We start from the raw sequence: 115,343 nt of genomic DNA, 5'->3' as shown, positions 1-115,343 counted from the left end.
GAAAGTCGCCGACCGCGGGTTTGGCCCAGAGGATCCGCACGTCGTCGGGCAGATGGGTATTGCCGCCCATCACCCAGGAGTAAGGTTCCCGTTCGGCGGCCGTGTCGAAATGCACGACCTGTTCGAGCGCGTGTACGCCGGCGTCGGTGCGCCCCGCGCAGATCGCAGTGACGGAATGATTTGCGACTTTCGCCAGCGCCCGTTCGAGCTCGGCCTGGATGCTGCGCCGTTCGGCCTGGAATTGCCAGCCGAAAAAGGCGCTGCCGTCGTATTCGATGCCGAGGGCGATGCGGCTCATATGGCGGACGTTAAAGTGTAGGGTACGCTGCGCGTACCTTTTCCCGCAAGAATCGATCCGGTCATATCGGATACGGTATGCGTAGCGTACCCTGCGCGGGCTGTCCGAAAGGTCGTGCTAGTCTTCATGAATGTAAACCCTGATGCCGGCTTCGATACGGTCGAACAGTTCCAGCACATCGGCGTTGAACATCCGGATGCAGCCGTGCGATTCGGGTTGGCCCCGCATCCCTTCGTCCGGCGTGCCGTGGATATAGATATAACGCCAAGCGCTGTCGATCTCGCGGTAACGGTTCTTTCCGGGCTCCAGTCCGCCGAGCCAGAGGATGCGGGTCAGAATCCAGTCGCGTTCCGGGTGCAGGCGACCGAGTTTCGGACTGTAGATTTCGCCGGTCGGGCGGCGGCCCTTGAAGACGCTAAAGAGCGGCTGCCCCGCGCCAATTTTTGCGCGCACCCGATGCCAGCCGCGCGGCGTGCATTCGCTGCCTTTCCGTTCGCCGGGGCCGTTTTTCGCGGTCGAGACCGGGTAGGTTTTGAGGGGCTGCCCGTTTTCGACCAGCGTTAGACGCTGATGGGCGATTGACACGTCGAGGTAAATGTCGGCCATTATTTGACCGTCTTTATTTGACGAACAGCGCCATCGATTCGACATGCCCGGTCTGCGGGAACATGTCCATCACCCCGGCTTTGACCAGCTTGTAGCCGAGTTCGTTGACCAGGATGCCCGCATCCCGCGCCAGGGTCGACGGGTTGCAGGAGACGTAGACGATCCGCTCCGGCTGCCATTTCTTGAAATATTTCAGCACTTCCGAGGCGCCGGCCCGCGACGGGTCGAGCATGATCTTGTTGTATTTGCGGTTGAACCAGGGATGGTCAGAGACGTCTTTGCTCAGGTCGGCCGCGTAGAATTCGACGTTTTCGATTTTGTTATGTTTTGCGTTCTCTTTTGCATGGTCCACCAGCGGCTGATCGCCTTCGACGCCGACCACGCGGCCGGCGTAGCGCGCCATCGGCAGCGTAAAGTTGCCGAGGCCGCAGAACAGGTCCAGCACCGTATCGTGCTCGTTCAGTTCCAGCGTTTCGAGCACCCGGTTGATCATCTGCCGGTTGATTTCGTAGTTGACCTGGGTGAACATCGCGGGCCGGAACTTGAATTCGATGTCCTGGTCGGGCAGGGCATAGGTCGGGATCACTTCCGGCTCGCCGTCGAGCGGCACAATCGAATCGGGTCCTTTCGGCTGCAGGCAGATCGACACGCCGTGTTCGCGCGCGAAAGCGCGCAGCTTGTCCTTGTCGGCCTCGGTCGGCGGTTCCATCACGCGCACGGCGAGTACGCATTGCTTGTCGCCGATCGCCACTTCGATCTGCGGGATTTTCTCGCGGATGCTGAGCCCTGAGATCAGCTCGGACAGGTCGATCAGCTTCTCGCCGACGGTCGGGTGCATGACCCGGCAACTGTCGATCTCGGCCAGATAAGGATGGCGCCGTTCGCGGAAACCGACCAGCGTGCGGTTTTTCTTCGCGACATATTTGACGCCCATCCGCGCTTTGCGCCGGTAGCCCCAGTGTGGGCCGATCAACGGCTGCCAGAGTTCGGGCACGGCGACCTTGCCGATCCGTTTGAACTGTTCCTTCAGCAAATCCTCTTTGATGTGAATTTGCTTGGCGGCTTCGACATGCTGAAAGCTGCAGCCGCCGCAGACCCCATAATGCGGGCAGGGCGCCTCGCTGCGTGCCTGATTGCGGGTAATCAGGTTCACGACCTTGCCTTCGGCGAAATCGCGGCGGATTTCGGTGTAAACGAATTCGACTTCCTCGCCGGGCAGCGCCTCGTCGATGAACACGGCCTTGCCGTCGACATGCGCTACGCCGCGCCCATCATGGGCGAGCGATTCGATCGTGGTCCGAACCGGCGTTTCCGGTAAGGTTTTCTTTCTTGCTCTGTTGCCTGCCATCTGTTATTTCTGTTTCCAGCTTCCGTTCGAAGATTGCACCCACCAGCCGGGTTGGGCGTTGCCGATCCAACGCGCGGCGAAGGTTGATTTAATTTGATCCTGCCATTCGGGATGGCCGTTCGCGTTGGCGATTGCCTGATACAGGCGCTGCCGGTCCTGGTTTTCGGCCGCGACCAGTTTACTGACCTGATTCCGGTCTTTCAGCGGAATGTTCGCGCCTTCGCGGACCGTCAGGAAACCGTCCGCCTTGATCCCGATGTAGCCGGCCGCATAGTTCGGCTGTAGCGAAGCGAAGCGTTTCTCCATCGACGCGCGCAGCTTACGGATATCGGGGCTGTCGATCGAAAGATCGGCCTCGGCCGCTTCCGCGGAGGAAATAAACAGCGCGACCGCTTGGTCGATCCTGCGGTAGAGCTCCGCATGGTCGTCGCTCCGGCCGGATTTCGATTGCGGTTTCGGCGGCGCGGCGTTCTGAATGTCCTGGATGATTTCGTCGGCCGCTTTTTCGGCCGCCGCGGCCGGAAAATAGATATTGATCGTGACGCAGGCGGAAAGCAGCAGCGCGCCCAGGAGGGAAAGTTTTTTCATGGGTTTTACCTGAAATTATTTGATAATGACTTCATCCGATGCGGTTACGCGTTGCAAGCGCTCGATCAGGACATTCCAGTCAATGCGTGAATTATACCCGATCACGTCGATTCTCGGCAGGCCGCCGCCCTTGATGATCCGGTAGCCGCCGTTTTCGGCGGCCTCGATCCCCATCATCTGGCAGACGCCGTCGTGCAGATAGCAGCCGAGGCCGATTTCGTCGTAGCCGAAAGTATCGAAGAAGCGCAGGAAACTCCGCGACAGCAGGTCGGCCGCGCCGCCTCCGCCGATGTTCGCGATATTTTGCACCGCTTTCTGGCTGATCCGGTGCCGCGAATCGTCGTCTTCCGGCGTGCCGAACCAGGCATAAAAGCCGACCGGGCGCCAGTTTTCGAGCTGCAGGTTTTTGACGAATCCCGACAATCTGCCGGTAATCCCACCGAACTCGAATTTGCGGGTGATTTGGTCGAGATCCAGGCGGTCCAGTTCGATTTCGGCGGAGAGTCTCGGAAAATCGCCGAACAGGCCCGAGGACGCCAAGTTCGCGATCCTGACGTTGCCGTCGAAGACTTTGACGTTCAGTTCCCCTTTCAGTTGCAGCGTGTCGTCCCGGTATTCGACGCCGGGAATCCGGCCGCTGACCGTGCCCGACAGCGGCGTCCAATGCAAGGCGCCGGTCAACTGTTCGAGCGAGACGTTATTCAGGCGCCCTTCGAAATAGACGTCCGGTTCCTGTTCGGGATGGCTTTGAAAAGTGAACCGGTTCAGCGCGAGGTTGCCGCCCAGGAATGGCAGGCGGGTTTTTTTCAGCAGTTCGATCCGGTTCGCATGTGCCGAAAAAGCCAGGCGGGCCGGGCCGAGCGGGAGCGAGTACAGTGACAGTTTTTGCCAGCCTAGCGCCGAAGGAACGGCTGGATCGGGATCGTTCGACCAGTAGATCGAGCCTTCTCCGCCTTCGACGCCGATCCGGCCGTTTTCGTCGTGTACCGCAAGGCCGGCGAAGTTTAGCGCCAGATGCGTCAAGGCTTGTCCGGTCAAGGTCAGTTCCGCTTTTGCGCGGCCTTCTAGCGAGAGGCCTTCGAAAGCGGTCTGTTCGGCGAAAGGTTTCAGATAGACCGATGAGAAGCGCGCCAAATCCTCCGACTGTACGGAGAAGTTGGCTCGGGTCAGCTTCACCTGTGCACCGGTTTTGATTGATACCCGGCCGCTCGCCGCGGCGGTTCCGGCATGTTCAAATGCGAACGTGTCGATATCGAGGCGTTGCCGGAGGGGACGCCAATTGCCTTGTCCGACCAATTCGATCGCCTCCTTGCCCGTTTCGAGATAGACGGGTTCCAGGTACAGCGCCCCGCTGGTGAGTTGCTCAGCGATTTGCCAGTGCCAGTGCTCTCCTTCGCGGATGGCGTGGATTTTCGCGTTGGCGGACAACGTTTCGGTGGCGGCCTTGCCGTCCGGCGTTTGCAGGGTAAGCCGATCGAGCCGGGCGGTCAGGTCGATCTCGTCGATGTCGTCTTTGGCGCCGGAAGCCAGGAGCTCGAAGTCCAACTCGCCGTTTTTGATTTCGACCGGTCTGAAGCCGAGCTGCTTCTGAAGCAGCATGCCGTCGAGTTTTTCGCCGGTCAGCCTGACCTGCCAGTGCATCGCCTGTTCGGTCATTTCGGCGTTAAGGATGCCGCCGAATAGCCGGAGGCCGGTTACGGTCGCGCTGCTCGATTTCTCGCCGAGCCGGAACGAAAACGCCGCCTTCGGCGATCGCCAGCGCTTCGAGTCGATCCTTGCCCGGCCCTGCTCGCAGACGGTTTGATGGTCGTTCCATTTGAACGCGGTGCAACGGATGTCGGCCAGTTGCAGGTCGTCGAGCGGTTTCGGCAGGGTTAGCTTGCCGATCGTCAAGGCCAACTGCTGGCGAGGGTTTGGGATGCCTTCGAGGACGAGGCGGATGTTTTCGAGTTTCCAGCCCTGGGCGTTCAATGCGCCGATATCGAGCGAGACGTCATCGATTGCGGCACTTGCGGTGCTGAATAGCAGTATAAGTGTGACCCAAAGTTTGATGGATGCGCTTCGCTTATCCACCCTACATACCGCTCTCAAAACTCCGTCGATATACGGGCGGCGATCAGTCCGGAAACACGCCGGTCGATAAATAGCGGTCTCCCCGGTCGCAGATGATCACTACGATCACCGCATTTTCGACTTCCTTTGCCAGTTGCAGTGCCGCATACACCGCGCCGCCGGAGGAGACGCCCGCGAAAATGCCTTCCCTCGCGGCCAATGCGCGGGTCGTCTCTTCGGCCGCGTGCTGGTCGACCAGGATGATCCGGTCGACGCGGCCCGGATCGTAGATTTTCGGCAGGTATTCCTGCGGCCAGCGGCGGATGCCGGGAATTTTGGATTCGCCTTCCGGCTGCACGCCGACGATCTGGATCGCCGGATTTTTTTCTTTCAGGAATTTCGAAGTGCCCATGATCGTGCCGGTGGTGCCCATCGAGCTGACGAAATGAGTGGCGGTTCCCTGGGTATCGCGCCAGATTTCGGGGCCGGTGCCTTCGTAATGCGCGCGCGGATTGTCCGGATTCGAGAACTGGTCGAGAATACGCCCTTCGCCGTTCGCTTCCATCCGGCGTGCCAGGTCGATCGCGGCTTCCATGCTGCCGGCGGCCGGTGTCAGGATGATCTCGGCGCCGTAGGCCTTCATCGAAGCGCGGCGCTCGGCGCTCATGTTGTCGGGCATGATTAGGGTGATCCTGTAGCCCTTGATCGCGGCCGCCATCGCGAGCGCGATGCCGGTATTACCGCTGGTCGCCTCGATCAGGCGGTCGCCGGGCTTGATTTCGCCGCGGGCTTCGGCATGCTGGATCATGCTCAAGGCCGGCCGGTCTTTCACTGAGCCGGCAGGATTGTTGCCTTCCAGTTTAGCCAGGATCGTATTGCTGTTCGGGCCGGGCAGGCGCTGCAGGCGGACCAGCGGCGTGTTTCCAACGAAGGATTCGATGGTGGGAAACTTCATGTGCGATCGGGATAATTTCACTCAATTGGCGGAATTATCCCACAAAATGGGAGAAACAGGCGGGTGGAATTTCAACGCGTGTTAACGGGGACGGAACGATGGGAATAAGGGCGAGGGACGTTTTATCTTTGGAAAAGCCTTGCCGGTTCGGGATGAAAAAAGACCTGCCGGGTTTTAAAACCCGGCAGGTCTGGAGTAAAGTAGGGAGGTAATGGCTGGAAAGCGCCTGAAATTTGGTGCCGAAACGGTACGGATTTTGTCCGTCCCGGCTTTGGTTTAGCGGTTGTTCTGCAATGCCGCAATCCGCTCTTCCAGCGGCGGATGGCTCATGAACAGGCGCATCAGCCGGCCGTCGCCGTTGATCCCGAAAGCGGCCAACTGGCCCGGTAGCGTCGCGGTTTCCTGAGTGCGCTGCAGGGCGCGCAAAGCGCCGATCATCTTCTGGCGCCCTGCCAGATGCGCGCCGCCCGCATCGGCCCGGAATTCGCGGTAGCGCGAGAACCACATCACCAGCATCGAGGCAAGGATGCCCAGTGCGATTTGCGCGACCATCTGCACGATGTAATAGGCCGGCCCGTAGCCGCGTTCAGTTTTGAACACCGCGCGGTCCACGACATAGCCGATCAGGGTTGCGAAGAAATAGACGAAGGTGTTTACCACGCCCTGCATTAGCGCCATTGTGACCATGTCGCCGTTCGAGACGTGGCTGATTTCGTGCCCGAGTACCGCCTCGACCTCGTCGGCGCTCATCGATTCCAACAAGCCGGTGCTGACCGCGACCAGAGCGCTGTTTTTGTTCCAGCCGGTCGCGAACGCATTCGCTTCAGGCTGTTGGAACATCCCGACTTCGGGCATGCCGATATTCGCCTGCCGGGCCAGGCGTGCGACCGTGTCGACCAGCCAGCGTTCGGTTTGATTTTGCGGCTGCTCGATCACATACACGCCCATCGCGTTTTTCGCGGACCACTTCGACATCATCAGCGAAATGAACGAGCCGGTCATCCCGATCACGGCAGACATCACCAGCAACGCATTCAGATTCAGGTTGACGCCGTGCGCATCGAGGGCGCCGCTCAAGCCCAGTACGTTGAAAATGATACTGATCACGACCAGTATCGCGACATTGGTCGCTAAAAACAGAAAAATTCGCATCATGGTGTTTGCCTTTTATGACGGGTTTTAGGATATCGACGAAATAGGGACTGAATAAGTAAATTCAATACGGGTCAGAGTGATAATATACAAAAAAGTTTAAAGGAGGGTGTTATGAAGCATTTGAAATCCACCTTGGTTGCGGCCCTGCTGGTCGGCTTGGGATTCTCCGCCTGTGCGCAGCAAGTGGCGCCCGAAGACGTGATTGCCAAATTGAACGTGCCCCGGGGATTTTCGATCTCGCTGTACGCGCGGAATTTGCCGAACGTGCGCAGTCTGGCGCTCGGTGACGACGGCGTCGTGTTCGCGGGCACCGGCCGAGAAGGGAAGGTGTATGCACTGCAGGACAAGGATCGGGACGGTACCGCCGAAACGCGTTACGTACTCGCGGAGGGTTTGACGATGCCGAACGGAGTCGCCTATAAAAACGGCGCGCTGTATGTAGCCGAAATCAGCCGCATCTTGCGCTACGACAATATCCTGCAAAATCTGATCAGCCCGCCGAAGCCGTCGGTGGTGTACGACAAGCTGCCGACCGACATGCACCACGGCTGGAAATACCTGCGCATCGGTCCTGACGGCAAGCTTTATACCGCGGTCGGCGCGCCCTGCAATATCTGCAATCCGGAAAGGCCGGTGTATGCGTCGCTGGTCCGCGTCGACGCGGACGGCGGCAATTTTGAGATTCTGGGACGCGGTATCCGCAATACGGTCGGGTTCGACTGGCAGCCCGGAACCGAGGCCCTGTTTTTCAGCGACAACGGACGCGATTATTTGGGTGACGACCTGCCGCCCGACGAGCTGAACCGCTGGTCCAGGACCGGCGAGCATTTCGGCTATCCCTTCTGCCACGGCGACGCGATCGCCGATCCGGAATACGGCAAAGGCAAGCAGTGCTCCGACTATACGCCGCCGGTCTGGAAATTCAAGGCGCATGTCGCCGCTTTGGGTATCCGTTTCTACCGCGGCGAGCAGTTTCCGGAGCATTACCGGAACCAGTTGTTCGTCGCCCAGCACGGCTCCTGGAACCGTTCGGTGCCGGACGGTTATCGGGTCGTGCTGGTCACTTTCAAAGACAATAAACCGGCCGGCGAAGAAGTCTTCATCGACGGCTGGCTGACCAAGGACGAACAGGTGCTCGGCCGGCCGGTCGACGTGCTGACCTTGCCCGACGGCAGTTTGCTGATCAGCGACGACCGTCTCGGCGTAATCTACAAAGTGCAATATCAACAAGGCAAATGAGCAAAACCTTTGAAATCATCAGCAAGGAAATCGGCTACTCGGGATTTTTCCGTTTGGAAAAATACCGGCTCCGGCACACTTTATTCGCCGGCGGCTGGAGCGGCGAAATCGAACGCGAATTGTTCGGGCGAGGCCAATGCGTCGCGGTTTTGCTGTACGATCCGGAACGGGATGCCGTCGTTTTGATCGAGCAGTTCCGGATCGGCGCGATCGGCAGTCCCGAACGGGCCTGGCTGGTCGAAATTGTCGCCGGTGCGGTCGAGGACGGGGAGACTCCTGAAGAAGTGGCCTACCGGGAAGCGGAAGAAGAGGCCGGCTGCGCGATCGAGGAACTGGTCAAGGTGATGCAGTTCTATACGTCTCCGGGCGGTTATTCGGAAATGATCACGCTGTTCTGCGGCAAGGTTGACAGTAGGGAGATCGGCGGCATTCACGGGCTGGATCATGAAGACGAAGACATTCTGGTGCGCGCCGCGCCTTTCAGCGAAGCCTACCGGATGCTCGAAAGCGGCGAGATCGAGTCCGCGATTCCGATTCTGGCGGTGCAGTGGCTGGCGCTGAATCGCGACCGGCTTCGGCAGCAATGGAGTTGTTAATTAAGGAGTAAAAATAAAGATACTTAAGATTTTATTTAACCAACATAAAAATATGTAGGAGTAAGAATAACGGTTAAAAATTGGCACATCATTTTTTCACGCATCCATAAAATATTTATGCAAATGTTTTGCAGGCCGGGGCATCTATTTGCCTCGAATACTCGCTGATTTTGTGACTAATAAAATTATCATTAAAATAAATGATGAAAAGATTATAGGCTCTCAGAAAAAGGGTGTAATTGCTGACCTCTTGTGATATATAGGCGTCTGCAAGGGAAGAGGTTATGCTAGGGAGCGATTCGGCCCCCCCCAACACTCCTATCTTTACTTCGTTCAGTGCGCGCATTAAGAGAGGATTTCCTCTCGTACTCGACAGGTAGGGGCTTCAAGAATTGGGGAATACCATTAAGTTAAGAAAAATCACTTCTTCCGGTCGCTGAAGGTGGAGAGGGCAGCGGCAGAATGCCGCCTCTAAAATGGGGACTCTAGAGTAGAGTTGTCAGTGCTCAGCAGACCATCGATCTTGTTATTTATTGGCGGGGCGTGGGGTGAGGATGGACGGAATATAATAAACAGTCACAGTTTTTCATGACCAAGACTTGCAAGCTTGGGAAAATGATAAGCATCAAAATGTATGAGTTATCTTTAATACAGCAGAGTTTTCAGCAGGTCGAAAAACACCAGCGTTACACACAATAAAAATAAATTATGCCTTGTTTACTACTATTTTGGCGATTCTGACAGCTTTTAGGGGAAAATAGTGAAATTTAAATTGAAATCTCGGTTACTTCTGCTGCAAAGCCTTGCATTTTTTATTGCTTCGGTTAGTGCCATTAATCCCATATTCGCTGCACCTGATAATCAAGGCAATAAATTCATATTGGGTTTCATGGAAAATTACCGGAACGACGGCAACCCAAGCAATATATATCTGTATTTAACTACTGCCGCTCCACAGGGTACTACGGTAACGGTGGAAGCGCCCGGCTACGGGCCACAGTCTTTCCCTGTGTCTCCCAATACAATTACCTCGGTTTCTAACCTACCTTTATCCTTGCGGGCCAGCGGAAGCGGGACCATTGAAAACAAAGGCTTATTGCTATCTGCACCTGATGAGTTCGTGGTCTATGGTTTAAATCAGCAGAAATTTACCACCGATGCTTACCTGGGTCTGCCGACCGACCTTGCCGGTACGGAATATATCGTGCCTTCGTTTCCCAGTGCCAAGAAAACGCTATCGAGCGAACTGCAGGTTGTGGCGCATGAAGATGGAACCGTAGTTACTTTTACGCCGACAAGAGCGACTGTCAAGGGGCGCGATGTCAAGTCGGTACAAGCCGGAAAGTCGGCACAATTTACTTTGAATCGGCTGCAGAGCATTCAGTTTAAGGCAAAGGGGGGGTATCCCGCCGATTTGACCGGTTCGATAATTACCGCATCCAAACCAATATCGGTTTTCGGCGGTCATCAATGTGGGGTCGTGCCGAGTAAATCTTTGGCCTGCGATCATATGGTGGAACAGATTCCTCCCACAAATACATGGGGCACTTCATTTTTTACAACTCCTTTGGCTACTAGGAAAAAAGGAGATGTGTTTCGTATTCTGGCGGCCAATGACGGGACCGAAGTTCAACTTGACGGGGATAATGTTGCGCTGCTGAAAAAAGGTAAGTTCAAGGATGTAGATCTGGCATCCGGCTCTTTTCACCAGATTCAGACCAGCAAACCGGCGCTCGTTGTACAGTATTCAAAAGGCCAATCGGTCGACGGTGTACCTTCTGATCCTTTTATGATGATTATACCTCCGGCTGAGCAATTCGGATCAGACTATGTTGTCAGTACGCCTGCCAGTGAACCGGTTAGTTTTGTAAATTATATCAATATCGTCGCACCGACGAGCCAATTGGCTGGGTTGCGTCTTGACGGCGAGCCTATTTCCGCTTCCGCTTTTCTTATACCCTTCACTCCAATCGGAGCGACGGGATATTCCGGAGCGCAGGTATCTGTCAATATCAATGCTCATACGATTAATCATTTGTTGCCGAATGTGCCTTTCGGCGTTTATTCCTATGGTTTTGCGAGTTCCGACTCCTACGGTTATCCGGGCGGTTCAAGATTGGCCAAAATTGCGGAAGCATGCACAGCTACTGGGACCGAGCAAGGTGACGGGATAGACAACGATTGTGATCGTAGAATTGACGAAGAACTGTCCAATGGACTGGATGACGATGGCGATGGGAAAATCGATGAAGATTTGGCGCAAATGCCGTTCGAGGCCAATGCTGGAGGACCTTATACGGTCAATGAGGGCGGTTCGGTTACCCTTAATGGCTCGGCAGACTCCGATACGAATGCAGATCAACTGACTTTTGAATGGGATCTTGACAACAACGGAAGCTTTGAAATATCGGGTGCAACGCCTTCGTTCCAAGGCAGCGATGGCCCGTCTGTTCATTCTGTAACATTGAAAGTGGTTGGTCTCGGCGGTTCGAGTCAAGCTGTAGCCACCGTTACGGTTAACAACGTGGCGCCGACGGTCAATGCCGGCGCCGACGCGACCCTCAACAGAGGTTCGGCGTTCAATCAGTCCGGTTCTTTTAGCGACCCCGGCACTGACACTTGGTCGGCAACCGTCGACTATGGCGACGGTTCAGGCGTCCAACCCTTACCGTTGAACGGCAAGAATTTCGGGCTCAATCATCTCTATGCCGGTAACGGCACCTATACGGTGACCGTGACGGTGACCGATGATGATGGCGGCACGGGCAGCGACACGGTCCAGGTCAATGTCCAAAACCAGCCGCCGACGGTCAATGCCGGCGCCGACGCGACCCTCAACGGAGGTTCGGCGTTCAATCAGTCCGGTTCTTTTAGCGACCCCGATTCCGCCTCATGGTCGGCAACCGTCGACTATGGCGACGGTTCAGGCGTCCAACCCTTACCGTTGAACGGCAAGAATTTCGGGCTCAATCATCTCTATGCCGGTAACGGCACCTATACGGTGACCGTGACGGTGACCGATGATGATGGCGGCACGGGCAGCGACACGGTCCAGGTCAATGTCCAAAACCAGCCGCCGACGGTCAATGCCGGCGCCGACGCGACCCTCAACGGAGGTTCGGCGTTCAATCAGTCCGGTTCTTTTAGCGACCCCGATTCCGCCTCATGGTCGGCAACCGTCGACTATGGCGACGGTTCAGGCGTCCAACCCTTACCGTTGAACGGCAAGAATTTCGGGCTCAATCATCTCTATGCCGGTAACGGCACCTATACGGTGACCGTGACGGTGACCGATGATGATGGCGGCACGGGCAGCGACACGGTCCAGGTCAATGTCCAAAACCAGCCGCCGACGGTCAATGCCGGCGCCGACGCGACCCTCAACGGAGGTTCGGCGTTCAATCAGTCCGGTTCTTTTAGCGACCCCGATTCCGCCTCATGGTCGGCAACCGTCGACTATGGCGACGGTTCAGGCGTCCAACCCTTACCGTTGAACGGCAAGAATTTCGGGCTCAATCATCTCTATGCCGGTAACGGCACCTATACGGTGACCGTGACGGTGACCGATGATGATGGCGGCACGGGCAGCGACACGGTCCAAGTCACTGTCAATAATGTGGCGCCATCGATTACCGAGGCTTCATGGAACAATGGTTGTGATGCAGAAGTGACTGTAGCTTACTCTGATCCGGCAAACAACTTTGATAATCCGTACAGCCTTACGATCAACTGGAGAATATCATTTGAATCCTGTTCTTCGGAGTTTTGTTCTCCAATAGATTATCAGCAAACCGTCAGCAATTATTCAAGTGGTACCGCTGTCTCTCTTGATTACAATCCGGAAGCAGGCAGCTTTATTGGTAGTTACACGCCTACTAGCGTTGTAGTATCTGATAAAGACGGCGGCAGCGATATAATCACCTCGATTCCTAATAGTTGTGGTTAAAATTAAGAGAAATTTAGAGGCTGTTTGGAGGCGCTGATTTTCGAATTCACTTTCTAGGATTTTTTCCTCGGGGTTGAGATGATTCTGTATCAAAAGACGGAAAAATCGCAACCCGAACAACCTAAGCAAGAGCGAATGGTGTTATTTGAAGCAGCATCTGTTACAGGTCAGGTGGCGCCAAAGAAACAGGGCGTCACCAACCCGTGATGGGAGGCCAGGCAACCAAAGCGTCAAGTGCGCTGAGGTTTTTAGTGTGTGCGATTTCGAGGCAGGGAAACTGATGGTTTCAACGCCATCTGCTGATGGATAGTCTGGCTCATGGCTGTCGTGGTGGACGAGAACCAGGATACAAGATCAAGACGGTGCTCGCCGCTGCTAACTCATGCTGGGGATGTGCGGCGGCTTAGTGGTCGATAGATAGACTGGTTTGCAGAGCGTTTCAAGTTCTGCCGGACGGCGGTGCTTTGCGTGCTAAGCAAACGCAAAAGTCTTTGCTGTGGGCTTGCTGGTAGGAGGAGTATGCCTTCAGTTGTCTGAATCGGTATCGCCGCCTCAGTAAAATCGGTGGATATCCCGAAATTTGGCTTTACATTGCCATCAGACATTAGAGTGAGTTGCCGGGCTTGAAATAGGAATTTCCAAACAGCTTCAGCTTCTTAGACATTGTCGTCCGAATAAATCAATCACTGTATCCTGAATTATTGGGCCGGTGTTTTTATAGATTCGCTGGGCGCTATATCAACGAAAATATCACTGAAGAGTGTTTCCGCTAGCTGACACGAATTCCAAACCAATCTCGAGAATTTGCTACATGGGTTACTCGAAGAAAATTAGTTCTGTATCTATATTAAATATACAAATATACAAAATACAAAATGCAAGGGCAATTTAAAACTCAGTGCGCACTCCCGCGTTAATCGAATGCTCGGAAATATTTTCCCGTCCTACCATAGCTTCATAGGACAGAAACGCCGATGTGCCGTGCGTAAACGTTGCCGAAAGCCCTGCGCTCAGGTTCGCGAAATTGCGGCTCGAACCGTCGCTCAGGTTTACAAAGGACGTTTGCTGATTAGGAATGCTGCTGAAACTCCAGTTTAAGGGCCTGCTACCATTATGGAATTCGTGCACCCACTCGGCTCTGGCTATGGGCATTAAAACTCCGAAGGAGGTGCTAAACGCATAAGAAAGCTGTCCTCCTAAAGCGGTTTGCAGCGAAACGGCATTCTGTTTGTCAATTGTTGTAAGACCGCCGAAACCCAGCGCGCTTGAGTTGCTTGAATTTTCCTGATAGCCGTCGATCTGGACGTTTTGATAACTGACCCGGCCATAGGGACCATAGGTCAATCCTTGCTGATGAAAATCGTAGCCGCCGGTGACATTGAAGGAATAATCGTTGCCCCGAGTATTGCCGAGGGTGGTTTGATTAAAGCCGGGCAATTGGATGTTCCGGCGGGTGTCATACTCGTTCCACCCCCCCGAAAATATGGTATCGAGATAAAAGTCGTCGTTGTAATAGGTGCTGTAGAGCGAAAAACTGTAACCGTCCAGGTTCAGGTTTCCTCTCGAAGCATCAAAATCGGATTTGATCGCGTTATAGCCGAAGGTGCCGCCGAGAACGAAATTATCGGTAAAGCGGTAATCGACCCCCGCCGTTACACCCTGGCTGTCATACTCGAAGCCTAATTCCCGGTCCGTGCCGTCCTTATCGCCGACGCCGAAGTTGCCGTTAACGAATATACCCAGTCTGTCGAACGGACTGTCTTTGTCCCCACTGGCGCCGCCCCCGTTTGACTGACGGGAAAATCCGGATAAGGAACTGGGTAAAAACGCGTCTGTCGGCTGCTGATTAAGGCCGCTTACGTCGATTCCGCTGCCGAGGCCGCGGCGCAACAGCATCAGCCGGTTTTTTACGTTTCGGAATTGTTGATTTGCAATTGAAATTGCCAGAGTCGTTTGTGCAAGCGCCTGGTAGGGGGTCAATTGGTCACTGGCATTCGCGTATTGACTACAGGTCGATACGAGATCCTCTTGGGCAGGGGTAAGCGACAATTCACTTTGAACGAGTTCGCTGAATACAATGGTACAGGGATCGGGAACAGCATAGGCTTTGGTGGTTACAATCGCTAACCCGGTCGTCAAAACTCCATAGCCGATCTGTTGAATTAGTTTTGGCATAGCCGCATCCCCGTATAAATCTGTTGAAAATTCACGATTCCGCTCAAAACTGTAGTTAAGATGCCCAGCTTCCGCTTGGGTAATTGTTAGATGGAATCTAGCTGCGATTAAATCGCTAAGTGTTTTTCTTGTCAAGAATAATATCTCTAGAAATCAAAGCAGTATTATAGATTGTTGTTAAAAGAGGTAAAGAATTGCTTGATCCGTTTTGCCGATCTCTAGCACCCCGCGAGGACTATAGTGGTATTATCCCGTGCTCCTCGGGCCAGGCAGAGTTCCAATAATTCAGGAAGGGCCTGTTCGAGCGCGACCGAGTTTAAAACGGTTTCGATTTCGTTATCGCCGACTTCCTTGTTCAATCCGTCGCTGCAGAGCAGATAGATGTCTCCGGGCCTGATTTCGTGAATCTGGGCTTCGAGGAATAACTCCGGATCGGCGCCGACCGCATGCGTCAGAACTTGCGCATAGGGATTGCTGTCGGCTTCTTCGCTGCTGTAGCCTTCCGTGAGCATTTGCGAGGCGTAATTATGGTCGCGCGTGAGTTGTCTCAATCGCCCTCGTCTATGCAGGTAAACCCGGCTGTCGCCGGACCATAAACAGACGCCGTGATGGCGGCTGGCCAACAGCATTGCGACCGTACTGCCGACGACCGAATCATGGCCGTTATCGACGGCCATCTCGACCAGCAGCCGATTGACGCCGAGCAGTTTGCGATAGATGTCGGCAACTGAGGCGCCGAGCCATTTTTCCTGTTTGAACGACTGCAAGGCGTTCACGATCGCCGCACTGGCGAGTTCGCCTGCTTCATGGCCGCCCATGCCGTCCGCGATCAGCCATAAATGTTGCCCGGGCAGGTCGAGATAGGCATCCTGATTGATCGCGCGTACCTTGCCGATATGCGTGGTGGCATAAGAGTCCCAGGAAAAATCACGCATCGGCATCAAGGCGAAGACAAAGTGCCCGAGGATTGACTTGAAGAATGGTTTTCTCCCCAGCCCCATTTTTGCCAATCCCCGTCGAACATCGCGGCGACGCTTTCCACCGGGGGCAGTCCTTCGCTGAATAAAAACGATGATGGAATCTGTTCCGAGCCTTCCGTCCACCACAGGCTATAGGCAAGGCACCGCTCCCGCAGCACCCGGTCCAGAAAGGGGGGGATCAAACCGTTCAATGCATCCAGGCTGTTCAGCGGTTGACGCCAAACGGCGAGGAACGGCGTCCGGTCGTGCCGTTCGGTCAACGGCAAACAATCGGCCGGGATCGGGCCGATTGTTTGCCCCAGGCGGTCGATGGCCTGATTGAATTCATCCAGATCATAACCGTCCTTCAGGCAGGAAAGCGCGATTTCCTCGATTTGCGAGAACCAGGCCGTTTTTTGCATCGCCACGAAAGGACTTATTTCCGCGTTGTTCATCAGGGCGATCGTCATCGGATAGTAGCGGCCAATCCTGTCCACGCTGGGCATCAAAACGCCCATCCAGCCGCTGTTTCCGCAAATCCCCGGCGACAGGGCGAAATGGTACAAAGGGCTGGTCAGATAATGGTTCAGCCAGTTTTCGCCCAGTTGCCGGCGGCTGGTCAGAATCGCCTCCTGCAGCCAGAGATCCCAGGGTTCGATAAAACTGCGCGGCAGGCCGCGCGTGACGAAATCGCCATGGGTCGGCACCTTGCCGTAATAGCCCAGGATATTTACAGATTCGGCAGACATCTGAAGGTTTGCAGTTCCGATAATTGGAAAGGATTGATCGCGCTGCTCGCGGTCAGTTCGAATTTTGCCTCGCGTCCCTGAATGTTAAAGGTGACGATAAAGGTGGTGGGATTGGAGGTTTTGGTAATTTCGGCTTCGTCGAAAACCCGGAACAATGCCCAAGGACCTTCCTTCGAGAGTCCCGAATCGCCCGGCAAGGGCGGCAGCAACTGGACCCTGACCTGCCCCGAATCGTTCGGTCCCGGCCATTTCATCGATACCGGGCGTACCGGGCCGTGGGCGTAAGTCAGCACTTGGCCGTCCACATCCAGAACGAATTGGGTGATGCTGGGGCTCATCGAGATCGGCTTCAACTTGAAGCTGACCGCAGGCGTCTGCTTTCCCATCCGGAAGAAAATGTTTTTGATCGTATCGGCCAGTTGAAATTGTTTCAGGGTTGCGGCGGATAAGCCGGAGCCGGATTCGCCGCGGGTATTCCAAACCCAGTCGCGTCCAGTTTTTTCAACCGACGGAGCCAGGTATTTAGTGAAAAAAGTGTCTACCAGCCCGTTCGGCCCGAAGAAGAAGGTGAAATCCTCGTAGGTAATTTCACGCGAGCCCCGCGCGATCGGATAGAGTCCCTGGATGGCCTTTTGGCAGAACGGCAGGACCTGGGATTTCCACGAGTCGTTCAGGTGTTTATGGATGCCGCCGCTGACCAGGTCGTTGCTGCCTTCGGCGATATTCGCCATCATTTTGCTGACCGGAAAAGGATTGCGCTTGCCTTCCAGGGTGACTTTGTTGATCACCTGGACCACCTGTTTGCGCTGTTCCAAAGCCAGTTCGTCGCCGGTGGCGTTCAATAGCGAGTTCAGGTAGACATACAGTTCGTTCAGCGTGGACAGCGAACGGTCCAGGGGCGGCGGGGAGCCGTCGAGGGTTGCCACGAATTCATGCAGTTCCTTGAAATGTTCGGTGACCAGATTGGTGGTGACCGTGGGCGGCGCCGGGTTCAGCGCTTCCGGCGTCTTGCTGATGATCGTGTCGAGGGTCGAGCGCGCCGAACTCAGCGTGCTGCTGGCTTTGTCCAGCAGGGATTTGTCTTTTTCGGCCAGGCAGGCAAAGCTGGTTTCCTTGTCTACCGCCTGCAGCAGCTGGCGGAGCGGCGAATGTTCGCCCGATACGATGTTCAGGATTTCGACCATTTGCGTCTGGCTCGAAAACGGTTTGATCTGCATGTCGGACAATAAGCCGTCCCATTGCCGGATATAATCCTCGAGATAGTGCTTGAGTACGCTTTCTTTAATATCCTTGACTTCCGCATCGGTCAGCGCCGCCGCTTTTTCGGCCCCGACGATCCAGTTGTCGCCGGCCTGCCGGTCGATGATCTGTTCGCTGTTTTTCAGGAAAAGGTTGCGGTAGCCCGCGCAGGTAAAAAAGCCCGGCACGCCTTTGGTCAGCGGCGCGCCGCTTTTGGTCGCGAGCACCAGGAGCGCGTCGCGCCCGGCTTTTTCGGCGATTTGAAAATCCGGAATCTCCGCATCCGCCAGCTCCAGCTTCAGGCGCGAATAGATCCGGTCCGCTATCGGCGTATTTTCCAGAATGCCGCGGGTCTGGCGGATCAGCGCGCCGTCCAGCGGCCGCGGCAAAGGCACCGGACGCGTTTCCAGCAGCGCGTCCAGGTGCCGGTTCAGCGATTCGCGTTGGTCGTTGCCGACATCCGGCGGCAGATTATGCTTCCAGTCCAGCGTAATCCAGGTGCGGATTGCGCTCGGGTCGTAATGCTCATTGTTAAGCATCAGATAGACCTTCAGCGCTTCATACAGGTATTCGCCGTTGTCCGCATTGTTTTGCAACTGTTGTTCCATGCGGTTCATCAGGCGCGACAGGAACAGGTCCTTGAGCAGTTTGCGATACAGCGAAATCGCCGCTTCGCCCAATTTGTCGCCCTGGTATAAGCCGAAACTCAGCATCAAAGGCGTGCCTTTTTCGCGGTCGCCGTAGCCGCCGGGAAGGCTCCGGGCTTTATCCAGGATCGGCAGCAGCGCCAACGGATTGGCGTCTTCCGGATTCAATTTGTTCAGGTTGGCCTGCAATGCTTGTGCCTCTGCTGCCACGTCCCGGATATAAGCTTTATTGCCGGCAAAACTGGCCAGCCAGAGCAGGGAGAAGAGCAGGGCGGCTCCGCCGACCGCGGCGAAGGCGCCGCGCTGCAGCCAGACGCGCTTGTTTTCGAGTTTGAGATTGGTGCCGGCAAGTCCGGATTCCCTGAAGATCACATCGGACAGCAGGCGGTTGATGAAAAAGCTCTTGCCCTGGCCGGCCGCGGCGGAAAGGTTTTGCCGGTCGAGCCCGAAATTGCCGGCCAATGCGCCCATAATCCGGTCTATCGGCGATCCTTCCTGTGTTGCGCTGGTGAAATAAACGCCGCGCAGCATCACCGTATGCTCGTAGCGCGTCGGCTGGAAAATTTCGTTCAGAAAGGGCTGGATCAGGTCCTGCAGCGAGGCGAACTGCTGCGGGAAGGTATAAATATAATTACGCCGTTCGGCGCCGCGCTCGCGTTCCAGTTTGTCGACCAGCTGATTTTGCAGGCGCTGCGCCAGCAGGTCGAATTCCGCGGCGAAGCGGTCCACGGTAACTGCGGCGGGATTTTCTTCCAGTTCGAACGTCATGCCCCAGACCTCGGCGCGCCGGTCGCGGTCGAGGTCGTCGAAATATTCCATGAAGCCCGCGAGCAGGTCGCATTTGGTGAACAGCATGTAGACCGGAAAACGCATGTTGAAGCGTTCGTGCAATTCCTGGATGCGTTTGCGGACTTCATGCGCGGCGGCTTGCTGTTCGGCCTTGCTCCGGGTCAGCAGGTCGGCGATGCTGATTGCCACGATCGCGCCGTTGATCGGCCGCCGCGGGCGGTATTTCTTGAGCAGGTCGAGAAAGCCGAGCCAGGCGCTCTGGTCGACGCGCTGGTTGCTGTCCTGCGTGGTATAACGGCCGGCGGTATCCAGCAGCACGGCTTCATCGGCAAACCACCAGTCGCAGTTGCGGGTGCCGCCGACTCCGCGGATCGCGTCTTTGCCGTATTGGGCGGACAGCGGAAACTTCAGGTCGGACGTTTTCAGTAAGGTCGATTTGCCGGAGCCGGGCGGGCCGATGATGATGTACCAGGGCAGCTGGTATAAAAACTGCCGTCCGCTCCGGCCGCCGAGTTTGGCTTTCTTCAGGATTGACAACGCATCCTGCATTCGCTCCTGCAAGGTTTGCAGTTCGTCTTTCGAGGCCAGTTCGTCCGGGTTCAAGGCCGCCTGCGCGGGGGCCGCCATCACCCCCAGCATCCGGCTGTTCATGCGTTTGGCCGAGAGATAGGACCAGAGGCGGACGGCCAGCCAGACGGCCGCAACCAGCATGATCAGTCCCCAGCGGCGGCCTTCCGGCTCCAGTGGCGCATGGCCGGCAAACGCGAACAAGGGGCCGACGAACCAGATCAGCAATGCCAGGCCGATCAGGCCGAGCAGGGAAATGAACCAGCGTGCTTTAATAAAATTGAAGAGTTTCATTATCGGTAAAATCCTGGGTCGATCATCCGCGCAGCAGCGTCCTCGAAAATTATTTCAACAGGGTGACTTCAACGCGCCGGTTCCTGGCTTTACCTTCGCGGGTTGCATTGGAAGCCACCGGTTCGAGGTCGGATTTGCCTTCGATGGTCGTTCTGTCGGGCGATTTGAGGTTCTGTTCGATCACTTCGGCAACCGCTTCGGCGCGCGCCTTGGAAAGATGCCAATTGGAAGGAAAGCGGGCGCTGCGGATCGGGGCGTTGTCCGAATGTCCGGTGATCAGCACCTGTCCGGGCAATTGGTTCAGCGATTCGGCGATCCGGTACAGGAGCGGGTAGATCTTGGGATTGACGGCGCTGCTGCCCGATTCGAACAGATTGTCGCTTTGCAGCGTTACGATGCTGCGATGCGTAAGTTCGGTGACATTCAGAAGTTTGAGCGCGATTTCGTTCGCGAGCAGGCCCGATAAGGTCAACTGCGGTTCCGCGGCTGGCGGAGGCAACGGTTCCTGTTCGGCGACTTGGATGACCGGCGGTTTGATCGCGTGGATCGCTGCAAACACGGGATCGGATTCATGGTTCAGCTTCAATAAAAACAGGCTGAAAATGACCGCGAGCAGGGCGGCGGCGGCCGCGCCGAACACCCACAGCGGCACCAGCCTGATCAGCGGGTTGCGCCGGTCCACCACGCCTTGCCAGTGCGGGGACAGGGCCGGTTCGGCAAGGCCTCTTTCCTTTTGCAGAATCTGGTACAGCCACTCGCGGATACCCGCCAGCTTGTTCTTGCCGCCTTCGACCAGGCGATAACGGCCTTCGAATCCGAGCGCCAGGCAGATATACATCAATTCGAGCTGGTAGCGGTTCTTTCCGGGATTCTGCGCCAGCGATTTCAGCAAATCGAAGAAGCGTTCGCCCCCGGACACTTCTTTATGGAAAATGCTCAACAGGCTTTGTTGCGCCCAGCCGCTCTGGTGTCCCCACGGAGTATTGATCACCGCTTCGTCGAGTACCGTACAAAGCACGTAGCGCGCGCTCGAAATGGTTTGCGTGTCGATCTGTTCCGCCTGTGCGGCCAGTTGAAATTGCTCGATTTCCTTGACCAGTTTATTTTTGAGTCCCATCGGGTCGGCCTGGTAATGCGAGGTATTCAGCCGCGTCACCAGTGCCAAGAGGACCGAAGCTGCCCGCTCCAGCGGATTCAGCCGGCCCAGTTTTACCAGCGGGACGGCTGCGGCGGACCGCACCGGTTCCGGCGCCGGAGGCGGCTGCACGGTGGTTCGCCGGCCGCCCGGCACGGGACGGATGACGGTCCGGTCGTCGGACGGCGGGGAAAAAAACGGGTCGTCTGAGTGCATAACGATTATCCTCTGATTGCCCAGAATTCGAGCTCAAGTCCCGGGTATTCGCCGGAGAAGTGCATCGCGATCGTGCCGCTTTTCTCCAGCTCCTGCCAAAGCGGGTTGTTTTTATCGAGTCTGAAATAACTCATCCCCTTATGGTAGGGCAGTTGCTTAGGCGCCACGGCCAGCGTGGTGAGTTTGATGCCGGGAACCTGCGCCATCACGAAATCGCGGAGTTTCTCGACCGTGGTAATGGTCGTTTGGCGGGGCAGTAAAGTGATCAGTTTTTCGGTGGGAATTTGCGCGTTGACGGCGAGCACGAATTCGGCGGATTGCAGTAATTGGCGGTCCGGGATGATCGCCGTACGGATCTGGTGCGGATGCTCTTCGAGCGGAATCGGTATCGCCCGGGATTCCGATACCCAGCTCAGTGCCTCGCGCAATGCGGCCACCACCGGTGGGAAGCAGGCCGTTAAATCTTCGTGGCTATACACCGGAAAAGCCTCGGGCCGGCGCTCGGGCCGGGTCATGGTCGCGAGTTCGCCGACCATCTGCAGCAGGACACCGTATAAGGTTTCCGGATGCAGTTCCCGGACGGTGGCGAAGTGCGCCAGCAGCGGCTGATAACGGTTCACGACCTGCAGCAGCAAAAAATCGATGATTTCCGCCGCACCGCCGGCGCCGGGCGAACCCAGCCGCTGCGCCAGCGCGCTGCCGCGGTGCTGCAGAATGCCCTCGATCTCGCGGATATAGGCGCTTAACGGGGCGGCGCCGCCTGCATGGAGGCCGGTCGGAATGAACTGGCTGTCGAGTACGACCTGTTTATCGGATTTGATTTCGTTGATGCGGGCGATCGGAATTGCAACGAAAGCGTCCCTGTTTTGTCGGGCCAGCAGGAAGCGGGACCGGATTTCACCGCTTTGCAGGGTGGCGCTGTCCTGGCCCGAGGGCGACTGCAGATCCTTGATCTCGATTTCCCGCATCCGGTAACGGCTCAATTCATCGTCGCCGTTTCCCCATGCGATTTCCCTGCCGGTGACGCGGCCGACCGGAAGCGCCAGAAAGACGGTTTGATCTTTGGTATCAGTGGCGACATCCAGCGGCGTCGGCGCCGAATCGTGGTCCGGAATGCTGAAAGGCGTGCCGTCCGGAAAAATGCCCCGGCAGGCGGTCACCGCAAACTTGCCGAGCGTCAGCAGCTGCTGATCGATTTCGAGGTGGGTGACGCCCCAGGCGTAGCACTGCAATCCTCCGCAGCGCGCTTCGACCCAGTGCTGGAAATGCCGCTCCTGTTGTTGAAAGTGGACAGGGCGGAGAAACATGCCCTCCGTCCAGATAACCTTATTATTCCAGGACATATGTTTACCTTGCGTGCCCAATGGGCGCAATGAGGATGATTATTTAATGCCGATGCTCAAGGCATCCAACCTGATTTCGAATCGGGTCGCTTGTTTTCCCTCCAGTTCCTTGGAAGCGCGCCAGATCGCGCGATCTAAATCGCGGTAGGCGGCCGTCACCGCAAAATAGTTCGTTTCGAGCGGCACTTTAAGTTTGAGGGTTTTCGTGTCGCCCGGCTTGAGGTGAAATTGTTCGGAGGCGATCAGATCGGCGCCTAGAAAGGCCTCGTATTCATCGAACAGTTTATAAAAATCGCCCACTTCGAATTTGCCCAGGGTTTTCAGCTCGTAGATGCGTACCGCGACCGGCGAGGGACGCCCGTCGATATCGGGATTGACCGTATCGGAAACCGCGATTGTCGCTTCGATTTCTTTCGTCGTGGGTTCCGGCGCCTCGACCTTATCCTCCTGTTTTTCAGGGTCCGAGCCGCAGCCTCCCAGCAACAAAAAGCCTAAAGCCATCGCGAGGGAAAGTGGGCATGATCGGGATGTGCGTTTGTCCATCATTTCAATAGGGAGTCTGGTCGTGTGAAGAACTTTTTATTTTTCGCAGTTGCTGCTCGTAAGTTTCTGCGAAAGCCTGCCCGAACAGGTGATAAAAATTGTCTTCCGCTTCCCGGCCGAGATCGCTATAAAGCTGTTCGAACAGGCTCCACAGTTTGGCCTGTTTGTGAAACGGGATGCTGGCGGCAATCGGGCTGGTGGCCTGCAGGCGCTGTTCGAGTTTTTTGGGGTCGAAACGCTGGAGCACCGAGAGCAGTGCGGTGCGCATCCCGGCAATCACCGCAAACTGATGCGCACGAATGTCGTCGAACACTTCCTTGATTGCGGCATCGGGTTGCAAATAGGCCTTGTCCTGCACGGTCAGCAGTTTGATCATCGCTTCCTCCGCACTGACCGAAAATTTGATCGGATTATTCTGCCGGGCGCGGATTGTCGTCACGTCAAGGTGCATTTCGTTTTTGATTTTGGCCCTGCCGACCAATACATCGAGCGTGCCCTGGAGGGATTCCCGCACGATCTTGCCGATGGTATGGAAGGATTCCGGAGTCAGCGCCGTCGGGTTCAGGCTGTCTTCGAGGCCCGCGCCGCGGAGAAAACTGCGGATCAGTTCATCCTTGAGATCGTCCGCAGGCGCCGGTTTTTCCGTTTCAGGCAAAGGGGCCGGCGGTGTCTTCTCGAATACCGGCGCCGGTTCGGGCTCGGGCTCGAAGACGGGGGGTGTTCTGGTGGCTTTTGGCGTCGGAATCTGCGGAGGGCTGGTTTTTTCATCCGGCTCCTCCGGGGACGGGACAGGAAAGTCCGCGAAAGGCGATGACTTGGACAAGGCTCCGCCGGCGGCTTTGTTTTTGCCGGGGCCGCTAAACCAATCCGCGCCGAAAATATCGGAGGCCGATGCCGTGGAAGCGGGCGCGGTGGCCGCTTCGGACTGTGGTTCCTCCGCGTGGCCGGAAAAAGGTTGGAACGCTTCTTTAAACGCCGGGACTTGCTCGAACGCTTGCGGATCGGGCCGGCCCGTTTCCTGTTCACCCACAGCAGCATCCTGAAAGAGGGGCAGGTCGAAGGGGTCGTGCCGGTCCTTCCAGTCGGACGGAATCAGCTCATTGTCTTCGATCGTTTGCTGGATGGCATCTACGCCGATTTCGGCAAACGGATCATCGGAAAAATCGAAAGATTTGGCTTCGAAATCGTCGGCGGAAAATCCCCTCTTGTCGAATGGGGAGGCTTCAGGGAAGGACTCGAGCAGTTTGACCGAAATCGTGTAGTCGCCGATCTGGACGCGGTCGCCGTCGTTCAGCATGGCGCTGTTGCCGTTCCCGAGCGGCACCGGAGACAGGTTGATCAGTACGCCGTTCGTGCTGGTGTCAATGATGAAATAGTGGGGAGCCCGGTATTGAATCTGTGCGTGATGTCCGGAGATATATTTCTTCGGATCGGGGAGGACCAGCGTGTTGTCGCTGAGCCGGCCAATCGTTGCGCCTTCGTGATCCAGGGTGATCGAGGAAGCAAAACCGGGGTTCGCTTCGGCTGATGTGATGCTTAAATAAAGTTTCATTTAACACGCCGCTTTGATTTACCGGTTACGGAACCTTCTCACCAACATGAACACACGTTAGCCATGGGCAAAGCAAATCATTTGTCGAACTCAAGTCCCTGCCAGGAAGCCATTGCTCCACTATAGCGTATTCTTGTTCATCAACGCAAGCTGCGCGGAATCCTATAAATTATCCGTCAGCGGCGGGGATTTACTTAACGAGGAATTGCTTGGATTGCGGAGCGGAGTGCCGTCATCAGCCGAATGATTTAAGGCTCGGGCAAGGGGGTTCACGCGGGCGAACTTACGGTCGGCTTATGCGATTTTCCGTGTTCCTGCCTGCTGAATAAATAATCGAAGGATCATAAATAAAACCCTTTAATGTCCGAATATATTGATGTTAGAATCGAAGAGGAAGAGTTAAAGTCAATGCTGGGCTGACCGGGTAAACGGTGCGGGCGGTTCAGGCGGGTGACGATCGGCAGCAGCAGGTGGACCAGTGAGCAGCTTTACCCTAGAGAATTACTTAACCGAAATTGCGCCCGATTCCCCTTGCGGTGCAAGCCTGGAGGACGATTTCGCTTTCGCTCAGTTGGAAAATGAGGCGAAATTTGTCGGCGAGCGGCAAATGGGCGGTGAAATTGTACCGGAGGTCGAGCCCGACTGGAAAAAAGTTCGCGCCTCGGCGCTCGACCTGCTGACGCGCAGCCGGGATATTCAGATTGCGATGCATCTGTCCTGCGCTTTGCTCCATACCGACGGCATTTCGGGACTGAACGAAGGACTGTCGCTGATCCACGGCCTGTTGGCGAAATATTGGGAAGAAGTCCATCCCCGGCAGGATCCGGAAGACGATTACCCCATCCTGAGGGTGAATACGCTCGGCACGCTCAAGGACGGTAAAAAAATACTCGGCCCGCTTGGCAAACTCCCTCTGACGCAATCCAAGGCCGGCAATTTTTGCTGGCGCGAAATCGAGCTTTCCAGGGACGTCGAGGCCAATGTGATTCCCAAAAGCGACCAGATCCCCGATATGGCGCTGATCGAAGCCGCTTTCCTCGACACGCCGCTCGATTTCCTGAAAAATCAGGCGGCTCATTTCAAACAAACGCAGAAGCTGCTCCAGGACATCGTCGCGCTGGTCGCCGACAAGGCCGGGTCCGTCAATACGCCGGATATTGCGCCGCTGCTCGGCATGCTCATCAACATCAACAAGTTTTTGGCGGAAAAGATTCAGCAGCGGGCCGAGGCCGTGCAGGACGAAGGCGCTGAAGCCGAGATAATGCCGGGAGTGGAGGGTGAAGCCGTTCCGAGCCGGGCTCCCGCCAAAAACGGCGGCATTCAGAGCCGCGAAGACGTGATCCGTTCGATCGATGCGATCTGCAAATATTTCGAGCGCTACGAGCCCTCCAGTCCGGTGCCCTTGCTACTGCTGCGGGCCAAGAAAATGCTGACGATGAATTTTATGGAAATTCTGTCCGAGCTGGCGCCCGATGCAGTGAAACAGGCGGAAACGATTTGCGGCGTGACAAACCGGAATAACCCATAAGAATAAAGATATCGATGCGCCTCTCGCACATCGATTCCACAACCCATTTACTTTTAGGAGTCAATCATGGCCAAAGAAAGCAGTCAAAAATTCATCGCCCGCAATCGGGCACCGCGAGTGCAGATCGAATACGACGTAGAACTTTACGGGGCCGAAAAAAAGATTCAATTGCCTTTTGTGATGGGCGTGATGGCCGACCTGTCCGGCAAGCCGGCCGATCCTCTGGCGCCGGTTGCGGAACGGGATTTTCTGGAAATCGATGTCGATAACTTCAATGACCGCCTGAAGGCCATGAAGCCGCGGGTGGCTTTCCAAGTGCCGAACGTCCTGACCGGCGAAGGCAACCTGAGCGTCGATATTACTTTCGAAAGCATGGACGATTTTTCTCCCGGTGCAATTGCCAGCAAGGTGGAGGGATTGAATCAGCTGTTGAAGGCGCGTACCCAGCTTTCCAACCTGTTGACCTACATGGACGGCAAAGGGGGAGCCGAAGAATTGATCGCGAAAGCGCTGCAGGATCCGGCCTTGTTGCAGTCCCTGGCATCGGCGCCGAAGCCGGCCGGCGACAGCAGTAAAACCGAAGCGCTCGGCGCATCCGAATAAGAATTAGACTGGAGAGTTAACAATGGCTGAAACCGAAACTCAAGCTGATGTCGCAGCTCCTGCCGCGGCGACAGAAACGCGGGAAGGCGGCGATTTTGCCGCGTTGCTGCAAAAAGAATTCAAACCCAAATCGGATCGGGCCAAGGAAGCGGTCGAGGAAGCGGTCAAAACCCTGGCCGAACAGGCACTGTCGAAAACCAGCCTGATTTCGGACGATGCGGTTAAATCGATCGAAGCGATGATTGCCGCGATCGACAAACGGCTGAGCGATCAAGTCAACAAGATCATGCATCACGAGGATTTCCAGAAACTCGAAGCCAGCTGGCGCGGTTTGCATTATCTCGTCAATAACACCGAAACCGACGAGATGTTAAAAATCAAGGTGCTCAATATTTCCAAAAAGGACACGCACGGCACCCTGAAAAAATTCAAAGGCACGGCGTGGGACCAGAGCCCGTTGTTCAAGAAGATCTACGAACACGAATACGGCCAATTCGGCGGCGAACCGTTCGGTTGTTTGGTGGGCGACTTCGAATTCGATCACCGCCCGACCGATGTCGAATTTCTGAACGGGATCGCCCAGATTTCGGCGGCGGCGCATGTGCCGTTCATCGCCGCAGCGGCGCCGACCTTGATGAACATGGAGTCCTGGCAGGAACTGGCCAATCCGCGCGACCTGACCAAAATCTTTCAGACGCCGGATTATGCGGCTTGGCGTTCGCTGCGCGAATCGGAAGATTCCCGCTATATCGGCCTGACGATGCCGCGTTTCCTGTCGCGTCTGCCGTATGGCGCGAAAACGGTGCCGGTGGAAGAGTTTGCGTTCGAGGAAGATGTCGAGCATGCCGACCATAACAAATATACCTGGTCCAACGCGGCTTATGCGATGGGTGCCAATATCAACAAGGCGTTCAAACTCTACGGCTGGTGTTCGCGGATTCGCGGCATCGAGTCGGGCGGCGCCGTGGAAGGGCTGCCGACGCACACGTTCCCTACCGACGACGGCGGCGTCGACATGAAATGTCCGACCGAGATCGCGATCAGCGACCGGCGCGAGGCGGAGTTGGCCAAGAACGGTTTCATGCCGCTGCTGCATAAGAAAAATTCCGATTTTGCGGCTTTCATCGGCGCGCAGTCGCTGCAGAAACCGTTCGAGTATGACGATCCGGACGCGACCGCCAATGCCAATCTGGCCGCGCGTCTTCCGTATCTGTTTGCGGTATGCCGCTTTGCGCATTACCTGAAATGCATCGTCAGGGACAAGATCGGTTCATTCAAGGAGCGGGACGATATGGAAAAGTGGCTGAATAAATGGATCAGCAATTATGTCGAGTCCAACCCGGCCACGGCTTCCGAGGCGGATAAGGCGCGCAAGCCGCTGGCCGCAGCGCAAGTGGTTGTTGAAGAAGTCGAAGGCAATCCCGGCTATTACACTTCGAAATTTTTCCTGAGGCCGCATTATCAGCTTGAAGGGCTGACGGTGTCGCTGCGGCTGGTTTCGAAGTTGCCTTCCGAGAAGAAGTAAGACCGAAAGCAGTGTTATTTTCTAACTAATTATTATTAACTAATCATTATATAGGGGTAATTCATTATGGCCGCTTATTTGCAAATAGAACCAATTAAAGGTGAGTGCACCGAGGAGAAGCATGCGGACTGGATTCAAGTCCTAAGTTACAGCATCGGTGTCTCTCAACAGGTTTCGGGATTCACCGGAACCGGAGGGCGCTCGGCAGGCGACGCTTCATTCGGTGATCTTTCGGTTATGAAGGAAGTCGATAAAGCGAGTATCGATTTGAATCTTCACTGCATCCAGGGCAAGCATATTGCCAAGCTGGTTCTTGAAATATGCGAGGACACCGGCGAAAAGATCTGCATATTGAAATATGAGCTGGAGGACGTTATGGTTTCGAGTGTCCAGTTAAGCGGTAGCACGGGTGCAGGAAGACCGGCGGAATCGGTTTCCTTTGTTTATAAGAAGATCAGTTGGACTTATACTCCTGTCAAAGCGGATGGTTCCGGCGATACCGCAATAGGTCCGAAGTATTTTGATCTTTATGAAAAGAAAAGCGGTTAATCTCAATCGTTCTTCGTAATGCTGCGGTATAGGGCGGAGGCATTTTAGCCTCCGCCTGCCGGCCTCTTAATCATCCACCTGCGTTAAGCAAATGACAGCCGAAGAATATTTGAAACAGGGCGATCTGAAAAGTGCTTTACTAAGGCTTCAGGATCAGGTTCGGGCGAATCCCGCCAAGTCGGATTATCGGGTTTTTCTGTTTCAGTTACTGTCGGTTCTGGGGCAATGGGAACGTGCGTTGACGCAATTGAATGTCGCCGGCGAACTCGATGATGCAACGTTGGCGATGGTCTCGATGTATCGTCAGGTCATTGCCTGCGAGCGGTTGCGCGAAGAGGTTTTTTCGGGTCGTCAAATGCCGGTAATTTTCGGGCAGCCTTCGGAATGGACTGCGTTGCTGGTTCAGGCGCTCAAATTGACCGCGGAAGGTCGGTACGGCAACTCCAGGGAGCTGCGCGAGCGTGCCTTCGCGCTGGCGCCTGCGGTTTCCGGAACGATCGACGGCACGGGTTTCGCATGGCTGGCCGATAGCGACTCTCGGCTGGGGCCGGTGTTCGAAGCAATCATCGACGGCCGTTATTTTTGGGTACCGACGGAACGCATCGCTTCGGTCGTGATCGAGAAACCGGCCGATTTGCGCGACGTCGTCTGGTTGCCCGCGCATTTTACCTGGAGCAACGGCGGCGAACGTTACGGCGTAATCCCGGCGCGCTATCCGGCGTCTTACCGGCACGACGATCCTTTGTTTGCGCTCTCCCGCAAAACCGCCTGGGACGAGTGCGGAGAGGACGTGTTCCTCGGCATCGGTCAAAAAATCCTGACCACCGATGTCGCCGAGTACCCTTTACTCGATGTCCGGGAGATTCATTTCAATGCCGGCGTCGATCGGGAAACGGAGCGCGCCGGTGGCTAGATCGTTGCCGAAGGACCGTTATCTGCCTTCGTTGCTGGATCGTTTGACCGATGACGATCCGATCAATTACTCGATGCGCCTTCAGAAGGAAGCGATTCAGGGTATCGAAGCGGCATTGGCCCGGTTACCCCAGGACGGTAAAACCGGAGCGACAGAAGAAAGTAAGCGGGAGCGTCAGCAACTGCTCCGGCAACTCGAACAAGCCCGGGTTCAATTTAATGTGCTTTCGGCGTCCGTCGCGTCGCTCAAGGAAATACGCGCCTGCGTCAAGCGCGACCTGGACTGGCTGCTGAATGCCAGCCGTTATACGCCTCAGGAAGAGTTGGAAGAACTTCCGGATGTGGCGAATTCGGTACTGAATTACGGAATGCCCGACCTGACCGGTAAAACGGTCTCCGGCCTGGATGTCTTGCAGATGGAACGTCTGCTGAAACAGGTGATTATCAACTTCGAACCCCGGATCATTCCACGGACTTTAGCGGTACGGGTGATCGCGGATAAAACCTTGTTCGACCACAACGCCGTCGTGTTCGAAATCGAAGGCGAGTTATGGGCATCGCCGCAGCCCCTGCATCTGCATTTACGCACCGAATTCGAGCTGGAAAACGGACAGGTTGCGGTATATGACTACCGTCCGACGGAAGCGCATTCATGAATCCCCGCTTTCTTGACCATTACCAACGGGAACTGCAGTTCATCAGGGAAATGGGGATGGAATTCGCCAAACGCCATCCCAAAATTGCTGCAGCACTCGATCTCGGCGGTACCGACTGTGCCGATCCTTATGTCGAGCGTCTGCTGGAAAGCTTCGCTTTTCTGACGGCACGGATCCAGCTTAAAATGGAAGCGGAATTTCCCCGCTTTACCCAGCATTTGCTGGAAATGGTATACCCGCATTATCTGGCGCCGCTGCCGTCGATGGCATTGGTGCAGTTCAAGCCCGACCTGCAGGGAGGCGTTTCCGAGCAGGGTTTTTCGATCCCCCGGCAAACCCGGCTGTTCAGCAATACCAGCATCAAGGGCCGTGCCAAATGCGAGTTTCGTACCGCGCACGAACTGCGCCTGTGGCCGATTCAATTGAGCGAGGCCGGGTATCTGCCGCTCGGCGCGGCGATGCGTTATGCCGGGCCGAACATAAGGAAGGTCAAATCGGCTATTCGTCTGCGTCTGGAAACGGTGCTCGATTTGCCTTTCGGGCAACTCCCGATCGACCGGCTGCCGATTTATCTGCACGGCATCGGCGCGCTGCCCCTCCAGCTCTACGAATTGATTTTCGGCCACGCGGTTGCTGTGGTGGTCCAGCCGGCCGCCGCGTCCCCGGCCTGGCGCGAAACGCTCGCTGACGCGATCCGTCCTGTCGGGTTCGGCGCCGAAGAGGCGCTGCTGCCTTACGGACCGCCTTCGTTTCAGGGCTACCGTCTGCTGCAGGAATATTTTGCCCTGCCGCAGCGTTTCATGTTTTTCGAACTGGCAGGCTTGCAGGCGGCGCTCTCCCGATGCGAAGACACCGCGGTGGAGATCGTCCTTTTGCTGGATACGGCCAAGCCCGAGCTGGAAGATCTGATCGGCAAGGATAACTTCATGCTGAACTGTACGCCCGCGATCAATCTTTTTCCGAAACGGACGGACCGCATTCATTTGAATACCCGCAATGCCGGATATCAGATTGTTGTCGATAGAACGGCATTGAGCGACTATGAAGTGCATACGGTGACCGAGGTGACGGGGTACGGCGCGGGAACCGCGGTCGAGCAGACCTTTCGGCCTTTTTATTCGCTGCATTCGGATACGGCTTCAGGCGCCGAGTATTATACCGTGCAGCGCCAGCCGTCCCTGGACGGCACGCTGAATGTGACCGGCCGGTTGAAGGCGGATTATCCGGGCAGCGAAGTCTATCTTTCCCTCGTCGATAGTAATGCGGTGCCTTATCGCAGCGACTTGAGGCAGCTCGGCGTGACCGCCTTGTGCACGAACCGCGATCTGCCGATGCTGCTGCTCTTGGGCGAGGGTGAATCCGATTTCAGCCTCGAAATCAGCGCCCCGGTGACAGCGGTCAATTGCCTCGTTAAACCGACCGAGCCGAGGCCTTCACGCCCGGAGGGGGAGCACGCCTGGCGCCTGATCAGTCATTTGTCGTTGAATTACCTGAGTTTGATCGATCATGACGAACAGCAGGGCGCCGTGGCGTTGCGCGAGTTGTTGCGGCTTTACGGAGATTGGGGCGGGATGGCGGCGGCCAAGCAAATAGACGGTGTGGTAAGCGTGCAAAGCCGGCCTGTCGTACTGCGTGTGCCGGTTTCAGGGCCGATGTGTTTCGGACGCGGCGTAGAGATTGCCGTGACTTTCGATGAAACGGCCTTTTCCGGAGCCGGCGCGTTTTTACTGGGCGCGGTCCTGGAAAAATTTTTCAGTAAATATGTTTCGCTCAACAGTTTTACCCAAGTGACGGTTAAAACCCGCGAGCGGGGAGAAATCATGCGATGGCCGGTGCGCACGGGAACCAGAACGCTGATTTAGAATTCCTCGGCAGTCTTGCCCGCGAACCGTATGCGCACGGCTTTTTCGCGGCGCTGAGACGTTTGGAGTGCCTGAATCGTACGCGTCCCCGGCTCGGTCGTTCGGCACGCCCGGGCGACGACCCGGTGCGCCTGGGGCAGACGCCGAGTATGCAGTTCGCCCCTTCGACACTGGCGGAGTATGTTGCCGGTCCGGACTTTCCGCCTTGGCTGAAGGTGTTCTTTTTCGGGGTGTTCGGGCCGAACGGTCCTTTGCCGCTGCATCTGACCGAGCATGCGCGCAACCGGATGCGCGATGCGAAGGACATGACGATCGCGGACTTCGCCGACATGTTCCACCACCGCCTGTTATCCCTCTTTTACCGGGCCTGGGCCGATACCGAGCCGACCGTGCAACTGGATCGTCCGGAGTCCGACCGTTTCGCTTGGTACGTCGGCTCGCTGGCCGGGCTGGGCGATCCGTCGCTCCGGCAGCGGGACAGCATCCACGACCATGTCAAGCTGCATTTCGCCGCCCATCTCGGCTGCCATACCAAGCACAGCGAAGGGCTGGCCTCGATTCTCTATGCCTATTTTCGGCTTCCTGTCCGTATCGAGGAGTTTATTGGGGAATGGCTGGAGATGCCCAGGGACAGTTACTGCTATCTCGACGGCCGCCACAATACGGGCCAGCTCGGCGTGTCGGCCGTGATCGGCGTGCGCAGCTGGCAATGCCAGCATAAATTCCGGATCACGATGGGTCCTTTGCAACTGGCGGACTATGAACGGTTTTTGCCGGGCGGCGAGATGCTCGTCCGGCTTTTCGATCTTGTCAACAACTATGCCGGCTTCGAATTGAACTGGGACTTGAATCTGGTTTTGCAGAACAACGAAGTGCCCGCCGTTCAGCTCGGCAACTACGGGCGGCTCGGCTGGACAAGTTGGCTGCAAACCGGAACAAGAATGAATGATGCCAATGATTTATACCTCGATAGGGAGAAAATGACATGACCGCGATCAGCCGCACGGCTTTGTTCGGCAAACTCAATAATGTGGCTTATAAAGGTATTGAAAGCGCGACGGTTTTTTGCAAAATGCGCGGGAATCCCTATGTAGAGATCGTGCATTGGCTGCACCAGCTTCTGCAACTCCAGGATTCCGACCTGCACCGTATCATCAAAAAGTTCGAGTTGAACCCCTCGCATCTGGCGCGCGATTTTACCGAAGCGCTGGACCGTCTTCCCGCGGGCGCGACCTCGATCTCGGACCTGTCTTCGCATGTCCAGGAGGCCGTCGAGCAGGGCTGGCTCTATGCGAGCCTGATGTACGGCAGCAATCAGGTGCGCTCCGGCCATTTGATCGTCGGCATGGTTAAGACCAATGATTTACGCAACGCATTACAGGCGATTTCCGGCCAGTTCAAAAAGATCAATGCGGATACGCTGCTCGACGAATTCAAGGATATCGTCGCCGGCTCGCCCGAAGAATTGCTGTCGGCGCATGACGGCAGCAAACTGGCCGGAGGAGGCGCTCCCGGCGAGTATTCCGGGGCGATGCCGCCCGCGCAGATGGGAAAACAGGCCGCATTGAAGCAGTTCTCGGTCGATCTGACCGAAGCCGCCCGCAAGGGCGAGCTGGATCCAATCGTCGGCCGGGATGACGAAATCCGCCAGGTGATCGACATTCTGATGCGCCGCCGCCAGAATAATCCGATCCTGACCGGCGAGGCGGGCGTCGGTAAAACGGCGGTCGTCGAAGGTTTCGCGTTGCGGATTGCGGCGGGAGAGGTGCCGCCGCCGCTGCAGGATGTCAGTATCCGCACGCTCGATCTCGGGCTGCTGCAGGCCGGCGCGAGCATGAAAGGCGAATTCGAAAACCGCCTGCGGCAGGTAATCGAGGAAGTGCAGTCGGCCGAAAAACCGATCATTTTGTTCATCGACGAAGCGCATACCTTGATCGGCGCGGGCGGCGCGGCCGGCACCGGTGACGCGGCCAACCTGTTGAAACCGGCGCTGGCGCGCGGTACGTTGCGGACCATCGCGGCGACCACCTGGGCCGAATACAAAAAACATTTCGAAAAAGACCCGGCTTTGACGCGCCGCTTCCAGGTCGTCAAAGTCGACGAGCCGACCGACGAGAAAGCCCTGTTGATGATGCGCGGTGTCGCGTCCGCGATGGAAAAGCACCACAAAGTGCTGCTGCTCGACGAGGCTTTGGAAGATTCGGTCAAACTGGCGCACCGCTACATCCCCGACCGGCAATTGCCCGACAAATCGGTCAGTGTGCTCGATACCGCCTGCGCCCGCGTCGCGGTCAGCCAGGCGGCGGTGCCGGCCGAAATCGACGACAGCCGTCGGCGGATCGAAGCACTCAATGTCGAGTTGGGCATTATCGAGCGCGAAACGGCGGTCGGCGTGGAAACCGGCGAGCGCCGGCAAAACGTGCTGGATAAGCTTTCCGAAGAGCAGTCGCGCCTGTCCGAACTGGAGTCGCGCTGGCAAGAGGAAAAGGTCCTGGTCGAGCAAATTCTGGCCTTACGCGCGCAGTTGCATCCGGGCACCGCCAAATCCGGCCCGGCCCAGTTGCAGGCCGAGGAGCCGGCGAAAACCGATCAGCCTGACGATGCCACGCGTCTTCAATTGCTGCCGCAATTGAAAGAACTTCAGTCGCAACTGGCCGCGTTGCAGGGCGAGCGGCCGTTGATCTTTCCGACCGTCGACAGTCAGGCCATCGCGTCCGTGATTGCCGACTGGACCGGCATTCCGGTCGGGCGCATGGTCAAGAACGAAGTCGCGGCGATCCTGAAGCTCGGCGATACACTGAATCGACGGGTGATCGGCCAGCGCCATGCGCTCGACATGATCGCCCGTCGCGTGCAGACTTCGCGGGCCGGCCTCGATAATCCGGGCAAGCCGATCGGCGTGTTCATGCTGTGCGGCCCGTCCGGCGTCGGCAAGACCGAAACCGGCCTGGCCCTGGCCGAAGCGCTCTACGGCGGCGAAGAAAACATCATCACGATCAATATGAGCGAATACCAGGAAGCGCACGCCGTTTCGACGCTGAAAGGGTCGCCGCCGGGTTACGTGGGCTACGGCGAGGGCGGCATCCTGACCGAGGCGGTCCGGCGGCGGCCTTACAGCGTGGTATTGCTCGACGAAGTCGAAAAAGCCCATCCCGATGTGCACGAAATCTTTTTCCAGGTTTTCGACAAAGGCTGGATGGAAGACGCCGAAGGCCGTTTCATCGATTTCAAGAACACGATTATCCTGTTGACCTCGAACGCCGGCACCGATCTGATCATGAACCTGTGCAAGGACCCGGAATTGCTGCCGGAGCCCGAAGGCATCGCCAAAGCACTCCGCGAGCCGCTGCTGAAAATTTTTCCGGCCGCGCTGCTGGGACGCCTGGTCACGATTCCTTACTATCCGCTCAGCGATGAAATGCTCAAATCGATCATTCATCTGCAGCTGGGCCGCATCGGCAAGCGCATCATGGAAAACCGGGGTATTCCTTTCAGTTACGGCGAAGATGTCGTGCAGTTGATCGCCGACCGCTGCAGCGAAGTCGAAAGCGGCGCGCGCGTGGTCGATGCGATTCTGACCAATACGGTGTTGCCGGCGATCAGCGAGGAATTTTTGAATAAAATGCTGACCGGCGAACCGATCACGAAGGTCGGCGTGGAGGTCAAGGACGGCGAGTTTCAATACCGATTTGCCTAGGATGAACAGGTTAAATTAAGATACCCGGCACGACGCCGGACCAGCAAACGGTTAAATACCATGGCAGCTACGCAGAAGAACAGTCAAATAGCGATCATGACGCCTCTCGGTGAGGATGTCTTATTGCTGCAGAGCGTGGGCATCGACGAGGAAATGGGGCGCCTGTTCACCATGCAGCTGGACGTGCTGAGCGCGGACAATATCAAATTCGAGGACTTGCTGGGCCAGAAGGCGACGGTCCGCGTGGATGTCACCGGCGATCAAAAACGCTTTTTTAACGGCTATGTCGGGGCGATTTCACAGGCGCCGGACCAGGGTTACTTCATGCATTACCATGTCACGGTCTATCCCTGGCTGTGGTTTTTGACCCGCACTGCCGATTGCCGCATTTTTCAGAACCAGACCGTTCCTGAAATCATCAAACAGGTTTTTCAGGATTGCCCGCATTCCCAATTCGAAGACAAATTGACCGGAACCTACCGGAAGTGGGAATACTGCGTTCAATATCGCGAAACCGACTTCAATTTCGTCAGCCGTCTGATGGAACAGGAGGGGATTTACTATTACTTCATCCACCAGGACGGCAGACATACCCTCGTGCTGGCCGACGACGGCAGCGCCCATGAAACCATCGAGGGCTTCAAGACCATCGAATACCACCGCGAGCCGCATAATTATTCGGCAAGCGAAGGCCAGACGATCAACGACTGGCACCTCAAGAAGCAATTGCTGCCGGGCGTCTATGCCTTGAACGATTATGATTTCGTGCGTCCGAGCGCCAAGCTGGAAGTGGATTGCAGCATTGTGCCGGGCCATGAATATGCGGATCAGGAAATTTATGATTATCCCGGCGAATATGTCGAAAACGGCGACGGCAGCCATTATGTGCGCGCCCGGATTCAGGAACTGCATGCCCAGTACGAAGAAGTCAGCGGGCGCAGCAGCGTGAGGGGGTTGTGTGCGGGCGGCCTGTTTTGCCTGGAGGGCTATCCGCGCGACGACCAGAACCGGGAATATCTGGTCACGTCGGTTCGACACTCGATCAGCATCGACGATTACCACTCGGGATCGAAGGGAGGCAACCCTGCCGACTATACCAATAACTTTACCGTTATTGTCAGCAAAACGCCGTTCCGTTCCGCGCGGATCACCCCCAAGCCGATCGTCCAGGGACCGCAAACGGCTGTAGTAACCGGCCCCGGAGGGGAAGAGATTTATACCGATGAGCACGGACGGGTTAAGCTGAAGTTCCATTGGGACCGCCACAGTAAAAAAGACGAGAATTCGTCCTGCTGGGTGCGGGTTTCGCAATTATGGGCCGGCAAAAACTGGGGCGGGATCCACATCCCGCGTATCGGACAGGAAGTGATTGTGGAGTTTCTGGAGGGCGATCCGGATCGGCCGATCGTGACCGGCCGGGTCTACAACGGCGAGCAGGTTCCTCCCTATGCCTTGCCCGCCAACAAGACCCAGAGCGGCATCAAGAGCCGCAGTTCTCAAGGCGGCAGCGGCGCGAATTTCAATGAAATCCGCATGGAAGACAAAAAAGGCGAGGAGCAGCTGTATATCCATGCGGAAAAAAACCAGGACAATGTCGTCGAGAATGATGAGACAACGATGGTCGGGCACGACCGCACCGAGGACGTCGGCCATGACGAAACGATCCATATCGGCAATAACCGCACGGAAACGGTCGATGTCGACGAAACCATTACGATCGGCAATAATCGCACCGAAACGGTCGTTGTGAACGAAAGCATTACGGTGGGTGCCAACCGTACCCGGTCGGTAGGAGGCAGCGAGTCCGTCACCGTCGCCATGCAAAGGACGCATATGGTCGGCATCAACGAAACGATCGGCATCGGCGCGGCGCAGGAAATCGGGATCGGCGCCTTTCAGGCGGTCGCGATTGGCGCCTATCAAACAGTGGATATCGGCGCTAATCAATCGATCAATGTCGGGGCGAATCAGGACACCAATGTCGGCTCCAATCAATCGATTGCGGTAGGCGGGAATCAGAGCGAGTCGGTCTCCGGCAATGTTTCGGTATCGGTTGACGGCAACCGCGGTACGAGCATCAAGGGCAATGATTCACTTAAAGTCGGCAAGAATCTGGTGATCGATGCCGGCGATTCGGTGACGATCAAGACGGGCAGCGCCAGCATTACGATGAAGAAGGACGGGACGATCGTGATTAAAGGAAAAGACATTACGGTGGAAGGATCCGGAAAGATCGATGCCAAGGCCTCCAAGAATATCGTAATGAAAGGCCAGAAGATCTTGCAGAACTGATGGCATTCGGCTGAATAAACCAGGCGTATTAGGTAAATAGCGGAGAGCGGCGTGGCTACAGACCAACTTCAAGAAGCATCGGATACTGTCCGGCAGAAAATTGACGGCGTTGTAATTGGCCTTTTATTGAGCATCAACGAGGCTGGCGAACCGCTGGTCGCTTTTCCGGGCAATCCCTCGGAAGCCGCCGTTCCGGCGCGCAGCACCGCAAGCCTTCAAAGCGATGATGCGGGCAAGGAAGTGGCGCTGTTGTTCGAGGGCGGCGATCCGCTTCGGCCCTTGATCATCGGCAAAATCCACCACCCCGTCCAAACCGTTTCAATGCCGATTGAGGAGACGGCGATTGCAGAGCTCGACGGCGAGCACATCACGCTATCGGCAAAAGAATCGATTACGCTGAAATGCGGCAAAGCCAGCATTACCCTGACTAAAGCCGGTAAAATCCTGCTGCGCGGCGCCTACCTTTTGAGCCGTTCGTCCGGCGTCAACCGGATCAAGGGCGGTTCGGTGCAAATCAACTGACGTTCGGTTAGCCGAGGGAGCGCTTTCGTTATGGAACTTCTGAATGCCACCGGCATGCAGGCCGGCTACACGATGGGCATGAAACCGGACGGTCGGGAATTGCTCGTCGTCGCGGTCAAAGGCACCTTCATCATCCCGAAAAGCGGAGAAGAAGCCCGGCTGGCCGAACAGCCGGTTCCTCTGATCATGGCCGACACCTTTACCGGCGAGCCGGGGTTTTCCGCGCCTGCCGATGAAGTCGATTATGCCCCGGTCAAGCACCGCTGCGACGTGTTGCTGAACGGCAGCGCCTATGCGCCTGAAGGGCGGCCCGCAAAGGTGGTGCAAGTCGGGATGAAAGTCGGGCAGCTGGCCAAAACCTTCAAGGTCGTCGGCAACCGTTACTGGAACGCCGGCATCCTGATCGAATCGACGGCGCCGGAAGCATTTACCGTGATGCCGATCGGCTACGACAACGCTTTCGGCGGCCTGGATAATTTCCACCCCGATAAAAACAAGCACAGCGCCTACATGCGCAATCCGGTCGGCAAAGGCTTCCATCGGCAACTGGACAGCAATCTGGTCGACGGTACTCCGCTTCCGAATACCGAAGAAATCAATCGGCCTATACAGCGTCCGGACGGCGATTACCCGCCGATGGCGTTCGGCCCGCTCGGGCGCGGCTGGACGCCGCGCCTGCAATATGCGGGCACCTATGACCAGGACTGGATCGACAACACATTTCCTTTTTTGCCCGCCGACTTCGACGAAGCCTATTACCAGGCGGCGCCGCTCGACCAGCAAATGCCCTATCCGCAAGGCGGCGAAGACGTCGTGCTGGTCAACCTGTCGCAGGAAGGACGCCTTGCCTTCAGGCTGCCGACGGTGGAAGTTCCCGTCGTTTTTTTCCGCAAAAAAGGCGAACGCCACGAAACGCAGGCCGTGATCGACACGATCGTGATCGAGCCGGACAAAGGTATTTTCACGATGACTTGGCGCGCAAGTATCCCGCTGAAGAAAAACATCTTCGAGATTCCGCAAATCCTGGCCGGCAAGATGTCGCGCGGCTGGTGGCGCGCGCGCGAACTGGGCAAGACTTTTTATCCTACCCTGGCACAGCTGGCCGAGGCCAATAAATCCGAAACGGAGGAATGATGGGGTTTCCATTGGCGATTACAGGCACAGGCATGGTTACCGGCGTCGGCCTGAACGCGCCGGCCACCTGTGCCGCGATCCGTTGCGCGATCGACAATTTTCAGGCGACCCGATTCGTGGACCGCGGCGGCGAATGGCTCATGGGCTGCGAAGCGCCGCTGGAACAGCCCTGGCGCGGCAAGACCAAGCTGATCAAGATGGCCGCGGCCGCCATCAACGAGTGTCTGGCCGGCAATACGCGGATCGTTCCGAAAGAGACGCCGCTGCTGCTTTGTCTATCGGAGCACGAACGCCAAGGCCGTGTGATCGACGACGACAACCGTTTTTTTTGCGCGTTACAGGAAGAGCTTGGTTTGGAGTTCCATGAAAAATCCCGGATTATTGCCAGGGACCAAGTGGCCGCCGGGGTTGCCTTGAAACATGCGCGGCAAATGATTCAGGAGTTGCATGTCCGGCATGTGCTGATAGCGGCAACAGACAGCTTGCTGGCAGGGGCGACGCTGGCGCATTATGAAGAACATGAACGGTTGTTGACCAGTCAGAACTCCAATGGGTTTATTCCCGGCGAAGCGGCGGCAGCGATTGTGGTGGAGCCCGTGTACGGTAAATCGGAGCCTCAATTAGTCTGTTTAGGCTTGGGATTCGGGATGGAACAGGCGCATGTTTATTCCGAAGCCCCATTAAGAGCGGAAGGGTTAAAGAATGCCATTCAAGAATCGCTTGCCGACGCCGGCTGCGAGTTGAGCGACCTGGATTTCAGAATTGCGGACCTCTCGGGGGAGCAATATTATTTTAAGGAGGCCAGTCTGGCTTTAAGCCGGTTGCTCAGAAAGCGCAAGGAGGAGTTCGATATCTGGCATCCGGTCGATTGTGTAGGCAGAACCGGAAGCGCGGTCAGTCTGATTATGATCGGCCTGTTGAAAACGGCCTGCGAAAAGGGCTTCGGCAAAGGCAACAGTATACTGGCTCACATGGGGAACGACGACGGCAAGCGGTCCGCCATGATCTTCAGGTGGCATCCCTAGGGGGGGATATGGCGAATGACGTTTTTGCCAATGGGCGGGAAATATCTTGTAAGTCAGGCAGCGGTAAAACCGTTTGCGCCTTTCCGGATGTCTGCTTTACGCCGCCGGAAAATCCGGCTACGCCGCCGGGCGTTCCCATTCCCTACCCGAATACCGGAATGGACCAGGATACGACAAACGGCTCGAAAACGGTCAAGATCACCGATAAGGAAGTGATGCTGAAGAATAAATCCTATTACAAGACCAGCTATGGCGACGAAGCGGGATGTGCGGCCAAAAAAGGCGTTATCACCAGCGTAAACCGGGGAAAGGTTTATTTCACCAGTTGGTCGATGGATGTCAAGTTCGAGGGAGAAAATGTCGATCGGCATATGGATTTGTCCACTCATAACCATGCTTCCGAACCTCCGCAGACGCCTCCCTGGATGCACGTCGATGAAATGGCGACTTCAGTAAGAAAGTCCTGCGAGAAGGAAATCGATAATGCGGAAACGGCGTGCAAGGGTAAGTCCAGGACTAAATGCGGTGATGCCTGCCGGGACGCTCAGAAATGTTTGCTGATCCCGAAGAGCGCTGATAAAAAAAGTTGCTGCGAGCCGGAAACGACCGGCCATCACCTTATCGAAGTGCATTGTTTTTCGCCTACCGGGTTACGAGGAAGTCCTCTGGAAGGCCTGGAAAATTATAACCAGAACAAGGCGCCTTGCGTTTGCGCGTCCGAATCCCGCGCCGATGGGACACATGGTTTACTGCATGCCATTCAGGGGCGAATCGAAGGGCATTATGAACAAACCGGTACGGAAATATGTTCTTGGGTTGATCCGGATGGGAAAGGCCGTCCCAACGTCTCCAAATGGCGATACAAACACGCGCGTGATGCGGGCGTCAAAGCCCATAAAATTGCGTTTCCGCAATGCAGTGAAGAGTGCACTCAAGCACAGCTCGATGCTTACCATAAGAATGAATGCGGCATTCATGAAAACTCGCCGGTGCGTACTGATTCCGGTGCAGAAGATCGTTCATCCGGTACCTTAACGCCCGCACAAAAGGCGCAGATTACCAAGTTCCTTCGCAGTTAGACGTTAATCGCTCCATCTTTTCAAATGTAAATAAAAATGGCTGATTCAGAATTACCGTTCGATCTTGAAACCCTCCCGAAAACCTTGAGTTTTCGTTCCGGCTACGTCGAATCGGAAAATCGGGCCTATCTGATTGTTCAATTCGATGCGCTTGCCGATCTGGGGGAGCCGGATAGCTACGTTTTCGAGTGGAACAAGGCAACCGGAGAATGGACCACTCATTTCAATGTCGAGTGGCTCGCGACAAAAATTTGCGGCCTGGATAACGGGGAACTGCTCCTGATGGGAACCATGGGGCAGGTGGCTGTCAGACAGCCTGATGGCACCGTTGCAGTTGAACATGTCGATCCGAGTTTAACCGGACCTAAAGGAAGCGGGCCTCTCCGGGATATGCGAGTCATTGGGGGAACCCCCTTTGTCTGCGGGATGGCGCGGCGGGTTTATGCACGGCGCTCGTCCGGCAACTGGGTGTCGATAGACGCCGGAATGGCATTGATTCCAAGCGAGGAAGTCGTGGTGGGTTTTAATTCGATTGATGGCCTTGATGAAAATCACATGGTTGCAGTCGGTTTTGCGGGAGAAATTTGGTTACGCGATGAATCCCTTGGATGGACGCAGGCTGTGAGCCCAACAAACGTTGTACTGCACCGCATTAAAGCGCTTCAAACGGGCTACTTTTATGTCAGTGGACAGCTAGGAACAATCTTGTACGGGCAGGGCGAGAATTGGCAGGTCATAGAGCATGAATTGACCACTGAGAATCTTTGGGGCTTGGAATTTTTCGCGGGCGATATTTATACGGCATCCGAGAGTGCGATCTTCAGAATCAATCCGGACAAATCAATAGAACGTCTCGATACGGGGTTAGGTGAAGACTGGACTTATCGCCATCTCTATGCCAGCGACGGAATTCTTTGGTCTTTCGGGCCGCGCCACGCCGCCTGGACAAGCGATGCGAAAACCTGGAATCCGGCAACTCCTTGACTTAATAATAAAGTGAATGGTTGCCAGCTTGAATCTGTAGCCAAGCAGTTTTGAATTGAAACGAACCCGTAAGTCGGAACCGTTTACGGGTTCCTCCAGGATAACGGAGACACGATCTGGATTGGCGGATCACCCTTCGGACTATGTTTGGAACCTAATGCCGAACTATTGAGGTTACCGGGTTGATTCGCCCTGTCGACCGTCTATTGAAGAGGAATTTATGCCTGATGACCAATCTCCTGCGCTAAGCAACAGCCCCATCCCGGACAGCCCGCCTGGCAGTACCCCTTACGGCGGATTCCGCTCCGCGCAGCCGGAAGGGCTTTCGACTTCGACCGGCGGTCCTTCCTTATCCGGGTGGCCTCGGAAAATCGCCTGGAGTGAATTCAAGGAGGTCGGCAGCCGGCCGGACGGCGAGTCCGAGGATGCGCAAATTTCGGTCGAATTGGGCGCGGAAAAAAATGTGTCCGTCGAACGCGAAAACGGCCGGTTCAAGCTGGGCAAGGTGACTTTTAAAATGACCGTCAAGAAATCCGAGTCATGGGTCGTCGGCAGCCAAAAAAGCGACGCTTTGCTGGCGCACGAGCAAGGCCACTACGATATCGCCGGGCTTTTTTACCGCGATTTGATGACCGTGTTGCAGAGCCTGAGGGAAAACTCGGTGAATGATCTCGGCAGTGAAGTCAACCGCCTGATGCAGGAATACGACAAGCTTGCCGACGACATGTCCGATAAATACGATTCCAGCCTGGAAACCAACCATGGCCTCAATGCCTCCCGCCAGCAAGCCTGGGAAAAGCAGATTCAGGATTGCATCAAAAACGGCACCAAGTTGACGGCGCCGCCTTAGCTTCAAGTTTGAGTGTGCCTGCCGGCGAGGCGTGAAAAAATTTATTGTTGCCGGTTAGATCGGCGTAGGATGGCGCATCCTTTGTAAAACTGACGGGGTAGAGGATGACGGAACGATTCGATTTTTCGTTTAATTGGGCGGAGCCGAAGCCGGTTTCCGATCCGAGAAGATTGGAGGAAGGGGCCATGCGCATCCTGATCCTCGGAGATTTCAGCGGAAGAGGGCTTTCGGAGAACCGTTCGCAGGCTGGGGAAAAGCATCCGGTCGTCCAGGTCGATATCGACAATTTCGATCGGGTCATGTCGGAGATTGCCCCGCAGCTTCATCTCCGGCCGGATCAGGACGGCGCGCCGCCGGTCGATTTAACGTTCCGGAAAATGGAAGATTTTCATCCGGATGCGCTGTGTCGGAAACTGGAATTGTTCCGGGAACTGTGCGGTATTCGCGCGCGCTTGAACAATCCCGCTACATTTGCCGAAGCGGCCGAACAATTGCGCGCCCATCTCCGTATCGAGGCCGAATTGCCCGCCTATCCCGGGGGAGGCAAGGCGATACCGGAAGACAACGCAACGCTGCTGGAGCGCCTGCTCGGCGATCGTCCGGCCGGTTCGGGGCAATCCGCCGAGCGGCGTACGGAAGAAGCCGCCGCAAGTTTTATCGAGTCCATCGTCGCACCCTCCATCGTTCCCGGCGCGCCGCCGTTCCAGAACATTTATTTGAAGGCCGTGGACGAGGCGTTGAGCGCGAATATGCGCAAACTGCTGCACCGCCCGGATTTTCAGACCTTGGAAGCGACCTGGCGCGCATTGAAAATGCTGGTCGACAACCTCGAAACCGGAGAAGAATTATCGCTGCATCTTCTGGATATGACGAAAGCGGAGCTGTCTGCCGAACTGAATGCGGGTGGCGGCACGCTGGCCGCTTCCTCTTTGCTTCGCCGGTTGATGGATGAGCGAGAGGGCGCCTTCGGCGGCGAATCCTGGTCGCTGCTGATCGGAAATTACCGGTTCGGCTCCAGTGCGGAAGATGCGGCCCTGCTGGCGGCATGCGGCGTCCTGGCGTCCCATGCCGGAGGCCCGTTCATCGCGGCGGCCGACGAAGGACTGTTGGGGTGCCGGTCTTTGGCCGAGTCTTCGGATCCTCATGATTGGCAGGAATTGCCTTCGGAGGCGAAACAGCGCTGGCATGCGCTAAGGCAAAGCCCGGCGGCTTCCTGGATCGGCCTGGCGCTGCCGCGGATTCTATTGCGCTTGCCGTACGGTCCGGAAACCGAGCCGGTCGATTGTTTTGCATTCGAGGAAGCCGCATCCGTTGCCGGGCATGAAGCCTTTTTATGGGGCAATCCGGCGTTTTTTTGCGCTTTGCTGCTGGGATTGTCCTATACCGAGCGGGGCGATGCGATGCAGCCGGGCGATCATCTGCAGATCGACGATTTGCCGGCCTATGTGCTGAAGCAGGAAGGCGGTTCAAGGCTGTTGCCCTGCGCGGAGGTCGGCCTGAGCGATAAAGCGATGGAAAAAATTCTCGCTTTGGGTATCATGCCCTTTCTGAGCCATCGGACCCGCAACAGTGTGCGCTTAGCCCGATTTCAGTCGTTGGCTTATCCGGCTGCCGGTTTGCGCGGATTTTGGAGCATTTAGGATTTGGCTCCGAATAATTTCCCGAAGTCGGTAGGCTACGGATAGGCTGAAATAAACGTTCGCTTCCCCCTTTGAAAAAGGGGGATCGAGGGGGATTTATTTGATAAATCTCCCCCGCCCCCTCTTTTTCAAAGAGGGGAGTGAACAATCCGCTTTTTCAAAGCGGGGGACTGAACGCATACGCGCTAACAAGCCACGCAATGCGAACAGATGAAAACCGGGAAGTTATTTCCGCCCAAATCCTTAGCGGCAGGCTGCCGTTCGATACCGAAAAATTTCAAAGAAGATTGAGTTTGGATGTGACCATTAAGCCTAATCCGGTAATTCCGCACATTATCGATCAGCATGCCGAGGAAGCGGCCTTCCTGTGGCTGCTCCGGGACCGGGCGGTCTCGGCGCCGCACTACAGGTTGACGGATCTTGCCAAGTTGGACGACCGTGTCGAAGCGCATATCGATGGCCTTCGGATAGCCGGCGATGACGGCTGGGAGGCGGTGCGGAACAATCTTGCCGCGTTGGAGCCGGGAGAAATCTTTGCGGCCGGAGTGTTGGCGCTGGAAGGAGACCGCGTGGAGCGGCTCAATCGGCTTTATAGTACGGTCGAAGAAGCGCCCGAAACCGCAAGAGGCTTCATTTCCGCGTTGGGCTGGGTGGAGCCGCGGCATCTGCGCGGCAAGGTCAACGGTTTACTGGTTTCCGACAGTCCGTTATGGCGGCGGGTCGGCATTGCGGCCTGCGCGCTTCACCGAACCGACCCCGGCAAATTTCTCGATCAGAGTCTGGCCGATCCGGATCCTCAATTGAGGGACCGCGCCGCGAAAGCGGCCGCCGAATTGGGGCGGACCGACCTTAAACCGGCGCTTCTCGACCAGGTTTACGATAACGAACGCGGCATCGGTTTCTGGCCGGCTTGGGCGGCCGTGCGCCTCGGCGACCGAGGCAAAGCCCTGGATGCGTTGCGCGGCGGCATCGTTTCAGGCAGCGAGTGGACGGTACAGGCCTTGCAGGTGGTCTGCCGCGTGCTGGATCCGGCTTCGGTCAAAGAGATGCTGAAAGTCCTGGTTGCCGATGAGGCGCGGCTTCGGGAGGCGATCATCGGTGTCGGCATTTCGGGCGATCCGCTTTATGTTCCTTGGCTGATCAAGCAGATGGAAACGCCGAAATTGGCCAAAATTGCCGGGGAAGTGTTCAGTTTCATCAGCGGCGCCGATATCGCCTATGAAGACCTCGAGGGTGAAATGCGGCCTGAAATGGCGGCTGGCCCCACCGAAGATCCGGAAGACGGGAATGTTTCGCTGGATCCCGATGAAGATTTGCCGGTTCCCGATCCCGCGCTGATCGCCGCCTGGTGGCAGCAGCATCAGCACCAATTCCAGCCCAATGCCCGCTATTTGTCGGGCAAACCGGTCAGTCAACCCCATTGCGAGAACATCTTGAAAGCCGGAAAACAGCGCCAGCGCCGGGCGGCCGCACTGGAGCTGGCGCTGATGCAGCCTGCAACGCCGCTGTTCGACACACGTGCCGTCGGCAAACTGCAGCAGCGGCGGCTGTCCTAGAGAATGCCGGATTTCTGTTTTCCCAAGCAGCTGCCAGGCCCGCAGGGTCCGCATGACGGTAACGGCAGGGTAAGAGCCCACCGATCCGGCGCCGATTCAATCCGACATGGCATCGATTGTTGCCGGAGCAACCCTATGCACGAGGGCAAGGCTTTGATTCAAAACTTCACGGACGGAGGCCGGCATGCAGGACGATAAAACCGTTGTCCGGATTCCGGGTGCTTCCCGGGGTGAGCCGGGTACGGACCGCACGGTCGTATTCAAGCCGGAGCTGCATGTGCGTGTGCAGGACGGTTCCGGAAAAACCCTGAAGGACTATTTTTTTAGCCAGGGGTTTACGGCCGGCCGCGCGCAGGATAACGCGGTGGTATTGGAAAGCGGAGAGATCAGCCGGCATCATCTCGAGGTGAAAAAGGAGCAGGGCGACTGGTGGCTGTTCGACCTGAACAGCGCGAACGGCGTCTTCGTTCATAACTGGCGGGTCGAGCTAAAATTCCGGCTGAAGCTGCCGGTCCTGGTCGAATTGGGTCATTCCGGCATTTTTCTGAACATTCAGGCGGCCGGCCGGCCGGCGCCGGTCAACGTGCCTAACTCCGATGCCGCGCCGGCGTCTGGCGCGCGGCCCGAGGCCGCGGCCCCGGTTACGCAGGCGGCGACAGAAGCTGCCAGGCCCTTCCTGTCCAAAGAAAAGGTCAGGGACCGCCTGATGGCGAAGGAGGAAGCCGAGGATGCCGGCGAATATACCCGGATGGTGCGAACGCTGATCCGCGAAGACCGGGTAATCCGAAGCAAAAAATACAATAAATGGATCACGGTGCTGGCCGTGCTGTTTCTGGTTGCCGGCGGCATGGCGGTGTATCAGCGGATTGCTCTGTCCAATGCCCGTACGCTCGCGATCGGTTTGTTTTACGATATCAAAACGCTCGAAGTCAGCTTGTCGCGTGCCGAGATCACGATCGAATCCAGCGCGGAAGTGCTCGCACAGACGGTCAAGACGGTTGCCCAGGAAAAGCTGAAGGTCGAGCAGGAACGCATCAAGGCCGAACAGGCAAAAATCGCCGCGGAGAGCCTGCGACTGGCGGAGGAGCGCAAACGGCTGCAACGGATGAAGGCCAAGTACCAGGAGTACGTAAAAGAAGCGGAATCCCTGCGTATCCGTTTTCCAAGCCCGGCGCGTTACGAAGAGGAACTGATCATTAGGGTTGCCAGGGAGTTCGGCGAAAGCGAACTGGAACTGCCCGAGGATTTCGTCGAAGAAGTCAGGCGTTATATCAAGTACTGGCAATCCACGCCGCGCATTGGACAGGCGATGGCAACCCTGGAGGGCAACGGTTATGCTCCGATGGTCCTGGCGGCCCTGGAAAAGGAAGGCTTGCCGCTGCATTTCATTTACCTGCCGTTGCAGGAAAGCGGCTACGACAGGATGGCGGTCGGCCCGGAAACCCGCTTCGGGATCGCGAAAGGCGCGTGGCAGCTGCTGGCGTCGACCGGCGAGGATTTCGGGCTGAAATCCGGCCCGCTGGCCGCGACCCGTGAATACGACGAGCAGGATCAGCGCTTCGATTTCGACCGCGCGACCCGGGCCGGAGCCAAATATTTAAAGCTGATCTATGGCACCGAGGCGCAGGCGTCCGGCCTGTTGGTGATCGCCAGTTACAATTACGGGCAAAACCGGGTCAGGGACATGATCAGGAAGATGCCCGACAATCCGCGCGACCGGAATTTCTGGAAATTCATCCGCCAATACCAGATTCCGAAAGAAACCTACGACTATGTCTTCTATATCTTTTCGGCCGCGGTGATCGGGGAGGACCCGAAATATTTCGGTTTCAAGTTTGCTCCGCCTTTGCTATTGAAGGAAGCGCCAAAGCCGGGTTAGAAACGGGCGGGGCCTGTTCAGGGTCGCAGGGCTGAATTATTCCGGGCCGAGCTGGTCCGGACGCGTTTCGATCATCTCCAGAATCGAATGCCATCGATCTTCCCAGCAGCAGTCATGATCCGCTTCGGGTACGACGGTCCATTTTGCCGAAGGCTGGCGCTGCACGGCCGGACGAATCAAGTCCGGCGGGATGTTCGTATCTTTTTCGCCGGCCAAGTGCAGTTGGAAGATGTTTTTGGGCAAGGGCGGCCGCTTGGCAGGATTTTCCGAACCGGTCAGCGGCGAATAATGGTGATGCTTGGCCCAGGCGTCAGGATCCAAATTGCCCGCGATCGTGACGATGCCGTCTATATTATTCAGTTGCTCCGCCATCAGCATAGCCAGGGTGCCGCCGCCGCTGAAGCCGATCAATACCGTTTTGCGCGGATGCAATGACCGGTGGATTTGCCGGAAGGCGGCCGTCATCGATTCGACGACGGTTTTCGAATAACGCCGACCGGTCCAGAGATCCGCGGCGCAGGGCGGTTTCGCGCCGTAACCGTGATAACACGGACGGCCCAGATAAACCGAGGGCATCGGATCTTGCGCCATCAACCTGAGCACGAGCGGATTGCGCGGGGTCGGATTGTCGGAAATCCAGCGGTGGTGCAGCCAGGGCGAGCCGTCGCCGTCCAGATAAACGTGCAGTTCGCCGATTTGGTTCTGTGTTCGACTCAGATAGGCGACATGGAAAAAATCGCTGCCTTTGACCACGGTCCGAATCAAATGCAGTCGTTCGGCTTCCCGGTCCAGGCGGACTTCGGGAGTTGCGCAACCGGCCAGCCACAGCGTCAGGCAGCCAAGAAGCAGAGGGCGTTGGGGCATTGGGCTTCGGGGAACAAGGCCGCTTTATTGTTGGCCTTCCAATTCCAGAATCTGCTTTTTTAACGCCAGCAGGCCGTCGTGTTTCGGGACCGCTTCCAGCCCTTCTTCGATTTTGGCCAGGCTTTCGGTGATGCTGTTTTGGGCGAACAATTCTTCCGCCTGTTGTTCGCAAAGGTTGGCGATCTTTTCGAGTCCGGCTTTGGCCGCTTTGTTGTATGGATCGATTTCGAGTACCTGCCGATAGGCCCAGAGCGCATTGCTGCCGGAAGGCGCGGTGATGAAGCCGACATCGTAATGAATCTGCGCGAGTTCCAAGAGATCCTTGATCTTGAGTTCCTGCTCGGGCGTCAACGCGATGACCTTATCGGCCAGAGGATCGACATTGTAGTAGAGATAGACGTAAGCCCCCGAGGCGCTCAATAGTGCCAGCGCGGTGATTGCCGATAAAATCCAGGTGATTTTCGATCGCGGTTCGAATTCGCTGATGAATTGAGCAATAGAAGGCGTACGCTGTTCTTTTTTGAACGCGAGCGCATGCGTCAGCGCATTCCATTGCCGCCGCTTCAGGCCGGGAATGGCCGGCGGCTGCAAATTGACCGCATAGGCTTTCGGCGCCTCGATCTTGCCGAACGGATGCTTGCCGGTCAGCAGTTCGTAAGCGACGCAGCCCAGCGCATAAATATCGTCGCGCGGGTCCGGCGGCTGATTTTCGAACATTTCGAGGCTCGCGTATTCGGGAGTCAGCGCGCCCAAGTCGCGGGCGTTGAAAACGGTTTTGTCGTGGTCCGAACGGGCCGCCGCGCAGGCGATGCCGAAGTCGAGCACTTTGACGTCGCCGTGGGTCGTAATGAAGACGTTACCGGGTTTGAAGTCCGAATGGACGATGTTGTGTTTGTGCGCGTAAGCCAGCGCTAACGCCAGGCCTTTGATGATGGGCCAGGCTTGCTTGAAAGGCAGGCCGTCCGGCGCCTGTTCGCGAATGTATTGGCGCAGCGACTGGCCTTCCAGAATCTGCATCACCATGAAGACATTGCTGCCGTCCCGGTCGAAATCGTAGACCGTGACGATGTTCGGATGCGCCAGTTGCTGGGTTTTCTTGGTTTCCCGCTGCAGCGCGATGAACAGCTCCGGGTCCTGGCGGAATTCTTCGTTCAATACCTTGATGGCGACATCGGGGGATTCGTCCTGCGCTTCCTCCCGGCGTAAATCGGTGGCCCGAAATACCGTGCCCATGCCGCCGCAGCCGATGATTTCCTTGATCACGAAACGGTCTTTGATCACCGAGCCGATGGTCAGCGGCGCCGAGGGCGAACCGGTGGAAAAACTCAGCGTTTTGGCCGTCGCCGCGGTGCGCCGGGTGGACGGCGCGGGCGTAGCGGGCGCCGGATTTACGACGATTGTCTCGGCATCTTCATTCGGCGGTTTTGGGGACGCCGACGGTTGAATCCCTGTTTTGACGGCGGCAATGACCGTCGCATCGTCTTCCGGGGCCGATGGCTGCGTACGAAACGAAGCGCTCAAGCGCGTCTCCGCATCCTGGGTGTCCGCCGTCCTTGCCGAAGCCGCCGCTTGGGTGGCTGCTGGATTAGGCGGTCGCGGCGCAATCCGGGTCGCATCATCGGCATTGTCGTCGGGGATTTGATCGCTCATAAACGGCTCGAATCGGGTTAACCTTTCGGTACGAAGAAGAAGGGACTGCCTTCATGTCCGGCATGCTGCAAGGCGGAATATTCGGGCGATTGTTGAAAGCCGACCATCGAGGCGGATTTTTTGACTTGGCCGGAAACGATCCGGAACAGTTCGTAATCGACCATCATGCCCTTGTTCGACTTCAGTGCGGCCAACAGCGCCTTGGCAAAGACCGAGTGGTTGCCGCCGCCGGAGTCCAGCACGGGTTCCTCGCCGCCCGATGTCATGACGGTGCGGGCCTTGCGGTTCATCATGAACTTGAGCCATTTTTCGCGCTTGTCTTCCGGCATGTCCTTCGGCAGGCGGACGATCGCGCCTTGCGTCATGGCGCCCGAATAACACGAATCCGCGATGACCAGAATATGCCTGGCCGGAATTACGTTCAGATACTTGGTCACGTTGAAGCTGGACAGCCAGTTGGCGGTATTGTTCGGTTCGGCGTCGGTCGGCAGCCAATAGGCGCTTTCGTCGCTTTTGTCGATCTCGCCGTGGCCCGCATAGTAAATCAGCAGATTGTCCTGGTCGGTCAGGTTCTGGCGCAGGTCGTTAAAGGCGGTCATGATCTGGTGCCGGTTCGCGTTGATCAGCAGTTTGGTCTTGAAGCCGTAGCGCGAGCGCAGGACTTCATCCACCGCTTTGGCGTCGTTTGCCGACGTATTCAAAGTCGGCATGCTGGCATAATTGTTGTTGCCGATGATCAATGCGTAATACCGGCCGAAATTGACCGACGGGTAGGTGCTTGAAACGGTGCTTTCCGGCGCTTCGTCGAAGGTCTGCGCTGCCGTCCGGGTTGGGGCAAGCAGGTTGAAGGCGATCAGGCTGCGGCGGTTTTGCCGGTCGGTCGCGAGGATCTTGACCGGGGTCGAGGCCGACGCGATCTCGATTTCGGATTTGAAGAGGCCGTCTTTGTCGGGCTGGACGGTCATTTGATTGATTTTCAGGCTCTTCAAACTACCGGGCGACGAAATCCGGCCGACGATTTCCTTGATCTTGGTCGCCGAACGCAGGCGGAAACTCGGCGCCGTGCCCCGGGTCAGCTTGACCGGCGGATCGAGGATTTCGATTGCCGGCCCTCCCTGCGCGACCGCCAACGGTTGGGCCAGATTATGCTTTTCATTCGCGATCGCATTTTTCAGTTCCTTGATCTGCCGGCCCTGCGCGATCAGTTCGCTCTTCGAGCGGGACAATTTGCTGCGCAGCGTCTCGACCGCCAGCTTTTCCTGCGTCGTGCCGGCCTGTCCGGCCTTCTCTTCGATGGTACTGACTTCCATGTTGATATGGGCCGCATTGGCTTGGTACTCGGTTTCGAGCGCTTTCAGGCGGGCTTCCAGGTCGACCAGCCGGTTTTCCGAAGCCTGGGTTTGCGGTTCTTCGACCTGCCCGGGCTCTTCGGTTTCGGGGGCTGCCGTTTCCTGGCGAGCGGTCGTTTGGGGTTGCGGCCGGCTCTTGATTTGCCTTTCTTCTGCCTTCAACTGTTTTTCGAGCTGGGAAACCTGTTGCCGCTGGCTTTTAAGATCGGACTGTTTGGCATCGACTTCCTGCTGCAGCGATTGGATCAGCGCTTCGTTGCGGCCGGCTTTGCCTTTTTCCTGTTTCAGCCGGCTGCGGGTTTCGTCGAGCTGCCGCTCGATCGTTTTCGACTGCTGTTTTTGCTCGGTGAGCTGTTGGCGGGTGGCATCCAGTTGGGCGCGCAGGTTTTCGGCTTCCTCTTTGTAGCCTTGCGATGCTTCGCGCAGTTGGCTGAGCTGCTGCTGGTAATTGGCCTCGATCACGCTCGAAAACTGCAAATCGGAGCCGGCCAAGCCGGAGGCCTTGCGGTACCAGTTCAATGCGGTAGCTTTGTCCTGTTTGACGCCGAGACCCTTTTCGTACAGGTAGCCCAGGTTGATCTGCGCCTGCGAATTGCCCTTTTCGGCCGCCTTCAAATACCATTCGGCGGCCAGCTTCGGATCGGCCATTCCGCCGAGGCCTTTTTCGTAAATCTCGCCGACCTTCACCATCGCTTCCGGATCGCCCTGCTGCGCCTGCGGCAGCCAGATCTTCAGCGATGTAGCCGCATTCGCGCGGTCGTAGGCGACGTATTCGCCGCCGCGCATTTCGCAGTCGCCGGCGGTAGTCTGGATCGGTCGGCGCGCGGTCAGATACATCGCCTTTGCGCCGAGTTTGCGGACCTGCCCCGGCAACAGGCAGTCCACTACGAACAGCTTGTCGGTGTCTTTCGGATCGTAGCCGGCCGTCGCGTTCGGATCGTTCAGTTCCGAAACGCTGGTCGCCGCGCAGCCGACCAGCGCCGTCAGCGCCGCAGCCGGAATGAAAGCGGGAATTTTCGAGGATTTGCGCGCCGTGGTGCCGGATGCGTCCGGCTTACGAAATGGTTTCATGGGGCTTGTCCTTCTTCGGATTCGGAAGCAGTTGGAGGCAGAGTTGCTTAAAGCGGGCATGTTAAACGAGCCCTTCAGGAACGGCAAGCGGGCGAGAAATTTATTTCGGCCGATGGGGATGGGGCTGGGTAAATCCGGTATAAAACTTTATTTCTTCAAGGGCCTAAATGCGGACGGAATCTCTACCGTTTGAAATGGCCCAATACCTCAAGCAGAAAACCGAGATCCTTTTCGGTATGATTTGCCGATACCTGCAGCCGGATTTCTTCTTCGCCTTTCGGTATCACCGGATAGTTCAGACCGGTCGCCAAGATCCCGTGCGTGAAAAGATGTTCGGCCAACGCGGCGGTGGCGGTCGTGTCGCGGACCAGGATCGGCACGATCGGATGCTCGCCGGGCAGCGTCTCGAAGCCCAGGCGTTCCAGGCCGGCCCGCAGGCCGAGGCTCAGCCGGCGCAATTTTTCCAGCAAATCCAAACCTTCGTGACTGTCGACGATTTGCAGGGCGGTCAGGGCCGCTGCCGCTTCCCCGGGCGTGATCGGGTTGGAATAGATATACAGCGGTGCGCTTTCGCGGAGATAGGCGATTACGGCGGCGCTGGAGGCGACATAGCCGCCGTTCACGCCGAATGCCTTGCCGAGCGTGCCGATCAGTACGTCGGCCTTGCCGCCGGTAACCTCCTCGGTGCCCCGGCCGGTCCGTCCGAAGGCGCCGACCCCATGCGAATCGTCGGCCAGCGTGATGATACCCTGTTCGTAAGCGTCTTCGTGTCGCCTGCAGACCGTCTCGATTTCAGCAAGATCCGCATGGTCGCCGCGCATACTGAACACGCCGTCGGTGATCACACAGACGCGTTTGAACCGGCCTCGGTGGGAGGCAAGGATGTGGTCTAGCGCGTCGAGGTCGCCGTGCGCAAACACTTCTTTCCGGGCCGGCTGGGCGAGGCGGATCGCGTTGATGATGCAGTTATGATTCAGCGCATCGCTGACCACCAGCGTTTCTTCCGCGATCAGTTGCGGCAGTACCCCGAGCATCGTCGCGTAGGCTGCGCTGAACAGCATCGCGGCTTCGCGTCCGTGGAATGCGGCCAGCTTTTTTTCGAGTGCGACATGCGGCCGGTAGGTGCCGCTGATGAAGCGGACCGCGCCCGGGCCTGCGCCGAAGCGGTCGGCCGCTTCGGCCTCGCTCCGGATCACGCGCGGGTCGAGCCCGAGGCCCAGATAAGCGTTCGAATTCATCCTGAGATACGGCGTATCGCCCGCGCCTTCCAACAGATAACGCGGCCCGAAGCCGTCCGCCGCGGGCCGGATTCCGGCGATTGGCTTTTCCTGTCCTTTGCCGACACCCTGTGCCCGCAATGCCTGGACTTTATCGTTCAACAGCGTTTCGATTCTTGCCAGCGTCATCGTGATCTCCGGTTAGCTTTTTTGCAGTTTGACTGCGATTTTATCGAGCATATCCTTGACCATCGCGGCCGCGTCGAAGCGCGGCTGCCAGTCCCATTCGGTGCGGGCGGCGCTGTCGTTCATGTGCCGCGGCCAGGAGGAAGCGATCGCCTGGCGGACCGGGTCGACCCGGTAGCCGATCGTGAAGTCGGGAATGTGTTTCCGGATTTCGGCGGCCAGCTCCGCCGGCGTGAAACTCATCGCTGTCACATTGAACGCATTCCGGTGGCGCAGTTTGTCGGGGGCCGTGTTCATCAGTTTGAGCGCAGCATCGATCGCATCGGGCATGTACATCATATCGAGCTGCGTGTCGGCGCTCAAAAAACAATCGTAATGCCGGCTAGTTAGAGCCGCATAGAAAATTTCGACCGCATAGTCGGTCGAACCGCCGCCCGGCAGCGCTTCGCTCGAGATCAGTCCCGGATAGCGCAGGCCGCGCGTGTCGACGCCGAAGCGGCGGTAATAATAGTCGCACAACAGTTCGCCGGATACCTTGGTGATCCCGTAGATCGTCGTCGGCCGCTGCAGCGTGTCCTGCGGCGTATCGACGGCCGGCGTACCGGGGCCGAAGGCGCCGATCGAACTCGGGAAAAACACCGCGCAACGGTGTGTCCGGGCAGCTTCGAGCACGTTGAGCAGACCGTTCATGTTGACGTCCCAGGCCTCCTGCGGCCGGGTTTCCGCGACGGCGGACAACAGGGCGGCGAGATGGAAGATCGTATCGCAGCGGTGTTCGGCGACGAGGTGTTCGAGGCGGTCGCCGTTGCGCACGTCGAGCAGGTAAAAAGGACCCGCTCCGGTAAAGTCGGCGGAAGGCTCCCGGTTGGAAGCGGCAAGTACGTTGTCCGCGCCGTATGACTGTCTCAAGACCTGCGTCAATTCCGAGCCGATCTGTCCGGTTGCGCCTGTGATCAATATTTTCTTCATTCCCGTCCGCCCGTGCCGTTTAAGGTCGTGCCTAAGTTTACAACAGGTTCCGGCAATTTCGGGTGCGCGAATTCGGCCGAAACGGATTTTTCAAAAGGCGAGAGATTCGGAACAAATTTTTTTTCTCGGCAGCCGTCTGCGACAATCAAAGTTCTGGGAAAAGCGGTCATTACGGGATTTGCATTTGGGCCTGACGACGATCTTCGACTAATATCCGCCCTCTTTTAATAACCTTTCTTTTATTGTGGGCTTGATGTTTTGCGCAATTCTTGGCATTGTAGCGGCCCATTTCGAGTAACCCTGTCAACCGCATGTTTCAATTTATTCTCTCGCTGATCAATCGGCTGCACGCCAAGCAGGTTCCCGCAACCGGCATTGGCCTGTTCCGGATTTTGTACGGCTTGGTCACCCTTCAGGAAGTCCTGTTTTTAATTTATTTCAATCATCTGATTTTCGATCCGATCCCTTTTATCGACGTCGAATTTCCGACGATTCCGTTCTTTCTGGGGCTGTGGGCGTTGGTCGCGTTTTTCGTTGCGATCGGCTACCGTTACCGGTTCTCGCTGCTTGCGAATTACCTGTTCTGGATCGTGTTCGTCAACTTCACGCCGATGCAGCGCGATTTCGACGGCGGTTTCGACATGTTTATGACCGGGGCCAATTTTTTCCTGCTGTTCATGCCGGGCGACCGCGCGTTTGCGATCGATGCGCTGCGCCGCAAGCTCGGCACGCCGTTCCGGCATTACCGCAGCTATCCCGAACCCTTGGTGTCGTCGCTGACCTATTACCTGCCGGTCCTGATCTGCCTCGGCTTTTTGTATTTCGATTCGGCGATCCATAAACTGTTTGCCGAGCATTGGCGCAACGGCCTGGGCTCGTGGCTGCCTTCGACGCAGCCTTATTATGTTTCCGCATTGGACATGTCGTTCTTGCTGAACCAGGAGCATCTGGTCAAAGCGTTCGGCTATACGATCATCGTTTTCCAGTTTACGTTTTTATTTTTCTTCAATCACCGGTGCTTACGTCCCCTGTATTTGTTCATCGGCATCGGCCTGCACCTCGGAATTACGCTGTCGCTGAACATTTATCCGTTCGGGTTGGGAATGCTGAGCTTCTACACGCTGCTGGTGCCCTTCAGCTGGTGGCGGCGAATCGGCCAAATTTTTATCGCACGGGAACCGTTGTTGACCGTGTTTTACGACCAGCTTTGCCCGCTCTGCAACCGGACCGTGCTGTTCCTAAACCATTTCGATATTTTCCGGCGCATTGATTTCAAAAGCGCGCAGGAACATGCCGGGCAATATTCAGCGTTGAGCGCGCTGAGCCAGGAAGAACTGCTGAAAGACCTGTATGCGCTGGATCGGGAAAACCGGCTCTACGCCGGACTGGATACCTATATCCAAATTTTGATCAAGATGCGTTATCCGAGTCTACTCGGCTTTATGCTGAAGCTGCCCGGCATTTATCATCTGGCCGCGAGAAAATACCGGCAAATCGCCGATACCCGTGCCCGCGTGACCTGTACGGAAGAGTGCGCCGTTTCGACCCCTTTGCCGGACCGGACTTTTTACCACCAGGTGTTCGAGGAATACGCCGGACAGAAACCGAAGGCCTTTGCTCGGAAACTCGCGAAAATCCTGGTCGCGATTGTGCTGCTGCAGTTGAACAGCACACTCCATTACGGCATCTTGTACCGCTTTAAATGGAACAAGTCCGAAAGTCCGGTGTTGGCGGCCGTGATCAAAGGCAGCAACGAGCTGATCTCGGTTTCCCAGCTGTTTTTAGGGATTGCACCGCATGCCTTGTATCTGCATGATCATTTTGCCGGCTACGACCGGATCATCGGGATCACTTATACCGACGCGCAAGGCCGCGAGCAATGGCTGCCGTTCGTGAACGAGCAGGGCAGGCTGCTGGCGCCGAACTGGGGACGGGTGCATTCGATGTGGGCGAATATTGCGGTGACGCCGACGGTCAACGAGACGCGGCTGAAAAAATTCATTATGAAGGTGACCGCATTCTGGGGGCAAAAAATCGGTTTACCGCTCGATCGGACGGTTTTCCATCTGAAGATGAAAAAAATCGATGCGCCGACGGAGTGGGTCGAGGATCAGCTGCATAAAAATCTCGCCTCGCCCTGGTTTGAGATCGGGACGGCGAGATGGAAGAGCGGTGTGATCTCGATAGAGTTGCCCAGCAATATCAACGAACTATGAAGCAGTCGCCGTGCCGGTCTATTTTTTATTGCGTGATTAGAATTGGCATGGTATAAATTACGTGCCTTTTGGCGCACAAATAAAAATAATTTAAATTTTTTTTGGAGGATATTATGAAGAAAGTTCTTTCAGTTCTGGCTGTAGCTCTGATGATTGTTGGTCTGACCGGCTGCATGGATCCACAAGACGGTTCTAAACAAAGACCAGAAGGTGCATCTCACGTTTCTCTCTAATTGAGCAACTGAAAGTTCGGTTTGTCTTATTGCATCAATTAAAAAGTCATGATATAAGGTGATCGTGCTCTTGAGCGCACACACTTATAAAAATAATTCAACCTACTGTGGAGGATATTATTATGAAGAAAGCATTAGCACTTCTGGCTTTGACTCTGACAATTGTTGGTTTGACTGGCTGCCTGGATCCGCAAGACGGTGAAAAACAAAGACCAGGCACATCTAGCTCAATCAGTTTGTAATAAAAACTGACCGGATATACCAGAAAACCCAGCTTAACGGCTGGGTTTTTTGTTTCCGCTCGCCGCATGCAAAGCAGCGGATTTATTCCTCCCTCTCGAAATCGAGCTAGCCGTAGTCGTTCAGGTATTCATCGAAGCCGATTTCTGGCTTGAGCTCAACGTTAAATTATTCCATTCTACCGCCCATGAAATCTGGTCCGGCAAGTCTCGGCCTTCCAGCCGATCGGTATATATTTTCAGACGGCAGCTATAGGTCATAAATTGCTCGCGCAACGGCAAAGCTCACCGGCAGCATGTGCAACCGGATGTTCGGGCAATGTACGGTCAGGCGCTTGAGCAGGCTCCATAGCGCAGTGAAAGCCTCAGTAAGGCGTTCCATCCTTGTGGGTGAAATGCCATTTGCCGTCCTTGAGATCGGCTTGAATATCATCGTCCGGGTACGCCCCCTGGTCTCCGGGAGTTCTATCGCCGATCTCGATATAGACGACGACTTCGGATGTATCGTTTATCAAGTGATGTGCGTTACCGGTGCCGGCCTTAAAGCCAGCGCACATGCCCGGCGCGAGTTGGGTATTGCCTTCGTCAGTTCGCAACGTGGGATGGCCGCTGAGGATGTAGATGAACTCGTCCTGTTTGGTGTGACTGTGGCGAAGGGCAGAGACCGCTTGCGGGGCGAGACGGGTTAAATTGACGCCAAAGTGGGTGAGCCCGAAGACATCCCCCAGTTGCCGCTTTTCTCTCCCCTTCATCCGCGATGCAAACGGTTCAGGATAAGTCGAGGGCTTGGTACGCGGGGGCACTTCATCGGCCTGCACTGCGATGGGAGTCTTAGGATTGCTCATGGGCTGTACTTTGTGAGGGCCTAACAGTTAGGCGTTGATGGCTTAGGTGGAATGGGGCGATGCTCATGGCTCGTAGTGCGCCTGAGCACGAAAGACCAAGCCCGCTTCATTGAAGTGGAAGACCTCGGCCACACGTTTGCCGGTGGCGCCCACGTAGTGAATGACAACGCTGTTGACGCCAATCAGTGTGCATATGGGTTCGAAGCGCAAGTTCGGGAAAAGGGTTAGTGCCTGAGCCCAGTAGGCGCCGACTGCCTGCTTGCCTTGAAGCCGTCCTTCCGGATTACCGGTCACTTGGATGATAACCGGTGAGAACATTTCGAAGTCATCGGTGTAGTGAGCCAGGATGCGCGGTAGGTCATGCGCATTCCAGGCATCGAGCCAGTTCTTGGTGAAGTGTTCGGCGAGTTCTCTGTTCATGGGATGATTGTTGGCGATCTATGCCTAACTTTGCTTTTAGCTGAGTAAGTGGGCTAACGGCTGCGTTCGCGGGAAGGCATTATCATAATTATACACTTTTTGCCACGAGCATTTTTGTGGCGCCTTTTTGGAATTCATAGCCCACTTCAACCAGAGAGACACTGATTCCACCTGCCTCCAATTCAGCTATGACTGGCTGAAGATGCGGTGATTCTTGATTGTCTCTAAGCGATAGAAGGGGGTAAACGCGAACTTCTTTGGCTATGCGGCACAGCTCTTTCATCGAAAGAATGTGCTGATTCTGACTCACATGTTCGCTATATAAGAACAAATAATGTGAACAAAGCGCAATTTCAAATTCACCATCATCGAAAGGAAGCGCGGGCAGGGAAGCATTCAGGTAGCGGCCGCTTTCTTTTGCTACTCTATAATCAGCGAGAAAGAGGCGCATCGCCTGCATTCTTGCTTTCCCTAGGGCTTCAACATGTGGAATATTCTTCCAAACATAGTCGTCTTTATTTTTAGAAACTTGCTCGACAACTTGAGAATACACTTCATCAATTCTTGATTGAATTTGATCGGCACTAAACTGATAGATAGGGTCAACTGAGATGACATTGCCGTTCTTCTCGGTTAATTCGGCATTAAAAGATGCCGGTCCATCACCACAGCCAAGAATTTTCTTGCTGAGGTCACGGTTTGAAAGCGAGAACATTTCTTTGTACTCACTTAACGATCGGCCCCAAGGTACTACACTCGATAATTCCACAATAATTCCTATTTGAAAATTTTGATTAGTTGTTCGAGTGAGGCATTCATGGAGTGCACTCCGCTCGCTAAACAGAAAAAGCTGTAGCAATGCATTTCTGAACGAGTTTGAACTGATATTTATACTTTTTCCGCTGCCACTTCAAGCCGTACCATCGGAACATGCACACGGCCCTCTGCATCCTGAGGTTTTTTCTCAAGGTATCTTGTCGCGATCAATTCAATAAATTGCTCTCTTTCACCTTCGGGCACCCGTTCGGTATAGGGTAGCCATGTCGTCCGGATCCAGCCCTTGAATTTTTCCTTATTCGCATGAAGGGCATCTTTGGCAATCAGTTCCACGCGTTGGATTTGGAAACCGGCCGCCAACAGCATGACTTCATACTCCTCTACGCCCATAAAGCCGTAAGGAAACTCAAAATTTTGAAAATAAATTTTCCATTCAGGGAGCAACAGAATTTGATCCAGAACAGCCAGATACGCACTGATGCCGCCTTTCGCACCCATCTGCAGCAGTATTTTTCCTCCCGGCTTGAGGCTTTTAAACAGCCCGCCTATAACAGGTCTATGATCTTTGATCCAGTGCAAGACGGCATTGGAGAACACCACGTCAAACTGGTTTTCAAAGGCTAACGCGCGGGCATCCATCCGTTCAAAGGTGAGGTTCGGATAGCGGTTGGCGGGATATTGCTGGCGGGCGAGCGTAATCATTGAACTTGAATTATCGATCCCAATGACGGTTCCATTGGGTAACCGATCGGCTATTTCAGCGGTTATCTTGCCATCGCCACAACCCAAATCAAGTAGGTTTTCCGATCCGGTCAGCGCCAATTTCGCGATCAACTCGCACGCCCATTGCTGTTGGGCTGCGGAGTTTTGCTGATAATCCTCGGCATTCCAGTTATAGCTACTCATCGTGAATTCCTAAAATTAATGGAGGGAATGCTATTGTTTCGCCATCATGTAACGGGTACAAGACAACCTTTTATACGGGTATAAAAACAACCATGACCGAATCCAATCCGCGCCGTCTCCTCGGTGCCTTTATCCGCGCCCACCGCGAGCATTTGCCCGCACCCGCCAAAACGATGGGGCGGCGTCGAACGCCGGGGTGGCGGCGCGAAGAACTGGCCGATGCGGCCGGCGTGAGCGTCACTTGGCTCACCTGGTTGGAACAAGGGCGGAACGTCACGGCTTCGGTAGCCGCGCTGACACGTCTTGCCGAGGCGTTACAGCTCAAGCCGGCCGAACGGGCTTCGTTGTTCGATCTGGCGGGTAAACGTGATCCGGCCGGGGCTGTCGAATCGCAGACGGAACTGTTGCCGGAGCTTCTAAATTTGCCCTCGCTGTTTAGGGGGCCGGCTTATCTGATCGATCGGAGCTGGACGGCCAGGGCCTGGAACAATGAGGCGGCCCGATTGTTTACCGGCTGGCTGGACGCCGCATCGACGGAACGCAATTTACTGAAATTTGTATTTCTTAATCCCGATGCGCAGCGCCTGATAGTCGATTGGCCGGAGCGGGCTCGACGCTTGGTTGCCGAATTCCGTGCCGACTACAGCCGACGTCCGCAAGATTCAGAAATGCAAGCGCTGATTGACGAGCTTTTAGCTAAAAGTCCGGCATTTTCGCACTATTGGCGAGAACAGTCCGTGCTCAACCGGGAGGGCGGGGAGCGTTGTTTTCATCATCCGTTACAGGGAGAGCTGATTTATTTACAGACCACGTTGATTGTCGCCTTGCAGCCGGATTGCAAATTGGTCTGTTTAGCCCCTTTGAAAGGAGAAATCACGATGAGATAACGTTGATTTAATCTTTAGGCAGCTGATTCTAAATCAATGCCGTCATGGTTTTTTGATATAGCCGATGCAGTTATGGGGTGATTTTGGTCTGTCAATTATGACAGAACAGGTTCGGCCATAAGCAGCCAATTACCAACCGTAGCTATACGACTGCAAAAGATCAGATAACGGCCAAAAACTATCTGATCTATAAAAAACCGGAACTCGATCTGATATTTTTTAATTCGGGTTTCAACAACATTCACATTGAATGCCTGAATTCGACCTAAACGAGACATACGATGCGTTTTTCTCGGTGGTGGTTGAACATCAGCGTGACATAGGTCCTTTATTTATTGACCCTCTCGATTACTCAAATTCCGCTACTTTAATCAAGAAAAATTTCTCCGCTGGGATAAGGATACGGAACCGTGCGCCAGGATGGCGCTCTACGGTGAGCCGGCCATGCAGTTGCGTCACCAAGCTTATTACCAGCTGCAGGCCCATGGAGGGTAGGTGTTCGAGATCCAGCTCATCCGATAGACCGCATCCGGAATCGCCGACTTCCAACGTTAGACCGTCGGGTACATGCGTCGCCATTGTCACCCAAATCTCTCTCCATCCACCGACATCCAGATGGGTAAATGCATACTTAAAGCTATTCGAAACCAATTCATTGATGATCAGGCCCAGCGGCAGCGCATGGTCAATGTCAAGAATGAAAGACGGAATGTCAAGGCGGACCGTGGCGCCGGAAACGGTGCGTGCAAACGAGCGGTGAATGTGGTTGATCAATTGCGCTACATAGTCGGCAAAATCGATGGTTTTTAGATCGCGGGTTTTATAGAGCTGCTCATGGATCAAGGCCATGGAACGAATCCGGCTTTGGCTTTCCCGAAACAGTTCGCGCACATGGGCTTCGGGTTGAGCATCCGATTGCATTTTGAGCAGGCTGGCGATGATCTGCAGATTATTTTTGACGCGATGATGAATTTCTTTCAGCAGCACCTCCTTTTCATCCAGCGAAGTAGTTAATTGTTCTTGGTTACGCTGAAGTTCGGCGGTCCGTTCCTGAACCCGCTGCTCAAGCTCCACATTCAGCTTGAGGAGAGCTTCTTCCGCCTGCTTGCGTTCGGTGATGTCCACGATGATGCTTAAGATCAGTGGGCCTTCTTCCGTCTGGAGCAGGCTGAGCCCAATCTCGACAGGAATCTCCCGGCCATCTTTGTGACACCCATGGACCTGTCGACCCAGTGCCATCAAGCGGGGCTTGGGATCGTTAAAAAAGTGTTTCAGGTCGATGCGGTGTCGGTGACGGGAACGCTCAGGAACAAGGAGTTCGACGGGCTGGGCGATCAGTTCGGCCCGTGTGTACCCGAAAAGTGTTTCGGCCTGGGCGTTGATCAGCACGATATGTCCCTCTCGGTCAGTCATCACCATGGCGCAAGGGGCAGATTCGATCGCGAGCCGAAAGCGCTCTTCGCCTTGGCGCAGTGCCTGAGATGCCAAACGCTCTTTCGCCGACCGCAGGTCGCGGGCGCGCTTGACCCGCGCCTGAATCGATCGAACCAGATGCCAAGGTTCGATCGGTTTGGTGAGAAATTCGTCGCCACCGAGGTGCATGGCGGCGAGTTGTCGATCGATATTGGACTCGGTCGACAGAAACACGATGGCAAGTCCGGTGTAGGTGTCGCATTGACGGATCACGGCCGCGAGCTCGAGACCACTGCAAAAGGGCATATGCACATCCATCAGTACTAGCTCCGCCCGCGTATGCGGTATTGCCGCCAGAGCCTCTCGCGGATCCGTGACGACGGAGACGGTCATGCCCGCCCGCTCGAGATGTACTTGATAGAAGGCCGCAAGCTCCGCATCATCGTCCACGATCAGAATACGATAGGGATCTGACGGCCGGGCAAGGACGACTTCTTCCAAGGTTCTGACCAGCGCAGGGATATCGAGAGGCTTGGTCAGATAGTGGGTGTTACCGGTGCGAACGGCATGCAGGCGGGCGTCGAGGTCGTCCCGCACGGAAATGAAAATCACCGGAATGGGCTCTTCGCGCTCGGCATTGATGGCGCGAATGGTCTCGGCGCCCGCCAAGTCTCCTTGGGGAAAGACCATATCCATGAGAAGCGCCGAGGGGGCGGTTTGCGCAACGGCCTCGCCCAGTCCCTGAAGCCCTGGAAAAAGGCGTACTGTGTAGCCGAACTGTTGCAGCGCATAGCTGAGGTGGGTCGCGAGGTCCCGATCGTCATCTACCAGGAAGATCAGTTTTTCCGAACCTGCCGACTCATAGAATTTAGAAGGTTCGAAGCGGAGATCCCGTCCTGCCGGCGATTCATGGGAAGACTTAGCCGGAGCCGACGCCGCTTCGAGCAACACCCGATGAGCTTGCAGTTGATCGCGCTGGGTTTCCATCAAACCGGAGCTGGCCGTGATCAAGGTTTGGATGAATCGTTCGAACCGCCGTGCGTTCTCACTGACCTCATGATAGCCAAAGGTCGCGCCGGAGCCCGCCAGATTATGCACCAATTGGTAGAGAGCGGTCACTTGAGCCGCGGCACCATCGCTGGCCAAGACTTCTGAGCAAGCCTGTCTCACCGCTTTGATACGTTCGGGCAGCAGCACCTGATAGTGCTCGCGGAGCGCCGTTAAATGTTGGTGAAACGCCTCCCGGCCTTCATTCATGATAGCGATTCCAAAGATCCAGCACGGTGTCGGCGAGTGACATTGGATCAAAGGGCTTAGCGATGACCTCGACAACACCGAGCGTTTTGAATTGGGCGATTTCCTGCGGCTGAACCTTGGCGGTCATGAAGATCACCGGAATACCGGCGAGAGGGGGGATGGCCCGCAGTGCCTTAAGAGTTGAGGGGCCATCCAGGCCCGGCATCATCACGTCGAGCAGGATCAGGTCCGGGGTAAAGGCGGATGCTCGCTCGATCGCCTCCTCTCCCGAGCGGCATAGCGTTACGCTGAATCCGCCCACCGCTTCCAACGCGAGCTTGGCAACCGCGCCAATATCGGCCTCGTCTTCGACGTATAAGATCGTGTTTAATCGGGGGACGCTCATTGATATTCCTTCCCAGGCGCAAGGGTGGTCATACAGGCTTTCTCGTTCTCGAGGGGCGCGCCGTTGTCAACCGTCACGTTATCTGCGCTGCCCCAAGATCTTTCCTTATCCCTCTGGACCAAGGCGGTGATCGTTTCCAGTAATTCCTCGTTGGAGGTTCGTGTTTTCACCAGGACCTCAGCCACTTCGTGCAGGTGTTCAGGATCCGGTTCTTGGGAGGAGAACACGATCACCGGAACGGGCGGGACCTGCCGATTGAGCAGCGGCAGCAGGTTTAAGCCGCTGCCGTCCGGCAGCACGATATCCAGAATGACCAGATCGAACCGCTGCCGTGCCATCGCCTGTTCGGCACTCCGGAAATCCATCACAGCCACCACTTCCGCCGCGTCCGCAAGCAACAGTCCGATCACGCGCTGCAGATCCGGGTCATCCTCGACATGCAGGATCTTAGGCTTCCCCGTCATCTCGGATCGAGTGGCCTGTTCGACCGCGGCTATCAATCGCTGCTGATCAATCGGCTTGTCCAGCCAGTCCAGTACCGCAAACCCCGAACCCGCCAACGCCTCACACCCGGCCTGCGCCAGCCCGGACACCACGACGATGGGAAGCTCACGGGTGGCGGGTGCCGTACGCAGCGAACGAATCAATGTGATGCCGCTCTCGCCGGGCAACATCAAATCGACTATGATGGCGTCGTAATGCGTCTGCGCCAGCCTTTGGCGGGCCTCTTCGGCATCACCGACGATGTCGCAAGTGAATCCGCGTCGTTTCAACAGCAGGCCGATCAGGGCGCCAATGTCATAGTCGTCCTCGCAGATCAGAATCCGACCGCGTCCCGCATTGTTACAGCCGGCGGGCAGTGCCGTAAATTCGAGGTCATGCCAGATAGGCAACTCGAAATAGAACCGCGTACCGGTGCCCGGTTCGGTATCGAACCCGATCCGGCCGCCCATCTTTTCCACCAAGGCCTTACTTATGCTCAAGCCCAATCCAGAGCCGCCTTTCTGGCGCGTGTCCGAGGAATCGGCCTGGGAGAACTTTTGAAAGATCCTGTCGCGAAACTCGTCCGCAATTCCGGGACCGTGGTCGGCAACGGTGACCCGTGCCCAGTGTTCGCCGGAAGTTACGCTAATGTCGACCGGCGCACCGAGGGGCGAGAATTTGGCGGCATTGGACAATAGATTCGCCATCACCTGCAGCAATCGGTCAGTATCTACATTAACCTTGGCGTATTGAGTCTCCGAGTGGATGTCCTCGAGCCTGTAGTGGACACCGTACTGTTCGGCATAGGCTTGGTTTGCCTCCAATGCCGCCTCGATCAGCGGCTGAAGTGCCTGGGGTTTTAACGCAAAGCGCATTTTGCCGGATTCAATTTTTTCGATATCCAAAATATCATTGATGAGCAGTCCCAACCGTTCACTGTTGTTATAGGCGATGGTGATGAGTTGCTTCGCCTGCTCGGGTAACTCGCCTGCGATCCCGCCGGCAATGAGCCCAAGCGACCCGCGGATCGAGGTGAGGGGGGTGCGCAGCTCATGGCTGACGATGGACACGAATTCTTTTCTCATCTGTTCAATGCGCTTCCGTTCCGTCAGGTCGCGAACGATGGTAACAAATAGATGCTCGTCCTCGTGGTGTATTTCATTGGTTGATAGCTCCACGGGCACCAAAGACCCGTCTTTGCGGCGCAGCTCCACGCTACGGATCGTACCGGCAACCCTGGGCAAGTCGTCGGGCGGGTAGTCCGTGAGATAATGATCGTAATCGCTATAGTAAGGCTCGGGCATCAGCACATTGACCTTGCGACCAATGACCTCCGCGGCCGTGTATCCCAATAGCTGCTCTGCGCCGCGATTGAAGGATTCGATCGCGCCGTTCGGCTCAAGACTGATGATGCCTTCGATGACATGGTCGAGCACTGCCTGCAAACGGCTTTGGACCCGGCGAAGTTCGGTAATCTGTTGCTCGAAGCTCAGCTTGGGAGCGCGAGGTTCCTGCTCGACGTACTGATGCTCGGTGATCTCGTCATTCAACTGAGCGGTGATAGCCTGCAATTGGGCGGCACTGCTTCTGGGGGCGCGGATCGCGGCAAAAATAGCGGTCCCCCCTGCGATCACGCCGTTGAGAATGTTCCGCCTAATCGTCCAAGCCATAATTGCCTTTGATGTTTGCAGTGTTTATCAAATAACCATTTGTTTTTTATGGATAAATGTTTTTGTCTTTATCTTTTATCATGTTTTGGTGTAATTTCCAAGCCTTCCCCCAAAAAGCTTAATTGTTACTCGGTTTCGAAATCTTTCCATTTTTTAACGAATGGGCGCCCAATTTTTTTCAGAATATAACCCAAGCGAATGTTAAAAAACGGATTTTTAAAATTACCAGCTTGCCAATCACTGAAAAAATATCATCGCTGGTTAACACTCTGGAGCGAAGTAACTCTGAATCCACTCTACGATCAATAGGGCCGTATAAACAATAATTAACGTCTGCCTCTCATCAGTAAAGAGAAAGATAATGAAATTATTGAAAGTCGTTTATACACCGATACCAGTCAATAAATTTTTGAACTACGATCAATCACTTAGCTGTTTCTTAAATTCTGATATCTGACACTTGACCTGCGCTCTGGAGCTGCATGGCAGATGTGTCGGGCAAACTGCAGGAAGCGGAAGCGAGATTGGAGCGGCCTTAGAAGTCTTCGGGAAAAAGCGCAAATGCGCGCGGCTTGAACGCCAGATCGCGCGCGGCCGGGCTATGGTCGAACACCATGTCCCGGTTCATCCGTTCCGCCATCGCGGACGACCAATGACGATAGCGGGGAAACAGACGGAACAGGGCGCAGGCTACCCGGAAAGCAAACAAAGGCACCGGTAAAAGCAGCGGAAACCGGCCCATACAGGTAAATATGCGGATAATCATGTTCCGGTAAGAAAGCGTCTCTCCGCCGGAAAGATTGTAAGCGCGGTTGGCTGCCGCCGACGATTCCAGCGCTGCAAGACAGGCATGGGCGACGTCCTGCACGTGGATGGGCTGGCGCAGCCCTTGTGCTTTACCGAACAAGGGAAAGAACCCGAATCGCCGGACGAAGCGGGCAATCTCGGCGATATTTCCGTCCCGCCCTAATCCGTAAATCAAGGTCGGCCTGAGGATCACCCATTCCACGCCGCCGCTTTCCGCCCATTGCTGCACCCTGGCCTCCGCTTCGGCCAGACGGCGCGAAACGGCCTGCTCTTCTGCATCGGAAGAATTCTTTTTCGTAAAGCGGCTGGTTGACGACAGGGTCACTAGGCGCCGCACGCCCTGGGATTCGAGCAAGGCGAAATGCTCGGGCAGAATCCAGATAGGTGCGGTGCAGATCCAGTACTTGACCGCCGTTTCGCTTGGCGCAGGGGGAGCGGCAGCGGCGCCCGGTTCCGGTAGAGGCAGCCATTCTATTCCCTCGGGGGAAGGCGCCGATTCGCCCCGGTAATAGGCGGTTACCCGCCATCCGGCCTCCGTTGAAAGCGCCAGTAAACATTCTCCAACCAGACCGGTCGCGCCAATAACGGCGAGGTTTTTGGAGGCTGGTTTCGCAGCGTTCAGCGATAAATGATGAGGGAACGATATAATCGAATTATGTTTCACTTCCGAATCCTAACCTGCGTTCGACATTTTTGAATGAACGGTAAGCAGCGATCAAACCGAATCGGAACCAGACCCCTAATGCGACCAGCCACATCAATATGCCGGGATATTGATGACGGAAAAATTTGAGGTAAAACCGCATCATCCCCTTGTGTTTATGCCATTCGACGAAAATAGGCCGACTGCGGCTGCACGCGCCTTGTGCGTGAATCACCCGCGCCGAAGGGACGAAGAGGATTCTCCAGCCTTTCTGACGGAAACGCATGCACCAGTCGAGGTCCTCGCAATGCAGGAAGTAGCCTTCGTCCCATAGTCCGACGTCGGCAACGGCTTTGCGTTTCACCAGCATGCAGGCGCCTGAAATCGCTTCCACTTCGGTCGGGCTTTCGGGCAGCGGCTGTTTGTGCAGATAAAAATCGAAGAACAGCTTCGGCCAGCGCTTGTCGAAATAGTTCAAACCGAACGCCCGTACAAATGAACGCCAGGGCGTCGGTACCGCGCGGCGGGCTCCGCCTTGCTCGGAACCGTCCGGATTGATCAGCAGCCCGCCCGCCATTCCGGCTTTGTCCTCGGCTTTCAACGCAGCTAATAGTTCGGCCAGGGCGCCTCTTTCGAAACAGCAGTCGGGATTCAGAAACAGCAGATAATCGGTTGTCGCCAGGGCGGCGCCCTGGTTGCAAGCGGAGGCAAAGCCGGTGTTGACGGCGTTTCTGACGAGCGTTACTGCAGATAAACCTTCGATTTGTTTGAGACTCTCATCTACGGAGGCATTGTCGATGACGATGATCTCGACAGGTAAGGGGCTGGTAGACAGGGATTCAATGCAGTTACATAACATATTCCCTGAGTTGTAATTAATAATGATTGCCGAGAGTGAAAAAGTCACTTTTTACCTGTTCAACGCCGCAAGGGAAACATACGTTTGTCTAACGCTCGCCAGATTTCGCCTATAGAGGCTTTCCTTGTTTGCTGTATTGTTTTCCTTTTTTGCCACATTTTGGGAATTCCACGAATCGCGTCTAGTTTTGCTTGGGCAATAACTTTACCTTTTCCTTGCAGACTAAAGTAAACGACAGAAATTAGGTTTAATAGTATATGAAAAGGGAGAAATAGCCAAAACAATATTCCCGGCATATTTTTAATGTAAGTCCACACCAGATTACGGTGGCCATGATAAATCGAGAAGTCGCTGTGCTGGCCTCCCGTGGTTGCCGAGCCGACATGGTTTACCACGGCGTCGGAAACATAGAAAGCTTTGTAGCCGGCCAGCCTGAGGCGAAAACCTAAGTCGACATCCTCGACATAGCAAAAATAGTCTTCATCGAAGCCGCTAATTTCCTGTAACGCTTCTCGTTTGTATAGGGCCGCGCAGGCACAAGGAGAAAATATTTCCCTGGAGATTCCTTCAAGATCAGATTGGCGCCGCCCATGAGCATGACGCCACACCAAGCCGGAACAGTGATAGACATCCCCGATACCGTCGATTATTTTTGTTAAACCATAGCTCATCTGCCGTGAGCCGAATGAGGCAAGATCTGGATGAGCTGTAGCAGCGGCCATTAATTGTTTCAGCCAATCAGGCTCCGGAAAGGCATCTGGATTCAGTAAAGCTACAAATTCGGTATTACATTGTGACAGAGCAAGATTATTGGCGGAGGCAAAACCAGTATTTTTGTTTAATTTATGAATTGTAATATTTGAGGCAGAATCATTAAATTCGATTGAACTGTCAGTGCTGGCGTTATCAATAACTAAAATATGTGCTGGTAGCAGCGACTGCTTTAGCAATTGCGTTATGCATTTGCCAAGTAAATCTCCGCTGTTCCAATTAACTATAACTACAGTTACAGAGGCGCTTCTATTTTTTAAAGGATCGTGAAATTGAGTTTGCATATTGCATATATCTTAACTCAAAGCAAAATCGCTAACGGAAGGATTACTTGGAGGGGCTAATTTAGAATTGCCAAGACATCCGGGTCAAAAGCCAACTCATAATTTTCGAGCTCACGTAGAGTGTAACCGAGCTGTGAAGGCAGTAATCCTATAATCCTTTCAACAGCATGCGCCAACGTGCCATCCAGTTGGCCGGCTTCCAATTCAAACTCATCGACTTTGATTACAGATTTATCTAACAATGGCAGCAGTGCGGAAACACGAAACCAGTACATTGATCCGGCTGGAAACCGGAAAGCATATTTACCGATGGACTCTTGTGCCCCAAGCCGGGCGAGAAGCACGTCTAGCCACGGCTTATTGTCGGAATGAATATACGGCGCAGAAAGGTCAATTAATGAATTGGGCGGTGCGAGCAATCCCAGTTCACTTTCTGATGAAAATCTACCGACAATTTTCTCGACGAGATTGGGAGTGGCTACTAAGGAAGAAATTAAATTTTCGCGCAAGTTCTCACCATCCGTTCGCTGAGGTGATTTTTTCGTATGTAACTTGCAAACATATTGATAACCGAGTTGACTAACTTGCTTGTATGCCATTAAAAAAGGCCGAATATCACGCCCACGATTTTCCGTCTTTAGAACGAAAATATTCGGAAACCATTGACGAATTCTTTTTAAAGCTTCTAAGGAGATATCTTCTTTAACGGTAACAAACAAATCGACCATATTCTGTAACTGTGACAGATATTTAAAAAATATAGCGTCGATTAGATCTTCATAATAAAGGTGAAGAATTATGGCAGTATCATAGCGTTTAGTAAAATCAGCATTAATATCTGCTATCAGTGCCGTAACCTCATCTTTAGCCTTTATAAGGTTACGTAGAACATTAGCAGTGGCATGCAGATGGGCATAACCATAATAACGATCCGGTTCGAGATGGGCGCCTTCTGCCCATTCGTTCCAAGCATTAATGAACAGCAACCGTTCATCAGGTTTATGTTGCAATGTTATCTGAGCAGCAGCTGAAAGCCACTTCGCATAAAGTTCCGGCAACGCGTTAGCGAAAGTATGACCGTTTCCCGGCTTACGGGCTTCGTTATCCCATGACGGAACAACGGTTTTAAAATTAACAAACTCACTCTCTTTTTGCTGACTGTATTTTTCCGCCAGATGGGCATATTCGAAAATATTCCCTGTATATTCTGGATTGATAATCTTGAATTTGCGAGTCAGGGGCGGCACATTCACTTGATGCGGGGGAAACTCTACCGCAGCGTCGAATCCGTATGGCCGAGGATCGGTAATCTCGAATGTGCGGGCTGCGACCAGATAAAGGCCGGCAAAGCCGTTTTCCTGCGCCCGTTTACGCCATCTGGCTGCCGTCGCTTTTGCGTCGGGCAATATACTGGCGCGATACACAATCAGCAAGGGCTTGTCGTCAATCCGGATGTAACGGGGATCCGCAAAGGCCGGAAACATCGCTTCGATAAAAGCAATATCGTCTTCAGGCGAATGATTTTGCGCCATCAGCATATCGTTTTCCGAGCCGTCCCAGCGCCGCGACCAATTTTCATTAGCCCAGCAAAAGCAAAAATCGATATTCATCGCAGGATCTGCCAAAAAATTATTGATAGGCAGCTCAAGCAGGCGTTTACCTCCAAACCAGTAAAAATGAAAGCAAAAGCCGGAAACGCCATATTGACGAGCCAGTGCGATTTGTTGATGCATCGTTTCCGGCAGGCGGAGATCGTAGAAGCCCAACTCGCCGGGCAGGTGAGGTTGATAGTGGCCGAGAAACTGGGGTTGTGCCTTAGTTACGTTGGTCCATTCGGTAAAGCCTTTTCCCCACCAAAGATCATTTTCGGGGATGGGATGGAACTGGGGCAAATAAAAGGCGATCGTCTTGAGGGGAAGCTGGCGCAGATCCAGATGATCGGAGACTTTCGGAACATAGCGGCTGGCCCAGTTTACCTTGTGTTGAGCGGTTAAGAATCTCTCGTTGACGTAGGACTCCAACGAGTCCAACCGCAAGAATGGACTCTTCTGTATTTTGGATGATGATAATCTTTGCTTAAGACCTTCAAGGCCTTCTTCGCGGAAAATTGCACATGTCTTGCGCCAAGCTCCTTTGATGCTGCCGCTTCTGCTTAATATATCCCGGAGGATTCTTATTAAATTTTTAATAGAGGTTACATAATGTCTGATAATTCTAACTGGCAAAGTAATTTTCCAATTCTATATATTAGATTCTAGTTAACTTTTTATGGCTAAAGGTCAATGATTTTTGAGTGGCACTTAATTAAACGTGTTCTTAATGTTATGATGGTAAATTATTTTAATCAAGATGACTGCATGGCTTCTGTTATTCAATTTAAAATCCGTTTTTATAGCCCTACATGTGATCAAGAATATAATATAACTGATTTTGCACTGGCATAAATTGCGATTATATGTTGGACTGAAGCATATGCAGCCGACCTACTCGATGCGATTTTGACTCGGAAAGCTTATAAAATTAGGATTAGATTGAAAGTTTCATTATTTCAATAGAAAGAAAAAAATGATTTGAGTCGATTTGGGAAGCTTCTAATTATACTCCAAAAAATCATGTCATCTTGACTATTTTGGTTTGCAGGTATGTCATATTTAAACTTTTGTTCAAGCTCATTCGCCCTTCCTCCAATAAAAGAGCAACTGCCTGGAACGGCAATTGTTGGGTATTTCTTAGCCAAATAATCTATACCCTTATAATATCTCTCAGTCAACTTTCCATGAGAATAATGCTGGAATTGAAGAGGAAAAACTTTTATCTCGATCCCGAAATTTTTCTGAGCACTAATGCAAAAATCTTCTGCGTATAAGTCAAAAGTCAATTTCTCGTCAAAGCGGAGACCCGGATAGGTAGCCAGCAGTGATGTATGGATCAATATACTTTGACAATCAAGGGTTTGAACTTTAGCCGTATTGGTCACTTCGTTTCCCACTTCAACTGCATGAGAGCCATCCTTATTGCTACACAAATGTCTTCCGTAGGGAACTGGAGCATCGTTCTCAAGATTTATCCCAAAAGTACCATAAACGGAGGTTTGATCTAAACGGCCAACAACAGCTAAACCACACTTTATTTCGAAATCCTCGTGAACAAAAAAAAGCCAGCAATTATCATGTATATTTTTTTCAATTATATTATTATAAATTACAGGCAAGCCGTGATTAAATTGTCTATTGTCAATTCCTATTAATTCATAACAATTTAAATTGATATTGGATGTAAAAAACCTTTCATACATCTCAGGATTAATAAAAACCGTCACTAGTTTTATTTCTTGCATATTGATATTTTTTTCAATAAACATTAAAAAAGCTGATATCGAGCTTGTAGAAACGAATGCACCAGAATAAGTAGAGTGAGAATGGATTGCTTGGCTCTATTTTCAGGATGGGACTCAAAATTTAATGGTTTTCAAAATTAAGATAAGATTTGTTGCGGTTTTAAATTAAGAACAGTATGTGTGTAGTTATTGCCGATCATCATCGCATGTTTGAGTTTTCTAAATTGGACGATATCTTCTTCAGAAGCATGATCTCGTAATGACTCAAATAATGCCTGAAAATCATACGGACGAATGAAGTCTAACCCTGCAATATCTTGTTCTTTAACAATTTGTGCAAAATCAATTATTCCTTTCTGAATTTCAGCAGCAACAAATTGTCTTTGTTTTTCATGTTCATTGACAGTTCCAGATATGGGAAAAAAAGTGCCATTAGCATAATCAATCCGAACAATTCCATTTTGAGGAGACGAAGTTATAAGTTCTATTAAATTAAAATACTCTGCAAAATGTGTTTGATCACCATTAAATAAAAAGCCGACTTTGTTATTTTTGTGAGCCACTTTATCATTTACGCCCAGATAAATTCCATGAAGGTTTTTCTTCTCATAACCCCAGAGCTTCAGCAACTTAACTAGGGAGTTTTGAATACTTCCGCCCCATCCTACATCGACTATGACGATATCTTTCTGATCGAAAAAATTTATTTTTGAGAGATAATCAAAAAGTACCCTACGCTCTGTTATTGCTTTTTCGAGAATAGATTTTTTATTTCTTAAAAAGCATTCCAATATCATGGGCTCAGCCCATTTCGAAGGATCTGGACCAATTTTTTTCAAGTCTGCTTCAAGATCTCCTAGGTTTGTGTAGCCGAATCGCTCCAAAATATCTTTTGTCCCACTTACTCCAATTGTGGTAGTAAATAATTTAAGCGTTTCGACATCTTCCGCATGTGAGAGATCTATGAGCGAAGGGAAACTCATGCAGCGGCGAGAGGCCATCAAATATGCCGCTTCAACATCATCATAAAATAGACGGTATATCTGGCTCATTATGTCGCCATCTCGTGCCAGAAAGAAAATTTTATTGCATGATAATTTGTTTTTTAGTATTTGACTATTAATAAAGCCGCAAAAAACAGAAACCAGTGCACCACCAAATAGAAACCCGAACTGTCTCCAATAATTGGGAACCTGATCGTGAAATCCCGATTTCCAATACCGGAAAACAGAAATCAGAAAAGATAAGCCAAGGCTTTGTTTTGAATTTAAAAACTCGATTTTTGAATTTAGGAATGAATCATGCTGATAATAAGCATGGCTTTCCATATAATGAATTGCGTCGAATCCATACGACGTCGGCTGCATAAAATCGGCAATAATATTATCGCCAATGTGAATTGCATTGCCTATACAGCTGGGAAGGCTCTTTTTTAGCCACTCGAATCTGCTTCCGTCGCCCTTGATGTAATCATCTTCCGATGACACAAAAATATCTGCATAAACGGAAAATCCATTCCGTTCTAACATTTCGGCGATTGTTGATTTATTCAAATACATATCCGAAATGAAATATATCTTTTTTCCGGCGGATAATAGCTTTGAATAAAACAAATAAACTTCGGGATTAGCTACACAAAATTTAAGCTCTGTAGCAATTTCCTCGTCAATTGACGCATCTGCAAAATCCTTATAAATCTCAAAGATGCTGATATCCTTCCGATCCAGGAAAAGCTCTCTTGTTTTTGTCTCTTTTTGAATGCGTCTGATATGAAACTCGGGATCTTCCGTTCTTACCGAAATATATTCAAATAAATCGATTGGCCTTTGAAAAAGGCGGATAATCGCGGTGTCAAATACATCGAAGAAAAAATACTCGTATTTATTGATGTCAATGGATGAGAGAGGCTGGTAGGCTGGCTTTTCAAGTGTATTGGCTAGCTTAGACTCTGGTTTATGTGGGTTTGAGTTAAAGTCTCTCAGGCGAGACCTGATTCCTTCCAAACCCTCCTTGCTCATGATATAAAACGTACGTTTGAAAAGCTCAAAAACTGAATGGCGACGGGAATATCGAAGAGCTAAATCAAAAATACTCTTTCTCAATATATAAGCTTTTTTAGCATGCCTTACTGCTTTTCCAAAAAATCTTATTGGAGCTGTCAATTTCCAGCTAGTCGATTCTAGAATAGCTTTAACCGTGGACTGCGCCTGCAAAATTTGCATGTCTCGCTTAGCTACTGTATTTTGCAGATTAACTAGTTGTCCCTCATAGTCAGCTATGATTCGGTTGAGGTTAGCGATTAATCCGTCATGTTGGGCTATAACTTGGTTGAGATTGGCTATCTGGTTATCTCGATCGGCTACGGTTTGTTTATGATAGGTTAGCTGTGCATCGTACTCGGCTATGGTTTGGTTCAGTCTGACGATTTGCTCATCCCGTGCAGCTATAACTTGGCCGAGGCTGTTGATGTTGCTATCGCGTTCGGCAATGGATTGGCTGAGGTGATTGACATGGATTTTTATCTGGCTAAATTCGAATCGTTCCCACTGCCTGGCACCTAAAGCTGCAAAGTAATTTTTCAGTTGCAGTTTTTCTGATGTATTGCAATTCAGCCAGACAAGTTTTTTGGCCTCGGTCGCTCCATCCAACTGTAGTATTCCAAGGCCATGAGAATGCAGAAACTCGAGAGTATTGGGATAACGTATTTGGAGTTCTTCCCATAATTTCCATACACCGAAACCACGCTCACGCACATTGATGTCATGAAATAGCACAACTGCACCCGGTGCTAATTTGGGCAACCAGGACTCAAAATCGTGATTGACCGCTTCGTACGTATGCAGGCCATCGATATGCAGAAGTTCAATTGAGGCATCTGAGAAATAATTCAGCGCTTCATCGAATGTCATGCGTAGCAGTCGAGAAAAACCAGCGTAGTGTTCCTGGTTGTGTACATTGACATGATGAAACACTTCATCGCCATATTGCCCTGCATGCTCATCGCCTTGCCATGTGTCGATAGCATAGCATTGAGTGGCGAGATTAGCCTCATAGACTGATTGGCAGAACGAAAAATAGGAATGCCCCCAATGCGTACCCAGTTCGACAAAAATAGACGGTTTGTATATTTGAATCAGCCATGCTGCAAATGGAAGATGGCCGAGCCAGGCACTATTTTTTTTAAAAAGGTATGGTTTAAAATTTGCTGATTCTAGTAACTTTTCGCAAACGCTATCCATCTATGAGCTCATTGTTTTTAAAATAATGCTGTTCATGGGTATGCCAATTAATCCGCTAGCTACGCTGGTTGATTCGGATTTGAAAATAATTGCATCATGTACCCAATGATGTTGTATATGATTTTGCTGAGTGCCATTTGCGATTGCTACGGTAATCGAGTAATTGCCCGCAAATAACCTGGGCATCTGAAATAAAAAATCCGCCGTCAAGAACTGGCCTCCTGGACAGACAACCGGTGAGTCCATATAGCTAAGATAAGTATTATCTCCAAATAAACATTGTCCTAACTTATCTTTTACGAAAAAGCCAATGATAGGAGAGTTAAGATTTGAATGCGCGAGGGCTTCAATTCTCAGCACCACTTCTTCTCCACCTACAACCCAGGCAAGCGGCTTGCCTTCCCTGTCAAGAAATTTGACTGAGACAATTTGTGCTTCGCCTTTGCCGAATGACGGCGCTTCGGGGTTGAATTCGAATAATTGAATATCGTTGCGCAAATTGCTCGCGTTGATAAACTCCTGACGTTGATCTTTCGCGTGGGCTATCGAATGGTCAATCGCTTCTATTTTAATGCGGGTTGTCGTGCTTTTGCCCTGTTGAGCCTCGTAGAATGCTTCCAAGTAATTTTCGCAAATTTTCTTGGGTGGGCCCTCTTGCAGAATACGCCCTTTTTCAAGCCAGATGCCATGGGTGCATAAACTTCTTACAGAGCCGGTATCATGGCTAACGAATAACACCGTTCCCGTTTTCATAAAGCTGCGTAAGAACAGCATGCATTTTTGGGTAAAGAATGCGTCTCCCACGGCCAATGCTTCGTCCACGACTAAAATATCCGCATCCACATGTGCAATGACGGCAAATGCCAATCTTACCATCATGCCGCTGGAGTAGGTTTTGACGGGTTGTTCAATGAAATCGCCAATATCGGCAAAAGCGACAATATCATCGAAACGGGTATTGATTTCTTCTTTGCTCAAGCCAAGGACGGCGGCGTTCATATATACATTTTCGCGCCCGGTAAATTCTGGGTTAAAGCCGGAGCCTAGCTCTAGCAGAGCGGCGATGCGCCCATTGGTTTGAATGTTGCCGCCGGTCGGATTCAGCGTGCCGCAGATCAGCTGCAATAACGTTGATTTGCCGCTGCCGTTACGGCCTATAATGCCGACCGTTTCACCTTTTTTTATCTCGAAAGAGACGTCTCTCAGCGCCCAGAATTCGCGGAAATATTGTTTGGGTTGCTGCCCCGCCAAGTGTTGCAAGCGCGGATAGATCGATTGTTTGAGCCGGTCCTGCGGCTTATCGTAAATCTGGTAGCATTTGGACAAGTTGTCCACTTTAATGGCGATTTCAGAGGACATCGGCAAACCCTTTGCGCGTCTTCTGGAACCAGACGAAGCCGGCCCACGCAGTGCTCAATCCTGCCGCCCCCATCAGGGTCCATTGCCGAATATCCGGCACTTTTCCGAAAATCAGCGTATTGCGTCCTTCTTCAATGATAAAGGTGAGCGGATTGATTTGCAGCCAGAGCTGATATTGATCGGGCAGGGCGCTGACCGGGTAAAACACCGGGGAAAGAAACATCAATACCGTCGTCAGTATGCCGGTGATCTGGCCGATGTCGCGCACGTAGACGCCGAGTCCGGCCAGAAACCAGGCACAGCCCATCGTCGCAAGGACCAGGGGCAATAAGACCAGCGGAAACAGCAAGGCCGTCCACATGATCTGCTGGCTGAGAAGCAATTGCGCGGCCAATAAAACGATCAGGCTGATCGAGCTATGGAAAAGCGCCGAACTCAAGGCAACCCAAGGGAGGATTTCCAGCGGAAAAATGACTTTTTTTACATAATTGACATTCGAGAGAATCAGGCCGGGGGCGCGGTTCAGGCATTCGGCGAACAAACCGTGGACGATCATGCCCACGAAAAGAACGATTGCGAATTCGGTTTGGCTTTCTTCAACGCCGATCCCCCAGCGCGACTTGAAAACTACCGAGAACACAAAGGTATAAATCAGCAGCATCAGGACCGGATTGAAAAAAGACCATGCCATGCCCAGCAACGAACCGCGATAGCGTCCTATCACTTCGCGTTTGGTCAGCGTATAGATCAGGTTGCGGTTGCGCCAGAAGCTGGCAAACATTTCGCGGAGAGAAATGTTGAAGCGTTGCATCAGGCAAATGTTTCGGCTTGATCCAAAGGCAAGCCGCCGGCGTCCTTAGCCGATAGAACCGGAGCATCCTGAATCAGCCAGTCGATCGCGAGCGTCGCATCATCCCAGGCAATACAGCGTTCGTAGGTCGGCGCATAATAGTCGGTCGTCTTGTAAAGGAACTCGGCGTGGTCGGTCAATACGACGAAACCGTGCGCGAATCCTTCGGGTACCCAAAGCTGGTGTTTATTTTCCGCGGAAAGAATGGCGCTAACCCAGCGGCCGAAAGTGGGCGAGGAGCGGCGAATATCTACCGCAACATCGAGCACTTTGCCGTATGCCACGCGCACCAGCTTGCCCTGGGGCTGGTGAATTTGATAATGCAACCCTCGCAGGACGTTTTTCGCGGAACGCGAATGGTTGTCCTGCACGAAGTTCACTTTTCGGTCTACGATGTCTTCGAATTGGCGCAGATTGAAGCTTTCAAAGAAAAAACCGCGTTCGTCGCCGAACACGGCGGGCTCGAGCAGGATAACGTCGGCTATCGCAAGGGGAGTCGCTTTCATCAGAATATGTTCTCCTGCAGAATTCGCTGCAAATATTGTCCATAACCGTTCTTGGCGAGCGTCCGCGCGAGCTTGTCGAGTTGGTCGACACTAATCCACTGTTGCCTGAAAGCGATTTCTTCGGGGCAGGATACTTTGAGCCCCTGACGGTTTTCGATGGTGGCGATGAATTGGCTGGCGTCCAGCAAAGATTCGTGGGTGCCGGTATCGAGCCAGGCATATCCGCGGCCCATGATTTCGACGTTTAGCTTGCGTTGCTCCAAATAAATGCGGTTCAGGTCGGTGATTTCCAGTTCGCCGCGCGCCGAAGGCTTGAGATTCCGGGCGAGTTCCACCACGTCCCGGTCATAGAAATACAGGCCGGTCACCGCGTAATTCGATTTGGGCAAAGGCGGTTTTTCTTCCAGCGTGAGGGCCTTGCCTTGCTGGTCGAATTCGACGACGCCGTAACGTTCCGGATCGTTGACGTGGTAAGCGAATACGGTGGAGCCCTCGCTGCGCGCCATCGCATGGCCGAGAAGCTCCTGGAGATCGTGGCCGTAAAAGAGGTTATCTCCCAGAATCAGGGCGGAAGGGTCGCCGCCGATGAACGACTCGCCGATAATGAATGCCTGTGCAAGCCCGTCGGGACTGGGCTGCACGGCATAGTGCAGGTTGAGTCCCCATTGTTCGCCGCTGCCCAGAAGCTGCTCGAAGCGCGGCACGTCCTGCGGCGTGGAAATGATCAGAATGTCGCGAATGCCGGCCAGCATCAGGGTGCTGAGCGGGTAATAGATCATCGGCTTATCGAATACCGGCAATAACTGTTTGGAGATGGCGAGCGTGGCGGGATGTAAGCGGGTGCCCGAACCGCCGGCCAGGATGATGCCTTTACGTTGCATAGGTTTTTAGGGTAACGGTGAAAGCGTCAATTGATCGATCGTGCGGTTTGCATGCACGGTCCAGTCGGGTAACTGCAGTCCGAGCCCGGAAGACAACAGCGAAGTATCGAGCCGGGAATTTTTCGGGCGACGGGCAGGAACAGGATAGTCTTCGGTGGTGATTGCATTAATCCGCAGCGCGTCCAACTGCAGCGGGAGGCCGTTGGCCAGCGCGCGGTCGACGATGTGGCAGGCGAACCGATGCCAGTTGGCTTCGCCGTTGGCGGTCAGGTGATAAATGCCGCTGCCGAGGCGGCCGGATCGATAACCTGCGATTGCCAGGGCGGTTACGTCGGCAATCAACTCTGCCGATGTCGGTGCGCCGAATTGGTCCGCGACGATATTCAGGCTGTTTTTCTCTTTGGCCAGGCGCAGAATCGTTTTAATGAAATTGTTGCCGTGTGCGGAAAACACCCAGCTGGTGCGGAAAATCAGGGCGTTGCAGCGGCTTTGTTCGATCGCCTCTTCTCCTTTCCTTTTGGACAGGCCGTACACGCCGAGCGGGTGCGGGGCGTCGGTTTCAACGAAAGCGCCCGGTTTTTGTCCGTCGAACACGTAATCGGTCGAATAATGCACCAGCAAAACCTTTTGATCGAATGCATAGCCGGCCATCGCTTCCACTGCCTCCGCATTGACTCGGAAGGCCGTTGCCGAGTCGGTTTCGGCCTTGTCCACCGCCGTGTAAGCGGCTGCGTTCACGATCAGATCCGGTTTTACCGTCTGCAGTAAGCGGTCCAGTCCGGTAAGGTTTTGCAGGTCGGCGTCCTGCCGGTTGAGCGCGAACACTTCCCCCAGCGGCAGCAATGTCCGCTGAAGTTCGCGCCCGACCTGGCCATCTTTGCCGAATAAGAGAATTTTCATACCACGTAGTGTTTGTTGATCCAATCCCGATAGGCGCCGCTCGTCACATTGCGTACCCAGTCCGGATTATCCAGATACCATTGAACCGTTTTGCGGATGCCGGATTCAAACGTTTCGGCAGGCTTCCAGCCCAGCTCTCTTTCCAGCTTCGTCGCGTCGATCGCGTAGCGGCGATCGTGTCCCGGACGGTCTTTGACGAAAGTAATCTGCGTGCGGTACGAGAGGCCGTCAGACCGGGGCTGCAGTTCGTCGAGAATATCGCACAGCGTATGGACGACATCCAGATTCGCTTTCTCGTTCCAGCCGCCGACGTTATAAGTTTCTCCCGCTTTGCCGGCAGCCAGGACCCTTCGGATCGCGCTGCAATGGTCTTTGACATACAGCCAGTCCCGTATTTGCTGGCCGTCTCCGTAAATCGGCAGCGTCTTGCCGGCGAGCGCATGATGGATCACCAACGGAATCAATTTCTCGGGGAAATGGTAGGGACCGTAATTGTTGGAACAATTGGTCGTCAATACGGGCAGCCCGTATGTATGATGATAAGCGCGCACCAAGTGATCGCTGGCCGCCTTGCTGGCCGAATAAGGGCTGTTGGGTTCGTAACGGTTGGCTTCGCAAAAGGCCGGATCCTCTTTGCTCAGCGATCCGTACACCTCATCGGTGGAAACGTGCAGGAAACGAAAACCGGCCTTCATCTTTTCCGGTAGCGTGGTCCAGTAATTCCGTGCGGTTTCGAGAAGGTGGAAGGTTCCGACGACATTGGTCTGAATGAAATCTTCGGGGCCGTGAATCGATCGGTCGACATGGCTTTCCGCCGCAAAATTTACGATCGCCCGCGGCCGGTGTTCTGCCAGCAAAGCGTTGACCAGGTTCTTGTCGCCGATGTCTCCCCGGACGAAGCGGTGCCGATCGTTTTCTTCAAGGCTTTGGAGGTTTTCGATATTGCCGGCATAAGTCAGCTTGTCCAGGTTAATAAGGGATTCCTCATGATGTTTGAACCAGTCAAGCACGAAATTGGAACCGATAAAACCTGCTCCGCCTGTTACAAGAATACTCATTTTTCTCTTAGTCCTAAAAATGGGTTGCCATATCCCGTTAAATGAATCCTTTAGCAATTTATCGAATATTTGCAAAAAGATCGATGGCACTTGCCATAATCGTCGCAGTAGAAGATTGCAGGCATTATATGTCTTGCGTGGTCAGGCCGCTGGCGAGGTAATCTCGAAACTTCAGGTCTAACCAGCCCCCTTGTTAGTGAGGGCGTTTGTAGATGCCCGCTGCCAGAGCGGCTTTTTCTGTGCCCTTTCTTCAGCGATTAAAGTGTATATCCATGAACGGTACAATGTAACGGATTAAATAATGATACCTCGCGGATATACAATGGTTAGTTTTATTACCCATTCTCAAGCCCTCTTTCGTCTTCATATCCATCACCGAAGACTTCCAGAAAACCAGGCCTAAATGCCGACCGACCCCGAGGGATCTGAAAGACGCCGTTCAGTTGAGCGCGTTGGCGGTGCCGTACCTTGGCTAACAAACAGCAATTGGTCGGACAAGTCCGAGCTGTTTTTCAGGGTTTCGAGCAGTACAGTGTCATGACCGTAGATGTCGCGATAGAAAGCTACTTCACCGTTCTGCTCGACGAACGAGGTCGTGTAAAAGAATAGAATGGGGATCGATCTTTTCAGCATCACGCGCTGCATTTTTGGGGCCTGCATCGCGAGCTGAATATTTTCTTTGGTCCATTCGGGCTGGTTTCTGAGCGCGAATTCGGCGAGATCCTGCGGCCTTTCGATGCGCACGCAGCCATGGCTGAAATCGCGTGTCGATCGGTTGAACAGTGATTTCGACGGCGTATCATGCAGGTAGACGTCGTCCTTGTTGGGAAACATGAATTTGACTTTGCCGAGCGGATTTTTTTTGCCCGGGCGCTGACGGATCTTCAGGAGTCCCTGTTTGAGCATCAGCAGCGAATCGACGTTCAGCGGGACCGGTTTGGCCTGGTCGCTGAACGCGGTAACGATCTCCAGGTTTTCGGAATGAAGATAAGCCGGATTCGCGATCAGTTTGGGTATGATCTCGTTTTTGGTGATACTGTAAGGGACATTCCAGTAGGGCATGAAATCGATGAACTTCATTTCGGCCATCAGCACCGGGGTTTGGGTCTTCATCGCCTGGCCGACCACGACCCGCATGCTGAGAGGTGAAGGTTCGCTCTTGCTGATATCGTCATACACCCACATTTGAAACGCCGGAATGTTCACTAGAATATACGGGCCGGTGCCGATTTCGGGGAGCCAGCGCAGCCTTTCCAGTGCCAGTTCGATTTGGGTAACCCGTTCGGAGAGCGGCACGCTGAGTGCAGCGGCGGTACCCCTGCCGAGCACGCCGTCTGCGGTCAGCCCGTGGCGAGCCTGGAAGCGCTTGACCCCTTCGCTCAGTTCCTTGTCGTAAACCGGGTCGGTCGGCGTCTGGGTATTGTCCGCGCCGGCCTGAATTTCACCGGTTTGCACCAGGAAGCGCCGCAGTTCCTCCAACTGCGGATGCTTATCGCCGATATGCACGGAGCGGGCAACATCCAGTTTAAGCGGTACGACGCGGGCGGCCAATTCGCGGTAATGCGCCAATGCCGGTTTAAGTTTTCGGTATTGGTCCAGCTTCGGCTCGACCTCTGCGGGCAACGGCGTAATCCGGCTCCGGTCAAGGGCGGAGAGGATCAGCGCAGGTAAGTCGATGAGCTTTTTCTCGCGCAGTTTCAAGTTGAAGTTGATGTCTTGCGGGCTGACCCGCCCATAATGCAGATCGTGCAGATAGCGCAGCAGCGACAAGCTGACGGCGGTATCGAACATGGCCCGTTTTCGGACCGCGACCGGGGGAAGCTGGAGGGTCGCCGGCAGCATTTCCTTCAGCTTGCCGGCATCGTAATGTTGCGGATTCAGTCCTTCGCTGGCGGCATTCGATAACAGATCGAGCGTTTCCGTGATCAGCACTTCGGCATCGTTGCGGTTCAGCCAGACCGGTTCGTAATTCGCGGCTTTGTAAAGCGCCTGCATGTCCTCGGCGCGGCCGGCGAAACCGGTTTGGACCAGGTAAGGATGCTGTTTCGACTCGAGCAGCATAAAAATCTCTTTCCCGATGCCGGTCTGGGGAAGGGAGGCTTCTTGTGCGTGAAGCGGCGGCAACGGCCAGCCGAGAGAGAAACACAGCAGCAGGCGTGCGAGATAGTGGCGCTTGCTTGAGCTGCTTAGGGCTTTCGATATTGAAAGCGGACGGCTGGCAGAGGCAACTCGAATTAATCCCATCGGGTCGGTCATTTTTGTTACTATAAACGAATTCATCGATTTATCGCATTGGCAATTGTACAGGCCATGGCGGAGCTTTTTCAATGGGCTTGTCTCATACCAAATTTGCGTTTAACCCTTTTTTCATCAGTTACTTACCGTAATTGATCCGATCGTTCTTCCGCGCATTGCTTTCCTGCAAATTTCGGTGTATCCGGGCCATTATAATGGATGATCGGGTTTGTGTTCATTTCATTTTGCGGGCCGGCCCGGACTGTCGAGGCCGGGCCGGATAATCCGCTTCGACGGTCCTTGGCAAGGCGGCAGTCAACTTCCAACGCGTTTTTATCATGATATTTTGCAGCTACCGATATTTTTTTACCGAAAAAATGAAAATTCACGGGGTATTGATCATTTTTCTGCTTTTGAGCCTCGGATCCGGAGAGCTCCGGGCCGGTACGGCGCTGCCCGTCTCCAGTCCGAACGATTCGGCGGCCGAATTCGGCAAGAAAGATCTGCAGGCCAGGATTGATGCGCTGAACAAACGGCAGGGCGTCGATGCAGTCTTAAAAACCAAAGTGCTGGCGATTTACCAGGAGGCGGGAGACAATCTCGAAAATAAGGATAAATTTGCGGAGGGAGAGGCGAATTACCGCGGGGTGTTAAAAACCGCGCCGGTAGAGACCCGGAGACTGCAGAAAGACATCGAGGCGCTTCAGCAGAAAGCCGCCAAGTCAAAGAATGAGGAGTGGGACAGCATTCCGACCGAAGAGCTCGAGCAGCGGCTGATCATCGAAAAGAGCAAGATGGCCGGTCTGATCGAGCAGATCAAGAAGAAAGAAACGGAGTTCGTCGAGCAAAACAGCAGGCCGCAATTGATCCGCGAAGAGATCGTGGCGGCAAAACAGGCGATCGAAACCGATCAGGCGCATCTGACGGCGCCGACAGCCGGTCTGACGTCCGCGCTGGAAAGCGAGGCGAGACAGGCATTGCTGCGGACCGCCATCGCCCGCCGTAATGCCGAGCTGAAAATGCTCGAAGCCGAAGCGCTCAGCAATCCGGTGCGGGTGGATTTGCTGAAAATCGAACTGCAATGGCTTGAACTCAAACGGAACGAATTGGGGCCCGTTCTCGAAACCGTAGAAGGATTGCTGGCAGAGCGCCGGCAAAAGGAAGCGCAGGAAATCCAGAATGCGCTGAGCCAAGCCGAAAAAGAGCTCGCCGGCAAGCATCCCTTAATCCAACAGATTACGCGCGAAAACCTGCAATATACGCGCGACCTGCAGGACATCAACAGCAAGACCGAAAAATTCGCCGAGCAGAAAAACACCATCGATGCCGCGGCGGTCAATATCGGCAACGATTTCCAGTCTGCCGAAAAGAAAATCAGTCTCGCCGGGCTGAGTCCTGCGCTGGGAAGGATTTTGCGCGAGCAACGGCGTAATCTGGCTAATCAGGATCGTTACCTGTTGCTGACCGACAATCTGCAGGATGACACGGCAAAGGCCAGCCTCGAGCAATTCAAGGTCGATGACCAGTTGCGGCGCCTCGTGAATCTGGATGTCGAGCTCAGGGAGTTGATGGGCGCCCAGGTCGATCCGTCGCTGCCGGTCGATCAGCGCATGAGGGTCCAGGCAGAGCTGCGGGTGCTGCTGAACAGCAAGAAAGATCTGTTGAACCGACTGTCTGTGGCTTATGCCGCCTATTTGCGCACATTGGGAGACTTCGATTTCGCACGCCAGCAGCTGGAGTCGCAAATCGATAAATTCGCCAGCTTTCTCGATCAGCGTTTGCTCTGGGTGCCCAGCTCCGAGCCGGTCAATCTGGTTTTTTTCGCGGGCCTTTATGAATCGGCGCAATGGCTGCTGGCGCCTTCGCACTGGCTAGGGGTGGTCAAAGACCTGTGGCGCTCGGCGCTGAACCGTCCTTTCCTGGCCTTGCTGGCGGTGCTGGTTTTAAGTGTTTTGCCGTTAGGCAGAATCTGGGCGAAGCCGCGGTTGTCTTCACTCCTGGAAAAGGCGGAAAAGATCTATGCCGACAGTTTCAGCAACGGTCTGCAGGCTCTGGTCTATACCCTGCTGATGGTTATGCCGGCGCCTGCCTTGATCTATTTGACCGGCTGGTTTCTGGAGAACGCCTGGCAGGCGGCCGATTTCAGCCGGGCGGTAGGGGTCGGGCTTAAGACATCCGCGGTGCCGCTCTGCCTGATGCAGTTCTTTTATCGATTGTTTTGCGCCGACGGCGTGGCGGTCAAACATTTTCAATGGCAAAAAGCCAATGCCCAGCTGATGCGCAGACATCTAGGCTGGGTGCGCTATGTGGTCGTGCCCGGCGTTTTTACGGTCTACTGCGCCAGCGCATCGAAAAGCTCGATCTATGGCGATAGTCTGGGACGCCTGGCGCTGATTGCCGTAATGATTGTGATGGCGGTATTTTTCGGCCGGATTCTGAAATTCGACAAGGGACTCTTGAGCAGTCATATGCTGACTTATCCCGAGGGTTGGGTGGCGCGTTTGCGTTATATTTGGTACCCGGCGGCCTGTTTCTTGCCGTTGATCGTGGTCGGCTTTGCGGTGGCAGGTTACTATCTGAGCGCAGTCGAACTGCAACAAAAACTGGTCGTGACGCTGAGGTTCGCGTTCGGCTTGATCGTGATTCACGAACTCGTGATGCGCTGGCTGACGCTGGCGAACCGCCAGCTGGCGATCAGGAATGCACGGCAAAAACGCAAGGCGGCGATGCAGAACGAAAAAGCGGCGGCCGCACCTGCGGGGGGCGAGGATCCGATGCTGCCGATCGACGAACAGTTGATCGACATTCCGAAGATCAATGCGCAGACGATTAAACTGATGCACGTATCGATTGCCTTTGCCGTACTGGCCGGCGCCGGCATCATCTGGCGGGACATTTTGCCGGCATTCTCGTTTCTGGAACGGGTCGCCTTGTGGCAGCATCTGGACAAAATGGATGGGCAGGAGGTTTATCTGCCGATTACGCTGGCCAATCTGCTGTTGGCCGGTTTGTACGTGTTCGTCACCGGGGTGGCGGTCAGAAACTTTTCCGGGGTGATGGAACTGCTGATCTTCAGGCGGTGGTCGGTCGAGGCCGGGGTGCGTTACGCGATCAATCAGCTCGCCGGTTACGGATTGATTGCGGCCGGCTTTATTGCCGTCGCCAACGAACTGGGAGGCAGTTGGTCGCAGGTACAATGGCTGGTCGCGGCGCTCGGCGTCGGTCTGGGATTCGGTTTGCAGGAAATTTTCGCCAATCTGGTGTCAGGCATTATTTTGCTGTTCGAGCGGCCGGTCAGGGTCGGGGATACGGTCACGATCGGGGATGTGACCGGCAAGGTCGCCCGTATCCAGATGCGTGCGACCACCCTGATCGACTGGGATCAAAAAGAGCTGATCGTGCCGAACAAGACTTTCATCACCAGTCAGCTGATCAACTGGTCGCTGACCGATGCGACGACCCGGGTCGTGATTCCGGTCGGGATTGCGTACGGGTCGAATGTCGAAGAGGCACATCAGTTGATGATCGATACGGTCAAATCGACGCCGCTGGTGCTGGCCGACCCGGAGCCGGGCGTGCTGTTCGTCGGCTTCGGCGAGAATTCGCTCAATTTCTCGATACGGATTTTCGTCAGCGAACTGTCGCATCGCCTGCAGGCGACCCACAATATCCACCTGCGGCTCGAAAAGGCTTTTCGCGAACATCACATCAATGTTCCGTTTCCGCAGCGGGAAGTGCATATTCGCTCGGTCGGCGCGGGCTGCGGCGTGCCGATGCAGGAAAAGCCGGCTTGAAGCCGGCTCGCAAAACGAGAAATTCGCAGCCGTTACCTATTGCAGCCGTTACCTATTATTGTTCGGACAGTCCCCGGTATTGGCTGCGGAAATACAACAGGGGCTCGCCGCCGCGGCAGACCGTGTTCTCGACTTCTCCGATGATGATCCAGTGCGTGCCCGCGTGCACTTTTTCGACGACCCGGCAATCGAGTGACGCGATACTGTCGTTCAGCAGCGGCACGCCTTGAATCCCCGTGGTCCAGCCTGCTTGTTCGAAGCGTTCCTGCTGGCTCAGGCCGCCGGCAAAGTGATTCGAAACGTCCTGCTGCCGGCTGCTCAGTACATTCACCGAAAAACGCTCGCTTTCCTTGATGCCTTCGCCCGTATCGGCGGATTCGTTGATGCAAACCAGAACCTGCGGCGGAGTCATCGAGACGCTTGCAAAAGCGGTTACCGTCATTCCCTGATTCCCGAGCTTTGCCGAGTGGGTGGCGACCACGGCAACGCCGCTTGCCCATTGTTGTAATGCTTTTTTGAATTCGTCGCCGGTGACAGCCATCAAGTTCTCCAGAGTGATTTGAAAAGCGCTGCATCTTCCTGCCGATGAAGAAACAACGTCGAAAATAGCCCCATATGTTACAACACCGTGGCAGGCTTGTTAAATCCGCGCAGGGGACGAAAAAATACGGGCAGAAATTGCGGTTTTTACCGCAATCGTATTGTTTTGAATTGGCCGGCCTTTAAGAATCAATGTCTTAACGGGTTGGCGCGAAATAATCCAGTAAATCAAGGATTTCTGTGGTATTTGCCAGGTTGAGAAAAGTGCGGTTTTGTGATGTAATGGGGTGATTTTTTACCATAGTGTCTCCGGATGTTTGATTGCGGTCGGAATAAGGGGGACAGTTTCGCGGCTACTTGCTTGGAGAGTAGGTTTCAACTATGCAATTTACAATAAAGAAAGGTTTGGATCTGCCGATTACCGGCGGCCCCAAACAGGTAATTGAGAAGGGCAACGAAGTCAAAACCGTCGCCGTTCTGGGAGCGGACTATGTCGGCATGAAGCCGACCATGCTGGTCAGCGAAGGGGACTCCGTCAAGCTGGGCCAGATCATCTTTGCCGACAAAAAAAATCCCGGTGTCAACTTTACCGCGCCGGGCGCCGGCACGATCAAGGCGATCAACCGCGGCGCGAAGCGCGCGCTGCAGTCGGTCGTGATCGAACTGGCCGGTGACGAGCAGGTTACGTTCGCGCAATATCCGGAAGCCGATCTGGGCAGCCTGACCGAAGCGCAGGTCAAAGAGAATCTGTTGCAGTCAGGTTTGTGGACCGCGCTGCGTACCCGTCCGTACGGCAAGATTCCGGCCGTCGACACGAAGCCGCGTTCGATCTTCGTGACTGCGATCGACACCAGTCCGCTGGCGGCTGATCCGGTTGTGATCATCAAGGATCGCAGTGCCGATTTCGTGAACGGGCTGGCTGTCATTTCCAAGTTGACCGAAGGCAAGGTCTATGTTTGCAAAAAAAATGGCGCCGATGTTGCGGTCGGCAATACGCCTTCCGTCCAGGTCGCCGAATTTTCCGGTCCGCATCCGGCAGGGCTTCCGAGTACACACATCCATTTCATCGACCCGGTCAATGCCGAAAAATTTGTCTGGCATCTGGATTACCAGGCCGTGATCGCGATCGGCGCGCTGTTTACGACCGGTAAACTGAATGTCGAGAAAGTCGTTTCATTGGCCGGTCCTACGGTCAAGAATCCTCGCCTGATCCGGACCCGCGTCGGTGCGAATACCGACGATCTGGTCAAGGGCGAACTCGAAGACATCGAAAATCGCGTAATTTCCGGTTCCGTGCTGTATGGCCATCAGGCTTCCGATTGGGCGGCCTACATCGGTTGCTACAGCAATCAGATTTCCGCGCTGCAGGAAGGCCGTGCCCGCGAACTGTTCGGCTGGATCGTACCCGGCAAGGACAAATACTCGGCACTGGACGTCTACATCAACAGCCGTCAAGACAGAAAATCAGGCCGCCTGTTCCCGTTCACGACCACTAAGAACGGCAGTAATCGGGCGATCGTGCCGGTCGGCATTTACGAAACCGTGATGCCGTTGGATATTCTGCCGACGCCGCTGGTCAAGTCGCTGATCGTCGGCGACACCGATAATGCACAGTTGCTCGGCTGCCTGGAACTCGATGAGGAAGATATGGCGCTGCTCACGTTTGTCGATCCCGGCAAACACGACTTCGGCCCCGTGCTCAGAGCGAATTTAACTAAAATTGAGAAGGAAGGATAATGTCGGCTAGAGAGTTTTTAGATAAGTTAGAGCCACATTTTACAAAAGGCGGCAAGTTTGAAAAGTATTACGGCCTCTACGAGATGGTCGATACTTTTGTTTACACGCCGCCGACGGTAACGCGCGGCACGACCCACGTTCGCGACGGCAACGACTTGAAGCGTACGATGACCTTCGTCGTCATCGCCACCGCTTTCTGTATCCTGATGGCCTTGTACAACACCGGCTATCAGGCCAATTTGGCGATCAATGCCTTGGGGCGGGAAGGCACTGACGGTTGGCGCGGCGTGATCATGTCGGTGTTCGGCTACAACACGATGAACCCGCTGTCGAATCTGCTGCACGGTGCCCTGTACTTCTTTCCGATCTATATCGTGACCCTCGCGGTCGGCGGGGTCTGGGAAGTCTTGTTCGCGACCGTGCGCGGCCATGAAGTCAACGAAGGCTTCCTGGTTTCCTCGATGCTCTATGCCTTGATTTTACCGCCCGACATGCCGCTCTGGCAGGTCGCGCTGGGCATCTCGTTCGGTATCGTGATCGGCAAGGAAGTATTCGGCGGCACCGGCAAAAACTTCCTCAACCCGGCATTGACCGGCCGTGCCTTCCTGTACTTTGCGTATCCGGCTTCGATCTCCGGCGACTCGGTTTGGGTTGCGGTCGACGGCTATACCGCGGCGACACCTTTGGGCTTGGCCGCGAACGGCGGGATGGATGCAGTGCATGCGGCAGGCTATACCTGGATGCAATCGTTCTTCGGCTTCGAGCCGGGCTGCCTTGGCGAGACCTCGACCCTCGCAATTTTGATCGGTGCGGCTTTCCTGTTGTGGACCCGCGTTGCCTCCTACCGGATCATGGCCGGCGTCTTCCTGGGCATGCTAGCGACTTCATTGTTGTTCAATGTGATCGGCAGCGATACCAATCCGATGTTCGCCTTCCCTTGGTACTGGCATTTGACCGCCGGCGGCTTCGCCTTCGGAATGGTTTATATGGCAACCGATCCGGTTTCTGCGGCGATGACCGATGCCGGACGCTGGATTTTCGGCTTCCTGGTCGGCGCGATGACCGTATTGATACGCGTAGTCAATCCGGCCTTCCCGGAAGGCATTATGCTGGCGATTCTGTTCTCAAACATGTTTGCGCCGACGATCGACTATTTCGTAATTCAGGCCAATATCAGAAGAAGGATCAAACGCCATGCCTAACCAACAAAAGCAATGCAAACATCTGGAAAAGGTTTGCAACAAGCTGAATGAATACGAGTCATATCGTAAGTTTTTAATTTATAAAGATAAAGTTCTGGCGATGGGTAATGATAGTCTGGAAAAGACTATCGCGATCGCCTTGTCGTTGTGCTTTATCTGCGCAATCCTGGTGTCGTTCTCGGCGGTTGCGTTGAAGCCGCTCCAGATCTACAACAAGGATCTGGATATGAAGAAAAACATTCTTGACGTCGCCGGCTTGCTCGAAGAGGGCATGGATATCGACAAGGCATTCGCAGACAAGATCGAAGCGAAAGTGGTCGATCTGGAAACCGGCGATTATGTCGAAAACATCGATGCGAATGCTTACGATCAACGTAAGGCTGCGAAAGATCCGGCGCAAAGTGTCGCGATTCCGAAAGAAAAAGATATTGCGCACATTCGCGTTAAGGCGAAACTGGCGAAAGTCTTTTTGGTCAAGGAAGGCGGCTCGCTGAAATCGATCATCCTGCCGGTCAGTGGTTATGGTTTGTGGTCGACCTTGTACGGCTTCCTGTCGCTGGATCCTGACGGTCAAACGGTGCAAAGCATCAACTTCTATGATCAGGCCGAAACGCCGGGCCTGGGCGGCGAAGTAGTGAACCCGAACTGGCGCGCACTGTGGAAAGGCAAAAAAGTCTATGCAGTGACCGATCAGCCGTCCCTGGAAAAAGGCCTGATTCCGGAAGCCGATGTCGGCGAGCCGGCGCTGAGCCTGATCAAAGGCACTGTCGACACGAGCAAGCCGGGTTCCGAATACCAGGTTGACGGCCTGGCCGGTGCAACCCTGACCAGTACCGGTGTGAGCAATCTGATCAGATACTGGATGAGCCAAGAAGGCTTTGCGAAGTACCTGAGCAAAGTAAGAGTGAATCAAGGGGCAAAATCATGAGTGCAGTATTAGATAAAGTCGGACTCGATTCCGAAACTCAAAAAGTGGTGACCACGCCGCTGGTCGAAAATAACCCGATCACTTTACAGGTTCTGGGGATTTGTTCGGCGTTGGCGGTCACATCCAAAATGTCGACTTCGCTGATCATGGCGCTGGCGCTGACGTTGGTGACCGCGTTTTCGAGCGCGGCGATCAGCGCGATACGCAACCATATTCCGGGCAGCATCCGGATTATCGTACAGATGACGATTATTGCGTCGCTGGTTATCGTAGTCGATCAGATTCTGAAAGCTTTTGCGTTTGACGTCAGCAAACAGTTGTCGGTATTCGTCGGCTTGATCATCACGAACTGTATCGTGATGGGCCGCGCCGAAGGTTATGCGATGAAGAATCCGCCGCTTGAAAGCTTCTGGGACGGTATCGGCAACGGCATGGGCTACAGCCTGATCCTGGTAACCGTTGCGTTTTTCCGAGAAATTCTGGGTGCCGGCAAGCTGCTCGGCTTTGAGGTTCTCAAATTGACCAAAGACGGCGGCTGGTACGATCCGAATGGCCTCATGCTGCTGCCGCCCAGCGCGTTCTTCATTATCGGCCTGATCATTTGGGGCGTGCGTCAATGGAAGCCGAACCAGCGCGAAACGGTTGATTACAAAATCATGTCAATAGCTCACGGTGAAGGAGGGCACCACTAATGGAAGCGTATATCAGTTTATTCATCAAATCGGTTTTCATTGAAAACCTGGCGCTTTCCTTCTTTTTGGGCATGTGTACCTTCATTGCGGTTTCGAAAAAAATATCGACCGCGATGGGCCTCGGCATTGCGGTGATGATCGTACAGGCGATTACCGTGCCGGCCAATAACCTCGTTTACCATGCGGTATTGAAGGAAAACGCGCTGGCCGCAATCGGCATACAGGGCGTCGATCTGAGCTTTCTGGCGCTCTTGAGCTGTATCGGGATGATTGCGGCATTGGTGCAGATTCTCGAGATGATTCTGGATAAGTTTTTCCCCGCCCTCTATCATGCACTGGGCGTGTTCCTGCCGCTGATCACAGTAAACTGCGCGATTTTGGGCGGCAGTCTGTTCATGATCGAGCGCGACTACAACTTCGGCGAAAGCGTGACCTACGGTGTCGGCAGCGGCCTGGGCTGGGCGCTGGCGATTACGGTCATGGCCGGCGTACGGGAAAAACTCAAATACAGTGATATTCCCGCCGGTCTGCAAGGCCTGGGCATCACTTTCATTACTGCGGGTCTGATGTCTCTGGGCTTCATGGCTTTCTCCGGAATCCAACTGTAAGGGTAATCGAATGCTGGATATTTTATTAGGGATCATCATCTTTACGGCGCTGGTGATCGCGCTCGTATTCGTGATTATCGGCGCGAAAAAGAAGCTCGTGGCCGAAGGTGATGTTGAGATCCTGATCAATGACGAAAAGAAGATTCATGTGCCGGCCGGCTCCAAATTGCTGACCGCGCTGGCCGATAATGGTTTGTTCGTGTCCTCGGCCTGCGGCGGCGGCGGTACCTGCGGCCAGTGCAAGGTGATAGTCAAATCCGGCGGCGGCGAAATCCTGCCGACCGAATTGACCCATATCACCAAGCGCGAAGCGGCTTGCGGCGAACGTTTGTCCTGCCAGGTCAGCGTCAAGCACGACATGGACATCGAAGTCGAAGACTCGGTTTTCGGCGTGAAGAAGTGGGAGTGCACGGTCAAGTCGAACCACAACGTGGCGACCTTCATCAAGGAGCTGGTGCTCGAGCTGCCGCCCGGGGAAGCGATCAACTATCGCGCCGGCGGGTACATTCAGATCGAATGCCCGCCGCATGTAATCAACTACAAGGACTACGACATCGAAGAACGTTTCCACGAAGATTGGGACAAATACAATCTGTGGCGCTACGTTTCCGACGTGAAAGAGCCGGTATTGCGCGCCTACTCGATGGCGAGCTATCCGGAAGAAAAGGAAATCATGCTGAACGTGCGGATCGCGACCCCGCCGCCGAGAGCGGACGAAAGCGTACCGCCGGGCAAGATGTCTTCCTATATCTTCAGCCTGAAACCGGGCGACAAATGTATCGTTTCGGGCCCATACGGCGAATTCTTCGCGAAGGATACAGACGCCGAGATGGTGTTCGTCGGCGGCGGTGCGGGTATGGCGCCGATGCGTTCGCACATTTTCGATCAGTTGCGCCGACTGAAATCGAAGCGCAAGATGACTTTTTGGTACGGTGCGCGCAGTAAACGCGAAATGTTTTATGTCGAAGATTTCGATATGCTGGCGAAGGAAAATTCGAACTTCACCTGGAACGTCGCGTTGTCCGATCCGTTGCCGGAAGACAACTGGACCGGCTATACCGGCTTCATTCATAACGTGCTGTATGAAAACTATCTGAAAAATCATCCGGCACCGGAAGACTGCGAATTTTACATGTGCGGTCCTCCGATGATGAACGCAGCGGTGATCAAGATGTTGCTCGATATCGGTGTTGAGCCGGAAAACATCATGCTCGACGACTTCGGCGGCTAAAGATCTGACCGCACCTGCAAAGCCGGCTTTGCAGGTGCGGGTTTTACTGCTTTTGCCTTTTCCGCAAAAACAGCCGGCAGAGAGATTGATATACGTCAACCGCGCGTTCTTCTCATCTTTATCGGAGTTGTTTGACGTCATGTTCGTGACTGATCGGGTCCACTCTTCAGATGAATCCTGCCGCAGGATAAGAAATCGCTTGGTCTTTCTGCTCCTGATGGCGCTTCTGATGCACGCCGGTACCGCATTCGGCATTTCCACGATGCGCTGCGGCAACAATCTGATCGAGCTTTGGGACGATAAATACACAGTCCTGGAAATCTGCGGCGAGCCGGAATACATCTCCTACCGGACCAAGATTGTCGGCAATATCCTGCACCATCCCCGCCGTACTCTCGATATTCAACAGTTCGAAGAGATCCAGGTCGAAGAATGGGTCTATAATTTCGGGAGAAACCGGATCAAACAATTACTCCGTTTCGAGAATGGGATACTGGTAGAAATATCGGATCTGCACCGGGGGAGATAAAAAATGAAAGGGGGAGTTGTTCGAGCTTTCGGCTGCTTTCGAAAATTTCCGTCGAGAATAAACTTTTGGGTTTGTTACCTGTCCTTTGATTGACCGATTCATTTTGATGGCGGCAAACCCCGGTAAAGGGTATTATTGGTCCAATGCAATCTTGAAGATTGTCCGTTCCTGAAAACGGGATTTTTTGCTTTCTAGAGATTTATTATGACTTATTTTTTAGTGACATTTGCGATCATGCTCGCAGTCATCGTTTTAATGGCGATCGGCGTGATGTTCGGACGGCGGGCGATTAAAGGTTCGTGCGGCGGATTGAATTCCGGCTCATGCGTCTGTGTTGAAAAATGCGATAAAAGAAAAAAACTCGAGGCCGAACAGGCATCGCTGCAGCAGCCTTAATTCTTATTTATACAAAGCGTCGGTATTGGTCTCGATTCGGTAACTGCTTTAATTGATAACAATTTAATGCGTTAAGGAGTTTGTTATGCTGAATAAAATATCAACAGCAGACTATATGACCAAACACTTAGTCACATTGACGCAGGATCACAGTGTCATTGATGCGATAAAGATCATGCTCGACCATAAGATCACTTGTGCGCCCGTTCTCGATGGTAAGGGCCATCTGTTAGGCATGTTTTCCGAAATGGACGGCATGAAAGCGTTTCTGGATGCGGTCTATAATCAGGGTATGAGTGGTAAAGTCGGAGATTATATGACCCGCAACCCGATTACCGTGAATGCCAATGCCGGCATCGTCGATCTGGCCGAGAAATTCATGAAGTTGCCGGTCAGAAGTTTTCCCGTGTACGAAGACGGCGAACTGGTGGGAATCATCAGCAGAACTGATTTATTCAAAGCGCTGGCCGCGACCCAATAATCCGATCGTAGGTTGTGACGGATCACTCGCTTTATTGGCACGACTATGAAACGTTCGGTACGGATGCGCGCCGGGATCGCCCCGTCCAATTCGCGGGCGTCCGTACCGATCTGCAATTCAATCCGATCGGCGAGCCGCTGGTCGTTTATCTGAAGCCGGCAGATGACTGTCTGCCACACCCCGATGCCTGCCTGATTACCGGCATCACCCCTCAATTGGCCGAACAAAAAGGCGTCTCTGAAGCCGAATTCATTCGTCTGATCCATCAGGAAGTCTCGACGCCGAACACCTGCGCCTTAGGCTACAACACGCTGCGCTTCGATGACGAGGTTACGCGCAATTGCCTTTACCGCAATTTTTACGATCCCTATGCGCGCGAGTGGCAGTACGGAAACAGCCGCTGGGATCTGATCGACGTGGTTAGGGCGGCGCGTGCGTTGCGCCCGGACGGGCTCGCATGGCCGTTCAGTGACGACGGCACGCCGACGTTGCGCCTCGACCGCCTGACAGTGGCCAACGGGCTTGTTCATGAAGCTGCGCACGACGCCTTGTCCGACGTTAAGGCGACGATTGCGCTCGCGCAGCTGCTCAGCCGGGCGCAGCCGAAACTGTATCAGTTCCTGTTTCGGCATCGGGTCAAAGCCGAAGCGCTGAAACTGCTGCAAATCGGCAGCTTTGAGCCGGTCGTCCATGTTTCGGGGAAATATTCGTCATCTCGCCATTGTCTGGCGGTCGTACTGCCGGTTGCCTGGCATCCGGTCAACGGCAATGGCGTGATCGTTTACGACGTATCGATCGATCCCGGCCCGATGCTCGAATTGTCCGCCGCGGAAATCCGCCGGCGCATTTTTACCGCGGCGGAAGACTTACCCGAAGGGGAGAAAAGAATTCCGCTCAAGACCGTTCATTTGAACAAATGTCCGGTGCTGGCGCCGGTGTCGGTAATCCGGGGGCAGGACGCCGAGCGCCTGGCGATCGATCTGGCCGTGTGCGGAGCGCATATCGCCAAAATCAAAGCCGCGGCGGGGCTGGCGGAAAAAATCGTACAGGTGTTCGATGCGGAAAACGATTTCGAGACCGAGAACGATCCCGATCTGGCGATATACCAGGGCGGTTTTTTTACGGATGAAGACAAGCGCAAAATGGCCAAGCTTCGTTCGATGTCGCCCGCACAACTCGCCGAGACGACATTGACGTTTGCCGACAGGCGCCTCTCCGAAATGCTGTTCCGTTACCGCGCAAGGAATTATCCGGATTCGCTGAACGCCGAAGAAGCGGAGCGCTGGCAGCAATTCTGCGCCGACCGGTTGAGCGGCCGCACACCGGGTGCAGGGATCACGTTCGACCGGTATTTTGCCCGCCTCGAAGCGCTGAGAAATGACGCGTCGGCCGATCAATCGATCGTCGCCGCGCTCGAATCCTATGGGCTTCAAAAAATGCGACGTTTAGGCATCGAGCGCAGCCAAGCCGGTCTGCCGGCCGCTTTGCCGGTTTAGCGGTTTCCGCCGGGTTGCCGAAGGATTTACAGCGTGCTTTTCAATTCCTATGCGTTTATTTTCGGGTTCCTTCCGATCACGTTGATTTTATTTTTCCTGATCGGAAAACGTAGCCAATTTTTGGCCGCCGCTTGGCTGACGCTCGCTTCGCTGGCGTTTTACGGCTGGTGGAATCCGAATTACCTTTTGCTGTTGCTGCTTTCGATCGGCTTCAACTTCCAGATCGGCAAACAGATCGCCCTGATGAAACTCCGTTCTTCCGGATGGGCCAAGGCGGTCTTCATCCTCGGCGTTGCGGTCAACCTCGGCTTGCTCGGCTACTATAAATATCTGGGGTTTCTGATCGGCAATCTAAATCATTTCGTCGAGCGGCCGTTGCCGGTTCCCGAGATCGTGCTGCCGCTCGGCATCTCGTTCTTCACGTTCACCCAATTGGCTTTTCTCGCCGACGCTTACCAAGGGCATGCGAAAGAATTCCGCCCCGTGCATTACGTCTTGTTCGTGACTTATTTCCCGCATTTGATCGCCGGGCCGGTGCTGCACCACAAAGAGATGATGTCGCAATTCGCCAAGCCTGCCATTTACCGGATCAATTGGGAAAATCTGGCGGCCGGTTTGTCGGTTTTTTTCATCGGCCTGTTCAAGAAACTGCTGCTTGCGGACGAGATGGCGCAGTATGCCCGGCCCGCGTTCGATGCGGCGGCCAAAGGAGAGGTATTGGGAATGCTCGATGCCTGGGGCGGGGCTCTGGCGTACAGTTTCCAGCTTTATTTCGATTTTTCCGCCTATTCGGACATGGCGGTCGGCATCTCGCTCCTGTTCGGGATCAAGCTGCCGCTGAATTTCGATTCGCCGTACAAGGCCGCCAGCATCATCGATTTCTGGCGGCGTTGGCATATGACCCTGTCGCGCTTCCTGCGCGATTATCTTTACATTCCGCTGGGCGGCAACCGGCACGGGCCGTTCCGGCGGTATCTGAACCTGCTGGTTACGATGGTGCTCGGCGGCGCCTGGCATGGGGCGAACTGGACCTACATTCTGTGGGGCGGCCTGCACGGCCTGTACCTGGTCGTCAACCACCAGTGGCAGGGCAGCGTTTTGCGCCGGTGGGTGACGGCTTGCGTGCCCGAGCCGGTGTACCACAAAATCGCACTGCTGACGACTTTTCTCGCCGTCGTAGTGGCGTGGGTGTTTTTCCGCGCCGAGAACGTCGACGCGGCGAGGCTCCTGCTGGAAGGCATGGCCGGACAGCACGGCGTCGCATTGCCTTTGAAATGGCGGCAGGGGCTGGGAGATGCGGCCGAAACCCTGGCTCGGCACGGCATCGAGTTCCGTAACACCGACACCTTCAACGCCGCCAAGGCGCCGCTCCGGATTCTGATTTGCCTGGGCATCGTCTGGTTTCTTCCGAATACCCAGCAAGTCATGGCGCGCTATCGTCCTGCGCTGGGCATGGACATGGACGTTCGCGGCGAAGCCCCGCAGGTGTGGTGGCAATGGCGGCCCAGCGGCGTATGGCTGGGCTTCGCCGTGACCGCCGCGGCGCTCGGCATCCTGTCGCTGAACGAGATCAGCGAGTTCATCTATTTCCAATTCTGACATGCAGCCGAAACATTTCGCCCTGTCGCTGCTGATCGGCATCGGCCTGATTCTCGCCGTAGTGGCAGCACTCAACCGGGTGGTGGATCCTTTCTGGTATTACCGCGATTTCGAGATCGACGGCTTGAACAAGGTCAAAACCAAAATGCGGCGTTTCGAGCGCCACGTGAAGCCGATGATCGTTGCGCGGGAACAACCGGAAGCATTGATTTTCGGCAGTTCGTTTGCGGAAATCGGCTTCGATCCGACCCATGCCGGATTTACCGGCAGCGGCAAATTGGCCGGCTACAATTTCGGGATTGCCGGCGCGGATTGGGGGCGAGTACTTTGTTATTTCGATTATGCGGCCGCTACGACCGGGATGAAGCGAGCCTTCATAGGAATCACGCCGGGCGCCATGCCGCGCGTCGACTGTAAGGGCCGGTTGCCCGAAATCGACGGGTTTTCGGAAAGCAAATTGCTGTTGTCCCTGAAGGCGGTCTCCGCCTCGATCGGTACGATCAGGGAGCAGCGCAAGAACAGCCCGAGCCATACCCGCGAAGGCATGTATTATTACATCCGCGGCTTGCCGGGCGTAGAAGGCCAATTCCGTCAGTTTTTCGGCGAGCGGCTGAAAAAACAGCATTGCGACCTGATCCCCTTGCACCAGTCCGCGTTCGCGCCGCTCGTGCTGGACGCGGCCTTGCCCGGCGCCGATTCAGGGCTCGATCTGGAAGGCTTGCGGCATATCGTTCGCCTTGCAAAACGGAAAGGCATCGAACTGACCTTGTTCGCCTATCCAAAGCATGTGCTTTGGCTGGAGCTCGACGCGGTGTGCGGCGCCTACAAAGCTTATTGGTCGGGGCTCGCTGCGGTCGCCGCGCTTCTCGAAGAGGAAGGCGGCCATGCGGCGCTGTGGGAGTTTACCCGCTACAACGGCATTACCGGCGAGCCAATCACTCAAAACAGCGCCGTTTATTGGCAGGATCCCGAACATTTCAATTACGAATTCGGCAATCGGATTTTCGATGCAATCTATAAACAGCGGGATGGGGATCACCTTGGCAGCCGGATCACCTCCGGGAATATTTCCCAGGTTTACCAAAATTATCTTGAAAACAGAATTTCTTACCTCGGCTCCCATCCGGAGATTCTGACCGCGCTGCGGAAGCAGTTGCTGTTGCCGGGGCGCGATTGACGGCGGTTTAAAAAAAGCAGGAGCCTGGATTCCTCCATGCAGGCTCGTAGATCGCCGGATGCGCTTCGCTTATCCGGCCTACGAAATATCTTAATTTGACGGCACGGCCCGGAGGGAGAGGGGGGCTTATTCAGAGTTTCCTTAACCGGAAAATAGGTTGGCGAGGGAAGGTCCGGCGGATTGGCCATTGCTGCGATTTTTTCGCTTCAAGAGCCTCGGCCGTTATTTCGCTCCCAGATGACCGGCAATCTTCAGGGTGAAAACAGCTTCCGGCCCCCGGGGTACTGACGACGCTGACGTCTCCCGAGAGCAAATCAACCGCAATTTTTCGCGTCAGATACAATCCCAAGCCGGTGCCCGAGGTTCTTAAGCGCAAAAAAAAGTCCAGGCGCTCGAAAGGAATGAAAAGCCTCTGCATCTGCTCCGTTTCGATGCCGATGCCGGTGTCCCTGACATCGGTCAATACCTTGCCGTCGGCCGGGCGCACGGAAATCGCGACACTGCCTTGTTCTGTGTATTTGATCGCATTGAGCGGTGTGCGCAGTTCATGCGACATGGTGGGATGAACATCGATTTGGTGCGGTCGGCTGACACGGCGGCTTCCTTGGCCTGAAGCAGTTGCCTTCCTATTTCCTTTTGCTGGGACATATCGGTAATGAGATTGGCGATATATTGTGGGCTGCCGCGCTCGTCGCATACCGCAAAAAAGTTGTCGAGCGTCGGGATGCGTTTTCCGTGACTCTTGCCCAATTCGAGTTCGCCGATCCCTTGGCGGGCGTCGAGCAGTTTCGGCAGGACTTCCGAACTGAGCCTGCGTGCGACCTTTTCGGTGTAATAATCAGTCAATACTTTGGAGAGATCGTAGAACGACATGCATCGGCGCGGTACCTATCTGTCGCTGGACGATTTCGGCACCGGTTATTCCTCGTTATCTGGCCGCTAAGCCTTTGTCCTTGGTAGAGGTGAAGTCGTGGACTGCGCCTCCGATGCCTTTCGAAGAATCCGGGCAAGCCGGTACTCTCATCAATACGGCCTGAGGCCGGCAGCGTACACCGCATGCCGGCGCCGTCGCTGCCTTTTCAATAAAATCCGCTTCGTCCTGACCGATTCGATATAATGGGCGCCTTTCGAATCAATCTGATGCTGAAGGGCGGCCATGGCGGAGAGGAATAACGAAAAACACAAGATCGTGATCGTCGGAGGCGGCGCATCCGGACTGGAATTGGCGACCAAACTGGGGCGCAAGCTCGGCAAAAAAGGGCTGGCGGAAGTAACGCTGTTCGATGCCGCTTCGACCCATATCTGGAAGCCTTTATTGCACGAAGTCGCGGCCGGCACTCTGGACGAATCCGAACAGGTCGAATATCTGGCCCAGGGTTACCGGAACCGTTTCCGCTTCCGGCTCGGCAGGATGGAAGGGCTGAATCGCGCAAAAAAAGAAATCACGATCGCGCCGACCTTGAGCGACAGCGGCGAGGAACTGATTCCGCGGCGGACGTTCGGTTACGACACGCTGGTGATGGCGGTCGGCAGTGTCAGCAACTCGTTCAATATCCGGGGCGTTGCCGAGCAGTGCCTATTCCTCGATACAACGCAGCAGGCTTTCCGCTTTCAACGCCAGTTGGTCGAAACTTATATCAAGAACTTTGCGGATGAGCAAAATGTCCATGAGAAGCCGCTTTCGATCGTGATCATCGGCGCCGGCGCGACCGGCGTGGAACTGGTCGCGCAACTGCACGAAGTGACCAATCTGCTGGCGGTGTACGGGCTTCGCGAATCTAACAACGTCCGGCTGACGATTATCGAGGCCGCACCGCAGCTTTTGCCGGCGCTGCCGGGCAAACTTGCCGAGGCGACCAAGCAGCAGTTGCTCAAGCTGGGCGTCGATCTGAAACTCGGCTGCCGGGTCACCGAAGTGACCAAGGAACACATCAAGACCCACGACGGCGAAATCATCCCGGCCGAACTGAAGGTCTGGGCCGCCGGCATCAAGGGCCCGGACTGGCTGAAGCAGCTGGACGGGCTCGAAACCAATCATCTAAACCAGCTGATCGTCGACGAGTTCCTGCAGACGGCCGATCCGTCGATTTTCGCTATGGGGGACTGCGCCGCCTGCGCCTGGCCGGGGCATCCCGGGAATATCCCGCCGCGCGCGCAGGCCGCGCACCAGCAGGCTTCGGCATTGTACAAAACGCTGCGTAACCGGCTGGCCGGCAAGCTGCCGGTCAAGTTCGTCTACTACGATTACGGCTCGCTGGTGTCGCTCGGCAAATACACGACTGTCGGCAACCTGATGGGCAACCTGATGGGTTCGGTCAGCGTCGGCGGATTCATTGCCCGGATCGTGTATCTGTCCTTATACAAGATGCACCAGGTCGCGATCCACGGCTATTTCCGGACCGCCATGCTGACGCTCTCCAATTTATTCAGACGCACGGTGCACGCGATGATCAAGCTGCACTGATTTTTTCCTTAAATATTATTAAAACAAGAACATGCTGGAAATAGAATACGAGTTCAGAGAAGAAGACCTGGTCAATTTCAACGAGGCGCAATACCTGAATTCGAAAGACGTTCAAAACCAAATCAACAAAAACCGCTGGATCGTGCCGAGCATCATGGTGCTGATCGGCATGTTTTATTATTACTATTACGGAGACGCGAAGTCGGCAGGCTATATCGGGCTGGTTGCGGCGCTGTGGGCGCTGCTGTCGCCGAAAGTGATGATGTACGACATGCGCCGGCAAATTCTGAAGCATTACACGCCGCAGGAAAAGAAAGCGATGTTCGGCACCTATACATTGACGATCGATCCGGCCAATCCGGCTTATCTGTTCGAGCAATCGCCGAGCGGAAAGAACAAAATGCCTTGGAAGGACCTGGTTCGGGTCGAATACGGCAAGCGCTATGTTTACATCTACATTACCCTGACTACCGCGCTGGTGATTCCGGTCGAGACGGTCAAGAAAGGGGACTTGGAGAAATTCGCCGAGCAGGCCGAGAAGCTGATCGAACTTTACGCGGGTTAAAACGAGCCTTATTCAGATGAAAATGCGTTCAGCCAATCCCCGCATCGTGGTGCTCGACACCGAAACGACCGGTTTAAGCCCGGAGCAGGGCCACCGGGTCATCGAAATCGGCTGCGTCGAGCTGGTCAACCGGCGGCTGACCGGCAACCGGTTTCATGTTTATATCAACCCGGAGCGGGTGATCGACGCCGGCGCGATCGAAGTGCACGGGATCACTAACGAGTTTCTGGAAGACAAGCCGCGCTTCGCCGGTATTGCGGAGGATTTTCTGGCGTTCGTGCAGGGCGCCGAACTGGTCATTCACAACGCGCCGTTCGACGTCGGCTTCATCAACCACGAATTCGCTCTGCTCGACGATCCGCTGGCGCCGATAACCCAGTACTGCCAGGTCTTCGACACGCTCGCTTTTGCGCGCCAGAAACATCCGGGCCAGCGCAATAGCCTGGATGCGCTCTGCAAGCGTTACGGCGTCGATAACAGCCAGCGGGAACTGCACGGCGCGTTGCTCGACGCGGAAATTCTCGCCGACGTTTATCTCTTGATGACCGGCGGGCAGTTTTCGCTGCTCGATGAAGCGTCCGAGGTCCAGGCGACAACGGTCGAATCCGGCCTGGTCCAGCGCATTGCGTCCGACCGTCCGCGTTTGAAGGTGATTGCCTGCGGTCCGGAGGAACTGGAAGCGCACCAGCAGCGTCTGGCTGCGATCGAGAAAGCGGGCGGGGTTTGTTTATGGAACCGTTGATTCGATCGCAACCTTCGCAGACCGGAAATAATTGGCATACCGAGGCGGCTGATTACGTCAGTTAGCGACTCGTCGGTTTCGTAAAATCAAAATGCCCTCCTGCCGCCAAGCATGGAATTTGGCCAATAGTCGACTATACAAGCCGGTACGTGGCAAGGTCGGACCGCCTTTTCATTATAAATCGGTTTCAGGTCAATAGACGGAAGTTGTAGCCATCGCGCGGCCGGATATCAGGCCCTTCTTTAGTAACTCAGAGAGGGTGCCTGAGTAAGAGCGGACTTCCGCACTTCGTCGGTCACCAGCCAGTAGATGTCTGCCATGAGAATCTGAGGCTGATGAAGGCCATTGATGAAATTCATCTGGAACAACCATTCAGAGGGAGTCGCAGGCTGCGGGATGAACTGATCGATCGTGGCGTGGTTGCGCCGAGATCAGCCGCAAGAAAGTCCAGCGGCTCATGCAGCAAATGGGCTGGGCCGCGCGCTATCCGAAACGGATCCAGGGAGTCAATTCACCCGCGAGGCTTTCACCCGGATTCAATGCTCATCAGATCCAGATCAGCAGGGGGGGGCAACGCTGGGTCGATCATGGCTTTATTGAACGGCTCTGGCACAGCTTAAAATATGAAGAGGTGTATGAAGCGCCGCGCCAAGCTGAAGGCGTCTATTTCCGCTTCTACAATGAAAAACGACGACATCAGGGATTAGCGAGAAAAACACCGGAGAAGTCTATGACGCTGACTTTTTGAGTGAACAAAAGGCCGCATGAACGGGCAGGGGTATCGCTTAAGAAGAATAAATGGCTGCCCAATCAGGAGGGGCAGTTCTGAGAATGCCGAAAAAAGACGACCGATCGCCGTCTGATTCAAATTCGGCGGACATCAGATTTGACTATTTCTCTTTTCTCGACACCCCATCCATCTCACGTTTTAGTTCACTTTATGATCCTCAAGAATAGCGACATCCATGTTATCTCCGGCGAGTTTGGGGTAGGGAAATTCAAAAGTGCTTATCATGGGAATGATAAGTCACGGTCTCTGAAAGTCAAGGACCGGGTGCTCGGCCAACGGGACTTTATCTCCTACGGTCCAACGCCTCACTGTGCCAGTCTGCAAGCATGGGATCGAGTCCGCACCGATTATTACCGGCAGATCTTAAAGGCCTCGGATCTTTACATCCATAACCTTCCGACGGACCTATTGTATAACGCCTACCGGCTCAAAGATTTCGAGTCGATTTATGTTTGGGCGGGCATAGGGCTTGAAGATCAACTGCTTATCCTGTTTGTGGTCTATCTGGTCGATTTGGTCGGCGGCAATCCGGAAAATATCAAACTGGTCCAATACGAAACCTTTCCCGGCACCAAGCTCAAGACGCCAGTCTACTCTATCGGCTGGCTTTCTCCGGATCAAATACGTGCCCATCCGGAACCGGTGCCGCTGACCTCCGCCCACCTTGAAGATTGTCGGGCCAGCTGGGCTGCCGTGACCTCGAACAGCCCTGGGCCTTTGCTGCAATTTCTGGCATCCCGTCGACCTGAACGTCCATACCTAACTGCGGCTTTGCACTATCTCTTGCGCCGCTATCCGCGCATTGAATCCGGCCTCGACTATTGGGATACCAAAATTCTCATCCATGTCGGCAAACGCAGCCGTTTAATGGCCAAGATTATGCGAAATGTATGGGGAAAAGAAATTGAGGCCGATACGGTGCCCGACTTTCTCCTGCTCTATAAGGCATTCTATCTGGCTGGCAGTGAACTGCCTGAGCCCTTATTCAAGCTTTCCGGGCCCCAAACCTCTTATCGCGATACCAAAGTAGCGCTGACAAAGTTTGGATTGGCGGTACAACAGGGGGAAGTTTCTTTTTATCCTACCAATCCGATCGATACCTGGGCTGGCGGCGTGCATGTATCCTCGGCGACGAGGAATCTGTGGTTCTATCAGGACGGGGAACTGATCGAAAAAACGGCTGAATCCTAAGCGCCTGAATCCGTTAAAGGTTGCCGGATGCCTGCCCTTAACGAACAGAGACAATCAAAGGCAATAACATTCATAATTGCCACTGGCTGCTTTCAACAAGGAATGCCCAGCCACTTTCCTAATAAATAATGAATGGTGACTTACATCGAAATATTCAGTTAACGCCGTTTCGCCCCGTTCACCAACAGATGGCGTTTCCAAGCGCCGTTCGCGTTTATTTTACAAAACATGATCTTACGCAAAAAAGGCGCTCGTTTGGTTTTTGTTATCCCGAACTTAGGTTACTGACTAAATGCTATTCCAGCAATGATATCTGAACAGTTCCTCATTGAGATAAAGCTAAAGCGCGATGAAGTCCCCTCATTCAATGAATACCCCTTTTATTTGGATGCCGTCAGACAGTTAAACAACCTGCGATTCCATCCTGCCGTTACCTTCATTATCAGGGAAAACGGCTCGGGAAATTCAACTTTGCTGGAAGCCATCGCAGTCGCATGGGGTTTTAACCCAGAAGGAGGGACAAAAAACTTTTCCTTCAGCACGCATAGATCGGCGCTCCCGCTCGCACCAGCCAACGCAGCCCATTGAATATCTCGCGCAAGTCGTGCTGGCGTTGCGGGGCTTCAAAGGTCATCAGGGTCAGATACGGTACCAGGAAGGCCATTCATCGTCCGATACACCACTAGAGCATTTTCATATCGCGTGTAGGGAAGTCCTCACCTTCTGAAGGGGTGCCATGCCGTTAAGTCCAGCCGTCATCTCGGCAATTCCTGCCGGAATGAGGTGTTTTCCTCTTACGAAGGACATATATCCAAAGCGAAAATGCTCTAGGGTGAGGTTTACGAGTTATCATGCCCTCATAACCATTCTCCCCACAAAAAGTTTATAACACGCTCTAAGCAATATCATCTGTGTCTTACAGCATTTTCAGCCTCCGCTGACAGACAAAAATCCGGCTCCTCATTAGAATGGTCGCATAACAGTAACGTTAGACTGGCTCTTAAGAGGTTCAGTGCATGAATATTAAAAAAGCGAGCTTTTGGATAGGGATCGTGGTTTTCACTTTCTATCATGGGTTATTAACCCGCGTAATGGCAGACACGACCGCGCCTTTAGACTCCACCTCACCCAATGCCGTCACCTCTTCAGCCATTGAGCCTCTAGCTGATTCCCTAGCCGCCCCTGCGGGGAGTACGACCATTACTTTTTCCGAGTTTCCGGTAGGAACGCAGATTTCCAATCAGTACCAGAGCGTCGGCATCCTTTTCGGCGGGGATGCACCTTTTATTACGGCTGACGGCGCCAATCCGACCAGTCCGGTCTTGGCCGGGACTCCTAAATTTTTTGGCGCCGTCGAAGGCACATTCGTCTATTCGACCACAGGACAACCTGTTGGCGTGAGCTCATTTTCCTTGGATGCGGGATATTTCGACAATTTGAACAGCACCAAACTGACCTGGTACGACGCTTCCGGCAATATTCTCGGGTCCCAGTTGAATGCCCAGTATGGCATTCAGACCTTCAATGTGAGCGGAGCCAATATCGTGCGTTGGCGTCTTGAAAACGCTAGCGAAGAACCGGCTGGTTTCGGTGTCGATAACCTGACTTTCGTCTCGCCGCCAGCGGCCCCACCAAAGGATTCGGATAATAACGGCAAACCCGACTGTCCGGCCGCTTGCGCGGGTGATCCTATCAACGTAGGAACGGGCAATGAATATCAGAGCGAAACGGATTTCGAGTTGCCCGCTCATACCGGATTGTCTTTGACCCGTTTTTACAACAGCCAGGACACCGGTTCAACACCCTTCGGCGCCAATTGGCAAAGTACGTGGCACCGTACGGTCAGATCCGCTAAGAAAGCCGCCACGGCGACGTTTATTCGAGAAGACGGTCGAACCGAAAGCTTTACCCAAAACGCCTCTGGCGATTGGTTAGCTAACCCATCTGTCAATACGAGGCTTACCGCGCTCTATAATAAGGGAGGCCACCACCAGACAGGCTGGCAAGTCAAGCGTATAGATGATTCAACCGAAACCTATAGCTTCGACGGACAGTTGCTGAGTATTACCACCCGTGAAGGTTTGACGACCTCGCTGGCTTATGACAACAAAAAACGCCTTGATACCGTAACCGGACCTTTCGGGCATACCCTCACCTTTACCTACGATCCCGCGAATCACGTGGCCTCGGTGAGGCTGCCCAGCGGGAAGCTCTACAATTATGGGTACGACGCGGACAATAATTTAACCACCGTGACCTACCCGGACAACACGGTAAGGCAGTATATTTACAACGAGCCGGCTAACACCGCGAACACGAATTTGCTTCATGCGCTGACCGGGATTATCGACGAGAATAATAAACGCTATGCGACTTTCCAGTATGATAATCAGGGCCGTGCCGTTTCAACGCAACGGGCAAATGGCGTTGAGTTAACCACCGTCGCCTACAATAACGACGGAACGGTCAGCGTTACCGATGCCTTAGGCCATTCGCATACGTTCAACCTTACGACGACCCTCGGCGTCGTCAAACCGACAGCCATCTCCGGCGCGCCGATTCCCTCGGCAGGCGGCCAAGCCTTTACCTTCGACTTAAACGGGAATGTGGCCAGCCGCCTGGATTTCAACGGTAATCTGGATTGCCATGCCTATGATCTGACGCGCAACCTTGAAACCGCCCGCGTGGAAGGGCTGGCACCAGGCAGCACCTGCCCCGCCAATATCGCCACCTATACGCCGGCTGCCGGCAGCGCTGAACGCGTGATTCTCACCCAATGGCATCCGAGATTCCGTCTGCCGACGCAGATCACCGAACCGAGCGGTGTGACGGGGACTCGCCGCGTCACCGCATTCACCTATGACGATGTGAAGGGTACCTTACTCGCCAAAACCCTCACGGCAGGTGCGCTAACCCGCAGTTGGACCTATACCTATAACAGCCACGGTCAAGTGTTGACCATCGACGGTCCGCGGATGGACGTGGCAGATATCACCACTTTCACCTATGATGACGCTACCGGCAACTTGGCAACCCTTACCAATGCCCTGGATCAGGCGACTCAAATCACTGCCTACAATGCCGATGGAAGCCCATTGGCCATTCAGGATCCGAACGGGTTAGTGCAATTGCTCACCTATAACGAAAAAGGGCAAATCGATTCCCTTCAAGTGGGGAATGAATTGACCACGTATGCCTATGATCCTGCAAACCAGTTGAAAAAAGTGACATTGCCTGACGGTTCCTTTCTGGCTTATCGCTACAATGATGCGCACCAGTTGATAGGCCTCGATGACAAACAGGGCAATCATATCGACTACACGCCCGATCTGGCAGGCAATATCCTTGAAGAACAGGTCTTTGACCCGAACAATACGCTGGTGGGAACAAAATCCCATGTCTATGATGAAGTCAATCGGTTGGCCAAAGACATTGGCGCCTTGGATCAAACCACCGTTTATGAACGCGATGGCAATGGCAATATTCGCGTCACTACCGATCCGAACACTTTCAAGACCCAGAACAGTTTTGACGCCTTGAACCGGTTGGCGACCCGCGTCGATCACTACAATGGCGAAACCCGCTTCGACTATAACCCGGACGACAGCATCGCGAAGATGACCGATCCTCGCGATGTCGCTACCCAGTACGGCTATGACGGCCTGGGCAATCAAATCTCGGTGCAAAGCCCCGACAGTGGCACGACGATCCGTACGTTTGACGAAGCCGGCAATATCAAGACTTCCACCGATGCGCGCAGCAAGACGACGACCTATTTTTATGATGCCCTGAATCGGTTAACCCGTAAGGCTTTCGCCGACGGGACCGCCGCCGATTATTTTTATGATCAAGGCACCTACGGCATCGGCCATCTCACCGCCCTCAGCGATCCCAGCGGATCCACCGCCTGGACTTACGATCAACGCGGGTATGTGCTGACCAAAGTGCAGACGATAGGCAATGTCACCTTAACCACGGCGAATACCTACGATACCAGTACGGGAAAACTCGCCACTACCACGCTGCCTTCCGGGCAAATGCTTGCCTACCAGTACGATGCGAACGGCAAACCGGCCTCGATCACGGCGGGTATCTCAACGGTTGCCTCGGAAGTAAAATACCTGCCCTTTGGTGCGCCCCTAAGTTGGCTGCAGGGCAATGGCGCTTACCCCTACCTGCGCCAATTTGACCTGGATGGCAATCTATCCGAGATCAGTTTCCGCAACACCGCCTTAAATACCAGCCAGCAGACGATCCGTTTATTCTACGATCCGGCCAGCCGTCTCTACGAGACCCAGGATGACGCGGAGTTGGGGAAGACCTTCGACTACAATGCCCTCAATGCGCTTATCTTCTATGCGAGCGCGAATGAAGCGCAAAACTATGAGTATGATCCGAGCGGCAACCGAACCCTGCTTTCCTCAAGTCTCGGCACCCTAACGAACTATACCACCGATACGCTCAGCAACCGTCTGCTTGGCAGGACCGTCACCAATCAGCCGGCCGTCAATTATCTGACCGATGAGTCCGGCAACATCACCAGTGATGGGGCTCGGAGTTTTGTTTATAATGCCGCTGGGCAACTGGCCTCGGCCACGATGGACGGGATCACCACCCAATATGCCTATAACGGGGCCGGCGAACGGGTCAGGAAAAGCAATCTGAACGAGACCGTGCTTTTTATCCAGGATGCGGCCGGCAACCTGATCGGGGAGTACGACGGGAGCGGCCAACCGATCCAGGAGACGATTTACCTCGGCAACCTGCCGGTCGGTATCCTGAAAGGCGGCATGCTGTATTACGTCAATCCCGACCAACTCGGTGCGCCGCGCACGATCACCAAAGTCACCGGCACCCCCGTTTGGACCTGGAACCGCGATCCCTTCGGCAACGGCCAGCCCACCGGCACGCTGACCTATCATCTGCGCTTACCCGGCCAGTATTACGACGCCGAAACAGGCTTGCATCACAATGGCTTTAGGGACTATGATCCAACGCTCGGGCGCTACCTCCAGAGCGATCCGATCGGGCTTGAAGGCGGGATTAATACGTATGCATACGTCAACAACAATCCGGTCAATCTGATAGATACTCTTGGACTACAGGGTGAGTACCCACCTTTACAAAGAATACACCCAGAGTCAACTATTATGTCCGGTTCGAATCGTTTCAGTTATGAATTTTGGAATAAAAAATCAACTGATGAGCTTGTTAATTCACTTTGTCCCGGTTCCGAATCACCATTGACAACTACTCCAGATGGTAGAATTTTTAATGGAAACGTAAGAATTTTAATTTTGGAACAGAGAGGATATGATGTAAATTCTTTGCCAAGGGATATATATTCAGGCGCCGGTATACCTGAGCCAAGATAATTAATTTATTAGAAGCTAAGTTATGACAACTGAATGGAAAACCGTTTTAGAAAAATATCTAAAATTAGATACCTTTCACCAAGTTACTTGGCTCAGTAATCTTTTATACATTATTTCAATGATGGCCCGTAGCACCTATGAAGCCGGGACAGAAAAAGTTATTCAACCTGAGCTATTAAGAAGGTATAACGAACTGTTGCATAGAATATCAACTCAACAGTTTTTTATAGCAAGAGGAGTATTAAATAGGATGCCAGATGATGTATTTTTTGAGATGATTTATGAAGAAATTGAATATCTTGGCATAACCAGCTCAGTTATTAATCTATTAAATAGATAGCATTTTTTCATTACTAATTATTAGTTTAATCTACATGTATAAGTCAGTATATTCATGACAATGCATGAAACCAAAAGACAGAGAAATACTTAGATTTTTAGATGAGGAAGGAAATATTGTAGAAATGCGTCATGATTATAGTGGACATTATTATGGTGAATCTGATCCACAAAACCGAGGGCCGCACTTTAATTATCCTAATTCACATGACGGTGGTCATTTTGATTACAATGGTCCCGGCACTCCAGTTGGGCCAGATACTTACTATAGACCCTAAATACCTAACAAAAAATGATCTCTGTTACTAATACAAGCAAGTATGATCTTTTTAAGGGCCGTAGGATGCGCTGAACGAAGTGAAGCGCATCGCTCGCGTGAGAAGAGTTCCCTCGATCGATGCGCCTCGTGCCTCGGCACATCTTACACTTGGCGCATCTTAAGGGTTATCTATAAAAATCGCAGGCTCCTTAAAGAGAAAGTCCCTCAGGCCCTGAAGCGGACTTATCGCCTTGATCCCCACCATAAAAATAGCCAAGCCAAGTAGGTCGGGCAACAGCTTTATCGTTGCCCGACATTGGGATGCCAATTATTACAGTCATTACGGAATTGAAAAACATTTTCCTCTTGGATACTTAAAAACGTCGGGCACAAAAAGCGTGCCCGACCTACTACAGGGCTGCGCGAGGAGCCCGGAGCCTAACTTGATAGTTGGGCGTCTTAGTGTTCATAGAACCATTCCATGAACTTGCCAGCCACCTCAGGCGACAGTTCCAAAACTGCCTCGGCGACCAGGGGCTGTCCTTTCGCTGCAGCGACAGCTGAAAGAGCGCAGCGGAGAAACCCTTCATCCCATTGGCGCGAGGACGCCGAGGCTACGAGCGCGGGCAGACGTGACAAGGACTCGAAATAGGCGGGAGCAATATCTACAGGGACAGAAACGCTCTTCTTGGCGCGACAGACTTCAACCCAAGCCGGAAACTGGAAATACGAGAAGTCCGCCTTCAATGGGGCAGAGGCGAGTGCCTCAATCACGTGGGGCACCGCTGCAAATGATGCTGAATAGACGTCGCCTTGGTGAGCCAAGGCGCTCCAGATGGAGAGCCACGGCTCTTCGTCATTTTCAGATGACGGAATGCCAGCGAGTTGTTTCAACAATGCGGGGATGTCCGTAGCAACGCCATAAGCATGCTGCAGCTCAGACCAGTGCGGATCATCAAGGCTAAGCAAGGCGCGACTCCTTTAAGACACTCAACGTTACGGTAAGGGGCGCGCCGCTAACGAAAGCGAAACGAAGTCGCCGAACCGGATTAAAAAGCAAACCTGCAAAACCGCCAACGGACGGCGTGTCCCTTTGACCACTGTGTTGGACGAAGCCGCTATCGCGGAGAAAAGCCAAGCCGCTTGATTGACAATAAA

Annotated in this window: 91 protein-coding genes (1 of these 91 running past the window's edge); 46 read left to right on the top strand and 45 right to left on the bottom strand. The window is 54.4% G+C overall.

Features of this window, described 5'->3' with window-relative positions; all coding sequences use genetic code 11:
- The 7 genes from truA to htpX form a co-directional block, all read right to left on the bottom strand.
- On the bottom strand, positions 1-298 hold the 5' end (the start) of the coding sequence (gene truA, locus JJL52_RS17135) for a tRNA pseudouridine(38-40) synthase TruA (protein WP_202053713.1). Its footprint begins 509 nt before the window's first position; only the first 298 of its 807 coding nucleotides appear in the window; it begins with the start codon at positions 296-298; its stop codon lies beyond the left edge, outside the window.
- A 117-nt stretch (positions 299-415) separates the two neighbouring features.
- Entirely contained in the window at positions 416-904 is a 489-nt protein-coding gene (locus tag JJL52_RS17130; RefSeq protein WP_202053712.1) for a L,D-transpeptidase, read from the bottom strand.
- A 13-nt stretch (positions 905-917) separates the two neighbouring features.
- Positions 918-2,252 (bottom strand): 23S rRNA (uracil(1939)-C(5))-methyltransferase RlmD, encoded by a 1,335-nt coding sequence (rlmD, locus tag JJL52_RS17125; RefSeq protein WP_202053711.1) that lies wholly within the window; start codon positions 2,250-2,252, stop codon positions 918-920.
- A gap of 3 nt (positions 2,253-2,255) precedes the next feature.
- Positions 2,256-2,840, bottom strand: a complete 585-nt coding sequence (locus tag JJL52_RS17120) for a YdbL family probable chaperone protein (protein WP_202053710.1) — start codon at positions 2,838-2,840, stop codon at positions 2,256-2,258.
- Between the two features lie 15 nt (positions 2,841-2,855).
- Complete coding sequence (locus JJL52_RS17115; protein ID WP_202053709.1) at positions 2,856-4,913, bottom strand: AsmA family protein; 2,058 nt, start codon at positions 4,911-4,913, stop codon at positions 2,856-2,858.
- A 43-nt stretch (positions 4,914-4,956) separates the two neighbouring features.
- Positions 4,957-5,847, bottom strand: coding sequence for a cysteine synthase CysM (gene cysM, locus JJL52_RS17110; protein ID WP_202053708.1), 891 nt, complete (start codon positions 5,845-5,847; stop codon positions 4,957-4,959).
- 276 nt (positions 5,848-6,123) lie between these two features.
- Positions 6,124-7,002 carry a protease HtpX gene (htpX, locus tag JJL52_RS17105; RefSeq protein ID WP_202053707.1) on the bottom strand — a complete coding sequence of 293 codons (879 nt, stop codon included), beginning with the start codon at positions 7,000-7,002 and terminating at the stop codon, positions 6,124-6,126.
- Positions 7,003-7,113: 111 nt separating this feature from the next.
- On the opposite strand from htpX, the gene JJL52_RS17100 reads away from it, so the two are divergent.
- The 4 genes from JJL52_RS17100 to JJL52_RS21615 all read left to right on the top strand — a co-directional run bounded on the left by JJL52_RS17100 (position 7,114) and on the right by JJL52_RS21615 (position 12,990).
- Positions 7,114-8,241, top strand: a complete 1,128-nt coding sequence (locus tag JJL52_RS17100; protein WP_202053706.1) for a PQQ-dependent sugar dehydrogenase — start codon at positions 7,114-7,116, stop codon at positions 8,239-8,241.
- A complete protein-coding gene (locus JJL52_RS17095) occupies positions 8,238-8,837 on the top strand; it encodes an NUDIX domain-containing protein (RefSeq protein WP_202053705.1) in 600 nt (199 codons plus the stop codon). The genes JJL52_RS17100 and JJL52_RS17095 overlap by 4 nt, the downstream gene beginning before the upstream one ends.
- 760 nt (positions 8,838-9,597) lie before the next feature.
- Positions 9,598-12,783 carry a PKD domain-containing protein gene (locus tag JJL52_RS17090; protein ID WP_202053704.1) on the top strand — a complete coding sequence of 1,062 codons (3,186 nt, stop codon included), beginning with the start codon at positions 9,598-9,600 and terminating at the stop codon, positions 12,781-12,783.
- Positions 12,784-12,861: 78 nt separating this feature from the next.
- Positions 12,862-12,990 (top strand): hypothetical protein, encoded by a 129-nt coding sequence (locus JJL52_RS21615; RefSeq protein ID WP_272901757.1) that lies wholly within the window; start codon positions 12,862-12,864, stop codon positions 12,988-12,990.
- Between the two features lie 681 nt (positions 12,991-13,671).
- On the opposite strand, the gene JJL52_RS17085 is transcribed toward JJL52_RS21615, so the two are convergent.
- From JJL52_RS17085 to tagH, 8 genes are all read right to left on the bottom strand, one after another.
- The gene (locus tag JJL52_RS17085; RefSeq protein ID WP_236994324.1) at positions 13,672-15,093 is read right to left on the bottom strand and encodes an autotransporter outer membrane beta-barrel domain-containing protein; all 1,422 of its coding nucleotides are present in this window, start codon (positions 15,091-15,093) and stop codon (positions 13,672-13,674) included.
- 83 nt (positions 15,094-15,176) lie between these two features.
- On the bottom strand, positions 15,177-15,899 hold the full coding sequence (locus JJL52_RS17080) for a PP2C family protein-serine/threonine phosphatase (RefSeq protein WP_202053703.1): 723 nt from the start codon (positions 15,897-15,899) through the stop codon (positions 15,177-15,179).
- Positions 15,899-16,666 (bottom strand): type VI secretion system-associated protein TagF, encoded by a 768-nt coding sequence (gene tagF, locus JJL52_RS17075; RefSeq protein ID WP_202053702.1) that lies wholly within the window; start codon positions 16,664-16,666, stop codon positions 15,899-15,901. Before tagF ends, JJL52_RS17080 begins: the two co-directional genes overlap by 1 nt.
- On the bottom strand, positions 16,648-20,202 hold the full coding sequence (gene tssM / locus JJL52_RS17070; protein WP_202053701.1) for a type VI secretion system membrane subunit TssM: 3,555 nt from the start codon (positions 20,200-20,202) through the stop codon (positions 16,648-16,650). Before tssM ends, tagF begins: the two co-directional genes overlap by 19 nt.
- A gap of 49 nt (positions 20,203-20,251) precedes the next feature.
- Positions 20,252-21,553, bottom strand: a complete 1,302-nt coding sequence (gene tssL, locus JJL52_RS17065; RefSeq protein WP_202053700.1) for a type VI secretion system protein TssL, long form — start codon at positions 21,551-21,553, stop codon at positions 20,252-20,254.
- Positions 21,554-21,558: 5 nt separating this feature from the next.
- Positions 21,559-22,896, bottom strand: coding sequence for a type VI secretion system baseplate subunit TssK (tssK, locus tag JJL52_RS17060; protein ID WP_272901756.1), 1,338 nt, complete (start codon positions 22,894-22,896; stop codon positions 21,559-21,561).
- A 39-nt stretch (positions 22,897-22,935) separates the two neighbouring features.
- A complete protein-coding gene (tssJ, locus tag JJL52_RS17055; protein ID WP_202053698.1) occupies positions 22,936-23,397 on the bottom strand; it encodes a type VI secretion system lipoprotein TssJ in 462 nt (153 codons plus the stop codon).
- Positions 23,398-23,443: 46 nt separating this feature from the next.
- Positions 23,444-24,991 carry a type VI secretion system-associated FHA domain protein TagH gene (gene tagH, locus JJL52_RS17050; RefSeq protein WP_202053697.1) on the bottom strand — a complete coding sequence of 516 codons (1,548 nt, stop codon included), beginning with the start codon at positions 24,989-24,991 and terminating at the stop codon, positions 23,444-23,446.
- Between the two features lie 478 nt (positions 24,992-25,469).
- Between tagH and tssA the strand changes: the two genes are divergently transcribed.
- From tssA to JJL52_RS16955, 19 genes are all read left to right on the top strand, one after another.
- Positions 25,470-26,519 carry a type VI secretion system protein TssA gene (tssA, locus tag JJL52_RS17045; protein WP_202053696.1) on the top strand — a complete coding sequence of 350 codons (1,050 nt, stop codon included), beginning with the start codon at positions 25,470-25,472 and terminating at the stop codon, positions 26,517-26,519.
- 66 nt (positions 26,520-26,585) lie between these two features.
- Positions 26,586-27,122, top strand: a complete 537-nt coding sequence (tssB, locus tag JJL52_RS17040; protein ID WP_202053695.1) for a type VI secretion system contractile sheath small subunit — start codon at positions 26,586-26,588, stop codon at positions 27,120-27,122.
- Positions 27,123-27,144: 22 nt separating this feature from the next.
- Entirely contained in the window at positions 27,145-28,647 is a 1,503-nt protein-coding gene (gene tssC / locus JJL52_RS17035) for a type VI secretion system contractile sheath large subunit (RefSeq protein ID WP_202053694.1), read from the top strand.
- 66 nt (positions 28,648-28,713) lie between these two features.
- Complete coding sequence (locus JJL52_RS17030) at positions 28,714-29,196, top strand: Hcp family type VI secretion system effector (RefSeq protein ID WP_202053693.1); 483 nt, start codon at positions 28,714-28,716, stop codon at positions 29,194-29,196.
- 91 nt (positions 29,197-29,287) lie between these two features.
- Positions 29,288-30,109: a type VI secretion system accessory protein TagJ gene (locus JJL52_RS17025; RefSeq protein WP_202053692.1), complete on the top strand. Its 822-nt coding sequence runs from the start codon at positions 29,288-29,290 to the stop codon at positions 30,107-30,109.
- Positions 30,102-30,764, top strand: a complete 663-nt coding sequence (gene tssE / locus JJL52_RS17020) for a type VI secretion system baseplate subunit TssE (protein WP_202053691.1) — start codon at positions 30,102-30,104, stop codon at positions 30,762-30,764. Before JJL52_RS17025 ends, tssE begins: the two co-directional genes overlap by 8 nt.
- On the top strand, positions 30,761-32,626 hold the full coding sequence (gene tssF / locus JJL52_RS17015; protein ID WP_202053690.1) for a type VI secretion system baseplate subunit TssF: 1,866 nt from the start codon (positions 30,761-30,763) through the stop codon (positions 32,624-32,626). The genes tssE and tssF overlap by 4 nt, the downstream gene beginning before the upstream one ends.
- Positions 32,590-33,615, top strand: coding sequence for a type VI secretion system baseplate subunit TssG (tssG, locus tag JJL52_RS17010; RefSeq protein ID WP_202053689.1), 1,026 nt, complete (start codon positions 32,590-32,592; stop codon positions 33,613-33,615). Before tssF ends, tssG begins: the two co-directional genes overlap by 37 nt.
- On the top strand, positions 33,612-36,323 hold the full coding sequence (tssH, locus tag JJL52_RS17005; protein ID WP_202053688.1) for a type VI secretion system ATPase TssH: 2,712 nt from the start codon (positions 33,612-33,614) through the stop codon (positions 36,321-36,323). The genes tssG and tssH overlap by 4 nt, the downstream gene beginning before the upstream one ends.
- A 60-nt stretch (positions 36,324-36,383) precedes the next feature.
- On the top strand, positions 36,384-38,615 hold the full coding sequence (locus JJL52_RS17000) for a type VI secretion system Vgr family protein (RefSeq protein ID WP_202053687.1): 2,232 nt from the start codon (positions 36,384-36,386) through the stop codon (positions 38,613-38,615).
- 51 nt (positions 38,616-38,666) lie between these two features.
- Positions 38,667-39,137, top strand: a complete 471-nt coding sequence (locus JJL52_RS16995; protein ID WP_336885085.1) for a DUF6484 domain-containing protein — start codon at positions 38,667-38,669, stop codon at positions 39,135-39,137.
- A gap of 30 nt (positions 39,138-39,167) precedes the next feature.
- Complete coding sequence (locus JJL52_RS16990) at positions 39,168-40,271, top strand: DUF2169 family type VI secretion system accessory protein (protein ID WP_202053686.1); 1,104 nt, start codon at positions 39,168-39,170, stop codon at positions 40,269-40,271.
- Positions 40,271-41,296 (top strand): hypothetical protein, encoded by a 1,026-nt coding sequence (locus tag JJL52_RS16985; protein WP_202053685.1) that lies wholly within the window; start codon positions 40,271-40,273, stop codon positions 41,294-41,296. Before JJL52_RS16990 ends, JJL52_RS16985 begins: the two co-directional genes overlap by 1 nt.
- Positions 41,297-41,304: 8 nt before the next feature.
- Positions 41,305-42,375: a PAAR-like domain-containing protein gene (locus JJL52_RS16980; RefSeq protein WP_202053684.1), complete on the top strand. Its 1,071-nt coding sequence runs from the start codon at positions 41,305-41,307 to the stop codon at positions 42,373-42,375.
- 36 nt (positions 42,376-42,411) lie between these two features.
- Positions 42,412-43,359 (top strand): beta propeller repeat protein, encoded by a 948-nt coding sequence (locus JJL52_RS16975; protein ID WP_202053683.1) that lies wholly within the window; start codon positions 42,412-42,414, stop codon positions 43,357-43,359.
- A gap of 220 nt (positions 43,360-43,579) precedes the next feature.
- Positions 43,580-44,209, top strand: coding sequence for a DUF922 domain-containing protein (locus tag JJL52_RS16970; protein ID WP_202053682.1), 630 nt, complete (start codon positions 43,580-43,582; stop codon positions 44,207-44,209).
- Between the two features lie 104 nt (positions 44,210-44,313).
- Positions 44,314-45,849 carry a type VI secretion system contractile sheath domain-containing protein gene (locus JJL52_RS16965; RefSeq protein ID WP_202053681.1) on the top strand — a complete coding sequence of 512 codons (1,536 nt, stop codon included), beginning with the start codon at positions 44,314-44,316 and terminating at the stop codon, positions 45,847-45,849.
- A 200-nt stretch (positions 45,850-46,049) separates the two neighbouring features.
- A complete protein-coding gene (locus tag JJL52_RS16960) occupies positions 46,050-47,405 on the top strand; it encodes a TIGR02270 family protein (protein WP_202053680.1) in 1,356 nt (451 codons plus the stop codon).
- 184 nt (positions 47,406-47,589) lie between these two features.
- Complete coding sequence (locus JJL52_RS16955; protein ID WP_202053679.1) at positions 47,590-49,284, top strand: transglycosylase SLT domain-containing protein; 1,695 nt, start codon at positions 47,590-47,592, stop codon at positions 49,282-49,284.
- A gap of 36 nt (positions 49,285-49,320) precedes the next feature.
- Here JJL52_RS16955 and JJL52_RS16950 read toward each other — a convergent pair whose 3' ends face one another.
- From JJL52_RS16950 to JJL52_RS16930, 5 genes are all read right to left on the bottom strand, one after another.
- Positions 49,321-50,148: an alpha/beta fold hydrolase gene (locus JJL52_RS16950; protein ID WP_202053678.1), complete on the bottom strand. Its 828-nt coding sequence runs from the start codon at positions 50,146-50,148 to the stop codon at positions 49,321-49,323.
- Between the two features lie 24 nt (positions 50,149-50,172).
- On the bottom strand, positions 50,173-51,798 hold the full coding sequence (locus JJL52_RS16945) for a serine/threonine-protein kinase (protein ID WP_202053677.1): 1,626 nt from the start codon (positions 51,796-51,798) through the stop codon (positions 50,173-50,175).
- Between the two features lie 17 nt (positions 51,799-51,815).
- Positions 51,816-54,218, bottom strand: coding sequence for a caspase family protein (locus JJL52_RS16940; RefSeq protein ID WP_202053676.1), 2,403 nt, complete (start codon positions 54,216-54,218; stop codon positions 51,816-51,818).
- A gap of 182 nt (positions 54,219-54,400) precedes the next feature.
- Positions 54,401-55,624 carry an aminotransferase class I/II-fold pyridoxal phosphate-dependent enzyme gene (locus JJL52_RS16935; RefSeq protein WP_202053675.1) on the bottom strand — a complete coding sequence of 408 codons (1,224 nt, stop codon included), beginning with the start codon at positions 55,622-55,624 and terminating at the stop codon, positions 54,401-54,403.
- A 12-nt stretch (positions 55,625-55,636) separates the two neighbouring features.
- Positions 55,637-56,590 (bottom strand): NAD-dependent epimerase/dehydratase family protein, encoded by a 954-nt coding sequence (locus tag JJL52_RS16930; RefSeq protein ID WP_202053674.1) that lies wholly within the window; start codon positions 56,588-56,590, stop codon positions 55,637-55,639.
- A gap of 311 nt (positions 56,591-56,901) precedes the next feature.
- Here JJL52_RS16930 and JJL52_RS16925 point away from each other — a divergent pair, with 311 nt between their 5' ends.
- A complete protein-coding gene (locus JJL52_RS16925; RefSeq protein ID WP_202053673.1) occupies positions 56,902-58,806 on the top strand; it encodes a DCC1-like thiol-disulfide oxidoreductase family protein in 1,905 nt (634 codons plus the stop codon).
- Between the two features lie 837 nt (positions 58,807-59,643).
- On the opposite strand, the gene JJL52_RS16920 is transcribed toward JJL52_RS16925, so the two are convergent.
- From JJL52_RS16920 to JJL52_RS16905, 4 genes are all read right to left on the bottom strand, one after another.
- Positions 59,644-60,123, bottom strand: coding sequence for a cupin domain-containing protein (locus tag JJL52_RS16920; RefSeq protein WP_202053672.1), 480 nt, complete (start codon positions 60,121-60,123; stop codon positions 59,644-59,646).
- 63 nt (positions 60,124-60,186) lie between these two features.
- Positions 60,187-60,543: a nuclear transport factor 2 family protein gene (locus tag JJL52_RS16915; protein ID WP_202053671.1), complete on the bottom strand. Its 357-nt coding sequence runs from the start codon at positions 60,541-60,543 to the stop codon at positions 60,187-60,189.
- 88 nt (positions 60,544-60,631) lie between these two features.
- Positions 60,632-61,312, bottom strand: coding sequence for a class I SAM-dependent methyltransferase (locus JJL52_RS16910; RefSeq protein ID WP_202053670.1), 681 nt, complete (start codon positions 61,310-61,312; stop codon positions 60,632-60,634).
- A gap of 119 nt (positions 61,313-61,431) precedes the next feature.
- Entirely contained in the window at positions 61,432-62,226 is a 795-nt protein-coding gene (locus tag JJL52_RS16905; protein ID WP_202053669.1) for a class I SAM-dependent methyltransferase, read from the bottom strand.
- A 92-nt stretch (positions 62,227-62,318) separates the two neighbouring features.
- Here JJL52_RS16905 and JJL52_RS16900 point away from each other — a divergent pair, with 92 nt between their 5' ends.
- Positions 62,319-63,113: a helix-turn-helix transcriptional regulator gene (locus JJL52_RS16900; RefSeq protein ID WP_202053668.1), complete on the top strand. Its 795-nt coding sequence runs from the start codon at positions 62,319-62,321 to the stop codon at positions 63,111-63,113.
- Between the two features lie 348 nt (positions 63,114-63,461).
- Here the strand turns inward: JJL52_RS16900 and JJL52_RS16895 are convergent, their stop codons facing one another.
- The 17 genes from JJL52_RS16895 to JJL52_RS16815 all read right to left on the bottom strand — a co-directional run bounded on the left by JJL52_RS16895 (position 63,462) and on the right by JJL52_RS16815 (position 86,439).
- On the bottom strand, positions 63,462-65,783 hold the full coding sequence (locus JJL52_RS16895) for a response regulator (protein ID WP_202053667.1): 2,322 nt from the start codon (positions 65,781-65,783) through the stop codon (positions 63,462-63,464).
- On the bottom strand, positions 65,776-66,168 hold the full coding sequence (locus JJL52_RS16890) for a response regulator (RefSeq protein WP_202053666.1): 393 nt from the start codon (positions 66,166-66,168) through the stop codon (positions 65,776-65,778). Before JJL52_RS16890 ends, JJL52_RS16895 begins: the two co-directional genes overlap by 8 nt.
- On the bottom strand, positions 66,165-68,321 hold the full coding sequence (locus JJL52_RS16885; RefSeq protein WP_202053665.1) for an ATP-binding response regulator: 2,157 nt from the start codon (positions 68,319-68,321) through the stop codon (positions 66,165-66,167). The genes JJL52_RS16890 and JJL52_RS16885 overlap by 4 nt, the downstream gene beginning before the upstream one ends.
- A 535-nt stretch (positions 68,322-68,856) precedes the next feature.
- Positions 68,857-69,792 carry an NAD-dependent epimerase/dehydratase family protein gene (locus JJL52_RS16880; RefSeq protein ID WP_202053664.1) on the bottom strand — a complete coding sequence of 312 codons (936 nt, stop codon included), beginning with the start codon at positions 69,790-69,792 and terminating at the stop codon, positions 68,857-68,859.
- Positions 69,782-70,678, bottom strand: coding sequence for a glycosyltransferase (locus JJL52_RS16875; protein ID WP_202053663.1), 897 nt, complete (start codon positions 70,676-70,678; stop codon positions 69,782-69,784). The genes JJL52_RS16880 and JJL52_RS16875 overlap by 11 nt, the downstream gene beginning before the upstream one ends.
- An 11-nt stretch (positions 70,679-70,689) precedes the next feature.
- Complete coding sequence (locus JJL52_RS16870; RefSeq protein ID WP_202053662.1) at positions 70,690-71,685, bottom strand: glycosyltransferase family 2 protein; 996 nt, start codon at positions 71,683-71,685, stop codon at positions 70,690-70,692.
- A gap of 56 nt (positions 71,686-71,741) precedes the next feature.
- Positions 71,742-73,706, bottom strand: a complete 1,965-nt coding sequence (locus tag JJL52_RS16865; RefSeq protein ID WP_202053661.1) for a glycoside hydrolase family 99-like domain-containing protein — start codon at positions 73,704-73,706, stop codon at positions 71,742-71,744.
- Between the two features lie 527 nt (positions 73,707-74,233).
- Positions 74,234-75,046, bottom strand: coding sequence for a hypothetical protein (locus JJL52_RS16860; RefSeq protein WP_202053660.1), 813 nt, complete (start codon positions 75,044-75,046; stop codon positions 74,234-74,236).
- 113 nt (positions 75,047-75,159) lie between these two features.
- Positions 75,160-78,261 (bottom strand): class I SAM-dependent methyltransferase, encoded by a 3,102-nt coding sequence (locus tag JJL52_RS16855; protein WP_202053659.1) that lies wholly within the window; start codon positions 78,259-78,261, stop codon positions 75,160-75,162.
- The gene (locus tag JJL52_RS16850) at positions 78,262-79,620 is read right to left on the bottom strand and encodes an ABC transporter ATP-binding protein (protein WP_202053658.1); all 1,359 of its coding nucleotides are present in this window, start codon (positions 79,618-79,620) and stop codon (positions 78,262-78,264) included.
- Entirely contained in the window at positions 79,610-80,431 is an 822-nt protein-coding gene (locus tag JJL52_RS16845; protein ID WP_202053657.1) for an ABC transporter permease, read from the bottom strand. The genes JJL52_RS16850 and JJL52_RS16845 overlap by 11 nt, the downstream gene beginning before the upstream one ends.
- Positions 80,431-80,976 (bottom strand): dTDP-4-dehydrorhamnose 3,5-epimerase, encoded by a 546-nt coding sequence (gene rfbC / locus JJL52_RS16840; protein WP_202053656.1) that lies wholly within the window; start codon positions 80,974-80,976, stop codon positions 80,431-80,433. Before rfbC ends, JJL52_RS16845 begins: the two co-directional genes overlap by 1 nt.
- Positions 80,976-81,857 (bottom strand): glucose-1-phosphate thymidylyltransferase RfbA, encoded by an 882-nt coding sequence (gene rfbA / locus JJL52_RS16835; protein WP_202053655.1) that lies wholly within the window; start codon positions 81,855-81,857, stop codon positions 80,976-80,978. Before rfbA ends, rfbC begins: the two co-directional genes overlap by 1 nt.
- 6 nt (positions 81,858-81,863) lie before the next feature.
- Entirely contained in the window at positions 81,864-82,757 is an 894-nt protein-coding gene (rfbD, locus tag JJL52_RS16830; protein ID WP_202053654.1) for a dTDP-4-dehydrorhamnose reductase, read from the bottom strand.
- Entirely contained in the window at positions 82,754-83,815 is a 1,062-nt protein-coding gene (gene rfbB, locus JJL52_RS16825) for a dTDP-glucose 4,6-dehydratase (protein WP_202053653.1), read from the bottom strand. Before rfbB ends, rfbD begins: the two co-directional genes overlap by 4 nt.
- Positions 83,816-84,214: 399 nt before the next feature.
- Entirely contained in the window at positions 84,215-86,059 is a 1,845-nt protein-coding gene (locus JJL52_RS16820; RefSeq protein WP_202053652.1) for a L,D-transpeptidase family protein, read from the bottom strand.
- A gap of 134 nt (positions 86,060-86,193) precedes the next feature.
- Positions 86,194-86,439 (bottom strand): hypothetical protein, encoded by a 246-nt coding sequence (locus JJL52_RS16815; RefSeq protein ID WP_202053651.1) that lies wholly within the window; start codon positions 86,437-86,439, stop codon positions 86,194-86,196.
- Between JJL52_RS16815 and JJL52_RS16810 the strand changes: the two genes are divergently transcribed.
- The gene (locus JJL52_RS16810) at positions 86,428-89,844 is read left to right on the top strand and encodes a mechanosensitive ion channel domain-containing protein (RefSeq protein WP_202053650.1); all 3,417 of its coding nucleotides are present in this window, start codon (positions 86,428-86,430) and stop codon (positions 89,842-89,844) included. The genes JJL52_RS16815 and JJL52_RS16810 overlap by 12 nt on opposite strands.
- 55 nt (positions 89,845-89,899) lie before the next feature.
- On the opposite strand, the gene JJL52_RS16805 is transcribed toward JJL52_RS16810, so the two are convergent.
- Positions 89,900-90,385: a flavin reductase family protein gene (locus JJL52_RS16805; protein WP_202053649.1), complete on the bottom strand. Its 486-nt coding sequence runs from the start codon at positions 90,383-90,385 to the stop codon at positions 89,900-89,902.
- Positions 90,386-90,765: 380 nt separating this feature from the next.
- On the opposite strand from JJL52_RS16805, the gene JJL52_RS16800 reads away from it, so the two are divergent.
- The 12 genes from JJL52_RS16800 to JJL52_RS16745 all read left to right on the top strand — a co-directional run bounded on the left by JJL52_RS16800 (position 90,766) and on the right by JJL52_RS16745 (position 102,460).
- Positions 90,766-92,121, top strand: a complete 1,356-nt coding sequence (locus tag JJL52_RS16800) for a Na(+)-translocating NADH-quinone reductase subunit A (RefSeq protein WP_202053648.1) — start codon at positions 90,766-90,768, stop codon at positions 92,119-92,121.
- Positions 92,121-93,323 carry an NADH:ubiquinone reductase (Na(+)-transporting) subunit B gene (locus tag JJL52_RS16795; RefSeq protein ID WP_202053647.1) on the top strand — a complete coding sequence of 401 codons (1,203 nt, stop codon included), beginning with the start codon at positions 92,121-92,123 and terminating at the stop codon, positions 93,321-93,323. The genes JJL52_RS16800 and JJL52_RS16795 overlap by 1 nt, the downstream gene beginning before the upstream one ends.
- A complete protein-coding gene (locus JJL52_RS16790; protein ID WP_202053646.1) occupies positions 93,316-94,251 on the top strand; it encodes a Na(+)-translocating NADH-quinone reductase subunit C in 936 nt (311 codons plus the stop codon). Before JJL52_RS16795 ends, JJL52_RS16790 begins: the two co-directional genes overlap by 8 nt.
- Positions 94,248-94,943 carry an NADH:ubiquinone reductase (Na(+)-transporting) subunit D gene (locus JJL52_RS16785; RefSeq protein ID WP_202053645.1) on the top strand — a complete coding sequence of 232 codons (696 nt, stop codon included), beginning with the start codon at positions 94,248-94,250 and terminating at the stop codon, positions 94,941-94,943. Before JJL52_RS16790 ends, JJL52_RS16785 begins: the two co-directional genes overlap by 4 nt.
- A complete protein-coding gene (gene nqrE / locus JJL52_RS16780; protein ID WP_202053644.1) occupies positions 94,943-95,551 on the top strand; it encodes an NADH:ubiquinone reductase (Na(+)-transporting) subunit E in 609 nt (202 codons plus the stop codon). Before JJL52_RS16785 ends, nqrE begins: the two co-directional genes overlap by 1 nt.
- A gap of 10 nt (positions 95,552-95,561) precedes the next feature.
- Entirely contained in the window at positions 95,562-96,782 is a 1,221-nt protein-coding gene (nqrF, locus tag JJL52_RS16775; RefSeq protein ID WP_202053643.1) for an NADH:ubiquinone reductase (Na(+)-transporting) subunit F, read from the top strand.
- 199 nt (positions 96,783-96,981) lie between these two features.
- The gene (locus JJL52_RS16770) at positions 96,982-97,311 is read left to right on the top strand and encodes a DUF2845 domain-containing protein (protein WP_236994322.1); all 330 of its coding nucleotides are present in this window, start codon (positions 96,982-96,984) and stop codon (positions 97,309-97,311) included.
- Between the two features lie 204 nt (positions 97,312-97,515).
- The gene (gene nqrM, locus JJL52_RS16765; protein WP_005373512.1) at positions 97,516-97,707 is read left to right on the top strand and encodes a (Na+)-NQR maturation NqrM; all 192 of its coding nucleotides are present in this window, start codon (positions 97,516-97,518) and stop codon (positions 97,705-97,707) included.
- Between the two features lie 85 nt (positions 97,708-97,792).
- The gene (locus tag JJL52_RS16760; protein ID WP_202053642.1) at positions 97,793-98,188 is read left to right on the top strand and encodes a CBS domain-containing protein; all 396 of its coding nucleotides are present in this window, start codon (positions 97,793-97,795) and stop codon (positions 98,186-98,188) included.
- A gap of 14 nt (positions 98,189-98,202) precedes the next feature.
- Complete coding sequence (sbcB, locus tag JJL52_RS16755; protein ID WP_202053641.1) at positions 98,203-99,684, top strand: exodeoxyribonuclease I; 1,482 nt, start codon at positions 98,203-98,205, stop codon at positions 99,682-99,684.
- A gap of 33 nt (positions 99,685-99,717) precedes the next feature.
- Complete coding sequence (locus JJL52_RS16750) at positions 99,718-101,283, top strand: MBOAT family O-acyltransferase (RefSeq protein WP_202053640.1); 1,566 nt, start codon at positions 99,718-99,720, stop codon at positions 101,281-101,283.
- A gap of 1 nt (position 101,284) precedes the next feature.
- Positions 101,285-102,460: a 50S ribosomal protein L24 gene (locus JJL52_RS16745; protein ID WP_202053639.1), complete on the top strand. Its 1,176-nt coding sequence runs from the start codon at positions 101,285-101,287 to the stop codon at positions 102,458-102,460.
- A 130-nt stretch (positions 102,461-102,590) separates the two neighbouring features.
- Here JJL52_RS16745 and JJL52_RS16740 read toward each other — a convergent pair whose 3' ends face one another.
- Together JJL52_RS16740 and JJL52_RS16735 are read right to left on the bottom strand one after the other, a co-directional pair.
- Positions 102,591-103,016, bottom strand: coding sequence for an ATP-binding protein (locus tag JJL52_RS16740; protein ID WP_202053638.1), 426 nt, complete (start codon positions 103,014-103,016; stop codon positions 102,591-102,593).
- Positions 102,920-103,333: a hypothetical protein gene (locus tag JJL52_RS16735; protein ID WP_202053637.1), complete on the bottom strand. Its 414-nt coding sequence runs from the start codon at positions 103,331-103,333 to the stop codon at positions 102,920-102,922. Before JJL52_RS16735 ends, JJL52_RS16740 begins: the two co-directional genes overlap by 97 nt.
- A 283-nt stretch (positions 103,334-103,616) precedes the next feature.
- Here JJL52_RS16735 and JJL52_RS16730 point away from each other — a divergent pair, with 283 nt between their 5' ends.
- From JJL52_RS16730 to JJL52_RS16695, 8 genes are all read left to right on the top strand, one after another.
- A complete protein-coding gene (locus JJL52_RS16730; protein ID WP_202053636.1) occupies positions 103,617-104,924 on the top strand; it encodes an NAD(P)/FAD-dependent oxidoreductase in 1,308 nt (435 codons plus the stop codon).
- Between the two features lie 31 nt (positions 104,925-104,955).
- A complete protein-coding gene (locus tag JJL52_RS16725; protein ID WP_202053635.1) occupies positions 104,956-105,489 on the top strand; it encodes a YcxB family protein in 534 nt (177 codons plus the stop codon).
- A gap of 16 nt (positions 105,490-105,505) precedes the next feature.
- Positions 105,506-106,231, top strand: coding sequence for a DNA polymerase III subunit epsilon (gene dnaQ, locus JJL52_RS16720; RefSeq protein ID WP_202053634.1), 726 nt, complete (start codon positions 105,506-105,508; stop codon positions 106,229-106,231).
- Positions 106,232-106,688: 457 nt separating this feature from the next.
- Positions 106,689-106,979 carry an integrase core domain-containing protein gene (locus tag JJL52_RS16715; protein WP_202053633.1) on the top strand — a complete coding sequence of 97 codons (291 nt, stop codon included), beginning with the start codon at positions 106,689-106,691 and terminating at the stop codon, positions 106,977-106,979.
- A gap of 192 nt (positions 106,980-107,171) precedes the next feature.
- The gene (locus JJL52_RS16710; RefSeq protein WP_202053632.1) at positions 107,172-108,212 is read left to right on the top strand and encodes a DUF1835 domain-containing protein; all 1,041 of its coding nucleotides are present in this window, start codon (positions 107,172-107,174) and stop codon (positions 108,210-108,212) included.
- 1,016 nt (positions 108,213-109,228) lie between these two features.
- Complete coding sequence (locus JJL52_RS16705) at positions 109,229-113,587, top strand: RHS repeat-associated core domain-containing protein (protein ID WP_202053631.1); 4,359 nt, start codon at positions 109,229-109,231, stop codon at positions 113,585-113,587.
- A gap of 22 nt (positions 113,588-113,609) precedes the next feature.
- Positions 113,610-113,927, top strand: a complete 318-nt coding sequence (locus JJL52_RS16700) for a hypothetical protein (RefSeq protein ID WP_202053630.1) — start codon at positions 113,610-113,612, stop codon at positions 113,925-113,927.
- 64 nt (positions 113,928-113,991) lie between these two features.
- Positions 113,992-114,204, top strand: a complete 213-nt coding sequence (locus JJL52_RS16695) for an HNH/endonuclease VII fold putative polymorphic toxin (RefSeq protein ID WP_202053629.1) — start codon at positions 113,992-113,994, stop codon at positions 114,202-114,204.
- A gap of 440 nt (positions 114,205-114,644) precedes the next feature.
- Here the strand turns inward: JJL52_RS16695 and JJL52_RS16690 are convergent, their stop codons facing one another.
- On the bottom strand, positions 114,645-115,154 hold the full coding sequence (locus tag JJL52_RS16690; protein ID WP_202053628.1) for a hypothetical protein: 510 nt from the start codon (positions 115,152-115,154) through the stop codon (positions 114,645-114,647).
- Positions 115,155-115,343 lie beyond the last annotated feature (189 nt).

Origin of the sequence: Candidatus Methylomicrobium oryzae (assembly GCF_016745425.1) — a bacterium.
Lineage (GTDB): Bacteria > Pseudomonadota > Gammaproteobacteria > Methylococcales > Methylomonadaceae > Methylomicrobium > Methylomicrobium oryzae.
Note: the sequence above shows the minus strand (reverse complement) of the source record. Positions and strands in the feature narration are given on the sequence as shown.

Coding starts and splice junctions, on each gene's coding strand:
- JJL52_RS17130 (WP_202053712.1), bottom strand. CDS start 904: ATGGCCGACATTTACCTCGACGTGTCAATCGCCCATCAGCGTCTAACG.
- rlmD (WP_202053711.1), bottom strand. CDS start 2,252: ATGGCAGGCAACAGAGCAAGAAAGAAAACCTTACCGGAAACGCCGGTT.
- JJL52_RS17120 (WP_202053710.1), bottom strand. CDS start 2,840: ATGAAAAAACTTTCCCTCCTGGGCGCGCTGCTGCTTTCCGCCTGCGTC.
- cysM (WP_202053708.1), bottom strand. CDS start 5,847: ATGAAGTTTCCCACCATCGAATCCTTCGTTGGAAACACGCCGCTGGTC.
- htpX (WP_202053707.1), bottom strand. CDS start 7,002: ATGATGCGAATTTTTCTGTTTTTAGCGACCAATGTCGCGATACTGGTC.
- JJL52_RS17100 (WP_202053706.1), top strand. CDS start 7,114: ATGAAGCATTTGAAATCCACCTTGGTTGCGGCCCTGCTGGTCGGCTTG.
- JJL52_RS17095 (WP_202053705.1), top strand. CDS start 8,238: ATGAGCAAAACCTTTGAAATCATCAGCAAGGAAATCGGCTACTCGGGA.
- JJL52_RS21615 (WP_272901757.1), top strand. CDS start 12,862: ATGATTCTGTATCAAAAGACGGAAAAATCGCAACCCGAACAACCTAAG.
- JJL52_RS17080 (WP_202053703.1), bottom strand. CDS start 15,899: ATGCCGATGCGTGATTTTTCCTGGGACTCTTATGCCACCACGCATATC.
- tagF (WP_202053702.1), bottom strand. CDS start 16,666: ATGTCTGCCGAATCTGTAAATATCCTGGGCTATTACGGCAAGGTGCCG.
- tssM (WP_202053701.1), bottom strand. CDS start 20,202: ATGAAACTCTTCAATTTTATTAAAGCACGCTGGTTCATTTCCCTGCTC.
- tssL (WP_202053700.1), bottom strand. CDS start 21,553: ATGCACTCAGACGACCCGTTTTTTTCCCCGCCGTCCGACGACCGGACC.
- tssK (WP_272901756.1), bottom strand. CDS start 22,896: ATGTCCTGGAATAATAAGGTTATCTGGACGGAGGGCATGTTTCTCCGC.
- tssJ (WP_202053698.1), bottom strand. CDS start 23,397: ATGGCTTTAGGCTTTTTGTTGCTGGGAGGCTGCGGCTCGGACCCTGAA.
- tagH (WP_202053697.1), bottom strand. CDS start 24,991: ATGAAACTTTATTTAAGCATCACATCAGCCGAAGCGAACCCCGGTTTT.
- tssB (WP_202053695.1), top strand. CDS start 26,586: ATGGCCAAAGAAAGCAGTCAAAAATTCATCGCCCGCAATCGGGCACCG.
- tssC (WP_202053694.1), top strand. CDS start 27,145: ATGGCTGAAACCGAAACTCAAGCTGATGTCGCAGCTCCTGCCGCGGCG.
- JJL52_RS17030 (WP_202053693.1), top strand. CDS start 28,714: ATGGCCGCTTATTTGCAAATAGAACCAATTAAAGGTGAGTGCACCGAG.
- JJL52_RS17025 (WP_202053692.1), top strand. CDS start 29,288: ATGACAGCCGAAGAATATTTGAAACAGGGCGATCTGAAAAGTGCTTTA.
- tssF (WP_202053690.1), top strand. CDS start 30,761: ATGAATCCCCGCTTTCTTGACCATTACCAACGGGAACTGCAGTTCATC.
- tssG (WP_202053689.1), top strand. CDS start 32,590: ATGGCCGGTGCGCACGGGAACCAGAACGCTGATTTAGAATTCCTCGGC.
- tssH (WP_202053688.1), top strand. CDS start 33,612: ATGACCGCGATCAGCCGCACGGCTTTGTTCGGCAAACTCAATAATGTG.
- JJL52_RS17000 (WP_202053687.1), top strand. CDS start 36,384: ATGGCAGCTACGCAGAAGAACAGTCAAATAGCGATCATGACGCCTCTC.
- JJL52_RS16990 (WP_202053686.1), top strand. CDS start 39,168: ATGGAACTTCTGAATGCCACCGGCATGCAGGCCGGCTACACGATGGGC.
- JJL52_RS16985 (WP_202053685.1), top strand. CDS start 40,271: ATGGGGTTTCCATTGGCGATTACAGGCACAGGCATGGTTACCGGCGTC.
- JJL52_RS16980 (WP_202053684.1), top strand. CDS start 41,305: ATGGCGAATGACGTTTTTGCCAATGGGCGGGAAATATCTTGTAAGTCA.
- JJL52_RS16975 (WP_202053683.1), top strand. CDS start 42,412: ATGGCTGATTCAGAATTACCGTTCGATCTTGAAACCCTCCCGAAAACC.
- JJL52_RS16970 (WP_202053682.1), top strand. CDS start 43,580: ATGCCTGATGACCAATCTCCTGCGCTAAGCAACAGCCCCATCCCGGAC.
- JJL52_RS16965 (WP_202053681.1), top strand. CDS start 44,314: ATGACGGAACGATTCGATTTTTCGTTTAATTGGGCGGAGCCGAAGCCG.
- JJL52_RS16960 (WP_202053680.1), top strand. CDS start 46,050: ATGCGAACAGATGAAAACCGGGAAGTTATTTCCGCCCAAATCCTTAGC.
- JJL52_RS16955 (WP_202053679.1), top strand. CDS start 47,590: ATGCAGGACGATAAAACCGTTGTCCGGATTCCGGGTGCTTCCCGGGGT.
- JJL52_RS16950 (WP_202053678.1), bottom strand. CDS start 50,148: ATGCCCCAACGCCCTCTGCTTCTTGGCTGCCTGACGCTGTGGCTGGCC.
- JJL52_RS16945 (WP_202053677.1), bottom strand. CDS start 51,798: ATGAGCGATCAAATCCCCGACGACAATGCCGATGATGCGACCCGGATT.
- JJL52_RS16940 (WP_202053676.1), bottom strand. CDS start 54,218: ATGAAACCATTTCGTAAGCCGGACGCATCCGGCACCACGGCGCGCAAA.
- JJL52_RS16935 (WP_202053675.1), bottom strand. CDS start 55,624: ATGACGCTGGCAAGAATCGAAACGCTGTTGAACGATAAAGTCCAGGCA.
- JJL52_RS16930 (WP_202053674.1), bottom strand. CDS start 56,590: ATGAAGAAAATATTGATCACAGGCGCAACCGGACAGATCGGCTCGGAA.
- JJL52_RS16925 (WP_202053673.1), top strand. CDS start 56,902: ATGTTTCAATTTATTCTCTCGCTGATCAATCGGCTGCACGCCAAGCAG.
- JJL52_RS16920 (WP_202053672.1), bottom strand. CDS start 60,123: ATGAGCAATCCTAAGACTCCCATCGCAGTGCAGGCCGATGAAGTGCCC.
- JJL52_RS16915 (WP_202053671.1), bottom strand. CDS start 60,543: ATGAACAGAGAACTCGCCGAACACTTCACCAAGAACTGGCTCGATGCC.
- JJL52_RS16905 (WP_202053669.1), bottom strand. CDS start 62,226: ATGAGTAGCTATAACTGGAATGCCGAGGATTATCAGCAAAACTCCGCA.
- JJL52_RS16900 (WP_202053668.1), top strand. CDS start 62,319: ATGACCGAATCCAATCCGCGCCGTCTCCTCGGTGCCTTTATCCGCGCC.
- JJL52_RS16895 (WP_202053667.1), bottom strand. CDS start 65,783: ATGAATGAAGGCCGGGAGGCGTTTCACCAACATTTAACGGCGCTCCGC.
- JJL52_RS16890 (WP_202053666.1), bottom strand. CDS start 66,168: ATGAGCGTCCCCCGATTAAACACGATCTTATACGTCGAAGACGAGGCC.
- JJL52_RS16885 (WP_202053665.1), bottom strand. CDS start 68,321: ATGGCTTGGACGATTAGGCGGAACATTCTCAACGGCGTGATCGCAGGG.
- JJL52_RS16870 (WP_202053662.1), bottom strand. CDS start 71,685: ATGCAAACTCAATTTCACGATCCTTTAAAAAATAGAAGCGCCTCTGTA.
- JJL52_RS16860 (WP_202053660.1), bottom strand. CDS start 75,046: ATGTTTATTGAAAAAAATATCAATATGCAAGAAATAAAACTAGTGACG.
- JJL52_RS16855 (WP_202053659.1), bottom strand. CDS start 78,261: ATGGATAGCGTTTGCGAAAAGTTACTAGAATCAGCAAATTTTAAACCA.
- JJL52_RS16850 (WP_202053658.1), bottom strand. CDS start 79,620: ATGTCCTCTGAAATCGCCATTAAAGTGGACAACTTGTCCAAATGCTAC.
- JJL52_RS16845 (WP_202053657.1), bottom strand. CDS start 80,431: ATGCAACGCTTCAACATTTCTCTCCGCGAAATGTTTGCCAGCTTCTGG.
- rfbC (WP_202053656.1), bottom strand. CDS start 80,976: ATGAAAGCGACTCCCCTTGCGATAGCCGACGTTATCCTGCTCGAGCCC.
- rfbA (WP_202053655.1), bottom strand. CDS start 81,857: ATGCAACGTAAAGGCATCATCCTGGCCGGCGGTTCGGGCACCCGCTTA.
- rfbD (WP_202053654.1), bottom strand. CDS start 82,757: ATGAAAATTCTCTTATTCGGCAAAGATGGCCAGGTCGGGCGCGAACTT.
- rfbB (WP_202053653.1), bottom strand. CDS start 83,815: ATGAGTATTCTTGTAACAGGCGGAGCAGGTTTTATCGGTTCCAATTTC.
- JJL52_RS16820 (WP_202053652.1), bottom strand. CDS start 86,059: ATGGGATTAATTCGAGTTGCCTCTGCCAGCCGTCCGCTTTCAATATCG.
- JJL52_RS16810 (WP_202053650.1), top strand. CDS start 86,428: ATGAAAATTCACGGGGTATTGATCATTTTTCTGCTTTTGAGCCTCGGA.
- JJL52_RS16805 (WP_202053649.1), bottom strand. CDS start 90,385: ATGGCTGTCACCGGCGACGAATTCAAAAAAGCATTACAACAATGGGCA.
- JJL52_RS16800 (WP_202053648.1), top strand. CDS start 90,766: ATGCAATTTACAATAAAGAAAGGTTTGGATCTGCCGATTACCGGCGGC.
- JJL52_RS16795 (WP_202053647.1), top strand. CDS start 92,121: ATGTCGGCTAGAGAGTTTTTAGATAAGTTAGAGCCACATTTTACAAAA.
- JJL52_RS16790 (WP_202053646.1), top strand. CDS start 93,316: ATGCCTAACCAACAAAAGCAATGCAAACATCTGGAAAAGGTTTGCAAC.
- JJL52_RS16785 (WP_202053645.1), top strand. CDS start 94,248: ATGAGTGCAGTATTAGATAAAGTCGGACTCGATTCCGAAACTCAAAAA.
- nqrE (WP_202053644.1), top strand. CDS start 94,943: ATGGAAGCGTATATCAGTTTATTCATCAAATCGGTTTTCATTGAAAAC.
- nqrF (WP_202053643.1), top strand. CDS start 95,562: ATGCTGGATATTTTATTAGGGATCATCATCTTTACGGCGCTGGTGATC.
- nqrM (WP_005373512.1), top strand. CDS start 97,516: ATGACTTATTTTTTAGTGACATTTGCGATCATGCTCGCAGTCATCGTT.
- JJL52_RS16760 (WP_202053642.1), top strand. CDS start 97,793: ATGCTGAATAAAATATCAACAGCAGACTATATGACCAAACACTTAGTC.
- JJL52_RS16745 (WP_202053639.1), top strand. CDS start 101,285: ATGCAGCCGAAACATTTCGCCCTGTCGCTGCTGATCGGCATCGGCCTG.
- JJL52_RS16740 (WP_202053638.1), bottom strand. CDS start 103,016: ATGTCGCATGAACTGCGCACACCGCTCAATGCGATCAAATACACAGAA.
- JJL52_RS16735 (WP_202053637.1), bottom strand. CDS start 103,333: ATGTCGTTCTACGATCTCTCCAAAGTATTGACTGATTATTACACCGAA.
- JJL52_RS16730 (WP_202053636.1), top strand. CDS start 103,617: ATGGCGGAGAGGAATAACGAAAAACACAAGATCGTGATCGTCGGAGGC.
- JJL52_RS16725 (WP_202053635.1), top strand. CDS start 104,956: ATGCTGGAAATAGAATACGAGTTCAGAGAAGAAGACCTGGTCAATTTC.
- dnaQ (WP_202053634.1), top strand. CDS start 105,506: ATGAAAATGCGTTCAGCCAATCCCCGCATCGTGGTGCTCGACACCGAA.
- JJL52_RS16715 (WP_202053633.1), top strand. CDS start 106,689: ATGCAGCAAATGGGCTGGGCCGCGCGCTATCCGAAACGGATCCAGGGA.
- JJL52_RS16710 (WP_202053632.1), top strand. CDS start 107,172: ATGATCCTCAAGAATAGCGACATCCATGTTATCTCCGGCGAGTTTGGG.
- JJL52_RS16705 (WP_202053631.1), top strand. CDS start 109,229: ATGAATATTAAAAAAGCGAGCTTTTGGATAGGGATCGTGGTTTTCACT.
- JJL52_RS16700 (WP_202053630.1), top strand. CDS start 113,610: ATGACAACTGAATGGAAAACCGTTTTAGAAAAATATCTAAAATTAGAT.
- JJL52_RS16695 (WP_202053629.1), top strand. CDS start 113,992: ATGAAACCAAAAGACAGAGAAATACTTAGATTTTTAGATGAGGAAGGA.